Origin of the sequence: Microscilla marina ATCC 23134 (assembly GCF_000169175.1) — a bacterium.
GTDB lineage: Bacteria > Bacteroidota > Bacteroidia > Cytophagales > Microscillaceae > Microscilla > Microscilla marina.
The window spans coordinates 57,672-147,105 of record NZ_AAWS01000020.1 but is presented as its reverse complement, the minus strand read 5'-3'; the positions used below and the strand labels follow the sequence as shown (position 1 = coordinate 147,105).

72 protein-coding genes, 2 CRISPR repeat arrays and 1 riboswitch (1 of these 75 running past the window's edge) are annotated in these 89,434 nt (G+C 40.7%); of the genes, 35 read left to right on the top strand and 37 right to left on the bottom strand.

What is annotated here, in order from left to right; genetic code table 11:
- Positions 1–60 precede the first annotated feature (60 nt).
- Positions 61–1,818 (top strand): acyl CoA:acetate/3-ketoacid CoA transferase, encoded by a 1,758-nt coding sequence (locus tag M23134_RS19300; protein ID WP_075164043.1) that lies wholly within the window; start codon positions 61–63, stop codon positions 1,816–1,818.
- Positions 1,819–2,011: 193 nt separating this feature from the next.
- Here the strand turns inward: M23134_RS19300 and M23134_RS19295 are convergent, their stop codons facing one another.
- Positions 2,012–2,236: a hypothetical protein gene (locus tag M23134_RS19295; RefSeq protein WP_198145057.1), complete on the bottom strand. Its 225-nt coding sequence runs from the start codon at positions 2,234–2,236 to the stop codon at positions 2,012–2,014.
- Positions 2,237–2,500: 264 nt separating this feature from the next.
- Between M23134_RS19295 and M23134_RS19290 the strand changes: the two genes are divergently transcribed.
- From M23134_RS19290 to M23134_RS19280, 3 genes are all read left to right on the top strand, one after another.
- Complete coding sequence (locus M23134_RS19290) at positions 2,501–3,616, top strand: Ldh family oxidoreductase (protein ID WP_002698945.1); 1,116 nt, start codon at positions 2,501–2,503, stop codon at positions 3,614–3,616.
- A 174-nt stretch (positions 3,617–3,790) separates the two neighbouring features.
- Positions 3,791–4,186, top strand: coding sequence for a bacillithiol system redox-active protein YtxJ (gene ytxJ, locus M23134_RS19285; RefSeq protein ID WP_002698943.1), 396 nt, complete (start codon positions 3,791–3,793; stop codon positions 4,184–4,186).
- 928 nt (positions 4,187–5,114) lie between these two features.
- Entirely contained in the window at positions 5,115–5,549 is a 435-nt protein-coding gene (locus M23134_RS19280; protein ID WP_002698936.1) for a hypothetical protein, read from the top strand.
- A 356-nt stretch (positions 5,550–5,905) separates the two neighbouring features.
- Here M23134_RS19280 and M23134_RS19275 read toward each other — a convergent pair whose 3' ends face one another.
- Positions 5,906–6,352 carry a hypothetical protein gene (locus M23134_RS19275; RefSeq protein WP_002698934.1) on the bottom strand — a complete coding sequence of 149 codons (447 nt, stop codon included), beginning with the start codon at positions 6,350–6,352 and terminating at the stop codon, positions 5,906–5,908.
- Positions 6,353–6,858: 506 nt separating this feature from the next.
- Between M23134_RS19275 and egtB the strand changes: the two genes are divergently transcribed.
- From egtB to M23134_RS19245, 6 genes are all read left to right on the top strand, one after another.
- Positions 6,859–8,112 carry an ergothioneine biosynthesis protein EgtB gene (gene egtB, locus M23134_RS19270; protein ID WP_002698932.1) on the top strand — a complete coding sequence of 418 codons (1,254 nt, stop codon included), beginning with the start codon at positions 6,859–6,861 and terminating at the stop codon, positions 8,110–8,112.
- A gap of 382 nt (positions 8,113–8,494) precedes the next feature.
- A complete protein-coding gene (gene egtD, locus M23134_RS19265; RefSeq protein WP_002698928.1) occupies positions 8,495–9,466 on the top strand; it encodes an L-histidine N(alpha)-methyltransferase in 972 nt (323 codons plus the stop codon).
- 87 nt (positions 9,467–9,553) lie between these two features.
- On the top strand, positions 9,554–9,835 hold the full coding sequence (locus M23134_RS19260) for a DUF427 domain-containing protein (protein WP_002698927.1): 282 nt from the start codon (positions 9,554–9,556) through the stop codon (positions 9,833–9,835).
- Positions 9,836–10,129: 294 nt separating this feature from the next.
- Positions 10,130–11,344 (top strand): tetratricopeptide repeat protein, encoded by a 1,215-nt coding sequence (locus M23134_RS19255; protein WP_045113888.1) that lies wholly within the window; start codon positions 10,130–10,132, stop codon positions 11,342–11,344.
- Positions 11,345–11,500: 156 nt separating this feature from the next.
- A complete protein-coding gene (locus tag M23134_RS19250; protein WP_002698924.1) occupies positions 11,501–12,112 on the top strand; it encodes a macro domain-containing protein in 612 nt (203 codons plus the stop codon).
- Positions 12,113–12,349: 237 nt separating this feature from the next.
- Complete coding sequence (locus M23134_RS19245; RefSeq protein ID WP_002698919.1) at positions 12,350–13,375, top strand: metallophosphoesterase; 1,026 nt, start codon at positions 12,350–12,352, stop codon at positions 13,373–13,375.
- Positions 13,376–13,600: 225 nt separating this feature from the next.
- Here M23134_RS19245 and M23134_RS19240 read toward each other — a convergent pair whose 3' ends face one another.
- The 3 genes from M23134_RS19240 to M23134_RS19230 form a co-directional block, all read right to left on the bottom strand.
- The gene (locus M23134_RS19240) at positions 13,601–14,803 is read right to left on the bottom strand and encodes a tyrosine-type recombinase/integrase (RefSeq protein WP_002698917.1); all 1,203 of its coding nucleotides are present in this window, start codon (positions 14,801–14,803) and stop codon (positions 13,601–13,603) included.
- 148 nt (positions 14,804–14,951) lie between these two features.
- Complete coding sequence (locus M23134_RS19235; protein ID WP_002698915.1) at positions 14,952–15,416, bottom strand: hypothetical protein; 465 nt, start codon at positions 15,414–15,416, stop codon at positions 14,952–14,954.
- Between the two features lie 459 nt (positions 15,417–15,875).
- A complete protein-coding gene (locus M23134_RS19230; protein ID WP_002698912.1) occupies positions 15,876–16,688 on the bottom strand; it encodes a PP2C family protein-serine/threonine phosphatase in 813 nt (270 codons plus the stop codon).
- A gap of 321 nt (positions 16,689–17,009) precedes the next feature.
- Here M23134_RS19230 and M23134_RS19225 point away from each other — a divergent pair, with 321 nt between their 5' ends.
- Both M23134_RS19225 and M23134_RS41245 read left to right on the top strand, forming a co-directional pair.
- Positions 17,010–19,961 (top strand): tetratricopeptide repeat protein, encoded by a 2,952-nt coding sequence (locus M23134_RS19225; RefSeq protein ID WP_045113887.1) that lies wholly within the window; start codon positions 17,010–17,012, stop codon positions 19,959–19,961.
- A 238-nt stretch (positions 19,962–20,199) separates the two neighbouring features.
- Positions 20,200–20,364 carry a hypothetical protein gene (locus M23134_RS41245; protein WP_002698910.1) on the top strand — a complete coding sequence of 55 codons (165 nt, stop codon included), beginning with the start codon at positions 20,200–20,202 and terminating at the stop codon, positions 20,362–20,364.
- 56 nt (positions 20,365–20,420) lie between these two features.
- On the opposite strand, the gene M23134_RS19220 is transcribed toward M23134_RS41245, so the two are convergent.
- Complete coding sequence (locus M23134_RS19220; RefSeq protein ID WP_232296817.1) at positions 20,421–21,467, bottom strand: isoaspartyl peptidase/L-asparaginase family protein; 1,047 nt, start codon at positions 21,465–21,467, stop codon at positions 20,421–20,423.
- Positions 21,468–21,713: 246 nt separating this feature from the next.
- Positions 21,714–22,181: a hypothetical protein gene (locus tag M23134_RS19215; RefSeq protein WP_002698908.1), complete on the bottom strand. Its 468-nt coding sequence runs from the start codon at positions 22,179–22,181 to the stop codon at positions 21,714–21,716.
- Between the two features lie 243 nt (positions 22,182–22,424).
- Between M23134_RS19215 and M23134_RS19210 the strand changes: the two genes are divergently transcribed.
- The 3 genes from M23134_RS19210 to M23134_RS19200 all read left to right on the top strand — a co-directional run bounded on the left by M23134_RS19210 (position 22,425) and on the right by M23134_RS19200 (position 24,866).
- A complete protein-coding gene (locus M23134_RS19210; RefSeq protein ID WP_045113902.1) occupies positions 22,425–23,075 on the top strand; it encodes a SanA/YdcF family protein in 651 nt (216 codons plus the stop codon).
- A gap of 32 nt (positions 23,076–23,107) precedes the next feature.
- On the top strand, positions 23,108–23,830 hold the full coding sequence (locus M23134_RS19205; RefSeq protein WP_002698905.1) for a phytanoyl-CoA dioxygenase family protein: 723 nt from the start codon (positions 23,108–23,110) through the stop codon (positions 23,828–23,830).
- A 610-nt stretch (positions 23,831–24,440) separates the two neighbouring features.
- Positions 24,441–24,866, top strand: a complete 426-nt coding sequence (locus M23134_RS19200) for a hypothetical protein (RefSeq protein ID WP_002698903.1) — start codon at positions 24,441–24,443, stop codon at positions 24,864–24,866.
- 52 nt (positions 24,867–24,918) lie between these two features.
- Here the strand turns inward: M23134_RS19200 and M23134_RS19195 are convergent, their stop codons facing one another.
- The 3 genes from M23134_RS19195 to M23134_RS19185 form a co-directional block, all read right to left on the bottom strand.
- On the bottom strand, positions 24,919–25,365 hold the full coding sequence (locus tag M23134_RS19195) for a hypothetical protein (RefSeq protein ID WP_002698900.1): 447 nt from the start codon (positions 25,363–25,365) through the stop codon (positions 24,919–24,921).
- An 11-nt stretch (positions 25,366–25,376) separates the two neighbouring features.
- Positions 25,377–26,048 carry an arginyl-tRNA-protein transferase gene (locus M23134_RS19190; RefSeq protein ID WP_002698898.1) on the bottom strand — a complete coding sequence of 224 codons (672 nt, stop codon included), beginning with the start codon at positions 26,046–26,048 and terminating at the stop codon, positions 25,377–25,379.
- 254 nt (positions 26,049–26,302) lie between these two features.
- Positions 26,303–29,464 (bottom strand): CHAT domain-containing protein, encoded by a 3,162-nt coding sequence (locus M23134_RS19185; protein ID WP_082226597.1) that lies wholly within the window; start codon positions 29,462–29,464, stop codon positions 26,303–26,305.
- Between the two features lie 672 nt (positions 29,465–30,136).
- Here M23134_RS19185 and M23134_RS19180 point away from each other — a divergent pair.
- On the top strand, positions 30,137–31,306 hold the full coding sequence (locus tag M23134_RS19180) for a BamA/TamA family outer membrane protein (RefSeq protein ID WP_002698890.1): 1,170 nt from the start codon (positions 30,137–30,139) through the stop codon (positions 31,304–31,306).
- Between the two features lie 296 nt (positions 31,307–31,602).
- Here the strand turns inward: M23134_RS19180 and M23134_RS19175 are convergent, their stop codons facing one another.
- The 8 genes from M23134_RS19175 to M23134_RS41240 all read right to left on the bottom strand — a co-directional run bounded on the left by M23134_RS19175 (position 31,603) and on the right by M23134_RS41240 (position 42,338).
- The gene (locus M23134_RS19175) at positions 31,603–32,634 is read right to left on the bottom strand and encodes a protein kinase domain-containing protein (RefSeq protein ID WP_002698888.1); all 1,032 of its coding nucleotides are present in this window, start codon (positions 32,632–32,634) and stop codon (positions 31,603–31,605) included.
- Positions 32,635–32,705: 71 nt separating this feature from the next.
- Complete coding sequence (locus M23134_RS19170) at positions 32,706–33,827, bottom strand: WG repeat-containing protein (protein ID WP_002698886.1); 1,122 nt, start codon at positions 33,825–33,827, stop codon at positions 32,706–32,708.
- A 32-nt stretch (positions 33,828–33,859) separates the two neighbouring features.
- Positions 33,860–34,999 (bottom strand): WG repeat-containing protein, encoded by a 1,140-nt coding sequence (locus M23134_RS42630; RefSeq protein WP_316928801.1) that lies wholly within the window; start codon positions 34,997–34,999, stop codon positions 33,860–33,862.
- A gap of 303 nt (positions 35,000–35,302) precedes the next feature.
- A complete protein-coding gene (locus M23134_RS19160) occupies positions 35,303–37,024 on the bottom strand; it encodes a WG repeat-containing protein (protein WP_082226596.1) in 1,722 nt (573 codons plus the stop codon).
- A gap of 61 nt (positions 37,025–37,085) precedes the next feature.
- Positions 37,086–38,060, bottom strand: coding sequence for a WG repeat-containing protein (locus M23134_RS19155; protein ID WP_002698880.1), 975 nt, complete (start codon positions 38,058–38,060; stop codon positions 37,086–37,088).
- A 168-nt stretch (positions 38,061–38,228) separates the two neighbouring features.
- Positions 38,229–39,941 (bottom strand): protein kinase domain-containing protein, encoded by a 1,713-nt coding sequence (locus tag M23134_RS19150; protein WP_198145056.1) that lies wholly within the window; start codon positions 39,939–39,941, stop codon positions 38,229–38,231.
- Positions 39,942–39,980: 39 nt separating this feature from the next.
- Positions 39,981–41,735, bottom strand: a complete 1,755-nt coding sequence (locus tag M23134_RS38495) for a WG repeat-containing protein (RefSeq protein ID WP_002698877.1) — start codon at positions 41,733–41,735, stop codon at positions 39,981–39,983.
- Positions 41,736–42,185: 450 nt separating this feature from the next.
- Positions 42,186–42,338 (bottom strand): hypothetical protein, encoded by a 153-nt coding sequence (locus M23134_RS41240; RefSeq protein WP_002698876.1) that lies wholly within the window; start codon positions 42,336–42,338, stop codon positions 42,186–42,188.
- Between the two features lie 251 nt (positions 42,339–42,589).
- Here M23134_RS41240 and M23134_RS19140 point away from each other — a divergent pair, with 251 nt between their 5' ends.
- Positions 42,590–42,808 (top strand): hypothetical protein, encoded by a 219-nt coding sequence (locus tag M23134_RS19140; protein WP_002698875.1) that lies wholly within the window; start codon positions 42,590–42,592, stop codon positions 42,806–42,808.
- Positions 42,809–42,886: 78 nt separating this feature from the next.
- On the opposite strand, the gene M23134_RS19135 is transcribed toward M23134_RS19140, so the two are convergent.
- The 3 genes from M23134_RS19135 to M23134_RS19125 form a co-directional block, all read right to left on the bottom strand.
- The gene (locus tag M23134_RS19135; RefSeq protein WP_002698874.1) at positions 42,887–43,753 is read right to left on the bottom strand and encodes a PP2C family serine/threonine-protein phosphatase; all 867 of its coding nucleotides are present in this window, start codon (positions 43,751–43,753) and stop codon (positions 42,887–42,889) included.
- Entirely contained in the window at positions 43,713–45,311 is a 1,599-nt protein-coding gene (locus M23134_RS19130; RefSeq protein ID WP_157558550.1) for a hypothetical protein, read from the bottom strand. The genes M23134_RS19135 and M23134_RS19130 overlap by 41 nt, the downstream gene beginning before the upstream one ends.
- Before the next feature lie 407 nt (positions 45,312–45,718).
- Positions 45,719–46,393 (bottom strand): vWA domain-containing protein, encoded by a 675-nt coding sequence (locus M23134_RS19125; RefSeq protein WP_002698871.1) that lies wholly within the window; start codon positions 46,391–46,393, stop codon positions 45,719–45,721.
- 554 nt (positions 46,394–46,947) lie between these two features.
- On the opposite strand from M23134_RS19125, the gene pruA reads away from it, so the two are divergent.
- From pruA to M23134_RS19105, 6 genes are all read left to right on the top strand, one after another.
- Positions 46,948–48,585 carry an L-glutamate gamma-semialdehyde dehydrogenase gene (gene pruA, locus M23134_RS19120; protein WP_002698870.1) on the top strand — a complete coding sequence of 546 codons (1,638 nt, stop codon included), beginning with the start codon at positions 46,948–46,950 and terminating at the stop codon, positions 48,583–48,585.
- 491 nt (positions 48,586–49,076) lie between these two features.
- A complete protein-coding gene (locus M23134_RS19115) occupies positions 49,077–49,898 on the top strand; it encodes a hypothetical protein (RefSeq protein ID WP_002698869.1) in 822 nt (273 codons plus the stop codon).
- A 194-nt stretch (positions 49,899–50,092) separates the two neighbouring features.
- A complete protein-coding gene (locus tag M23134_RS41235; RefSeq protein ID WP_002698868.1) occupies positions 50,093–50,248 on the top strand; it encodes a hypothetical protein in 156 nt (51 codons plus the stop codon).
- 63 nt (positions 50,249–50,311) lie between these two features.
- The gene (locus tag M23134_RS19110; RefSeq protein WP_157558549.1) at positions 50,312–50,554 is read left to right on the top strand and encodes a hypothetical protein; all 243 of its coding nucleotides are present in this window, start codon (positions 50,312–50,314) and stop codon (positions 50,552–50,554) included.
- A 602-nt stretch (positions 50,555–51,156) separates the two neighbouring features.
- Entirely contained in the window at positions 51,157–51,279 is a 123-nt protein-coding gene (locus M23134_RS42520) for a hypothetical protein (RefSeq protein WP_002698864.1), read from the top strand.
- A 9-nt stretch (positions 51,280–51,288) separates the two neighbouring features.
- Positions 51,289–52,119, top strand: coding sequence for an SAM-dependent methyltransferase (locus M23134_RS19105; RefSeq protein WP_002698863.1), 831 nt, complete (start codon positions 51,289–51,291; stop codon positions 52,117–52,119).
- Between the two features lie 453 nt (positions 52,120–52,572).
- On the opposite strand, the gene M23134_RS19100 is transcribed toward M23134_RS19105, so the two are convergent.
- Complete coding sequence (locus M23134_RS19100; RefSeq protein WP_002698862.1) at positions 52,573–52,782, bottom strand: hypothetical protein; 210 nt, start codon at positions 52,780–52,782, stop codon at positions 52,573–52,575.
- Between the two features lie 522 nt (positions 52,783–53,304).
- Here M23134_RS19100 and M23134_RS41230 point away from each other — a divergent pair.
- Positions 53,305–53,451: a hypothetical protein gene (locus tag M23134_RS41230; RefSeq protein WP_157558548.1), complete on the top strand. Its 147-nt coding sequence runs from the start codon at positions 53,305–53,307 to the stop codon at positions 53,449–53,451.
- 310 nt (positions 53,452–53,761) lie between these two features.
- Here the strand turns inward: M23134_RS41230 and M23134_RS19095 are convergent, their stop codons facing one another.
- Positions 53,762–54,268, bottom strand: a complete 507-nt coding sequence (locus M23134_RS19095) for a hypothetical protein (protein ID WP_002698859.1) — start codon at positions 54,266–54,268, stop codon at positions 53,762–53,764.
- 198 nt (positions 54,269–54,466) lie between these two features.
- On the opposite strand from M23134_RS19095, the gene M23134_RS19090 reads away from it, so the two are divergent.
- Positions 54,467–54,679 (top strand): hypothetical protein, encoded by a 213-nt coding sequence (locus M23134_RS19090; protein WP_045113883.1) that lies wholly within the window; start codon positions 54,467–54,469, stop codon positions 54,677–54,679.
- Between the two features lie 283 nt (positions 54,680–54,962).
- Here M23134_RS19090 and M23134_RS19085 read toward each other — a convergent pair whose 3' ends face one another.
- Both M23134_RS19085 and M23134_RS19080 read right to left on the bottom strand, forming a co-directional pair.
- Complete coding sequence (locus M23134_RS19085; RefSeq protein WP_002698852.1) at positions 54,963–57,539, bottom strand: polynucleotide kinase-phosphatase; 2,577 nt, start codon at positions 57,537–57,539, stop codon at positions 54,963–54,965.
- Between the two features lie 4 nt (positions 57,540–57,543).
- Positions 57,544–58,941 carry a 3' terminal RNA ribose 2'-O-methyltransferase Hen1 gene (locus tag M23134_RS19080; RefSeq protein ID WP_002698851.1) on the bottom strand — a complete coding sequence of 466 codons (1,398 nt, stop codon included), beginning with the start codon at positions 58,939–58,941 and terminating at the stop codon, positions 57,544–57,546.
- 825 nt (positions 58,942–59,766) lie between these two features.
- Between M23134_RS19080 and cmr1 the strand changes: the two genes are divergently transcribed.
- From cmr1 to M23134_RS19040, 8 genes are all read left to right on the top strand, one after another.
- On the top strand, positions 59,767–60,693 hold the full coding sequence (gene cmr1, locus M23134_RS19075) for a type III-B CRISPR module RAMP protein Cmr1 (RefSeq protein WP_002698850.1): 927 nt from the start codon (positions 59,767–59,769) through the stop codon (positions 60,691–60,693).
- The gene (gene cas10 / locus M23134_RS19070; RefSeq protein WP_002698848.1) at positions 60,690–62,498 is read left to right on the top strand and encodes a type III-B CRISPR-associated protein Cas10/Cmr2; all 1,809 of its coding nucleotides are present in this window, start codon (positions 60,690–60,692) and stop codon (positions 62,496–62,498) included. The genes cmr1 and cas10 overlap by 4 nt, the downstream gene beginning before the upstream one ends.
- Positions 62,499–62,511: 13 nt before the next feature.
- Complete coding sequence (gene cmr3 / locus M23134_RS19065) at positions 62,512–63,624, top strand: type III-B CRISPR module-associated protein Cmr3 (RefSeq protein ID WP_002698846.1); 1,113 nt, start codon at positions 62,512–62,514, stop codon at positions 63,622–63,624.
- Between the two features lie 337 nt (positions 63,625–63,961).
- Entirely contained in the window at positions 63,962–64,663 is a 702-nt protein-coding gene (locus tag M23134_RS19060) for a hypothetical protein (RefSeq protein ID WP_002698844.1), read from the top strand.
- A 35-nt stretch (positions 64,664–64,698) separates the two neighbouring features.
- Positions 64,699–65,721 carry a type III-B CRISPR module RAMP protein Cmr4 gene (cmr4, locus tag M23134_RS19055; protein WP_002698842.1) on the top strand — a complete coding sequence of 341 codons (1,023 nt, stop codon included), beginning with the start codon at positions 64,699–64,701 and terminating at the stop codon, positions 65,719–65,721.
- On the top strand, positions 65,718–66,143 hold the full coding sequence (gene cmr5, locus M23134_RS19050; RefSeq protein WP_002698841.1) for a type III-B CRISPR module-associated protein Cmr5: 426 nt from the start codon (positions 65,718–65,720) through the stop codon (positions 66,141–66,143). Before cmr4 ends, cmr5 begins: the two co-directional genes overlap by 4 nt.
- Positions 66,143–67,354, top strand: coding sequence for a type III-B CRISPR module RAMP protein Cmr6 (cmr6, locus tag M23134_RS38490; protein WP_002698839.1), 1,212 nt, complete (start codon positions 66,143–66,145; stop codon positions 67,352–67,354). The genes cmr5 and cmr6 overlap by 1 nt, the downstream gene beginning before the upstream one ends.
- An 80-nt stretch (positions 67,355–67,434) precedes the next feature.
- A complete protein-coding gene (locus M23134_RS19040) occupies positions 67,435–69,624 on the top strand; it encodes a CHAT domain-containing protein (protein WP_002698837.1) in 2,190 nt (729 codons plus the stop codon).
- A 117-nt stretch (positions 69,625–69,741) separates the two neighbouring features.
- Here the strand turns inward: M23134_RS19040 and M23134_RS41225 are convergent, their stop codons facing one another.
- From M23134_RS41225 to M23134_RS19015, 6 genes are all read right to left on the bottom strand, one after another.
- Positions 69,742–69,957 carry a response regulator transcription factor gene (locus M23134_RS41225; RefSeq protein ID WP_262492914.1) on the bottom strand — a complete coding sequence of 72 codons (216 nt, stop codon included), beginning with the start codon at positions 69,955–69,957 and terminating at the stop codon, positions 69,742–69,744.
- A gap of 282 nt (positions 69,958–70,239) precedes the next feature.
- Positions 70,240–71,954: direct repeats of the CRISPR family, unit length 37 nt; unit sequence CTTTCAGAGCAACATCCATTAAAACAAGGATTGAAAC.
- A gap of 106 nt (positions 71,955–72,060) precedes the next feature.
- Positions 72,061–74,477: direct repeats of the CRISPR family, unit length 37 nt; unit sequence CTTTCAGAGCAACATCCATTAAAACAAGGATTGAAAC.
- Between the two features lie 518 nt (positions 74,478–74,995).
- Complete coding sequence (locus M23134_RS19035; protein ID WP_002698831.1) at positions 74,996–75,379, bottom strand: VOC family protein; 384 nt, start codon at positions 75,377–75,379, stop codon at positions 74,996–74,998.
- Between the two features lie 98 nt (positions 75,380–75,477).
- Positions 75,478–77,778, bottom strand: coding sequence for a 5-methyltetrahydropteroyltriglutamate--homocysteine S-methyltransferase (metE, locus tag M23134_RS19030; RefSeq protein ID WP_002698829.1), 2,301 nt, complete (start codon positions 77,776–77,778; stop codon positions 75,478–75,480).
- Positions 77,779–78,059: 281 nt separating this feature from the next.
- A riboswitch (cobalamin riboswitch) is annotated at positions 78,060–78,257 on the bottom strand.
- Between the two features lie 417 nt (positions 78,258–78,674).
- Complete coding sequence (locus M23134_RS19025; protein ID WP_002698827.1) at positions 78,675–79,136, bottom strand: YybH family protein; 462 nt, start codon at positions 79,134–79,136, stop codon at positions 78,675–78,677.
- 4 nt (positions 79,137–79,140) lie between these two features.
- A complete protein-coding gene (locus M23134_RS39940) occupies positions 79,141–80,241 on the bottom strand; it encodes a nuclear transport factor 2 family protein (RefSeq protein WP_002698825.1) in 1,101 nt (366 codons plus the stop codon).
- A 149-nt stretch (positions 80,242–80,390) separates the two neighbouring features.
- The gene (locus M23134_RS19015) at positions 80,391–81,485 is read right to left on the bottom strand and encodes a helix-turn-helix domain-containing protein (protein ID WP_002698823.1); all 1,095 of its coding nucleotides are present in this window, start codon (positions 81,483–81,485) and stop codon (positions 80,391–80,393) included.
- A 109-nt stretch (positions 81,486–81,594) separates the two neighbouring features.
- On the opposite strand from M23134_RS19015, the gene M23134_RS19010 reads away from it, so the two are divergent.
- Positions 81,595–82,794, top strand: coding sequence for a CapA family protein (locus M23134_RS19010; protein WP_157558547.1), 1,200 nt, complete (start codon positions 81,595–81,597; stop codon positions 82,792–82,794).
- Between the two features lie 7 nt (positions 82,795–82,801).
- On the opposite strand, the gene M23134_RS19005 is transcribed toward M23134_RS19010, so the two are convergent.
- Positions 82,802–84,346: a M61 family metallopeptidase gene (locus M23134_RS19005; protein ID WP_157558546.1), complete on the bottom strand. Its 1,545-nt coding sequence runs from the start codon at positions 84,344–84,346 to the stop codon at positions 82,802–82,804.
- Between the two features lie 459 nt (positions 84,347–84,805).
- On the opposite strand from M23134_RS19005, the gene ahcY reads away from it, so the two are divergent.
- Entirely contained in the window at positions 84,806–86,116 is a 1,311-nt protein-coding gene (gene ahcY, locus M23134_RS19000) for an adenosylhomocysteinase (RefSeq protein ID WP_002698817.1), read from the top strand.
- A 68-nt stretch (positions 86,117–86,184) separates the two neighbouring features.
- Here ahcY and M23134_RS18995 read toward each other — a convergent pair whose 3' ends face one another.
- From M23134_RS18995 to M23134_RS18975, 5 genes are all read right to left on the bottom strand, one after another.
- A complete protein-coding gene (locus tag M23134_RS18995; protein WP_002698816.1) occupies positions 86,185–87,078 on the bottom strand; it encodes a S66 peptidase family protein in 894 nt (297 codons plus the stop codon).
- Between the two features lie 83 nt (positions 87,079–87,161).
- Positions 87,162–87,671: an OmpH family outer membrane protein gene (locus M23134_RS18990; protein WP_045113882.1), complete on the bottom strand. Its 510-nt coding sequence runs from the start codon at positions 87,669–87,671 to the stop codon at positions 87,162–87,164.
- A gap of 13 nt (positions 87,672–87,684) precedes the next feature.
- Complete coding sequence (locus tag M23134_RS18985; protein WP_002698814.1) at positions 87,685–88,233, bottom strand: OmpH family outer membrane protein; 549 nt, start codon at positions 88,231–88,233, stop codon at positions 87,685–87,687.
- Between the two features lie 6 nt (positions 88,234–88,239).
- Positions 88,240–88,794 carry an OmpH family outer membrane protein gene (locus tag M23134_RS18980; protein WP_002698813.1) on the bottom strand — a complete coding sequence of 185 codons (555 nt, stop codon included), beginning with the start codon at positions 88,792–88,794 and terminating at the stop codon, positions 88,240–88,242.
- A 183-nt stretch (positions 88,795–88,977) separates the two neighbouring features.
- Positions 88,978–89,434 carry the 3' portion of an OmpH family outer membrane protein gene (locus tag M23134_RS18975; protein ID WP_002698812.1) on the bottom strand. Its footprint extends 68 nt past the window's final position, so 457 of the gene's 525 nt are visible here — the last part of the coding sequence; its start codon lies off the right edge, out of view; the stop codon is at positions 88,978–88,980.

The following is an 89,434-nucleotide window of genomic DNA, read 5'->3' as shown; positions in this document are numbered from 1 at the left end:
CTGAAGCACTTGCCATAGCCATCGAGAACCGATTTAAGGCTACCCCAATCGCCCAAAAACCTGACTTTATTATATGCTGCCGGGCAAGGCGACGGTAAAACCAGGGGGTTGAATCACTTTTCACACCCTGGCATGGTCAAACGGGTCATTGGTGGACACTGGGGGCTTGTACCTACTCTGGGCAAACTTGCCATTGACAACCAGATAGAGGCTTACAATTTTCCACAAGGGGCTATTTCTCATTTGTTTAGAGATGTAGCCGCTGGCAAACCTGGAACCATCACCAAAGTGGGGCTACATACATTTGTAGACCCCAGACAAGACGGAGGTAAAATAAACCAAGCCACCACCGAAGATTTAGTAGAACTTATTCAGCTAAGGGGCGAAGAATACCTCTTTTACAAGGCTTTCCCTATCAATATAGCCCTGTTGCGGGGCACTACTGCCGACGAAGAAGGCAACATTTCTATGGAGCACGAAGCGCTTACGCTGGAATCGCTTGCTATAGCACAGGCAGTAAAAAACTCAGGCGGAATCGTTATTGTGCAGGTAGAACGGGTAACTGTACAACACCACATCAACCCGCAAATGGTGATTATTCCGGGTATTATGGTAGATTCAGTAGTGGTAGCAGACCCTGCCTATCATCACCAAACTTTTTCGGAGGTGTTTAACCCGGCATATACCGGGCATATTACTGTGCCCAAAACATTGATCAAGCGTTTGCCGCTGGATGCCCGCAAAGTAATTGCCAGAAGAGCTGCCATGTTTCTTAAAATTAACTCAGTAGTAAACCTGGGCATAGGTATGCCAGAGGGGGTAGCTTCGGTAGCAAACGAAGAAAACATTCTCGATTACATCATTCCTACGGTAGAGCCAGGCGCCATTGGGGGCATTCCTTCGGGTGGCTTGAGCTTTGGGGCAGTGTCTAATGCTCAGGCAATCATTAGTCAACCTTCTCAGTTTGATTTTTATGACGGGGGCGGGCTCAATCAAGCATTTTTAGGAATGGCTGAAGGTGATGGTACCGGCAATGTAAATGTGAGTAGGTTTGGCAATAGAATAGCCGGGGCAGGTGGTTTTATTAATATTAGCCAAAACGCCAAAGCTGTCTATTTTATGGGCACATTTACGGCAAAGTCGGAGATTGTGGTAGAAGATGGACAGCTCAAAATACTCAAAGACAGCTCTCAGATCAAGTTTGTCGACCAAGTAGGCCAGATCACATTTAATGGTAAATATAGTCAGAGCCGTGGGCAAATTGTGTACTATATTACTGAAAGGGCAGTGTTTAAGTTGACCGAACAAGGGTTAGAACTGATAGAAATTGCACCAGGTATTGATCTGCAAAAAGATATTTTAGACAAAATGGCTTTTAAGCCTCTGATATCAGACGAACTTAAAACAATGGATGAACGCATATTTTTGCCCAAACCAATGAAAATCAGAAAAGATGAGAAGGTATCGTTTGAAGACAGGGTTTTGTTTGAACAAGCTACCAATACGATGTATATCAACCTTGAAGGTATTGTGATTCATAATCACGATGAAGTACAAGAAATAGAAATAGCATTGGTAGAACAGTTTGAGCAGATAGGCAAAAAGTTTAAAGTAGTGGTTAACTATGACAACTTTCATATTGCTGATGAAGCTGAGCGAGCGTTTTTTGAGATGGTAAAACGAAATAACAAGAAGTACTTTACCTCGTCTACCCGTTACTCTACCAATGCATTTTTCCGTCGTCATATAGGCACTAAATTCCAAAAAATAAATGCAGTATTGTACGCCAATAGCGATGAAGCAAGAGAACACCTCTAAGGAAGTAACCAACACCTTTCGGGCGGCTACTCTGCCCGGAAGGTACTAAACATTAATTATTCAGTCAGGCAATATCCACAGGTTAGTTTTGTCAAACAAGGGCGAGAATACTTGTAGCACAAGGAAGCATACCCCAACCTACAAAAGGGGAAAACAACCAGCCACCGACAATAGTAGCTACCAACGGTTGGGTTTAAAAATTATCTTTGATCCATTTTTCAATACCAGCTTCTAACGCCTGCATAGCTTCATCTAATGTCCTGAATCCATCTCCTTCCCAAATAACTCCTTCTTCGTCGGACGCACGTGCTACTATATCTCTTCTAAATTCGTGAGTGATCTCAATGGTATCTTCCTTGATCCAGGAAGCTACTGCAGGATACTTTTGGGCGAGTGTTGAATTATTAGACCCATTCATTGATGCAATCATTTTGGTAGTATTACAATATTGTTGATAGTGTATTGAAAATTTGAAAAAACTATGCCAAAACCACCACATGAGGCTTCTACCATAGGTTTTAGATATTTTAAAGGGCAACTTTTATGCTATAAAAGGGTAAAAACTTAGGTCAAGTTTGATTTTTTTTATAATTTAACAATTACTTCAGGCTGGATTATACTTATTCAAGGGTAATCTTTTAGCTTTGGCAGTTTATTTTCTCACCTATAAAATTTGACACCCATGCCCACATACTATAAATATACCCAACTTTACAACTTTGCCCGTCAGGTATTCAAAAAAATAGGGTGTTCAGATGAACATGCCGAGCAAGCCGCTGATGTTTTGATTAGTGCCGACTTACGCGGGATAGACTCACACGGGATGGCTCGCCTTGCGGGTTATGTAAAACAATGGGAAATAAAAAGGCTCAACCCTACACCCAATATCAAGGTAGTACACGAAACCCCCAGCACAGCAGTAATAGACGGAGACGCAGGGCTAGGCTTGGTAGTGGCTCCTACGGCTATGCAAATTGCCATAGAAAAAGCCCAAAAAGTAGGTACAGGCTGGGTAGCCATTAAAAATTCAGGACACTTTGGCATTGCCGGATACCACGCTATGATGCCTTTGCGCTATGACATGGTAGGCATGACAATGACCAATGCCAGTAGTTTGGTAACGCCTACCTTTTCGTTAGATAAACTACTGGGTACCAACCCTATAGCAGTAGCTGTACCCACCGAAAAATACCCTCCTTTTGTTGCCGATCTTGCGACCAGTGCTGTAGCTTACGGTAAAATGCAAATATTACAACGCCAGGGAAAAGAAGCACCGTTGGGACTGGTGCAAAACGAACAGGGACAACCAAGCCACAACCCACACGAGCCCAAAATTGGAGGTGCTTTGTTGCCTTTAGGCAGCGATCGGGTACACAGTAGCCACAAAGGGTATGCTCTGGGGGCTATTGTAGATATTTTGTCAGGGGTACTTCCTGGGGCTAACTACGGTCCTTGGGTGCCACCGTTTGCTACTGCAGGCAACACCAGTGAGCGTACCCCGCCAGTAGGCGAAGGTACCGGACACTTTGTAGGAGCCATGCGTATAGATGCGTTCAGACCTGCCCAGGATTTTAAGCAAAGTATGGATCATTGGATAAGTACTTTCAAAGAAGCCAAAGCAGTTGAGGGCAAAGAAGTGTTGATTCCTGGTGAACCAGAGCGTAACGCCCACATAGAACGCCTCATTACAGGAATCCCTGTATTGCCTGCTGTAGTTGAAAGTCTCGAAAAATTGGCACAACAGTTTGACTTGGAATGGCTGGAAAACAATAAAGCACAAGCTACCAGTATGCAATAAGGTGAATTAAAAAAACTTAAAAAGTTACAACTTTAGATTGTTTAAAGGTGGTTAGAGGGCTTATATATAGCAAAACTGAACAAAAAAGTGGATAAATGTCGTAATAGTATCTACATTAAGTTTTAAATTGAAGTTTAACCTATAACATTTCGACACACTAAATATGGTTGCAATATGAGTATATCTAATCACTTTTCGCAACAATCTAACGGGAAGTTAACCCCGAACTGGAAAAAGCTTATCAAGCTCGAACAATTACCAGAATTGGTAAAAGAATCTTATAACATACCAGTAGTATTATTTAAACATAGTGTAAGCTGCGGCCTAAGTGCTATGGTAAAATACCAGCTTGAAGAAGAATGGAGCTTTCAGGTCAAAGATTTGTCTTTTTATTACTTAGATTTGATTAATTACCGGGACATCTCTAACAAAATAGCTGAAGAGTTTGACATTCTTCATCAATCACCCCAAATAGTAGTACTACACAAAGGTCAACCTGTAGCCAATACATCTCATTATGCCATTGGTGTAAGTTGGCTTAAGGAGCAACTCTCTGTTTTGAATGAATAATCTTCATCGGCACAAAGTACTGACTTACTCAAAACATTGCTTTGTGCCATAAAATCTATGCATAATGTGTAACTGTCAGATAACCCCAGGCATACCCAAAGTACTATTATCCTATTATCACATAAGTAACGTATAGCTTCATAAAATACAATATTTCTCCCCCCATGTAATGTTTATGTAATTTAGTGATAGTAATCAAAATATTTTGTTTGTACTTTTGTGTCATTAATTACAGAAGATCAGGCAATGAAAAATATAGAGGTAAAATTCTATAAATACTTCAAAAAACTGATTTTCACAGTATTGGGCAACCTCATTAAAATAGCCAAATACTCCTAACACACACTGCTAACAGATTATAATTTATATAAAAGCATCAGGGTAAATACATGTAAGTTTTCAACCTTAATTCATCATTTAATCAAGCTTAAAAACATTTTACTGCCAATAATCACACGTTGAAAATACTTTTTCAAATCTCTAAAACCTCGATTAACTTGGCGTAAACCACTTTTACCCCTGCAAATAAGTCTTAGTTGGCAATGGTCATTTACCTAAGGTAAGGACTTAAATTTATGTGCAATAAAAAAGACTGATTATCAATGTATTACTCTAAAAAACCACAATCTTACAAGGAAAATAACATAAAAAAATATAATAATATTCAGACTCATTTTCCTCAAAAAACTCATCATCAATCTCCTTTTACAAATAACTACACTTTCATAAAAATTTAAAAGTTAACCATACAGTCTATAAAGGCAACAAATTAGTATGATTAACTGCTTTTTTATAGAAAGCTAAAATATGCCCAATCTATACTAGTCAAAGAGTGTAAATAGTTATAAAAATCTTTTTATTGTAATTTTATTACATTAATACTTTTTTAGCTTATCTTCACAACAATAAAACCACTATACGTAAAATTATGCTCACTAACCAACTACAAGACATCCTGGAAAATCCAATGGATGTATATATCGAGATTAAGGGAAAAGCCAGTATTGGTTCTGCCAGTAAAGCCAATGCACTTAAGTTTCACCCTACAACAGGCTTAATATCTTTGTTTGTATGTAATAAATACCTACAACAAGGCATTTCGGGGTGGAAATCGCGCCCTAGTGTTTCACTGATTGTACAACACCCGATGGGTTTTCAAAAGTATGAATTGCAATGTGAATATGTAGAACACCACAAAACCAACCCAAGGGAAAAAGCCTTTCAGGAACAGTATACTCACTCACTGAATCAAATACTGAAAAACTATGGTATCCCTACAGAGGCACCTTCTAACTGTATGACTAGTTGCCAAGTCATTATGCTTAAGATAAAAAGCGTTAAATCTAAGATTCGAATGAGGTAACAGACAGGCACTGTTACTCTACTCCACTATTTTTTACACAGGCTGATGTAAATCTGTCTTTGGATACTGAAAAAACCTATATTCACCGAAATGAAAGTATCTTGTTGAAAAATGAATTGAGTAGAGTGAAAAAAAGGTAAGACTTTATAAAACAAAAATGCCCATGAACATTAAGGTACACGGGCATTTTTTGTTGCAGTTACTAAGTAAAATGATCCAAAAGAAAGCAGTCTCTGTTTGTTCCGTCTTGCGGAACCTCTGATTGAAGACATCCAACGATCAGAGACGAAATTCAGTGGGTGAGTTTTGCAGAGCTTGACCTGACGGCCTGTGGTTAGGTGAGTTTTGTAGTTTTACTAAGCACTGGGCATCAACTTTATTTTGAATATCTTGAATTGACTTTTTTCTTTGTTGTAAAAGAATTTATTCAAAATGTCAAAAATATCATTTCCTCTAAACCAAGAAGTCTGCATTTCTTCGGTCAGCTTTACATTCATCCATTCTATAGCATAAGTTTCCTGACGTTTCTTATATTCGTTAATGTAGTCAATCATTGCTTCCAGAATATTTATTTTATTGCTTCCGGTACACGAATGAAACAAAAACTTATGATTGTGCTCTTTGTTAATTGTAATCAAGTCGAGCTTGATTTGTGGCACCTCGGTTTTGCTCCCTATATTGACAATGTTATAATCAAAATATATTTGAGTATCGTCTAGTAGTTCACGCACAGTGTTTTCTAAATCTATTTCATGCAACAACACTTCGGTAGGTTGTTGAATGGCGTTGGTTCTCTCCATCATAATGGCAATACATCTTTTGTTTTCAACTCTGAGTAATCATCACAAAATAGTTTCCTACCTCTTTTAAAAATAGTTGTTTAGCTCAAGTCAAGCTTTGATAAGCTGTTTCTCCCAAAAAGTATTTTATCAAATTAGTATGATCTATTTTTTAATGACTCCTAACAAAAATAGTTAGATATAATTTTTAAACGAACAGAATAACTGTTTTTTTATGTGGGCTACCCTCTCTATTGATAATATCGACGTTTTTAAGTCTTTTTTGCCGATATTCACCTTCATTTTTGCATTTTTCTACAGTTCAACCTCTAAACAATCAGAAATGGTTTAAGTTATTGAGTGAGGATCTGCCTGTAATAATTTGACCATTTTGATGATTTTTACTCAACAAAAGAACTTTTTTAATTAGACAGAGTTGTCTAAACATTTGTATTAAATTTTGCTTTTAGTGTAAAAAAACACCAAATTTAGGAGTACATCAAAATGAACTAAAGCAGTTTTAAACAATCATGAAAAAAACCTCAATGCTTGGCAAACAATACCACAAAACACGCCAAACTACTCTTGACTTATGTGCCCCCTTAAGCCCGGAAGACTATGTAGTGCAGCCCATAGAGGATGTGAGTCCCCCTAAATGGCATCTGGGACACACTACCTGGTTTTTTGAAAACTTTATATTGGCAAATGAGCCTGACTATCAACTATTTAACACTGATTTCAACTATTTTTTCAATAGTTATTATGAAAGCCAGGGCGAACGGATACTTAGAACCAATCGGGGCAATATGACTCGCCCTACCATTGATGAGATCAAGGCATACCGCCAACATGTAGATGAGCACATGGAGCAGTTTTTCGCCAAATATACCGAAGTACCTCAAGATTTGTTTTATGTAATTGATGTAGGTATTCAACACGAAAAACAACACCAGGAGCTATTGGTTACTGACCTAAAGTATATATTGGGTGGCAACCCACTGTTTCCAGTATACCAACCCAATGGCACACATCACTCTACTCCCTTTGCCAAAACAGCGCACTATCTACCAGTAAAAGAAGGCTTATATAGCATTGGCTACCAAGGAGAAGGATTTCATTATGACAATGAAACCGGAAAGCATCAAGTATTTTTGCATGCCTATCAGGTAATGGATAGGTTGATTACCAATGAAGAATACCTGGAGTTTATCGCCGCTGGAGGGTATGAAAATTTTGAGCCTTGGCTTGCCGATGGTTGGGATTGGGTAAATAAAAATGGGGTCAAGGCACCTTATTATTGGTTTGAGCAAAACGGTGAGTGGTTTAACTACACGCTGCATGGCTTTAGCAAAGTAGACCCTCACGCACCTGTAACACATGTAAGCTTTTATGAAGCTGATGCTTTTGCAAAATGGAAAGGTAAACGTCTCCCTACTGAGTTTGAATGGGAGGTAGCCTGTAACCAATATGTACCTAAGATACCCGAAAACGCCAATTTGCTTGAAGGTGGACACTTTGTGCCACTGAGCCGCAACAACAACGAGTATCAAATGTTTGGCGAAGTTTGGGAATGGACCAATAGTGCTTATTTGCCTTACCCTTATTACCAAAAAGCCGAAGGTGGACTAGGTGAATATAATGGGAAGTTTATGGTTAACCAAATGGTGCTTAAAGGAGGCTCCTGTGCCACCCCAAAAGACCAGATAAGAAGTACATACCGTAATTTTTTTCAGGCAGACAAACGCTGGCAGTTTACGGGTATAAGGCTTGCCGAAAGCCTCTAAACACCCAGAGTATTCAGTGTTTACTGCTTTTTTTTCAATTTGAATATATTCTAAGTGATCTTTCATAAATAATTTGAGCCATTAAAGTGTATCTATTGCCCTCATTCTTCTCAAAAAAAAAGCTTCATAGCTTTGGCTATGCACCGTTTTTTTTGAATCGTCTGAGAACAATATATTTTCTTAAATTGGCACATCTTATTTTTTCCAGATCACTAACTTTTTATATTTCTTTTAATTGAAGTGTTTGACGAACCTGTTTCAAACTACTACATGCCGCCATGCAAAGTTTTTTATAAATCTGTAACAATACAATCAATATACGACAACTTGTTGGCAGCACGTTCGACAGCTCGTGCAAGTACTTACAACTCTAACTTATATTTTGGAAACAACAGCCGAAGTTTTAAACGACACATTTGCTACTGATGTAATAGAGGGGTTATCTTCTACTCCTAAGTTTTTGTCATCCAAGTATTTTTATGACGAAAAAGGAGATGCTATTTTTCAGCAAATTATGGATATGCCTTCCTATTACCTTACCAAAAGCGAACACGAGATTTTTAATACACATAAGCAAGCTTTGCTTTCACTTTTTAGCGATCGTCAACAAGCTTTTCACTTGATAGAGTTTGGGGCAGGCGATGGAATGAAAACCAAAGTACTGCTTGAACATTTTTTACAACAAAAAGCTTGTTTCCGTTACTTACCCATCGATATTTCAGAGAATGTGCTCAGTATATTGGTAAACGACCTCGAAATAAATTTTCCTGGTCTGGAGGTAGAGCCACTCGCAAATGAGTACTTTGAAGCATTAGATATTTTAAACGAACAACAGCGAACAGAACGAAAAATCATCTTATTTTTAGGGTCTAACATTGGTAATTTTTTGCATAATGAGGCCATTGAGTTTTTGCGCCAAATGCGTAAGCACTTACGCCCTGACGACTTATTACTCATTGGTTTTGACCTTAAGAAAGACCCTCAAATTATTTTGGATGCCTACAACGACAAGGAAGGCATTACCCGTAATTTTAACTTGAATCTGCTCGATAGAATTAATGCAGCGTTTGATGGTAACTTTGACACCAGCCAGTTTATACACAGCCCCACTTACAACCCCTTGACAGGAGCAACTAAAAGCTACTTAGTGAGTACCAAAGATCAGGAAGTGACGCTTGAAAGACTTGGCAAAACATTCAAATTCGAAGCTTGGGAAGCTATAGACATGGAAATATCTCAAAAGTATAGCTTGAGTAATATAGAGCACCTGGCAAAACAAGCAGGCTTTGAGGTGATGTCTAACTTTTTTGATAAAAACAAAAACTTTGTAGACTCTGTATGGACCATGAAATAATACGATTCCTAAGAACTTACGCAACGCTTTGGGTGTTTTATAGAATTGGACATTTTATATCTCAAAAAACATAAATCACACACTACAATGAAAGCAATTTGGAATGGCGAAGTTATCGCCGAAAGTAACGATACAGTAGTAATTGAGGGAAACCACTACTTTCCCAAGAACTCGATTAAAAGTGAGTTTTACCAAAACAGCGACCACAAAACGAATTGTTTCTGGAAAGGTGAAGCATCTTATTATACCCTAGCGGTAAATGGAGAGAAAAATGTAGATGCAGCGTGGTATTACCCTACACCAAAAGATGCTGCTGAGGGTATCAAAGACCACGTTTCGTTTTGGAAAGGGGTAGAAATTACTGAGTAAGCAGGTACTGGTTGCCACAAATACTACTCAAGAAAGAGTCAGGTTTTTCTTTTATAGCAAAATCTGGCTCTTTTTTTATGCCCAACCAATTGTAACAAATGGCGTACACCTGTTTAACTACCCTATCATGCTGTAAGTATAGATAGTTACAATAAAAGAAAGGTAGTGCAGTTAGATAAATTGAATAGAATTTTGTCAGGAATGAATCAGGATAACTTTGTAATCCTACCAAAAGTAACTTATTTTCAAGCATTCCTCTTTTATAATAATAAAGGTGTTAAAAAATAAAAATTAATGATGATCAAGAAAATTTCACTCCTCTGGATTTGCCTCTATTTTACAGTATATGCCTTTGGGCAAGACCCCAGAGCCAAAGAGTTTTTTGTGGCAGGCAAACGTAAGCTACGCGCTAAAGAATACAAAAAAGCCATTGAGTATTTTAACAAAGCACTAGAGGTAAACAAAGTAGATATATCGGCTATGGGGGCACGTGGCATAGCCAAAATGGGATTGAAAGACTATAAAGGGGCAAGCAACGATTTCAATGCCATATTACAGCTCAACCCGCGCGACGCTCGCACACTGAACAACCTGGGCACAGTGCAAATGATCCAAAAAGACTATAAAGGAGCTATCCAGTCGTTTTCACGGGCACTGAAAACACGCCGCCATCCTATGCTGTTTTTTAACCGGGGGATTTCTCATTATCAGCTCAAGCAATATAAACAGGCCGTGAAAGACTTTGACCAAGGCTTGGCAATGCGCCCTACCAAAGGTAACTTACCCATTAGGCTACACAACAACCGGGGCAATGCCCGTGATATGCTAGGCAACCACAAAGGGGCCATTGCTGACTACACTGCAGTAATTAATAAGGCTCCGGGTAACGATAACGCTTTGTATAACCGAGGACTTACATATAAAAAAATTTATAAGTATAAAGAAGCCATTGCTGACTTTGACAAAGTAATAAAAATGGGTGCCAAATTTAAAGATGTATACTACCACCGAGGCATGTGTCGCAATGCTACAGAAGACTACAAGGGGGCTGTTGCCGACTTTAACAAAGCCATTGAACTACAGGGCGATGATGTTCTTGTATACAACGGCAGGGGGTATGCCAAACAAAACCTAAGGGATGATAAGGGGGCTATTGCTGACTTTAGCAAGGCAATTGAGCTTGACCCAAACAACTCTCTGGGCTACTATAGCCGAGGTGGATTGAGGTTACAGGCACAAGATTTTAAAGCTGCCTTGGCCGATTTTGATAAAATTATTCAACTAAAACCCAAAGATGAAAAGGCTTACCTGACAAGGGGCAACATCAAGTTCAAACTGGGAGATTATAAAGGAGCACTGGCTGATTTTGATCAGGCAATCAAACTGGCTCCTAAAAGTCGCAAAGGGTATTTTATGAGAGGTAACGTAAAACAAAAACTGGGCGACCTGGAAGGGGCAGAAGCCGATTGGATGAAAGCAGGGCAAGTGCAGGGCAAAAAGAGGAACTAATGGCATAGTAGAGTAAACAGTGTGACTTGACTAATGAATAAAAAATTAAAGCGCTGCAAAAGCAGTGCTTTTTTTATGCTCAATGCGCCTGAAAATCCCCTGAGAAATGGGTATATTAAGGGAGTTACTTAAAATTCAATCAAAACAATTAAGCAAATGGAAAAATTGATTTTGGTAGACCCCAAAGAGGAGTTATGCAACGCTTTTAGAGCCGCGTTTAAAGACGACTACCCTAAGGTAGAAGTAGTACAAGGCTTTTTTGAACAACTACCTGAATTTGATTGCATGGTGAGTGCTGCCAACTCGTTTGGCTTGATGGATGGAGGGGTAGACCTTGCCATTACTAATTTTTTTGGGGCAGATTTACAGTATCGGATACAAGAACGTATCATTAAAGGCTATAGGGGCGAACAACCCGTGGGTACTTCTTTCATTATCAAAACCCACCATTACAAACACCCTTACCTAGCGCATACTCCTACCATGCGGGTACCGCTCAGAATCACCCGTACCGACAACGTATACAAAGCAATGTTTGCTATGCTATTGGCAATAACTCAGCACAATGAATCATCGGGCAAAGACAAGATCAATACGGTGGCTTGCCCTGGGCTAGGTACGGCTACTGGCGGATTAGCCCCCAATGAGGCTGCCCGGCAAATGGCACTGGCTTACCACAACTTTTATAATCCTCCTAAAAAAATTAACTGGAATTATGCTACTCAGCGTCAAAGAGATGTAGGCTTTGGAGGTGATTTTTTTGGCTAAATAGCTGGAGTAAAAATTCTTTCTAAAATACCAATACTCTGCAGTGATTTCAAGTGAAAATATTTACTGATAATCAAGCAGTTAAACTATATACTTTGAGCGTTTGTGGTGCAAACGCTTCAAAAAAGAATCTAGTAAACAAAATCACTTTCACTCTTTGATTATCAAGCATAAGTAAGGTGAACATTTATTCGAGTCTGTTATGGACTAGCTGCGGACTATTAAAATACAAGAAATATGTCTAAAACGTATGTAATAGGTGATATACATGGTTGTTATGATGAGCTGATGGTGTTGCTTGACCAAATGCAGGTAACAGACCAAGACTTGGTGGTATCATTGGGCGACATAGTAGACCGGGGGCTACAATCTCTGGAAGTATATCATTACTTCAAAAACCGCCCTAATGTGTTGGTGTTGATGGGTAACCACGAGCGTAAACACTTGAATGGTATTTTGAGCTATTCGCAGGAAATAGTAAAAGTACAGTTTGGCGAGGAGTACGCTCAGTTTAGAGAATGGCTGGGTTCATTGGGGTATTACTACAAAACCAAAGACGCCATTATTGTGCATGCTTTTTTTGAACACGACAAAAACCTCGAAACGCAAAAAGAAGATGTGCTGGCTGGTACAACGTCGGGTTCGCGACATTTAGAAAAAAAATACCCAGAAGGCACCTATTGGGCTGACTATTATCAAGGGCATAAACCTATCATTTATGGGCACCAGGTAGTGGGCGACACTCCCAAAGTGTATAACCATACTTACGGCATTGATACGGGGGCTTGCCATGGAGGTAAACTCACCGCTATAGAGTTACCTGGTTTTAAAATACATCAGGTAAAAGCGGCTAAAGATTATTGGAAAATAGCCCAAAGCGAATGGCAAATACCCGTGTTACAAGCCAAAAAATGGGAAAGCATGACCTTTGCCCAAATACAAAAACAACTAGACAAGCTTGCCTACAAACAAGAAGCCGAGGTGGTAACATTTATCAAACACATCCAGACCTGGCTTGAACAGGTAATACAGCTATTGCCTTGGTTAAAAAGCCAACTGGAACAAGTGAGCAGTGATATGCAACAGGAGTATGGGGTAAATTTTAACCAAGAAGCAAGCAAGTTACCTTACCGTACTTTTATCTTTAAAGCCAGGGCAGGCAATTTGTCCTTAAACGATGTGAGCAAAGCACTCGATACACCTCATAAAGTTACCAGACTTGCCCAACAACTTGGGTTGGATCACCTACCTCAAAGGCAATAACGCACTATCAAAGCAATGGGCTAATGTGTATATTTGTTGCTATGAAAAAACTACACAAAGATATATGGGCGCTCATTGCCGTAATCATCACTCTTTTTATTTGTTGGTGGCTATTTTAGCCTGGGTGAGATGTTTTTTTTAACAAAAATCCCCAAAAGGTGCTTGTTTTAGGTACACCTACCAATTGATTCAATGCTTCAAAGCCTTGGTTATTATTGGGTACTGCTACTCTTGTACATTTTTCAAGAACATCTCATCCAGTTTTTTATTGACATATACTGCAGTAGTGTCGGTGCTGGCGTGTCGCAACTGACGTTGTACAAACTCAAGGGGGTTGCCACTTTCGAGCATTTGTTGCCCACAGGTATGCCGCAATGAGTGCAAACTATACTTGGTTTCGTCAACCCCTATAGCTTTGAGACTTGCCTTAAAATGATTGTACAAAGTAGGGTAACTATAGGAGCATATTTCAAAGTTTTTGGGCAAACTACCCTGCACTGTTTCTTTGGCTTCACCCAAAAAAGCCCTCAGTAATACTTTGGCTTTACCAAATAGCTTTACCTCTTCTTTAGTGTTCTGCCCTTTGCCCAGTACTTTGAGGATGTCCAGATCAAAGTCTACATCAGCCCACTTGAGCGCCTGCAACTCTTTTACCCGCAAGCCACAATACCCCATAATGCCCCAGTAAGCTGCCCAACGGGTGTCTTCACCCGCAATCAAGCGTTTGAGTACATCAGGTGGCAAGGCATTTTTGTAGTACTTTTTGGTGTTGGTTTTCAGCGTTTTCACTTCTTTTACCTCGTTGAGGGCTTTTATTTGACCATCGGCCATTTGGTAGTTTTTCAGGCAAAACTTCACCAATTCTTTAATTGCAGAAAGGTAGCTATTGATGGTAAAAGCACTCAACTCTTTGTTGTCTTTGAGGTAATCGCGAAAAGCTGCTACATTACGTGCATCAATCATTTGCCAGTTGTTGTCGCCCAAAAAACCAAAGTATTGATTCAAACCATTGATATAAGTATTTTTGCTGCGGTCGTTTATCCAATGGTTGTGGGCTATAAACGCAAGAATAAGCTCATTGGCAGCAGGTGCAATTTTGGGGTTATCGGGGCGTACTAAACTTATATTTTGCGCTTTACAATATTTGAGAAACTTACGCAAATAGGACACATAGGAGGCGCTAGCTCCACGATGGGCTATAAAATTATCAAAACTTGCCTCACTAATGGTAAGTTCTTGCTCCAACAAATAGTCTATGTACTGCAAAGCGTAAGTGCGGTAATTTTTTTGCGAATCGCCAAATTTTTTGAATGAGCCTATATACAACTTTATGAGTTCTGACTTTTGATATACAGTGGCGTTTGGTTGCTCCCCTTGAACAGCAGGCGATAATTCGCCAGAGGGTTGATATTTTTCAAGTTTGCTCATAAGTAACTGATTATTAAATACTAATAACTATATTTCCGACCACACTGTGTCCAACGACTCTTATTGGTTGCCATAAGCACAGGGCTTAAGTTAACAAACCCCAAAAGAAGGCATCTTTTGAGGTTCGTCCAGTTTTTTTTCCATAAAACTATTCGAAAGGCTCTAAATATATTTGTACAAGCTCTGCTTCGCTGTTTTTTCCATTGGTTATAACCAATTGTTTTCGGTTGAGCTTTTGTATATAAGTCGCCTGTTCTTTGGTTTCGTGGGCTTGTTTCATATATAGCTTATTGTTATCATCTTTATCAAAACGCCAGGTACCTTTAGTTGGGGTCGCTTTAGGGGTTTTTCTGATCTCAAAGGTATTATCGGCGTTAAATTTAAGGTAAGCGCCTTTCAGGGCTTTAGCGTATTGGTTAATGATTTTTTCGCGCTCTTCGTAAGAGACATGCTCTAGCATTTCACGTACTGAAGGTACTTTTATCATTACATATTTCCATTTGCGTACAAGTGCCTTGCTCTTATCAGGAGAGACAGTGTATAAGTAAGCACTGATGTTAAAGATGCCTGACACCACCAATAAGGCGACCCCAAGTTTTATAGAGATTTTCATCTAACTAAAAATGTCTTAAAGATAATTTAAAATCCAGTATTCTAACTTCTAAGTAAGTAGAGATTAACTTCGCTCTGCGGTTTTGATAAACTTTGTTTTTTTCACAATCTTCAAAAAGCGAACAATGCGCGATTTTTAAAGTGCATCCACCACCAAAACTCATCCGAAATAATAGCGTCATTTACTTAGAGGATAAGGCACTTTTTAGCTGCTTGAGGGCTTGTTTAAAAATGAGCGGAAAATGTACCACAAACGAACGCTTTAAACAAGCTAAATTGCTATCATCTGGGTTACTTTTTGGTAGCTCTTAGAATTTCAAAAAAATACCAATAGTTATTATGACAATAAGGTGTATTAGATAACAAAAATTGTACTAATCATTGTAAGAACCTAATGTAAAACAACCCACCAACAGATATTCCTAAGTCACCCTTGCTTTGGGGGCTTAGTTAATCAATATTAATCAAGCTTAAACCCCAGTACTAATACATCGTCTACTTGGTTTTCGTTGCCTTTCCAGTGGTTAAACGCTTCTTTTATTTGTTGTTTTTGGGTAGGGATGTGTTCTTGATGTACTTGTAAAAACAAATCTCGCAATTGTTTGCGCATAAAACGTTTTCCTTCGCTTCCGCCAAACTGATCTTGAAAACCATCTGTAAATAAATAGACATGGGTAGTGTCTGCCTCTAGGTCTATAGTTTGTTCAGGGGCTTCTTTTTCGGCAAACATTTGTGTACCTACAGCATACATGCTCCCCCTGGTCTCTTTAACCTCTCCTTTTTGCACATAAGCTATGCGTTGTTTGGCGCCGGCAAAAGTAAGGGTACGCTCCATTTCATCTATGACACATACCGACATCTTGATCTGAGCTTTTTCTTCCAATGGTACTATAGCGTTCAAATCGTTGTTGAGTTTGGTATTGAGCTGTTTCAAAATTTCATTTGGTGCGTGTATTTCATCCTGATGCAAGCATTCGGTTACCAAACGATCAACCACCAAATGCAAAAATGCCCCCATAATACCATAACCAGGGGCGTCCCCTACAATAATCAAAATTCTGTTTTTGGGCAGTACCTGTACATAATAAAAGTCTCCGGAAGCATTGAGCCTAGGCAACTCAAAAATAAAAGACGCTGGTAACATTTCTTGTAGATTTTCACGATGCATTTTAAATACTACCTCCTGTGCCCGTTTTGCCCATCCCTCATATTGGTTAATTTTGAGAATGTCTTTTTGGGTTTGGGTGTTTTTAGTTATATGTATATTTTCCATTTGTGCTGTTTGGTTTATTACCTAAAAACTGATTGGGGATGGCTATACAGTATAAGCTGTGGTACACAAAAATGACTCCACTTCAAGCCCAAAAACCAGCCCAAAACCAAGGAATGTTTTTTTTAGAATTAACCCTATAAATCCTCTCCTCCTATTTCCTATTGACAACTTTGATTTTCTTTGACTAGAATATAACTTATGTAATATTTGGCACGAGGAAAATTCTTCCTTAAGGAGCTTGTTGGTTAGTTTTGTACAAATAAGACCTTAGACACAGTTTATTCTTCATTAGCTACCACAATACTAACCACGAACAGCAAAATGAAAAAAATAATGCTATGCGTATGCATCTTGCTAAGGGCAAGTTATGCATACACTCAAGATAAAGCGGCGATAGACTCCCTACAGCAGTTACTCACCCTCCCCGTAACAGCTAAGAAAACAGTCGATATTTACAATAAAATTGCCGAACAATACAAATCTTCCGACTCTACCTACACCGCTATTTATGCCAATAAGGCAATCTATATTGCAAAAAAAATCAGTTACCCTATAGGCATTGCCGATGCTTACTATAATATAGGTTGGGCTACTTTTATGACAGACAGCTACACCAAAGCCATTGAGTTGTTTGACCAGGTCATCAAGGTATCACAATCGGCTCACTACCTCAAAGGCACCGCCAATGCCTACAGTGGGCTGGGGCTGTGTTATAAGTTTAAGGGCGACTTTCACAAAGCCCTGGAGTTTTTTTTTAAAGCTTTGAAAATAGATGAGCAATTGAACAATCAAAGAGGACTTGCCATCAGATACAACAATATAGGCTTGGTGCTCAAAAGCCAAAGTACCTATAACGAAGCATTGGTGTACTACCGCAAGGTATTAAACATTGCCAAAACCATTGGAAGTAAAAGGCTCACTGCACTAGGGTACAGCAATATAGGCGATATTTACTATCGGCAAACTCACTATAAGCAAGCGATTGTTTTCTTACAAAAAGCCTTAAACATCACTACCAACACCCGCAACAAAATACTGATGGCGTTTGACCTCCAGAAAATGGGTGAAGTATACCTTGCCCAAAAAAACCAGGCGCAGGCTTTGTATTACTTCAACCAGGCACTACACATACGCCAACAACTAGGTGCTCAGGCACGCCGTGGAGAAACTTTAATTTCGTTGGGCAAGACCCATCATTTATTGGGCAATCAGGCAATGGCACTTCAGTGTTTACAGGAGGGAATAAACATTGCTCAAAAGGCAGAAAATCCTCCAATACTCCAGGAGGGGGTCAAAGCACTGGCAGATGTATACTATCACTTGGGTAATTACAAGGCAGCTTTCCAGCAACAAGTATTGTTTAAACAATTATCAGACAGCCTAAAGGATGAGCAGGTACTCAAAGATTTCACTTTTGAAAAAGCCCGCCTTAAATTTCAACACGAAAAAGACTCGCTGCAGCTGGCACAGGAGAAGCAACAACTTACACTGAAGGTAAAGATAAAAACACAGCAAAGTATGCTCAACTTGGTGGGGCTAGTGGCAGTATTGGTGGTATCTATCTTTTTACTAATACTATTTTTGGCAAAACAAAAAAGCAATCAGAAACTCACCAAATCAAATGAAAACACGCTTCAGGCAAACGAAGAAATTTTATCGATCAATGAATCGCTCCGTGCTACCCTAGAGGTGGTAGAGAAACAACGCGATGAAATCAAAAAGCAACAGAAAGAATTAAGTAACCAGCACTTACAACTCGAAAAAGCTTATCAAAGTATTAAAATACTTAATGTAGCCGGGCAAGAAATTACGTCTATATTAGATTTGCCCAAAGTACTGGACACAGTATATGCCCATGTCAGGCAGTTTATGGAGGTTACCAATTTTGGCATTGGTTTGTATACCGATCACCCACAAACCCTTGAGTATCGCTTGGTGGTAAAGGGAGGCTCCACAGCACATGCTTACCCTATAGATATGTCCAACACTAACCAATTTGCCGTATGGTGTATCCAACATCAACGCCCTATATTAATGAATGACATCAGTAGCGATGCTTTTCACTATATTCAAGATTTTGACCCTGAAGCATACCTTGCGACCACTTCTCTTACCCATTTACCACAGTCTGCCATATATATGCCATTACTCATTAAGGGTAAAGTAGTAGGTGTGATTGTAGTACATGGTGACCAAAAACAGGCCTATTCTCCTCACCATTTCAACTTATTGCGTAACCTATCGACTTATGTAGCCATTGCCGTTGAAAACGCGAATATACACGAGCAAATGGACGAAAAAAACCGGGCTTTAGAAGAGTTGGGGAAGTTTAAACAACAGATGGCAAATATGATTGCCCACGACCTTAAAAACCCTTTGAATAATATCATAGGCTTGTCAGAAGGATTTGCCAAAGAGTCTATTCAGTACAATATTCACCAGTCGGGACTGCAAATGCTGCACTTAATTATCAATATGCTGGATACTCAAAAACTGGAAGAAGCTGAACTACAACCCAAAAAGGAATCTGAGAAAGCATCGGCGTTGGTAGCCGATGCCAGGCAACAAGTAGAATGGTTGGCTCATACTAAAAATCTGAAGATTATTGAAAAAACCAGCCACCTCAACTTACTTGCCGACAAAGAGCTGATAACACGGGTGCTAGTAAATTTGTTAAGTAATGCCATCAAGTACTCTACCTCTAACAGTGACATACTTGTTCAGGCAGAACGCATAGATGAACAATTTGCCAAGGTATGTATCACTGACACTGGTTTGGGTATACCAGCAGGTGATGTGGGTAAAGTATTTGACAGGTTTTATCAGGTACAGTCTACCCCTCAGGGTCAACAATGGTATTCTACGGGTATTGGGCTTACTTTTTGTAAACTGGCGGTAGAGGCTCATGGCGGCACTATAGGAGTAAACTCGTCTATGAATCTAGGCAGCACTTTTTGGTTTACCATACCACTAGGACCACCAGGCAAAAGCAGTAATATTGTCGTAGCTCCACCTACCGTAGACGAACACCTCAAAAAAAGAAAACAATCAATGGGGGTATTACTCAATCAAGAAGACCAACAATACTTGAAACCCTGGCTTCAGGTATTGACCCAATACGAAGTATACCAACTATCTAAAGTAAAAGCGGTACTAAAAGGAATGGTTTTTCAGAAGAACAGCTCGCTGTACAATTGGAAACTAGAACTTGAAAAAGCACTGTATAATAGCAACGAACAGAAATATAAAGACTTGATCAGTAAGTATATTTAGGTACGTAAAACACTACTTTGTTTCTTTTAGCAATTGAACCCAACAACAAAACGATGAAATAATGCCACAAACCAGGTACCTGTCTACACTTTGTCTACGATGCTTTTTTTACTATCCCCTTACAAACTCCTACCTTTGTACTCAATAGATATTGATCTATATTATACTTGATTACACTTTATTTACAGGATGATTGTACTTATCAGGGTACAGTTCCATATTATTTAAAACAAAAGATATGTCAAAGACAGATAGGTCTGCTAACACAGTAAAAAACCCCAATAATAGGGTACGTATAGCAATGGGAATTCAAGGGAGAAACATATTGTCAGATGATGATTTGAAAAAAGTTTTGGGCGATGATTTTCTGGAGGAAGAACTCAACCGCCAGGTTAACTCTTAATATAATTACCAAAAAATTATTCAAGCCATAGTTTTTAAAGACTATGGCTTTTTTGCTTACTTTTTCTTCATAAAACTTGGTGCATCAATCAATTCATTGGTATCTGCCTGATGCAAAGCATAATTAAATCCTGGCTGAATACTATACGCCCCATGCTCACCCTTCTTGTTTAGGGCAAGGTAACCTATCTGAAAGTTTTGATAGCCTTGTTTTTTCGTAATTCTTCTCACCCCCTCTTCGCAAGCCTCTTGTGGGCTAAGCCCCTGTCGCATAAGTTCTACAATAAGAAAAGCTCCCAATGTCTTTAGAACTGCTTCGCCCAATCCTGTAGCACAAGCGCCCCCTACCTCGTTGTCTACAAACATGCCCGCACCTATTACCGGAGAGTCTCCCACCCTGCCGTGCATTTTATAGGCCAGCCCACTAGTAGTACAAGCCCCCGAAATATCACCGTGTTTGTCTATAGCCAATAAACCGATGGTATCATGGTTCTCAATGTTTACAATGGGTTTATACTCAGCCTTCTCTTTCCACTCTTCCCATTGTTTTTTTGCCTTGTCAGTCAATAAATTCTCTTTTTTAAAGCCTTGTTGTAAGGCAAACTGTAAGGCGCCTGCTCCGCTTAACATTACATGGGGGGTTTCATCCATTACCTTGCGTGCTACCGATATGGGATGTTTGATGTGCTGTAAAAAAGACACTGAGCCTGCATTGCCTTTTTCGTCCATAATGCAAGCGTCTAAGGTTACGTTTCCATCCCGATCGGGCAATCCTCCATACCCTACGCTTAAGTTATCGGGGTCGGCTTCAGTCACTTTCACTCCTGCTTCCACCGCATCTATGGCTTTGCTACCTTGAGCTATTATTCTCATGGCGGCTTCGTTGGCAGCTATGCCGTGGTTCCAGGTAGCTATTACTACTGGTAGTATTGGTTTTGAACGTGGATTTTGTTTTAATGTACCTTTTTTTACATCAGCATCGGTTGTCTCATCTTTTACTTTTTCAGACAATTGGCAACTGGTATGTCCTAAGCCTATACTGGCAGCGGCGGCTACCACAGCACCTTTAACAAGGAATTTTCTTCGGGAAAAAAATCGCATCATTGTATTTGATTATCCATAAATTTTGAAGGAAAGTACAAAGAAACAGAATTAATTGCCTAAGGTTGGACAATTTGATAGGAATAAAAATAGCAGGTAAACAGGAGGTAAGACCAACTAATAACACACAACGAGTTGGGCTATAAATAAAACAGACAACAAAGTATTTTTATTAAAAAAATAACAGACAAATCAAAACAGATATTGAGTATAGCTTTATGGTCAAAAAATATTTAAGAATAAATTGGCTTAAACGCCAGGCGAAACTTTTTTGGCTAATTTTTGCCTACGAGCACTAGTACCTTGGACAGGTTTTGCGGTGAGCCATTGTTTTGCCTCACAGAGGGTGTCAAAAAATAGAGCTATTATAGGCTGTTGCTCCATACCTACACTAAAAAGTGTCTGTAATGAATCTTGTGTATTATGGTCTTTACTTTTAACCAAAGCTACCTTTGATACATTTTTTTTTGCCAGTTTAACAAATAAATTTTTCTCTATCCATTTTTGTGACTGAGCGTCAAGGCAAAAGGTAAAGTTAGAAAAATCAATCAAGGCTTTTTTGGTTTTATACTCATCAATAATGTATAAAAACTGATGAATGCTTTGATAAAAATGTAAATGATTGCGATGATGGGTGTAATTCCAGGTTTGTTGCAAAATTTCTTCACTTTCGTAGTATTGAAATTTCACAAATCGGCTATTATAGAATGTGATCATAATTTTGGTGTTTTTTGTTTTTAAGCAACTTTACACTTGCTATATAGCTAAAATACCAAATAATCACATCACTCACAAAACAATAGGGCGGTTTTGCAAGGTTAACAATCAAAAATAGTAGTAATACCTAGATTAAATTATAGTAAAACAATCAACAAGGTATGAAGCACTTGACAAATGTATGGAAAAACAATCAGGTTTTTGTACTTTTACCCACCAAAATAGCCTAACAACACTATGACCATGAAGAAAAAACTAAAAAAATTGGGACTAATATTTCTTGGAATCATTGTTATAAATATAATACTGATTGTATTTTGTAACTGGCGCATTGAACAAAAGAGCAGCCCAGACTTGTTCAGCAAAGTAGGCCAGATTCCTGCCAACAAAGTAGGCTTGGTGTTGGGTACGAGCAAATGGCTCAGCGACGGCAGGGTTAACCTTTACTTCAAATACAGAATAGAAGCTGCAGTAGCACTTTATAAAGCTAAAAAAATAAAATATATATTGGTAAGTGGCGACAATCGTTTTGATTACTACAATGAACCCCGCGAAATGCATAACGCATTGGTTGCCAGTGGTGTTCCTTCCGAAGTCATTGTACTTGATTATGCTGGGTTCAGAACTTTAGACTCAGTAGTTCGCAGCAAAAAGGTATTTGGACAACAAGCCATTACCATTATTTCTCAACCTTTTCATAACAAAAGAGCCTTGTTTATAGCCTCTAATTATGGAATGAAAGCGGTGGCTTTCAATGCAAAAGATGTTAACCTTTATATGGGGTTTAAGACCCAATTGCGTGAAAAACTCGCCAGGGTAAAGGTGTTTCTTGATTTGTATGTGACCAACAAACAACCTAGGTTTTTAGGTGAAAAGATAGAAATTGGGGCTTAGTACCTGTTTAATTTTTTTCCATTTTTCAGTCAATGATCAAAACACAAATTTTAGAAAAAGGGTACGTTATTTATCCAAATGCCCTGCCTGCACAAGTGACTCAAGAGCTCCTTAATCAAATCATCCATACACCACTGCCACAAGACAACAGTTACTTTAGAGCCCACCAAGATTTGTTTGCTATTCGTAATTTATTAGGCGAAATACCCTCACTTAAGACAATACTAAAAAATAATCAGGTACAACAAATCCTTCAACAACAGTTTTTGACCTTACCTGTTCGTTGTATCAAAGCCATTTATTTCGACAAACCACCCCAGTCTAATTGGGTTGTAAACTGGCATCAGGATTTAACTATTAATGTAAAACAAAAACCCAATGATGTACCCAAGGGATTCAAAAAATGGATAAAAAAAGCCGGGTTTTGGTCTGTACAGCCTCCTGTAAACTATTTAGAAAACATTGTAACACTGCGCATTCATTTAGATGAGTGTACTGTAAATAATGGCGCTTTAAAGGTATTAGAAGCATCTCACATACCGGGCATCAAGCCTTCTCAAAACCTTACTGATCTCAAAAAAACGTATAATGAAATTACTTGTGAAGTGCCAAAAGGAGGCATATTTGTCATGTCGCCTTTACTCTGGCATGCATCGTCAAAAAATAAGAGTATGCGCCACCGTAGAGTAATACACCTGGAATTTAGTAACCTGAAGTTGCCTGAGCATTTAGAATGGTTTGAGGGGCAGGCATAAACTTGTATAATACAACCCTGTTTTTTTTCACCAAAACAGCAGACATAAATAACCTACTATAAATCAACAAGTTGAATAATTACGAATATCACAAAGCACTACTCAAAAAACAATATAGTACAATCCAGCACCCCAACTTTTTAGACATTGACTCGTATAGAGTACTATCCGATTATCAGGAAGATATGCAGATAAGAGTATGATATCTGGAATGGTTATGCAGCCCCCAAGTCTACTCCCTTTTTAAGCTTTTTCCTACTAACATATTAAAAAACTGCTTACTGGTATACGCTCGTCGTTTACGGTGAAACATCCAGTATACGCTTATTTTTGAAAACAATTGCTATGTTCTTAAACTACTATTTTTCAACCAGCATGTATTTTACTCATTATTAACATCAGGCAGGCATTAGTCTTAGTAAAACTACAAAAATAACCTAATCCATAGAACCGTATCTCTGAATGTTATACTTCTTCAAAAAATAGTTCCGTAGCTTTGGCTACGCAAAGATTTTTTTCATCGTCTAACATCCTGATATTGTCTTCTCTTGGAATACTTTATTTTTTCCGTTTTACTTACGCTTTTTCAGTTTATTAAATATCTACTATTATGGTATCCTATATTTCGTTGCTATTTATTATATTCATTTGTTTGCTGTTTGGTTCAAGCTTATTTGCAGAAGCAACCTACCCTACACATAAGTTAGCCCTTCCTGCTTACCCACCAATGGCTCGCTGGTACCCAGCACCTTTGTTTGCTTATCGTTCGGATAAGAATGACACAAATCAATCAAAAAGTTATCGTGAAGCACGCGACAGCAGTCCTATAAGAGACGAGTATGTAGACTCTTTAGACCCCAAAGCTACAATTGAGTATATCATAGATTATTGCAAGAGTCACCCTTCGCCAGATGGCTATGAGGTAGGCTTGATTTACTTTGTACAAATGGTAGCCAGCAAAGTCAACACAGAAGAAGTGCAACAACTTAAAGTAAAAGCCATTGCACTACTCAACCAAAAGATTCAAGCGAAGTAGATGTACTGTCAAACAATTTATCTGTCAGGGTAACTTTCCTTGGTCATATTTATTAGGTAGGTAGGCTTACAATTACCCACTTGCCATCAATAAGCTCCAGGCTTACTTCGTCGGTACCACTGTCTTTACGTCCTTTATATTCTATCTCTACCCATATTTTTACCCACAATTTACTTGGCTTATGTTCTTTTTTACTCACCAAGCGAAACTTAGTAAAAGTCCAGTCTTTGTATTTGTTCAAGGCATAGGTCAAACGACGTGACCAAGGTGTTTTTTTGGGTAATACTTTTTTCCACTTTTGGTCTTGCCTTATTTTCGAAGCATAAAAGTAAGTCACCAAAGACCCAGGTTTATTTTTAAACCTTCGAACCTTACGGGCAGACTTTGCCTCTATCAATTTGGCTTTTTTGTATGCTATCCAACCTTTATCTGTATCGGTTTGGGCGTAAACTCCCCACACTAACAAGGTTAATATCAATGTAATGCTATAAGTTTTCATATATCAGGTAATTAATGAAGATTTTCTAAAGGTTGCCAAACGCCTTGCCAATTGTAAAATTCCGTTCCAGTAAACTTTTTCTTATAATCATAATGCGAGTTTTCGGCAAAAGAATAGCCAGTATACACATATTTTTTGCCTTGAGTCTTGGCAAACTCTATTTCCATTAACAAGGTGTACAAGCCGGGGCTATACGCCGAAAACTCAGGCAAAAACATGGCATAAATACTAGAGACCGCTCCAGGAGTTACATCAATAAAACTAATCCCAAATAAGCGGTCATTGAGGTAAAGGCAACATTCTTGAGTACAGCCACAAGGCACTACTGAGGGGTTACGGTCTACAAAATCATAAATAGAAGAGGGTACATTGTCTTTGAACCGCTGACAATGCGCATGAAATATAGCTTCTTTCTCTGAATTGATAGATGCAGGGTTAAACACTACCTGGGTATCGTTATTTTTACGCAATGCTTTGCGCTGGCTTTTGCTTGGTTTAAATCTGTTGACATCTATTCTCAATGGAATGACTGGAGTAAGCCTGCCATTATTCCAGCTTATCCTATCGCGAAAGAAAAAAGTACCAAAGTGTCTCCATCCGTCGGCCAACAACACCTCCAATTGTCCGGGGGTCAGTCTTTCTATCTCCATGTATTTCCAAGGCTCTTCCTGATCCAGTTCCATTGCTCTTCAAAGATTTTGATGATTGAACTCCGCCTGGCTTTTATCATTATTCACAAAAGCTCAAGACTATTTCATTGTTTTCTTTAAATCTACAAAAGATCTCTACAAAATAAAACAGCCTAGCCAATTCACCTAAGAGGTTATTTAAAACTCATGTTCAGAACTAAAAAAGTAATTTTTAATTCCAAACACCTACTTTAAATTTATCTTTAGGCGAAAGCCAGGCTGTTTTTCACATTATTTTACTTGCCAGACTACTTACCAATCAGAATAAAAGGCGACCAGTAGTAAGGTGCAGCATAGTTGCTACTAGCAATCATATCTTGCTTAGATTTATGTAAAGCTTCTATTTGGCTCTCCTTCGGGTGCTTCAGCAACTCTTCATAAAAATCCATCATCAATAAGGAAGTTGAATGATCAGCCACTTTCCAAAGAGACACCATAATGTTTTTGGTACCTGCATAAAGCAATGCTCGCGAAAGCCCTATTACTCCTTCTCCTTTTGAGATTTTACCCAGTCCAGTTTCACATGCCGACAAAGTCACCAAATCACTGGACAGTTTCAGGTTATAAATTTCGCCAGAATATAGTATTCCGTCTTCATTAATGGTACTATCTTGTGCCAATAACAACCCTGAGAGTTCAGGAGTTTCCTCGTTTACAAACCCATGGGTGGCAATATGAATATAACGAGTATTGCTCAGTCCTCCATTTTTCACAAAAGCTTCGTTGGCTTTCAAGTGGGTGTGTACTTCGCCTGCTTTATTGTATTTGTCAAATTCCTTTAATATGTCTTTTACTTCTTCTTCGGTCGCCTTAAGCGGTGATACATATTCGCCGCTCAGCAATACACCACGGGTAACACTGGAAGTATCAGACACTGCCGAATCCATTAATTTGAGGGTGGCTTTGGTTTTGATGCTCATCCCAGCCACTTTCTTGTCGTCAAACACGGGAGCCAATGCTACATACTCTCGTTTAGGCTTGTTTTTTTTCTGGTCATTTTTATGCTGCAAAAATGTTTGATAAAGTAAATTTGCCGAAAAAGCATAGCTTACCTGATACTTCTTAATGAGGTAAGGTAATTCCTGAAAACTTTTACCTGCATAGTTTTTATCTGTAATAAGTGCTTCAAACGGGATAGTTGACAGCTCACCATCGGGTATAATAATCAGGTGCTTTAAATAAGTCGGCAGTTTACCCGGGAAAAGCTGTTTATACAGCTTATAGGCATACTTGGCGTAAAAGTTTTTACGTCGGTATAAGATCCCTTTGCGTACTCCTATCACATACTTGTCAAAACGGTACTCTTTATTGGCTGAGTTTACCAACAAGTCGTTTTTGGTTACTACCACCATAAATATCTTTTCGGGGGTAGTAAAATAAGAAACAATGGCAGTAGAATCATCCAGCAACTGACGAATAGAGTCGATGGGGGCTACGCCCAGATTATGCTTTAGTTCGTAGTATTTAGGAAAGTGGGTCTCAAAATATTTGATAATGTCATCGTACTCACGATGAGCATTAAACAGTTTTTGCCTGTACATTAGCTCTGTTACGCTGTCGGGTTTGGCGGCAATCTCGAGTTTAAGCTCCGCAATCTTTTTACTCAGCGAATCTTCTATTGCCAACAAAGAGTCAGGGATACCACCAAATGCCTTTGCCTTGGAGTGCACCAATGACTGCGACAAAACGGCTCCTTTGTTTTTTTCTGAAAAATAAAACATATCTTTCAGGAATGACTTTTTAGTTTTGGTAATATCAAGCCCTTTACCTAATTGGTCTATGTTGTATTTATCTGTAAACTTATATAGGTTATAACTGGCACTTACGGCCGCTTTGTACAATTTAGCGGCGTCTTTTCCCAAGGCTATTTTATCTTTTTCAGAAGTGTGAGTCTGCCTGATTTTTTCTACCAGCGTATCGCACAAATAGTAAGTATCCAGCGCGATTTTCAAACCTTTCAAGTCAGCATTGCCATCTTTTTCAAAACCTGCCTGAAGAATTTTCGCTTTGAGTTTAAGAAAGTGAAACAAGTCATTTTCTACGTAGTAGTTTCGCAATGGCGGATTCACGTAAATATTTTCATCATTAAAATCGGTAATGCTTGCTGTCAACGCACGTTGTAGGTATTCCAAAGCTGTTTCTCGCCTTCCCTGCTCGTTATAAGTTTGCGAAATATTATAAAAAGCATTCGCTACATTGGGGTGTTTGTTTCCATACAGGATACGGTCACTATCAAGCGATTTCTGAAAATTACTCCGAGCGGTTACATACTCAGTTTTGCCATAATAGTAAATTGCTGCAATGTTGTTATAAGCGTTTGACGAGCTCTTATTATACTCTCCTCGCAGGTCATAGTTGATGTCTAACACCTTGTTATAATAGTCAAGGGCAAGCCCATAATCGTTGCGTAAAAAAGCTAGATTTGCCAAGCCCAAATAACACTCTACTACTACTGGATGGTAGTCGCCTATAGAGTATTGAAAAATAGTCAAGGCTTTATTATAGTACTCTCTTGACTTATCAAACTCATCTTGTTGCTTGTATACATCGCCCATGCCTAAATAGCAATAGGCAGGTTTTGGGTTATTTTTTTCCGTGATTTTCTGATAAATAATCAATGACTGGCTATAGTATTCCAGAGATTTTTCAAGGCTACGTTTGTCGCGGTAGATGTTGGCAATACTTACGTAAATATCTGCCACTAATATACTTTCCTCGCCAAAAGTTGCCTTTGCTATACCCAATGCAAGGTCGCAGTTTTTTTGGGCAAGCGAGTAACTTCCCTGATTTGTATAAAAAATGCCCAGATTGAGCAATGCCTGTGCTACCACTGAGTGTCTCTCTCCAAATACTGTTTTGCTTAGTTTCAAACCTTTTTTAAAATTCTCCAGGGCAAGTTTATATTGGTCTTTCAGGAAATGTACCCGTCCTAGTCCTAAATTGGCCAATGTAGCAAGTCGGTTAGCACGCGCCAGGTTCTTGGTCAAGGCTTGCTTAAAACGGTCAATGGCAAGGTCATAATCTCCATTTTCGGTACGAATATACCCCAGATTCAATAAGGCTTCAAGCGTTACTTCTGGGTATTTATATTTTTCAGCATCTTTCAATAGCTTTTTGCCCAGCTTTAGCGCCCGGCTCAACTGATAACTTCTCCATAGGCTTTCTACTAGTTTTGTTTGCACCTGCAGTGCCCGCTTAAGTTGGTTTGCCCGCCTAAAGTTAAACGATGATTTTTCAAGGTATAGGGCAGCACTGTCAGGCTTTCCCATAAACAAGAGTTTTTGCCCGGTAGCCAGTAACTTATTCGCCGCAGTAGTGTCAGACAAGTTACGAGACGATTGAGCCACAGTCATTGCTTGGACCATTATACAAAGTATACTTACAAATAGCAGTGGTTTTAAAAACTTCATAGGTTTGTTTGTGTCTGATTAATTTTGGGGGACAAAATAAAGTAATATACTCCAACCCCACAAGTGGCTGCATATACCCCAATGGCATGTTCCCCAGTGATACGTTTGACAAGTCATGCATTGAAAGTTGCTTTCACATAAAAACTTGGCTGACGAAGAATAAGATAAGTACTGATTTAGTAAATGAAGGATGAGCTGCAATATTAATAAAACCGAGCTCTGATATTCATAGAAGTGTCTACCAAAATTACTCCTAAAATTGCTCAAAGTTGTTTTTTTTTGACAGACCTTCCATAATTATCGATGGGCAGGCAATAACTATGGTTTAATACCAAAATACGAAAAACCACCTAAAAGCTGTTATTAAGGGTCAAAAGGCGATTGAATCTACAAAAGTCAAAAGCAGTAGTATGCCAACTACGATAATTAGCCTCATTATAATGACCATAACGAGATAAATTTTCAAAATTATGGCAACCACAAAGCCAAAGTAATGAATAAATGAATCATAAAATTGTGTTGCCACTTATGAATTTCGGGCATTTTATCCAATATTTGCGTGGTGAGTATTTTTATACTCAATGAGTGGAAGTGTTTTTGGGTGTCGTAAACACAAAAATGGCTTCCACTCTTTTTATTTAAAAGGTAATCTAAAACTCCTCAGAGTATTGCATGAAAAGACTTATTTTTTTACCCATATTATCAATTTTATTTTTAAGCTTCACTGTCAGTGCTCAGGAGGAACTTGATAAAGAGGAAGGTACCCTGAAGAAATTTGTTGAGATCTTCACTATACATCCAAACAAGAAAGCTGCAGCGGCAGACTCCAGTTTATATCCTTCCAAGATTATACTGGCACCCATCATCAATTACAGCCCTGAAACAAGCTGGGGTTTTGGTGTTGGCGCTAAGTATTTGTTTAAAATGAGGGGTAGCGGAGATGAGACTAGAACTTCCAATATGCCGCTTTCTGCCATGTATACTTTAGAAAACCAGTTTATTTTATTCTCTGGCTTTGAAATATTTACCAACAGAGAAGAGTGGATGATATATGGTAATTTTATTTACCAGGATTTTCCTCGTTTATATTACGGAATTGGCAGGAATACACCCACAGAGAATGAAGAACATTTTAATTTTAACCAGGTATTGTTTGAACCATTGTTATTGAAACGAATATTCACCAAGCACCTATTCATAGGTGGTGGTATCAGGTATAACAGAGTTTACAACGTGAAACCAAAGGAAAACGGAATACTTGATGAACAGATATTCCCTGGCTCCAGTGGAGCTACCAATATAGGCCTGGAGCTTGCTGCTGTATATGACAGCAGGGATAATATTCTTAATGCTACCAAAGGTTGGTTTATGGAACTAACTCATGGTATTTATGGTAAGTCGCTGGGTGGAGAGCATCGGTTTAATCTTACCAGGCTGGACCTGAAGCATTACATCAAGCCGTTCAAGAATGATGATGTACTGGCATTCCAGTTCAAGGCACATATCAGTCATGGAGATGTACCCTTTAATGAACTGGCACTTTTTGGAAGCCAAGAGATCATGAGAGGATATTATGAAGGCCGATTTATAGAGAGGCACCTGCTGGCGGCACAAGTAGAGTACAGGAAAAAACTAATTGGACGTCTGGGTGGGGTGGTTTTTATTGGTTTTGGAGATGTTGCCAACAGATTCCACGACTTTAGTATCAAGAATCTGAGGTTCTCTGCCGGACTAGGATTGAGGTTCTTATTAGAAAAAAGAGAAAGGCTGAATATACGCCTGGACTGGGGATTTGGCAAAAAGACCAATAATTATTACTTGAATATTGCCGAAGCATTTTAATAGCATCTATCGTTGAAAAACGGAATGGCTATGAGTCTTGCATTTTATTTGATACTCATCACGTTACAAGTTATGCCCATATTTAACCACTGATGAGAAAAGCCACATAGCTGCAATATTCATAAAACCGAGCGCTGATATTTATAGAAGTATTTACCAAAGTTACTCAAAGTTGTTTTTTTGACAGACCTTCCATAATTATCGGTGGGCAGACAGTAACTATGGTGTAACACCAAAAGCCACCCAAAGACGGTTACTGGGGTGGCTTTTGAAATATTTGTCCAAAATGGGGATAATTAATACACTTTTTTTGCTTTCCGGGGTTTGTATTCATTTTGAGAAATATTACGCAACACCTGACACCACTCATAAGCTGAGGGGCGTAGTTCGGGGTTGTAATGTCCTCCGTCAAAGCAACGGATAAACAACCGTTGTAATAGTTTGGGTAACACCTCAAAGTGGATATGAGGCTCAGGAATCACATCGAAATATTGTACTCTGATCCCCTGTGGAAATAACCCAGCTTCTATTTTTTGCTCATTCGACACCATGTTATGGTAAGGATCACGGCAAGTGCCCGTAAACGGGTGTAAGCCAAACATAAGTTTATAAAAAATAACCCCTAAAGAGAAACGGTCCCAGTTTTCGGGAATAAGGTCTGATTTGAAGTTCAATTGCTTGGCTTCTCCAGGGCTATACTCTGGAGTCAATTTCTCCGCATTAAACAACAAGGCACCATTGTCAATAATTTGTACCGAATCCAGGTCAATGATAGATACTCGACCATCTTGAGTAATTCTGATATTTTCGGGCTTTATATCTACAAATACCACATGTTTAGAGCGGTGCACCTGGCTGAAAGCCGCTGCAATATTGAAACACAACATGGCGCGATTGTACAAACCTGCCGAAGTACCCCGGTCAAACTTATTATGCCAACTATCGTCTAGCTTTGAAGAAGGTTTCAAAGAACACAACGAGGTAAGGTCTGCTTCTCCTAAGGCTCTCTTCATTATAAAACCAATAAAATTATTGGCTTCGTCAAACAAAGGCTCTTCAGGGTAAATGACTGAATAACTGTCTTGAAGCTCAGGACGATGCTGAATTAAATAATCTATTTTTCTTGCCCTTCTGTCAGAACGTTCTCGTTCGTGGTAAATCTTGGCCACATGGTTATCATATTGGCTATTATTCAAAATTGCGTGGACACTTCCTTCACCTCCACTTCCTAAGTGAGCGGTTTTTAGCTCAACAGTTTGACCTTGTCTATTGAGCACTTTTGAGGGTAGTTGGTACATAAATTTCCGGGTTAAAAATGGTTTTGCCATAAAGCATCACAAGCACTTTATGCACAAAAATATGATCACTTGATAAAGACGAGAGATAATTGTGAATTGTTTTAGTCACAGTCAGCTACACATCTATTTATATTATCGATAATATAGGTCTTATGGTTACGTGTAACCCTGGCTTTTCCATCTTTAAATACGGTCACTTTCTCATAACTAAACGGAATTACCAACTTACCCGAAGGGTTAATATATCCCCACAAATGGGTAGTGGTATCTTTTACTCCTGCCAAATCATTCCTAAACTCGGTAACATCCCAATAAGCTGGCAAAATCATTCCTTTGCCTTCGGCATTGATATACCCCCACTTTTCTGTGGCGGCTAATTTTACAGGCAACAATCCCTCAGCGTAAGCACCCACCGCCGATACTCCTGTAAGCTCAATACTTTTAAATCTACCTTCAAAATGCAAAATATAGTATTTGTTGTTGTATTGAACAATGGCTATTCTATCGGTTACTTTTTCGGCAAAATCATATTTAAAAGGTGTAAGTTCCTGCCCAGTATTTTTTACGTAGCCATATTTACCCGCTTTTTTTACTACCGCTACTTTTTCGTTAAACCCTCCTACCCAGTCATACTTTGCCGACAACACCTTGCCCGAAGTATCTACCAACTCATACTTGCCATTTTTATACCCCCAGGTCACACCGTCTTCCAAGGGCCCTAATTGGCTGTATTTTTCGCGTAATTTAAACAACTTGCTTTGGTCGCCCGATAGCGAGCTACCCGTAGTTACGTAGTCATCGCCTCCTATTCCCTCGTTTTTGAGGTAATACATGAACATAAAAACCATCCATACTACGCCTACTCCTAAAGCCACCCATACAGTCGTAGACTTTAATATATCGGTTTTAGATACCTCTACTGAAGAGTTGCGGTAGTAGTTATGCGGTGCCTGATGCGTATGCTGCCCTGGTGTATTTTTATATATGGTACGTTTAGGTGGGTTACGATATACTTCTAGCTGATAGTCATAAGCAGCTCGTCTGCTATCGTCTGCAAGTGTATGGTAGGCCTGTTGTATTTCTTTAAACACATCCTCAGCATACAGGTGTGTTCCTCCGTACATGTCGGGGTGGTATTTTTTTGACAACTGACGGTATGCCTTTTTTATTTCATCAAAATTTGCGGTAGGTTTTACACCTAGCCTCTGATAATAGTCTTTCATTTGTATGCATTAGTTCTGCCTGCACCACTTGTTTACTTTTGCGAAAAGCACCCGGCAAGACACTTTCCTTTTTTATTAATGGTTTGATGCACGTTATTGTATGTCACATCAGCTACCCCACTTTGCCCAAAACTGTTCACATCATCGTAAATAAATGGAATGACCACTTCGCCTTTCTTATTGATAAACCCCCACTTATAGTCATAGCCATTGTGCCATTGTACTGCAGCAAGTCCTTCATTAAACAAGTATACTTTGTGATATTTCAGGCTTACTACTTCATTGCCTTGCAGGTCTATAAACCCCCACTTACCATTGAGGTAACACTTTGCCAGTCCGTTTTTAAACTCATCTACATAGTCATAGCTAAGTTTGACTACTTCTTTCCCCTTTCGGTTAATAATACTATATTGATGATTTTGCATGACGAAAGCCCTTCCCTCAGAGAAATCTTCGACAACATCGTATTGAATAGGGGTAATCTCTTTGCCTTTGCTATTGATAAACCCATACTTGTTGTTGCGTTTTACTGGTGCTATCCCCTCCTTGAAATACCCATGCCAATCATACACCGCCTTGATTACTACCTGGCCGGCAGTATCTATTACTCCAAACTTATTGTTATCGAGCACCCAGGATAATCCGTTTCTGAAACCGTCAATATAATCATGGTCTTGAATAAAGTCATATATCAGCATTCGGTCATCTTTCAGATCAGGCAACTTGGCTCTTGCTGCCAACCTTTTTTGCTCGGCTTGATAAATAAATATTATCAACAGACCGATAGCCAAAAAACCACCTAAAAATACAGGAAAAATACCCTTAGCACCTCGTTGCGACTTTACAATTTTCACATTGGAACGCCTGTTACTACGGTATTGCTTACGGCTTTTGGTAGTTTGATAGGGTGATTGGGCTGTAGCAGTATAAGAAGCTTGGTTGGCAACATACTGTTTTGCCAGTTCTACCTGGTAGTCGTAGTATGCTTTTTTGGTAGGGTCAGAAAGCACCTCATAAGCCTCGCTCACCTCTTTAAAAACTTCTTCAGCATATTCATTACCCCCTTGATGCATATCTGGATGGTACTTCTTAGATAGTTTCCTATATGCTTTTTTTATCTCTTCGGTGGTAGCTGTTTTCGAAACCTGAAGCTTTTCATAATAGTTTTTCATAGCAGCTTTATAACCAATGTAAATACTGGTGTAGTTTAACAACAGAACAACGGCATACATCCTGCTTTGCTAATTTGTTACCCAAACAACTCAATTGTTTGCTAATGCATACAAATAAACAAAGACCTAGTGGAGCTTTTTTCTATGTAAAACTACAAAAATAACCTGATCCATTTGACTAAACTCTTACCGCCAGGCTTCTTGAAAAAATAGTTCCGTAGCTTTGGCTACGCAAAGATTTTTTCAATCGCCTGACAATAAGATATTGCACCAAATTTGGATTACTTTATTTTTTCCGTTTTACTATTTAAGGCGTTTGGCTCTGCCCAGTACTTTTCCTAGCCTGTTGATAATATAAGTTTCGCCTTTGATTTTTACCTTAGTAGTGGCACGTCCGGCAAAATCATCTGCCCAATCAAACCATAACTTTATGGCCTCTTTGCCTTGTTGGTTGATAAATCCATACTTCCCTTGACGCTCTACTCTGGCCAAACCTTTGGCAGGGAGGTCAAAATTCCATACACCATCGTAATACAAGGGCACCAACAACTTGCCCTGTTGATTAATCATGGCCATTTTTTGACGTATACTTACCCTAGCAAAACCATAACGAAACGCCCAACCTTCGTCATACACCAAAGGAATCGTCACCTTTCCGTCTGCATTGACATACCCAGTTTTTGTTCTTAATACAATAGAAGCTAATCCTTCGCTAAAGTTACCTATCCAATCGTAGTCATCAGGCAATAAAACTTTACCTTTGCTATCTACCAACCCATACTTTTGGCTTTGCCGATGAAGTACTCTGTGGCTTGAATAAGTTGTTTTTTTGCTTTCTACTGTACTATTTAACGGGGTGACCACCAATGGAGAAACCAAGGTAGTTTGTTTGAACAAATTACTGGCAGATACAAAGCGTACCAACGCCATTAATATCATAAAAGCTGTAATGTTTACTGCAATCAGCTTGGCCACATCACGGTGGGCTTTGCTGGGTTTGGAGGGTACATCCACGGGGTGGGCTTGCGCGGCGCTTGCCAACTTGCCAGCCACTACTATAACTTGTTTTTTTATTTTGGGTTTGCCCAAAACTTTTAACTCTTTTTCAAGGGTTTGTTGCCAGCATAGTGCGTCGGGGCGCTGTGATGGGGTAACACTAAAGCTGGTTTCCAGTAACTGTTGCACAGACGATGGCAATTGACCAAAAGCCTGGTGAGGCTCAGGAATGATGTCAAAATGTTGTGCCTGGTCCCCCAAAGGCAACAAGTTGGCTTGAATTTTTTGTTCATTCGACACCAAATCTTCGTAAGGAGGTAAGCAAGTGCCTGTGTAAGGGTGTAAACCCAGTAATACCTTATAAAAAATCACCCCTAGTGAAAAATGGTCCCAGTGTACTGGTACAATCTCATGTTTAAAGTGAATTTGTTTGACCTCTTGTGGAGCATATTCGGGGGTGATTTTCTCGGTGGCAAACAACAAAGCTTGATCCTGAGTAACTTGAATAGAGTCAACATCTATGACAAACACATCGCCCTGGAGATTTACCTTGATATTTTCGGGCTTCAGGTCAGCAAATACATATTGTCCGGTTTGGTGTAAGCTGGCAACTACCTCGGCCAGGTTTTTACAAATTAATAAACGAAAATATAAATTATAAGGCACTCTGGCGTATTTATTATACCAGGCTTCGGGGGCATTGTGGGGCAGGCTTAAACTACAAAGGGAGGTTAAATGATAAGGGGCATTTACTCTAGGCATCAAAAAGCCCACAAAATCTCCCTCCTCGTTATATAAACATTCTTTAGGTAAAATAACTGCTGAAGAAATATTGCTACTTGCTTGGGCAGTAATCAAGTGCTTGATTTTAGACGCCCGGTGTTTGTGTTGTTCATGACGATGGTACACCTTAGCTACGTAGTTTTTGAAAGCAGTAGGCGCTACTACTTCATATACATTTCCTTCTGCCCCACTACCCAAGGGTTGCCCATTCAGCAACATACATTGTTCTGTTGTGTATAACTTCATATTGTGTCTCTTAACAGAAAGGCAGCGCCATTTTACTTCATCCAACCGCTTCTTTACATACCTATTTTAGTCGCTTTCCTTCTTTATTTATATAATATTTCTTTTTGCCTGTGCGTACTTGTGCCCACCCTTTCTTAAAAGAGCGTACATCATCATAACGGTAAGGAATCATCAGTTTGCCCTGCTCATCAATAAATCCCCACTTACCATTTTTTCTGACAGCGGCCACTCCCTCTTCATAAGCTCTAAAATCATCATATTTATCACCTTGTCGACTAATAAAATGAGGATTTTCATCGCCCAGACTTACCATAGCAAAACCATCAATAAAACTGTTGGCTTGTTTATATTTAAATGGAATGACTACTTTGCCACGCTGGTTTACATACCCCCACTTGCCCCCTTTGCGTACAGCAGCAAGTCCTCCATGAAAGCTTTGGGTATCTTCATACTGTGCAGGGACTACTTCTTGTCCTTTTTTGTTTACAAAGCCGTACCTTGCTACTGTTTTATCGTTGATATTTTTTACCAGCATTACTTTTGCCAGTCCTTCGCTAAACTCCCAGGCATCATCATATTTTTCAGGAATCACCACTTTGCCAGCCTTTTCTATATAGCCTGCTTTATTGTTGTTAAACACCCTTACTACTCCTTCTTTAAATTTTCCTACCCACTCATACTTAGGAGGAATTATCTCTTTGCCGTTTTCATCTACAAAGCCATACTTCCCGTTCTTTTCGGCGCGTGCATAACCTTCGTGAAAATACCCTACCGAAGAATATTGCTTTAGCCTGCGTATCCGTTCTTTTTCTTCTTCGCTCACCTTTTTCTTGGCAACCGTTGGTCGCTTGGTTTCAGGTATGTTTACCTGAGTAATTAAGGCAATCAAAGCCGCCAAAATAAACCCCGTAACCACTACGCTTTTCAATATGTCTTCGTACTTGCCTTTTTGTGGTTCTTGGTCGTCTGCATCGCGGGTAAACTTTATTTTGCGCCCAAAACCGCCCTTACTTTTCTCATCAAATTGCTGAGTCATGATCTTTTTTGAGTTTTAAACAGTTCATATTTTGTCTACTGACTGACAATATAAGAACAATCAACTAAACCTTTAATTATGTTGTTGTATTTATTAGTTATAGTTACTTAGTAATTAATAATGATCAATCAATTGCCAGATTGGTAACAGTTGCTACTGATTTGCTGATCATTTGATAGAATGGTATAGCTTGAGTAACCGCTTAGTCTGTTGTTTCATTTCCTGGCGTGACTTGTACCTAAATGGGGCAAGCTCTACTCCTTCATGATCATACAAGCCAAATTTAGTTCCTTTTTGCAACTCTATCACACCTGTTTTGCTATTATACCATACATTGTCATAAATGATAGGTAATACTCGTTCGCCATTCCGATTAATCAAACCAAACTTATTGCCTTGCCCTACTTTGAGTAGGCGTTTGCCAGTGGGCAGGGTGGTTCCCTCTATGTAGTCATACTCAAACGGTACTACCTGCCGTCCTTGTAAACTGATAAAGCCATATTTTCCTCGTTTCTTTACTTTTGCCGTTCCGTCTGCAAAGTCATAAGCTTCTTCAAACGTTTCGTTGATTGCCCATTTATCCCAGCGATCTACATATATATAACTGTCTTTGCTATATTTTTGCCAAGCAACACCATCGTGAAAGGTACCCATAGTAAGCATCCGTTCTGACGCGGGTGCATCGCTTGAGTTAAACGACAAACTACTATTGGCTATCCCAAATATAATTCCTGCACCTACTAAAATACTTACCATGCCCACCAAGCGTATGTTTTTATTAAGCTTTACCTGTAATGTTTGCCAAGCACTATTTACTACCTGAGGCGATGGAGACGACAAAACGCCAGCTTGCACATTTGAATGAGCACTTGACAATGGTTGCAGCTCCCAGTTTTGTACAGTATGGGTTGATTTAAACTCAAAAGCCTTGGTTTGAGTCAACACTTCCATCCACTCATGCATCGTGGGGCGTTTGTCGGGTTGTTGGTGTCCCTCTTCAAATGCACGTAAAAACAATTGTTGTAGTTTACGTGAAATAAGCTTGAAGTTTTGATGGGGCGTAGGTATTACCTTAAAATGCTTTTTTTGCCTCCCGTGTACAAACAAGCCTTTAGCTATTTTTTGTTCGTTGGTCACATGTTGATCAAAAGGTGGTTGGCAGCTTCCAGTATAGGGGTGCAGTCCAAACAAGATTTTATAAAATACCACTGCCAATGAAAACCTGTCCCAGTGCTGGGGCACATATTCTTTCTTAAAGTCCAGCTGGGCAATTTCGGCTGGACTGTATTCGTGCGTCAGTTTTTGCGCTGCAAACAGCAACTGATTGTTTTCAGCTATTTGAATAGAATCTATGTCTATCAAAGACACAGTGCCATCATAAGTAAGCTTTATATTTTCAGGTTTAATGTCAACAAAGACAAACTTACCAGACTGGTGCAATTGGGCAAATGCCTGGGCAATATTATAACATACTTTTAGCCGATTTCCTACCCCCTGGGCAGTGTAACGATGGTATTTTTTATGCCAACTGGCATTCAGTTTTGCCGATGGTGTAAGACTACACAATGACGTGATGTCCACTTGATCGATGGTTTGTTTCATCAAAAAACCCACAAACTCACCTGCTTGGTTATACAGAGGCTGTTCGGGAAAAATGGCGCTATTGGTCACCTCCAGCTGAGGAGCGTGCTCAATCAGGTACTTGATTTTAGGCTCACGTAAGTCAGTACGTTCTTGTGGGTGGTATATTTTGGCCACAAAGTTACCGTTGAGCCGGGCATTGCGGGTTTTGTATACCACTCCCTCCCCTCCTTGCCCCAATGGAGGGTTTTCAAGCAAAATAGGTATTTGATCAGATGTATATACAGTCAACTTTTTCATAGTGTAACAACGTTGGTCAGGCATTAAATTACCATTGCTTTAGTGCTTAGGCGGAATATAATTGCGTACATGCCCACCTGCTTTATTAATATAATGTTTTTTTAGTTTATCACCTACTAATGCTACGCCTGTTTCGTCAAAGTTATGCGCATAAATATACTTCAGTGAGATGATTTCGTGGCCATTTTCATCAATAAACCCTATCAGGTCTCCCGTTCTGACCACGGCTCTCCCGTAATAAAAGTCGCCAATATAGTCATACTTATGGGTCACTGGCTTGCCATCACGATCGATCAGGAGGTACTTTCTACCCTTAGGGGTAATTATTTCTATTTGTGCTTTGCCATTGAAAAAAAATGCGGCACCATCATATTGTAAAGGAATGACGACCTTGCCTTGCTCATCTATAAATCCATACTTCCCATTTTTTGCTACACAGGCAACTCCTTCTTTAAAATCGTCGGCATAGTCGTATTGCAAAGGAATGACTACTTCATTTTTGCTGTTCAAAAAACCGTACTTACCATAATTGAGCACCAAACGACGCCCTTCAACTATAGGGTGGGCTACCTGATAATCGCCCGGAAAGTACTGCTTGTAATATTCATAATCGGCAGCATACACAGGTGCTTCACCTGCAATGTTTTTGAATATGATACTCAGAAAAAAGAGCAACATGACTGCGGCACTGAAAAAGCCCCACAATGCCACCCTTGATTCTTTGACTGCCTGCACTGGGGTAGTAGCATTGTTTGGCTCAACCTTGGTGAGTACTTGCGGCGCCACACGCACCATACCTGCATACTCGTGGTGGGCTACCTGCCCAAAGGCTTGCTCCCACTCTGTAGCCTGAGGACGTGCATCGGGTTTTTGGTGCCCCTCTTCAAAACAACGATAAAAAAGTGCTCGCAGTTCTTCGGGCATTTTGTTAAAACTTTGATGAGGGTGAGGTATGATAGAAAAATATTCTTTTTGGGCACCATGTGGAAACAACCCCTCAGCTATTTTTTGGGCATTGGTGGTAAGTTCATCATAGGGTGGGTAACAACTGCCCGTGTAGGGGTGTAAACCCAACAATAATTTATAAAAAATAACTCCCAGCGCAAACCTATCCCAGGTTTGGGGAATAAAATCTTGTTTAAAATGAAGGTCTTGATATTCAGGAGGGCAATATTCTGGGGTAAGTTTGTTTGCCGGAAAAAGTACTTCGTTTTTGTTAACCACCTGCACCGAGTCAATATCAATCAATGATACCTCACCCTGAAATGATACGTGGATATTTTCGGGTTTTACATCTACCAACACCAACTCTTCGGTTTGATGAATCTGAGCAAATACCTGGGCTATTTTCTGGCATAACTGGGCAAAATCAGCTACTCCTGCCCCCTCATAACGGTCATACTTTTGATGCCACTGACTGGGCAAACCTGCAAATAATTTTAACGAACAAAGGCTTGATAAGTCGGTATCGCCAGGGGCTTCACGCATCAAAAAACCCACAAAATCGCCTTGCGCATTATACAATGTTTCCTCTGGAAAAATAGCCGAACAATTGGGTGAGAGTTGCGTCTGGAACCTTATGAGGTGGCGAATTTTGGCTTCACGGGTAGGTTTGCCTTGTTGTTGATTGGTCGCTTCTCTTTCTAACTCTTTGGTATGGTATATTTTAGCCACTAGGGGCACTTCATTGTCATCCACCACTACACTGTATACGTTGCCCTCGCCCCCTATGCCTTTTGGGGTAACCTGTAGCAGTACAGGTTTTTGTTTGCTTGTAAAAAACTGTTGATTCATTAGGTTGGGTTTCTTTACTTATGCTGTATTTGGCTATCACTGAGTTATTGATTTTATTGCCATTACAATGTTTTGTTAAAACAGTAAAAACAAGGGGAATGTTACAGGATTGTTGTTAATTATTTAGCCCAGTTACTTACTCTACCTACTATTTTTCAACTTGATTTATGTCCCCACAAATCAAACCACCCACAGACCCAAAGAACAACTTATTTTAGAGTTTCGATCGGTTAAGGCCAACTACTTATACTTGATGGCACTCGTTTAACAATCTGACACTGTCGTAAAAAAAGAATTGACTCTATTATAACATTATATTATGTTAAATATAAATATTTACCCACTAAAACACCACAACCCTGACGTTTGAAAAATGTCAGGGTTGTTGCCATGAACTCAGCAAGAGCTCAATATAATAATAGCACAGCCAGCAAAACGTTCACTTTGCTATTAGCCAGCAAAGTTTTGAACTTCCTCTTGTTCACCACCCACAATATTCTGCACTTCCTCTTGCTCTCCACCTATAATTGTAAATCCACCTTTTAGTGCTTTTTGCTGCTGTTTTGTAATAATAATTGCCTGAAATTTTTCAACTAAATTCATATCGTTTTGTATTTAGGTTAATAAAATATACTACAAAAGTAGCCCTGCAAAATAACATCCTCTACCAATCATTATGCGTTTTTGGAATAAGCTTATGCTATTTTGTTCAAATTACTTAACCAATTATCAATTTATCCTACTATTTTCCCGCTCTCTCTAACCCGTTTTCATACCTTTTCCGTTCCTTTGCAACATATCAAACATTAAATGGCATTTGGGTGTCAACCCAAATATTTTCTCCTAAATTAAATATGCGTAAAATCAAAAAACAAGACTGGGTATTAAACAAAGCTGAAATGGCACAAATAACAGGTGGAAAACATACTTCATCTATTGGAGGATCAACTGAGCCATTGTACATCATCGATGGTGTGCCTACAGATGGCAACCTCTCTGCTTTCACCAATCAAAGCCGTAAGTTAAGCATAAGAACGGGGTCGGGACAGCCAGGAGCTAGTTCTTCAATATAAGCACAACATTGCCTAAAAAAAGCCTTGCTTGATACTGACCAGGCAAGGCTTTTTGTGTGATTTATAATGTAGACCTATTTATGACGTTCCGTTTGGAAAATAAGCTCCAATAATCATTGTTTTATCATCGGGTTCGTTCTTGATCTTTTCGTTACCCTCACGCAAAAACTTGTTCCATTTGCCCTTGATCTCATCATCGGTCATACGGCTTTGCTTCATTTGCACCAAACCATTCACTACCGGATTGAAAAACTTTTGATAAGGGCGGTTAGGATCATAATACTTCTCCTCTTTTTCGTCCCATACGCTGCACTCAAACGAATGCATTTCGAGTCCATCAGACATGAGCGTAAACGCAAATGGTTTTTCATTAATTACCTTGCTTTCTACAAACTTGTCTACCTCTTTGTCTGCCCAAATGTCCGAAGTCAAAAAAATTGTTTCATTGGCATACTCTCCCTTCCAGGGAGTAAACAAAGGTTTCCATTCACCTTCTGAGTTACTATAGCCTCCTCTGCCATCGCCTATGTGAGTACACAAAATGCCCAGTGGCGAAAAAATAGCTACCATAATGGTAGAGGCCAGCTGTCCCAACTCTTTTTTGGTTTGCTCAGCTTCTTTTGCCAGCATATTCCTGAGTTGCTTTAGGTTGGTTTTTGCCAACTTATGCCATTTGGCTTGTTCGGGCAGTTTTTTACTTGTCGTCCACTTATTTTCGGTGACTATTTTTTTAAACAAGCTCATCCCTTCTTTTACTACAAATTGAGATCCTTGATGAGAATAATCTGCCGAGCCAGCACCATCGGCTACAATTGCAATGCCCCATCCATTCTCCATTTCTTCGTACAAGTGGCTGTCCTGACAAGGAATATTATTTTTTACGTGGTTTAGCCCCATGACCGAATCACCTACGACCACCCAGAGTTTTTGTTTTTTTTTTGCCATTCGTATGTAAAAATTTGTCTTTTCCTGTAGTTAACTTCTGTACCGCAATTTTGAGGTAATTACCATATTTGTCTTTCAGTTTCCAAAACTTTCGCCTCAAAATATCAGCAGTACAGCTGACACTCGCCTGAAACAGCACTTTTTTGGGGTAACTATTATCGGTTACTTCCAAAGTGAACGTATCATTTTTTACCAGTGCCAATGTATCTTTTTCGTTTTTATCAAACCGGAGTTTTTTTTGGTAAATGTATCGCCTTGTTTGATAAAGCTTATACCTTTGAATACGCACTGTTAACTGTACAGTACGCGTTTTTAAGGATTTCGTTATCGTGCCTTTTTTACGCATTTTCAAAAATACCGGACGTATTTTTAAGTATTGCATGGGGGGTAATGTAAGAGCGCAGGTTTGCTCCTTATACATTACCCTGCTTGATTGTTGCTGGGGGTATCCAGTATAAAACACGGTGCTTCTAAGTCCAGTTAAAAATGCGCCTACTACCAACTGAACCTCTAACTTATCTGTATATTTTGCCAATGCAGCATAAGGCAAAAAAGAATCTCGCAGCCATACCTTGTTTTGCCAATCCACCAATTGCTTCACCCGAAACCGCTGATGCCCCCATACCCTTTGTAAATTGTTTACTTTTCCCAAAAGTTGCAGTCTCAAAAAGTTATGCCTTAAGTTTTTGGTATAAAATGAAGGTACTTGAAAATTTACTCCAAACGATATACCACTTGCGCTATATTTACGCACAGGCAACAGTGATACATGCCCTTTTAAATCATAGCCATCTTCGCGTCTGTATTTTGTTTTTACCCAAAAACTTGTAAGCAAACACGCCTCTGCTACATGTACCAACTGAAAACCAATATTTGGTTTCCAATAGGGCAACTCGTGGTAAGGAATAAATAAGGCAAGGTTTAAGGTATCAGAAGTAAAGTTAAGCATCAGGTCATTTACTAACTTTCCCTGCGCTATTCTGTAAATTAACAATGGCTGTGGGCGACGTTTTTGCATCAATGCTTTTATATACCCTTTGCCTTGGTTTATGCCTGGTGGCAATAGGTATTTTACTAACACCTTTACTCCTGATACACCCTGAATATTTTCTTTATTATAAGTGGTTACCCATAGCCTTGGTACTCCAGTTTGTGCAGGGGTGAGCAAATGTTGGTGCAGTACCATAGTTATGGTGGTGTATGCGTCTAACCGAATGGTTTGAGTTTGTTGGGTATCCAACGAATCATCGGCAATACTAAAAGTATGGTGCTGTTCTATAAATGGGCTTTGAGAAGAAGAAAAACGGAGATGAATGACGTGTTGAGAGGCAGCATTGAATACTAAGTCTTTGAAATGCCGACTTGTTTGATTACTTAGTTTTTGTTTACCCAAAAGCCCGATACATTGTGTATCATTATATTGTTCAACAAAAATAGTCCATTTATTTTTTGTGGCACTATTTGCCGTTTTTTGCTGCGACTTAGGGTATACTTTTAAAGTACAACGATAGGTATTTTGGGCTTGCACACTTGTCCAATTACCCCATCCTAACATCACTATGTAATAAAAAACATAATGAGTGAAACGGGAAATTTGCACACCTGAAATATAATACAAATGCCTCTGCATATTTTAAACTAAGAAATGGAAGATTTTGTGAGGTGTATGAATACTTGTGCCCGGCAAGCTCGCCAAATACTTTTGTGCGATTTTAGCAAGTTTTTATTTTAACAGATATAAATAAGCTTCCGAAGTTTACCTCCGGAAGCCAATATTTTTATGCTACAGTGCTTAGGAATTGTTCAAAAATAAATTTACACTCTGAGAGGTGATTTTTCGCCTTCATACTTCGTTATTTTTATTGCCCGTAGCGCTGCTATGGGCGCAAAAAATAGCCTCGTCTCAAAACAAAACCTCTACCTCAAGAATGGTAATTTAATTTCTCACCATTCCTTATGAATAATTTAGATAGCAATTTGTCCCCAACCTGATGTATCCGGAAGGTTTACCTTGTCTCCTTCTTTCGATTTAGTGATCACACTCACACTGTTGCTCAACCACTGGAAAAACTCATTAAAGTTTAGGCCTCGTAACATCATTGGGGGAGTACTGCGGTGCGACAACTGTCTCAATACGTCCATGTTGGCATCTTGTACTCCAATTGGGAAAAATAAAAATTCTTTATTGTCAACTCTTATGTCAATATCTTGTGATACACCTTTTACATCCTGATCGGCATCAGGCTCGCCATCTGTAATCATAATTACAAACGGACGGTAATAAGGTTGTCCCGTTTGCTTGTACCAGTTTTTTCGCGTGGTTACTTTTAGTATTGCACGGCGCAAACCATCTACCAGTGCAGTAGAACCTCCAGCTTTGAGTGTGGGCATTTCAAAGTTATGAATCAATGAAGGTTCTTGAATACAAGCCACCCGCCCTGAAAATGTGATAATGCATATTTCAAGTCGTTGAGAGGCTATTTCATCGTTCATCACTTGTTGTTTAAATCGTTGCAGCCCTTCGTTTAGTTGTTGGATGGGATTACCTATCATTGATCCAGATACATCCAATACAAGTATACACAAACATTTCTGCTCAAAATTTTCCGGAGTTTCGGCTAAAAAATCGTTAGCTGCCATATTATATATTTTAAGATTTTACCAGTTTATCTAATAAGTTGGGTGTTTTGTATGCCTTCTTGACAAACAAAACAAGGGGGTAGTTTAAAAATTTTTGATTGTTTGGTGACAACACCTAAATAATTAGCTGTTTTTTAAAAAAGTCAGTCGTTTATTTTGGCATTGTGAACCTACGAAGAAACTAAGCTTCATTATAATACTCTTACCGTCTTTATGATGTTTTAGTTGCACAGAATTTGGCTTGCTTTTATGTACGATACAATTTTATCCAAAAATCTGTTTTTTTTCTCATAAAGGTTGCGCCTTACAATTTATAAGATCATTTTCGTATCTCAAAATCTGACCTATTGAATTCGCCGTACAGGTTTGGTTCTATAATTTTATTGGGCTTGAGAGGTGTATATGTAAGCTTGATCCCTGTTAAACCAAATAATATTTTACAATACTAACTTGATACAGATAAAATAAGTTGCATTTTCTTCAATTTTAAAATCAATGGCTTTACTTCAGAAGGTCTTTATTTGTATTATTTTAACATTTATTTAAATAATAGTATGTCAAAAGGATTTTTCAGTATACCCTATCCAACCAACGAGCCAGTACTGTCTTATGCTCCCGGTTCACCCGAAAAAGCAGCAATCAAGGCTGCCATTGCAGAATTGCGCTCTCAAGAAGTTGACGTACCTATGTACATTGGCAACGAGTTGGTTCGTACCGATGTCAAAAAGAAGCTATCTCCTCCTCATGATCACCAACACGTATTGGGGCACTTTAACTATGGAGACCGTAGCCATGCAGAGAAGGCTGTTCAAGCGGCTTTGGACGCAAAGGCAAATTGGGAAAACTTAGCCTGGGAACATCGTGCGGCTATTTTTTTAAAAGCAGCTGATTTGATTGCAGGTCCTTACCGTGCCAAGATCAATGCAGCTACTATGCTTGGACAGTCAAAGAATGCTTACCAGGCAGAAATAGATGCTGCTTGTGAGTTTATAGACTTCCTTAGGTTTAATGTACATTATATGGGCGAGATTTACAATCAACAGCCTATAGTGCCAGGTAGTCCTAACACCTGGAACCGTACTGAGCAACGTCCGCTGGAAGGGTTTATATTTGCCATTACTCCGTTTAACTTTACGGCAATTGCCGGCAACCTGCCAGCAGCTCCGGCTATGATGGGTAACACCGTAGTGTGGAAACCTTCTGAAACTCAAATTTACGCTGCCAATGTAATTATGGAAGTGTTTAGAGAAGCTGGTTTGCCTGACGGAGTGATCAACCTTATTTATGTAGACGGACCTGAAGCAGGTGATGTGGTATTTAACCACGCCGATTTTGCCGGACTACACTTTACCGGAAGTACGGGGGTTTTCCAACACTTGTGGAAAACAATTGGTGAAAATATAGCCAAATACAAAGCTTACCCCCGCATTGTGGGCGAAACAGGAGGTAAAGATTTTGTGGTAGCTCACAAATCGGCAAACGCCCAAGAGGTAGCTACTGGTTTGGTAAGAGGTGCTTTTGAGTTTCAAGGACAAAAGTGTTCGGCAGCATCACGCGCCTACATTCCTGCCAATATCTGGGAGGATGTAAAAAAATACATGCAAGCTGACCTTGCCGAGATAAAAATGGGGGGTACTGAGGACTTCACCAACTTTATCAACGCTGTGATAGATGAAAAAGCTTTTGATAAAATTGCGGGCTATATAGACCAAGCCAAACAAGATGCGGGAGTAGAGTTGATTGCAGGAGGTAACCACGACAAGTCTACGGGTTATTTTATTGAGCCTACTGTGTTGAGAGCCGATGACCCTAAATACCGTACCATGTGCGAAGAAATTTTTGGCCCTGTATTGACTATTCATGTGTATGACCCTGAGAAGTTTGAAGAAACGCTCAAGTTGGTAGACGAAACTTCACCTTATGCCCTGACTGGCGCTATCTTCTCTAAAGACCGTTATGCGGCAGAGCTTGCTACCAAACGCTTGCACCAAGCGGCAGGTAACTTCTACATTAACGACAAGCCCACAGGTGCAGTAGTAGGGCAACAACCTTTTGGGGGTGGACGTGCCTCTGGTACCAATGACAAAGCCGGAGCAATGGTTAACCTGTTGCGCTGGGTGTCGCCTCGTACTGTAAAAGAAAACTTATTGCCTCCTACAGACTACAAATACCCTTTCTTACAAGAGTCTTAGTATGTCCAATGTGCGGCAATTGAGGATTTCAAGTAACAGCAAGTAAGAGTAACTTGCTCATCATAAGGTAGTTACACCTACTCATTAGGTATGTTTAATGCTGCCTTGGTACTTATAATAACCCTCATTAACAATTCTAACACTGGTCATTGATTTGATCAGTGTTTTTTTATTTAACTCTCTCTACATTTATTTAATGTTTAAGGTACTGGTTTGTTTGCTAATTACTCACCCTCAAGGTGCCAAGCCTTTTATTGAGTGCCTGTGTTTAATCAAGGACTTCGTTTTGAAATTGTTATAGTTTTTTTTAAGAAAAAATAAGGGATTCTTTGGGTAACAGAGTCTCTAATTTAACTTTGGTACCCTTATCTGGTGATTGTAAAGAAATGTTTTTCAGGAAAGGTGTTGATGAGCAAATTGATCACAAAATATTGAATTGATTTTCCTGCTTGATACGTTACAAATCTATAAGGATATAAATATATCGACTCATGATAAAAAAAACTATACTTCTATTTATTTCGCTTTTAGTAGCTGGGACTCAACTGGATGCTCAAGCACAAAAAATTGGGAAAATAAAAGACAAGTCAGAAAAAAGCGGTAACCGAAGCAATCGTTCCAGCTCGGGTAGCAGTGGAGGAGGTTGTGGAGATGCTGGGACGGGTTGTGCCGGAGATGCACTAGGTAGTATGTGTAGTAGTATTGGTTCTACGGTTTGTTCTTCTTTTATCAACGAAATATTGGCTAACTCGTTTGCTCGGCGAAACGCTGAAACTGGTGGTACTTATGTGCCTATCAGCTTTGAAATTGGAGGAGACGCTACTTTTGTTCCCAGTACAGAAAGCCTTTATCGCCCCAGGGCCCGATTTAGGGTAGGCTTTTTATCGTTTGACTATAGGTATACTTACCTTACCGAAACTGTGCTAGGCAACCGCACCAGCTTTCCTACCCACGAAATACAGCTGCTACAAATCAACCCTATCATGGATCCAGCCTACGATTTTCGGATTGGCTGGGGACTCTACCACGAACAAGACTCAAACAGTCCCAACCCTACTTTTAGCGAACTTACAGCTGGCTTTGATGCTTTTCCGACAAGGATGAAGTTAGGAACGGAGTTTCGTTATGTCATTGCCCGTAACTCTACAGTGGGCTCGCCTCGTTGGGAGGTCAACGCGCAGGTTAAGTATGCCTTGGTAGACAACCCAAACACCAAAATTTATTTCGGTTTTAGCGGCTCTTATGCCGAGTATTATACCGTAAGCATTTGGGGCATTGGGCTAGGGCTTAGCTTTAAGTTTGGGAGCCTTTAAAATGGCAGGAAGTGTTCATTGATCTGTGTTAAAAAAATCAACGCTGACTATCAGCGGGGTAAAAACTCTCCCCACATTTTTCTGAGTGCTTCCCTTATTTTTGTTTATGATTTTTCTATTTGCAAGGCCCCTCACCTCTCCTTTCTTTGATTTGCCTGGGAAAGCAGCCAATGGATTCTTAGGAAGACGAAAAGGTGTTGCGTATTGGACAGCAACTGCTGGCAACACCTCAAACCTTACTTTCCAGAGCTGCCACCAAAGGTTGGATAGCCAACGCTCCGGCTACCCATTACCCTAATGATATTGAAGATTCTATGGCCAATCACTCGGTAAAATTACGCTATTTTTGACTGGACAAGTTTGAACGATTTTTATACCAATTCAGGGGTACCCTATACACAACCCATCGACATTTGGCGACAAAAATGGTGGGCGCTGTTTTTCCTGGGCTACAACTCTACCCTGAGGTACGCCGCTGGTATATAGAAAGCGGAGCAAGCTTCAATTGTATCCCGTTTATGTCTCCAGCCGCCTCTAATGTAAACAATGATCAGTTGCCCTTAAGGTTTTTGTACCCAAGTAACGAGCAAAGCCTGAGTGTTGCCAACTACCAAACTGCGGTGAATAATTTGGGGGCAATGCTCAATTGGGGTTAGTCAAATAACTACTTGCTCAAATGCTGTTATTTTACTCAAAATCTCAGGTCTGTGGAAGGCTTGATATTTTGGTATTTTATGCCTGGCGGCTTTGGTAGGTTCAGTAAGACACAACCCCTCTCTGACAATGACTGACAATCAACTTTAAATATAATTACCTATTTATCAAATAGTTAACTAACATAAATAAAGAGGTTATTTCATGTCTAATTAGTTTGTATAGAAAGTATTTTATAAATTTGTTAGAGCCTTATAAGAAAATCATCAAAACTTGGCAGTAGGCTTTGACAGTTCTCATACTTATTATTATGCTGGCAACAATGTAAAAGCAGCATCTGAGCATGTTGACGAAAGATTAGCGAGGTTTAGGAATGGTGAAAAAATAAGTTACCGATTTCGGGGGAGAGGTTTTCTTCTAAGGCGCGGCACTTTTTGCAGGCGTAGCCATAGCTACGGCTAAAAAAAGTAACAAAGCATTAGGTGGAAAGACTTCCTCTAAACTGAAAAGTTATTTTTTGTCCATTCCTTAGATACAAATTTTCCGATAACTCGGTATTTCATATGAATATGTTCCCCTGCGAAAAGCCTATGCTACCTGCCTAATGAAAAAAGTAGGATTTCAACAGGTAATCACTTACGGCGATTTTACGGAAAAACACAAACACAAAGAGGCAGATTTTTTGATTCACATTGCCGAAAAAACTTATATAGAAGACAATAAATAATTATACATCATGACAGAAAGCAGCAATCTTGTAAAAGCCACTCAAGAATATTATGACAGTCACGAAGCCGATCAGTTTTATTATAAAATATGGGGTGGCGAAGATATTCACGTAGGTATTTACAACCTCAACAATACCTCTATTTTTGCCGCCAGTAAAACCACAGTGGGCACCATGGGGCAAATGCTGGACATCACGCCAAACACTCATATTCTGGACATAGGCTCTGGGTATGGTGGGGCTGCCCGACAACTTGTAAGAAAATATGGATGTAAGGTTACCTGTTTAAATTTAAGCCAGGTAGAAAACGAGCGAAACCGTTCCAAAAATGAAGAGGAAAAATTGTCTCATCTGATTACTGTACAAGAAGGTAATTTTGAGGAGCTGCCTTTCAATGATGCTACATTTGATGTGGTATGGTCAGAAGATGCCATTTTGCATAGTGGTAATAAACCTCAGGTATTTGCCGAAGTACAAAGGGTACTCAAGTCAGGTGGTGAGTTTATTTTTACTGACCCCATGCAAAGCGATGACTGCCCGGAAGGTGTGCTGGATAATGTATTAGCCAGGGTTTACCTAGAGGCGTTGGGTTCAGTAAAACTGTATCGGGCACTTGCCAAAGAAAATAACCTGAAAGAAAAGCAGGTAATAGAAATGCCCGAACAACTCATTACGCATTATACCAAGGTATTGGCAGAACTCAACCGGTCTTATGAGTCTATCATAGAGGCTTCAAATAAAACATACATTGACCAAATGAAAAATAATTTAGAACACTGGATTGAAGCAGGCAAAAATAAACACCTCAACTGGGGAATTCTGCATTTTAGCAAAGTGTAGAGTAGTTACTGAAGTTACGCAGACCTACTTATTTTGATGGTTATATGGCTTTATTGCTCAATGGTTGGGCTACGCATTGCGCAACAATATAGCCATTCAACAATAGAAACAGGTGACCTTCAGAAAACTGCGTAACTTGAGTTAGTGAGTACTCTACCCAGTTTTTAACTTTGTTGAGTTCAGCACAGTAAAACTTTAGCTTCGGTTTTTAAAAATACCATCTTCGCCTCGCCTACGTGTCTTTACAGATTATAGAAACCCAAAGTAAATTGTTTTTTGGGCATCGATATACATCGATCTCTAAGGACTCGTAAACTCGGTTGTGAAGACACAAATCAGGGCGAAAATAGTAGGTAATAAAGTTTTTGATAGGCTTGAGGAATCTCAAGCCTATTTTACATCGATATTGAATCAGCATTGCCCTCCACGCCATGCGTGCCTGTCTGCCGAAAATCAAGCTTTTTTACTTGCTGCCTCATCTGCCTTAAGCACAGTGTGCTGGGCGTGCTGGCGATAGTCAGGGCGTTGCAGCATTTTGTCAAATATGTCTATGGCTTGCTCCAACGCGTCTGTTTTGTGTTGATAGTCTTTGAGGGCACTGTAGCTGCGAATGAGTATCTCAAGAACATAATTTTGATTGAAGAAACGTCCTTCGTCCTTCATCGTTTGGTGGTTCTCAAAAAAGCAACCAGCTCAATGCATTCTTTAGGATATAGAGTTGAACACTTACCCAAGTATAGGTAAAATTGAGCTGAGCGATAACTCCCTACGGGTGACTGCACATATTTGAGGATATTGGGGCTTCACCCAACACTACCATCGTTAGTTTTTGAAAAGGGTTTTATAAACTGGTACTCTACCCTACTATTTTTTCTCCTCAGTTTGTGCCTCTACAACCGAGTTTACGAGTCCTTAGATGCCGATGAATGTCGGTGCTCAGCAAAGCTAAATCGCTCCGTCGCAGCGCCTGGGAAAAGTACTTTTCAAGGTTTCGGTCAGCTCGTGGAGACACCATAGCCGTCAGGTTAGCCTCTTTTTTCCGCCGTCGCTTGTGTCTTCACAAGAGACCAGACTGTCTTTGGGCGCTTTTTTTAGAGACTCAATCGGCGAGTGGAGACACTCGCTGAGGTAGTGGCGGTATTTTTAGGGTGAATTTTCTACACTTGTTTGCTTAACCTGACGGCTATGGTGGAGACACGAGCTGAGGCGATGACCAAACCACACCCAATTATTTTTATTGCTTTTGCCAACCCTAAACACGACCTCAATTTACCTAAAGAACAGCTGAAGATAAAACGTGCCCTGCGTCAGAGTTTTCTTATAAAAAATTAGGCTCTTATTAAGCATCCTGCGGATACATTTTAAGCGTGTATGAAGTTTTTAAAATTTCTAATATACAGACGTATAGTTTAAAGTGATAAATGTAGGGGCAATCCCTTGCTGTAATGCAATGGAAGTTCGCGATTTATCGGAATGGTTGCCCTAGTGAAGAGCAAACATGAGCATACAATAACCCTTCAGCCCAATTCTTTATAAGAGCCTTAATCATTTAGTAGCTTCATCCCTTTTTGCCCGTTACAAAGATGATTAACAACACAATCCTCAAGGCTAAGCGAAAGACCTTTGTACCAGCAATGGACATTTATTTAGCCAGCACAATATCATCAAAACATTCTACTAAACTTTTACAACTTATCAAGAAAACGACTCTATTTTGATGGGGCATATTTACCAGCACTGGGCGCGTTTGAAACCGTTTTAGTATGGCACCCAACAAATACTTTGAGTGAGTGTTGGCAATATTGATGTTTGTGGCAAACTCGGCTCCTTCTTTACTTTCCTTCTCTAGGTAATTGAAGTACTCAATATTTTTGCTTTGCTTTTGTCTAAACTTCTCAGCAGATAATGGCACTTTTTTGATATTTTTTTTATCCTGATAGTATTCCCACAGCATCAAGTAAAATTTCAACATCTCCTCGGCTTCCAATGGTGTAAAGTCTACTTGATCGCCCAACACAAGTGAAATCAAGTAAGGTTGGTATTTATACAACTTGTCCGAGATTTTATGTACATAATCGGGGGTGATATTGTCTATCATTGCTGTGATGCGTTCTACTTCTGCAATATTCGTTGAATCTGTTTTTTCCATGTGGAATAATTGTTTGTTAAATGGTCACAATTTACAAAAACTAAGCTTAAATGAGGTAGTTTTTTTCATACCCCCTTAAAAAACAAGTATAAAAACGAATGCTATTTTGACTAACTTTGGGCGTATTTCAACAATTCAAGAAAACGCTACACAGCCACAATAAACCCGTTATTTTTACAGATTTTGCCAACCTCAACTGTGAGCACAACGGCATACAAAAATGTAAAGGACAGTTTGGCGGCTAAGCTTGCTATTGCCTTTTATGAAAACCTCGCCAAGGGCGATTCCATCAAAGCGGCATTTGAGAGCAGTGCACGCTATGTAAAAGCTACCCAAGACAATGGAGTAATTATTTTCGAAGAATACCAATGGGGATGTGAATATTGGACGGGGTGGAAAAGGTCAGGATAACTCCTGGGTTACATCTACTATTTTAAAAAGTACCCCAGTTGCCGCACTTTCTCAATATTGAGAAAGTGGCAGGACAAAGTATTGGGCAGGTCACAGTTTTTTTATAAAATTTGATCGCATTTTTTAAAGCATTGTAAGACTTCTTCTAGCCTCTCCAGTAGACATTGGGTAAGTCTGAGGGAGGCAACAAGGAAGTCTTAAATATAGAACAACCAACTATAAAACACTGACTATCAAACGGATATTGTTGTTCATGAATTTCATAAGAAAACCCTACACACACTTACAATCTAGGGTCTACCTCTTCGCTCTCTAACGCCAACACGCCAAAGACCGATTCGTGCACGCGTCTCAAAGGCTCTTTGCGGACAAAACGTTCCAGAGCTTCAACCCCCAGGGCAAACTCTCGCAAAGCCAAAGAACGCTTGCGTCCCAAGGCGCGGTTTTTAAGCCGTTGGAGGTTTGCGGGCAAGTCATACTCTGGTCCATAAATAATACGCAGGTATTCGCTCCCTCTGCATTTTACGGCAGGCTGCAATAAGCCATCTTTGCTGCCATACACAATAAAATCGTAGGGTTTCACTACCATTCCTTCGCCTCCTTTAGCCGTCAGTTCCATCCACCAATCAATGGCGGTTTGTACACTCGCCTCGTTGTGGGTGTTGATGACTTGGTAAGGGGTGGCTCGGAAAATTTGCGGATCAGCCGCGCAAACTTTTCTGATTTGCTCCATGTGCCACGCATGATTTTTATCTGTGTGTACCCCTCCTTCGGTAGCCAAAATATGAAAGGGAGCCAGTTGATAATCCTCTACTGAGCTTACCTCCCAACAATAATTGCGATAAGCTTGTCGATATTTGCCAATGGCTGTTTCTTTATAGGCAAACTTCTCCAGCAAACCTTGTGCATCGGTAATGCCACGATCGATGGCTTGTTGCAATACTTGATTGACCTCAAGTAGGGCATTTTCGGCAGATGCCCCCACCGAGGCGTATTGATTTTGCAACAAAGCTTGCGCCTTTGCCGACCAAGGCATGAGTTCTGTATCTAAACACACCCAGTTGGTCTGATGTGTCTCCCAAAAATCAGCCTTGGTTAAAGCCTGGTTCACGCGCAGTAGAAATTGCTCTTCCAGGTTTTTATCGGTAAAGAAGTTTCTTCCTGTGCGGGTATAAGCCACCCCAATGCCTTCGTTGATGACCCCAAAGCGAGATTGAGCCACTGATTCATCTCTGCAAATGACCAACACCACCCGAGAGCCCATGTGTTTTTCTTCACAAACGATTTTTTCAACGCCTCGACTTTTATAATAATTGATGGCTTGCCTGGGGTGTTCTAAAAAGTCGGGCAATTCGCTGGTAGCACAAGGCGACATGGTGGGCGGCAAATAGATCAACCATTTGGGGTTGATGGCAAAACGGCTCATGACTTCCAGTGCCGAAATAGAGTTTTCTTCCTGAATAGTAATATTATGTCTTAGCCGGGTTTGTACAATTCGTTTTCCTGTCACTTCCTCTATATCCAGCAGGTCATCATACGCCTGTTGGTGGCTCAGTACTTCTTCTTTTTCGGGCATCAGTGGGCGAACAGGTTCGCTATACACTTTTTTGGCTGCCACCGACACTAGAGTTTCTTCGGGGTAACGCAAAGCCGTTAACTTTCCGCCAAATACACAACCTGTGTCAATGTCAATGGTTTTATTCAACCACTCGGCTTCAGGCACCGGCGTATGCCCATACACTACCTTGGCATTGCCTCGGTATTCATTTGCCCAGTGGTAGCGCACTGGCAAGCCAAATTCATCAATTTCTCCAGTAGTTTCACCATATAAGCAAAAAGCCCTTACTGCCCCCGAACCTCTCCCCTGCATCTCTTCTTTGATACCGGCATGCGCTACCACAAGCTTGCCTCCATCAAACACATAATGACTCACCAACCCATACAAAAACTCTTTGACTTGCCCTATAAATTCTGGTGATTCTGCGGCTAATTGTTCCAAGGTTTCGGCTAAGCCATGGTTAATCGCCACTTGTTTGCCCTTGAGCTTTTTATGCAGTTTGAGGTCGTGGTTGCCAGGCACACACCAAGCCACCCCAGCATTTACCATGCTCATTACCAGTTTCAACACGGCAGGCGAGCCAGGGCCTCTATCTACCAAGTCGCCCAGAAAAATTACCTGACGGTTTTGAGGATGGCTTACCTCCACACCAAAGTTGTTTCCGTTGTCTTGGGTTGCCTCTAGCTGGTAACCAAGTTTTGTTAGCAGGTCAACGGTTTCGTCATAACAGCCATGAATGTCTCCGATGATGTCAAAAGGTCCCGAAATATGTTTTTTATCGTTATAGAGTTTTTCTCGACCAATGCTGGTAATGCTTGCTACCTCTTCGGGAGATTTGAGCCTATAAATCTTACGAAAACCCTCTCTTTTGAGCCCTTTGATAGATTTTTTGAGTTGTTGCAATTGTTGGCGAACCACATGCCCTCCCAGGTCACGATCTGCCCTTGCTTGGTTGCGTGCTTCGCAAACCTTTTGGGGCAGCTCTAACACAATTACTACGGGCAACACATGGTATTCGCGGGCAAGCACTACCAACCCCTTGCGCGACGACGCTTGCACATTGGTGGCGTCTACTACAGTCAATAAACCTCTTTTGAGGCGTTTGCCCACCATATAGTAGAGCAAGTCAAAGGCGTCGTTGGTGGCGTCCTTGCTGTTTTCGTTGTTCGACACCATCGCACGGCACTCGTCGGAAGACACTACCTCGTATTGGGCAAAATGCTGACGGGCAAAGGTGCTTTTACCCGAACCCGAAGCCCCTACCAGCAATACCAATGATAATTCAGGTACACTAATTTCCATTTTTTTATGATTTCTTAATTGTAAAAATACCCATTTGTGAGGGTGCTCCTATCGCTGGCTCTTCTGGACCTACGGGCAAAAAAATCACCGTATAATTATGTCGTTCGGCAAGGTCAGTTGCCCAACTTTCAAACTCCTCTCTTGTCCATTCAAAGCGGTGGTCGGTATGCCTCATGTGCCCTGCCTCCATGCCGTCATACATCACGTTATATTCGGCATTGGGGGTGGTAATAACCATTGTTTGGGGGCGAGCCAGCTCAAACACCACTCTTTCCAGCGATTTCAGCCGACTTTCGTCTAAATGCTCAATCACCTCTACCAATGCCGCCGCATCATACCCCTCCAGCCTTTTGTCTCTATAAGTCAATGCGCCTTGAAAAAGTTGAATCCGCTCTTTTTGTTTAGGCGCCATCTCGTCCCAGTATAATTTATTTTTGGCTTTGAGCAACTCCCCAAAAGACACATCCATCCCGGCAATTTTCTCAAACTGTTTTTCCTTAAGCAACATTTTCAACAACTTGCCTTCGCCACACCCCAAATCAATGACCGATTTAGCCCCCGTTTTTTTAAGTTGTGCTAGTACTTGCCCAAGCCGTTGCTGATGCAGGGTTTGCTTCTTTTGTTTAATTTCTTCGGGTACTTCATCCGCTGTATTGTCCTCTACCGCTTCGTTGAGTCTGTTTAAGGCTTCTTTGGCAAGCGAACCTAGATTGATCAAGTACCTTCGAGTGATTTGTTCCTTGGCGGGATGGTTTTCCAGCCAGCCCCTGCCCTTGTCCAATAATTTATCAATTTCTCCTTGACTTACATAATAGTGCTTATCATTGTCTAGGGCAGGGATGAGCACATACAAATGCGACAATAAATCTTTGAGGGCAATGGTATGCCTCAGCTCTAGAGTGTAGTATTTGCTTTCTCCCCATTGGGCAAATTGCGTGTCCAGGGTATGGCGCTGCAACCCGACGGTGTAACCCAGTGGTTCAAATAATTTACGAATCAATTTTTCTCCACCAGCAGGCGCAGGCAATACGGCTATCCTGACCACTAGTGGCATCTTAACCGATACCAACGCTGGGCGGGCACTGCATTTACCGTTCATTGCCGTAGAAAAAGCCTTTGCCAAGGCTACACTCATAAAAGAGGAAGCTACATAGGGGCGGTCGTTAACATATTGCCCCAAAGCAAAGCCTTTGCCTGCCAAGTTTCGGCTACCCCTTACCATATCTATTGGGTCAATGTCTAAAAGTAAAGCCACGGTTGTTTTTTCGGGGGCGCTTTCTGGATAAAAAATGTGCGCTTTGCCAATAGATAGCGCTACCGATTGAAACTTATCGGGGTGTTTGTGTAGCAAGTACCCCAAGTCGGTGGCGGGCTGATGGGTGGTGGTGATCGTAAGTAGCATGATTTTTTATTTACCAAATGATTTGCGTTTGTACTGATAGCACAAATTTAAAAAGGATGCTGCGCAGTTTTTTTGCGTACTTGTGTTTTTTTGTGCGTTTGCCAAAGCAAAATATTTTAGCTCTTGAGGTTAGCCATACGGCTACTCTACCCTACTATTTTTTCGCCTCGGTTTGTGTCTTCACCATAGCCGTCAGGCTACTGTTTTTTTACCCCTTTTGGCGATTCGATCAGCGCGTGAAGACACGCGCTGAGGCGATGACGGTATTTTTAAGTAATTTTTTTTTACTATGCTCCTCTTAACCTGACGGCTATGGTGTCTTCACAACCAAGTTTACGAGTCCTTAGATACCGATGAATGTCGGTGCTCAGCAAAGCTAAATCGCCTCGCCGTAGCGCCTGTAAATAGTGTTTTTCAGGGTTCCGATCAGCTCATGAAGACACGAGCTGAGGCGATGACTAAAAGCTGGGTAGAGTACCATACAGCTAGAAGCCTGTCTTGTAAAGATCGGAGACTTCTTTTTATACATCAGTTTCAAGTGATCCTGCGGAACACTTAAAACAGCAGTGGCAAAAAGACAACGATTATCCCACTCCCTCCTTAGTTTTGAGGAGATAAAAAATCATCAGAACTGAGGATAAACCTTGGCGGCAAAGTGTGTTACTTGCCCCCTCATTCTTCCTGCCCAGCCAATTGATCTTCACTCAGTGATATTGTCAAAATAAAGTACTCAAATTTAACCCAGGGATTTTTAGCCTTGCACAAAAAATCTCACAGTTGTTAAAATATGGAAATTATTCTGACTGTATCATTTAACAACACTCTATGACAAACACCATCACTTTTACCTGCCAAACCATTACGCCCATGTTTTTGCATGGGGCAAATGGCACCACGCCTGAGCTACGCCCCGCCAGCGTGAAAGGAGTGCTGCGCTTTTGGTGGCGTGCCTTGCACGGACACTTGCCCCTTGCCCAACTTAAGGAGCTAGAGGGGATGATTTTTGGAAGCACCGAGCAACGAAGTACTTTCTCGATCAGGGTACTTGATTTGAGGCAACAGCCCAGAGACACACCAACTGAAAACGTTAACCCCTTGCCTCATAAAGCATCAGCTAAATTCACGCTATTAGCTATTCCTGTGGGCACCACGTTTAGGTTGCGATTTACTTTTTATAACATTGCTACAATCAACGGGAAAAAGTTTGATATAGCCGCCTTACAAAGCTTGTTTGAGTTGGTGTCTATATTGGGGGCTTTGGGCAAAAGAGCCCGTCGGGGTTTTGGAAGTTTTGAAATTACCCATACCCAAACGGGGCAAGACCCTACCACGCCTTTTCAGATAGACTATTCGTTGGCAACCATCCAGCAATTGTACGCCAAGGTTACAGGCAAGGTACTACACACACAAAGCAATGTTTTGAAACGCCCGGATGATGAGGGTAAGGCAGATTTTCCTTATATCAAAAAAATACGCTTGGGCAGCGTCATGTACCCCAATTTGCTCCGAAGAATTGGTGCTGCCACCAGCGCAGTAAAGGCCTCTAATGGCGACTCTTGGGATTATCGCCAGGCTATAGGATATGCTGCGGGGCAAAAACGACTGGCTTCTCCGGTGTTTGTGTCAGCCATCAGCTCGCCCAAAGGTTTGTTGCCTGTGATTACTACATTGAACATGGCTTGGGATAATGGCAAAAGGAGCACCCAAAGACACCGCGATATTCAGGAACAATTCCAAAACCATATTTTATGAGCCCACACCTATTCATTTTCACCATTGGCCCAGTGCAATCATTTATAGCCCAAGCCCGCAAAACCCGTGACTTGTATGCGGGCAGTACCCTACTCTCAGAATTGACAAAAGTGGCCATTGAGGTAGTAGGGGCGGCAAATGTGATTTTTCCTTATGTAAAAAACCAACAAGGGCTTGACGCTGCCCAAAGCCTGCCCAACCGTTTTATTGCCAGGGTAACTATAGCCGAAGGAGACTGCCAAGCCTTTGGTACCAGGGTAGCTCAAGCAGTGCGGGAGGCTTTTCGCCAAAAGGCAAAAGAAGCTTTGGGCAATAGAACCAAACCTCTAGGTTTTGACGAACAAATAGCCCAACACTTGCAAATACACTGGGTGGTGCAAGGCTTGAACAAAGGCTACGCCCAAGGCTTTAAAGACATTGAAGAAAATCTGGGCATTGCCAAAAACCTGCGCACTTTTGCTCAATATGACTATGCGGAGCAGCTGGGCGAACAAGGGCGTAAGTGCAGCCTGGACGGGGAACGCAACGCGGTGTTTTTTGGCAAAGGTACCAACCCGCTTTACTTGAAGCGGTGGAACCCCCACGCCCACGAGTTGCCCTCTGCCCCAGTAGTTGCCAACGAGGGCTTGAGTGCGGTCAGTTTCTTAAAGAGGTTTTATAAACAAGGAATGGGGCACTTTGAAAAGTTTCCTTCTACGGCAAAGGTGGCTTTGATGGAGTCGTTGCGCCAAGCCACCCCTGAAGTCGTTAACGAGTATAGCAAGTTTTTCGGATTGCTGGAGGGTAAACAGGTAAAGGTTAGACAAAATGATGATTGGACACCTTTTGGTCATCAATTCTTTTTTGAAGAAAACCTCACCAGTAAGCAGGTGCTTTGTGCTGACCAACTGGCAAACGCCCGCGTACAACACCAAAAGGTAGCTACTGACTTTGCCCAAAAGGGGCTCGCCTTCCAGAAGTACTATGCGGTGTTGATGTTTGATGTAGACCAAATGGGCAGTTGGCTCTCGGGCAATCGGCTAAAGCCTGCATACCAAGGCGACAAGCTGTTAGATTTTCACCAACATTTTTCTGAGCTATTGCTACAATATGCTGACCACGCCAGCACCATACTAAACCCCTTGAGGCACAATGGGCAAGTGGTATACGCCGGGGGCGACGATTTTTTGGGGTTTATCAACTTGAGCCACTTGTTTGAGGTAGTGCACGAGCTGCGCGACTTGTTTCTGGAAAAGGTAAGCACCCCCGTGCAAGATCAATACGCCGAGTCGGGCGAGTTGCTGCATTTTTCGGCGGGCATCGTGATTGCCCATTACAAGGCGCCCTTTGCCGAGGTGCTCAAAAAAGCCCGTCAGATGGAAACCCTCGCCAAAGAAAAAGGTGACCGCAATGCCTTTGCTATAGCTGCTATGAAACATTCGGGCGAAGTGCAAGAAGCGGTGTTTAAGTGGCAACAATACAAGCGCGACAAAACCGCCACCTGTTGGCAAAGCATGGCAACCATTGCCCAGCATTTGAAAAACAAGCATTTTTCTAACAAGTTTATTTTTAACCTGAGCCAAGAGCTTTTGCAATTGGCGGGGATCAAAGCTGCCCAAATTGAGGAGTTAAGGCCTCAAGATTTGTTTGTCGAAATGTCTCGCCTGATTGGTCGTGCAGCAGCGCTCGACACTCCCCAAAGTGCCAAAGATGAATTGTTTGATGCGTTGGTAGTGCTCTATGGAGCATCAGAAAACCAAGAAAAACTCATCCGTAACTTTATCTATAGTTTACACATTGCCGATTTTGTCAACCTAAACTCATAAAAACCAGCTGACGATGAAAATAAAGATTGATGCTTTAGACACCCTGTTTTTTCGCGATGGCAAACCCTTTTCGCTGGGCGAAGAAACCTGGGCAGAAGGCTTGTTTCCACCTGGCCCTGGCGTGTTTTACGGCGCCTTGCGTAGCCTCTACTTTTCGTTGCATCCGCACGAAATGGGCAAAGCAGGGCAAACCAACGACCCTACCGCCCACTTGCGGATCAAGGGCATTTACTTTTTGGTGAACAACAAGCTACATATAGAATGCCCGCTGGACTATGTGCAAGAAAAACAAGACGAAGCGCCTTGTTTGTTGCAGTTGCAGGCTTTGCCCGATAGCATTGCCGCTACTAGCTTTCAGTTGAGTCATTGGCTGGCTCCGCCCCAAGAGGCGCAAGTAGAAAACATAGAGGGGCTAATAGACGAAAGAACACTGAAAGAGTATGCACTAGAAAACCATAGCGATAGAGGAGTGAGCCCTTGGAGCGATTACCTTCAGGTGGAGCCTAAAGTGGGCATAGGACGCAGCAAACTCACCAATGCCACCCTCGAAGGCTTGCTCTATAGGGTGGGAATGGTACGCCCTGTTTTTGGCGAAAAAGGTCATTATTCGGCACTTTCGATGGTGCTGGATTTTGAGGGTTTGCCTGCAATGGAAAGTCTTCCCGCCAAGGGCTTTTTCAGGCTGGGCGGTGAGGGCAAGGCAGTGAGCTACGAGGTATTTGAGCCTACCATACAACTGCCCTCGCAAGTAGTAGCACAAGCCAACATTTTTAAGTTGGTTTTACTCACTCCTGCCCTTTTCGATAATGGGTGGTGTCCGGCATCTATCCACCCCCAAACGGGCAAGGGTAGACTAGCAATTGACAACCAAAAAACGGTAGAGGTAGAACTATTGGCGGCAGCCACTGGCAAGCCTGTGCCCGTAGGTGGGTTTGATATGCACACCCAATTGCCCAAGCCTATGCTCAAGGCGGTGCCTGCGGGGGCGGTGTATTATTTCCGCCTGACAAATGCCGAAGATGCCCCGCTGCTGCAACAAAAATTTAGCCCTGCATCCTTGTCCGACCAAAGAGCCAACGAGGGCTTTGGGCTTGCCTTATTTATACAAACTAACAATAGCTTATAGTACAAGCTGCAAGTAGTGGGAGCGCCTTTGTCCATAGTCCATCAGTCGATGGGCGATAGCTTCTACAGCCTTTAGGCTGATTTGCAAGCATGCTACCTGTTTTATAATATATTGATTTTTAGCGGCTTATAAAATCGACAGATGGTAGCCCAATGCTGTTTCCTTAAGGATTGAGCATTTAAACAAACAGACGCGTGAGCCATCTGCGACGGGCTAAAGCCAATGAGAGCTTTGCTCCGCTCCGCCGCACGGAGAAGCTAATGGCTAAAGGCTTTGTGAAGGAAACAGCATTGGTCAATAGAGGCTTCTTTACACACTAAAAAGGAAAACGAATCTTATGAAAAAATTGAAACTCATCACTTTTGTAGGTACTTCTTTGTTTGAGCATTATTACTATGGCAAGGGTAAAGACAGTGAACGAAGGCATTATAACAATCTTGCCAAGCAATTGCACCCCTTTGGACACTGGGCTTACCCCAAGATAAAACAAGACCTGCAAGAGGTAGAAGATACCGTCACCAGGGGAGGAGTCATTTGGCAAGATGATGAATGCAGTGCCGAAATCAGAAGTATTTTAAAAATTTATAATGAAATAAAAATGCCCCTGGAGGTATTTCTGATAGCTACCGATACGGTACTTTCGGTGCAGGCGGCTTTGCTGGTAAAAGAATGGTTTACTCCAGACAAAAACCACTGCCCCCATATCAACATACATTTTAGCCTACCCAATGTGGACTTTGCTACCCAGGGTAAAAGCTTGCATATTGTCAAAGATCTCAATTTTGCGAAAGGCAACCACTATAGGGTAGGGGTGCAAAACTTGCGGCAATTGCTGGAAAAACAATTGGGAATGGCACAAAAGCCAAAAGACTTTGTGCTGAACATCACGGCAGGTTACAAAGCCATTACTCCACTGCTCACCTTACTTGCCTATCAGCACGGCATTCCGCTCTACTACATGTACCACGAAACCAATGCATTGTCGGCAGTACCCTTGATAGAGTACAACCTAAAAGACCTGAAGCAATTTATTAAGTAAAAAAATAATCACTTTAAAACAACATTCAAAATACCATGTATAGAACAGCAAATCCTTTGTTTTTGACTTGTGAAACGCCCACCCACGCCGGAAGCGGGTCGGAGTTGGGCGTAGTAGACTTGCCCATTCAGCGAGAAAAACACACCGGCTTTCCTAAAATGGAAGGCAGTACTCTCAAGGGGAGTTTTCGGGAGGCTATCGAGCGCAGAGTAGGCAGGCAAGAAGCAGCTCAATTTGCAAGCTGGAATGCCCCTGACACCAAAATTCAACGTATTTTTGGTTATGACGATGGCAGCTTGGATGCCATCCAAAAAGCCGCTTTAAAGCAATGTTTTACGGATAAAAAAAACCAACTCAACAACGAGTTTTCGGGCTGTGTGGGTTTTGCCGATGCCCGCTTGTTGTTGTTTCCGGTCAAGTCGATGAAGGGCGTCTTTGCCTGGATTACTTGCCCCCAGGTATTGCAGCAATTTGCCCTGGACATGGAACTGGCGGGGGTAAAGGGTATTGCAATACCCAAAGGGTATGGGTTGGTGCCCGAAAACTCAACCCTGACACTGCCCGGCAAAGATGGGCTAAATGTGGTACTAGAGGAGTACGCCTTTGGGGTAAGGGCTGACAAGGACACTTCTCAATTTTGCGAGTGGCTTTCGGGGTGTGTTTTTCAGGCAAGCCAGGGGTTTAGCCAACAAAAAGTAACACAAGATGTGGTGGTATTGCCCAACGATGACTTCAGGGATTTTGTAAACCTGAGTACCGAGGTAATTACCCGCACCAAAATAAATAGCGATACAGGTACGGTAGCCGATGGACAACTTTTTACTGAAGAATACCTGCCCGCCGAAAGCGTGCTGTATACCTTGGCGTTGGTGGCACCAGAGTTTAGCAAACAAACAGATAAAATGAAAGAGGCAGATGTACTCTACTTTGTTCAACAACACTTGCCTGAGGTGATGCAAATAGGCGGCAACGCTACCTTGGGCAAGGGTGTTGTAAGAACCAGGTTGATGGATGTGGCAACTGCTAAAAAAGCAGAGAAAGGAGCGACCAAACAATGAGTAACCGAACGTTGAGAACTACGCTGGAGCAAGGGCGGGCGGCTTTTGCTTTTGCGTGTGCGCAAGTAGCCAAAAAAGATTTAGGTAGTAAGGCAAAAGAGTATAAGGCGTACGCCAAGAAAATGCCTATGCTTATCAAAACCAATGGTTTGGGGGCGGCACTTGCTTTTGCTTTTTCTAAAGGAAATAAAAACGGTAAACCTGATACAAGCAAAAGCTGGGGTTTGTTATATGCACACATAGAAGAGTGGATAAGAAAAGACGAAAAACAGGTGTTACCGCTGGGCAACGAGCCTTTGGTGAAAGCAATCATTCATCAGGACAGTGCTCAATATCGGGCAGCCACTATAGAGGTGTTGGCTTTTTTGGCTTGGTTGCGTCGCTTTGCCGATGGTTTGATTGAAGGAGAAGGAGGCGACTAATGCGGAAAGGAACCATTATTATTAAGAAAAAAGGGGGCGCCAGCATCAAACCTGAAGACGGCAAAGAGTTGAGTGTACCCAAAGAGTTTATGTTTGATGCTTACAAGCCTACTTCAGGCAAAAGACGTTTGGCTTGTGAGTTTGAGGGCAACCCGATTACAAAAATCTTGATCGAGGGCCAAGAAGTACCCAAAAGTCAGGAGGTGGTAGCACAAAAAGCAAACGCTAAAAAACAGGCGCTTCAGCGGGAGGCCGAAGCCGCAAAACAGGAGGAAGCTGCCAGGGCAAAAAAACGGGCGCAGAAAATGGGTACTTGGCGAGAGGACAGTTTTAATGCGCACGAAAGCCGTTTGCCTGCCGATACCAAAGCGCTGCTGAATGATATAGACAATTTTCACCTAAAGCTCAACAAGGCGGCGCGTTTTATACAAAAAAGAGGGGATGTAATTACAGACAAAGACAAGTTTGTTTTTTTTAGAAATGACGATGCACACAAGTTCACTATCCAACCCAACTTTGGCAACTTCAATTTTGCCCAAAACTGCCAAAAACACCTTGCCTTGGCAAAGGGCTTATGCGCTGAAGCCAAGCCCTACCCCATGGGTGTAGATGGGCGGCTGGTGGTGGGTTTGGGGCAGGCAAGTGTGTACGAAACCTCTATTACCCTGCACCATGTGTATGGCATTCCCTACATTCCGGCAAGCAGTATAAAAGGGGTGGTGCGCAACTGGGTGATCAGAACACTGTGTTTGCAAACCACAAACAATAAAGAATCGCACGATGCAAAAACCGACAATGTGGGCGAAAAGCTTGCCTTGAAAGATAAACAGTTTTGCGACGTGTTTGGCTGTGGTGACGAAAGTTTTTACAAAGAGGCACGACAAGGGCAAATCACTTTTTTCGATGCTTTTCCTTGTGCCGAGCCTACGCTAGAAGTAGACATTATGAACCCGCATTACAGCGATTATTATGGAGACGATACTCCCCCCGCTGACTACCTTAACCCTACCCCTATTCCGTTTTTGACGGTGGGCAGGCAAGCGGCGGGGGCTCAACCTACACCACTTAAGTTTCAGTTTGTATTAGGCATACGCCAAAACTCCGCCGCGAACCAAGAACTTTTGGCGCAAGCCGCTACTTGGCTCAAGCAAGCACTTGCCCAACAGGGCATCGGAGCTAAAACAGCGGTGGGTTATGGGTATATGGAGTAGGCGTTCCAAGCTTTGAGCGATAAGTCGCAAGTTTTGGCAGTTTTGTAGAATCATTTTGAATCAAACAAAAAAATAATCTCATGTGTACTCACGTATATCAACACGCTAAACAACCTAAAAAATGTACTTATGGGCAAATGCTCCCGCTTCCGCTGGATAGCGAGGGGCGGTGCTTGTTTCATAGCCAAGATGCTGACTGGAAAAGTAAGCAGGGGTTGATTGAAAAGTTTTGGGAATTGGTGGAGGTCATTGGCGCCCAAGCCCAGCCCCAATATGTGTTTAGCGAGTTTTATTTTAGTGAAAACCTTGCCCTCGAAGAATTCAATTTTGCTACCCAAGTATCTTTTGCCCACAGTTATTTTGCCAAAGGAGCGCGCTTTGTGGGCTGCCAATTCAACCGAGGGCTTACCCTGGATGGTGCTTGCTTTGAGGGGCCTTTGATCATTAGGTATGGGGTGATCAAGTCTTTGATTTTTAACAACGGGGTATGTCACAAGAGTTGCCAGATTAAAGAGGTAAATGACCCTCATTTTTTTACTTTGACAAGCACCCGTTTTTTAGGTGGTTTTGCGCTGAAAGGTGTTCGGTTTACTCAGTTTGCCCACCAAGCGCACTTTTCGGATTGCATCTTTGAAGCTGCTCAACATGATGATGAAGTTTGGTTTGAAAATGTACACTTTCAGGGTGCCTATTTTGACAAAGCAGTGTTTAATGCTCCCCTGAAGTTTAAAAATGTGACCTTTGATAGCGAAACCGAATTTATAGAAACCCAATTCCCTCCCTTGTCTAACTTTAGCGATCGGGCAGCCTTGCCTACTAGTTTTACCGAGATAACGGTGGGTAAAAACGGGGAACTTAACTTTAGGGGGAGCAATACCGAAAAATTGCTCAAAAGAATCACGGGGTTGTTTTTTGAATCCATAGAGGGCAAAGTGATATTTGAGAATACCAATTTTAATTACTTGACCCAGAAGTCGAAAGATGAAATAGAGGTTTGGCGAAAAAGCAAGGGGAATGCTCAAATAGACATAGGGTCGGGTTGTATCAAATACCGACACCGCACCCCTGAACGCACAATTAAGCTGGATGAAAATTACCAGGAGATTGTGACCGAACTTACCAGTACTTTTACCAAGTATTTCAGGCTTTCGAGCGGGCTCAACCTGGGGGTAGAGATTGTAGACCAAACTATAGAGCATATTGTTTTATTTTACTTTTCGGACGAAAACATTTCAGACGAAGAATTTATTTATCGCTTAGAAACTGCTGAAGTAGAGCTCTGGAACCTTGCCTACAATACCGAAGATGCGGTAAACAACCCGACTTTTTCGGGCAAATTGGTACAGCTCAACGATGTAATGGTAGACCTTAAAACCATTTTGTTTAAACTGGGGGTGCGGGTGTCGGTGTTGGGGCTGAGTGAAGCAGACTTGACCAAGGCGCTTGAAGCTACTTCTTTTGGGGTAACCCCTGCGGTAGACGTAGGGGGTATGCACCAAAGCATTGCCCAGAATTTTAACCTCCATACAATGATCAACCTGGGCAGCGGCGATGTACACCAGGTAATCAACCAAAAAGAGGTGCCAGCGCCCACGAATAATGCTGTCATTTTTACGGGCTTTGCCAACCCAAAAGGTGATTTGCCCAACCTGACCGAAGAACAAAAAGGCATTCATAATGCCCTGCACCCTTTAGAGTCAAAACAACTGCTCAAAAAACATTTGTGGCGCAATGATTTGAATATAGATGATTATTTTACACTTCTAAAAGATTGGGAAGATCAAATATCGGTGTTTCATTTTGGCGGGCATGCCAATAGTACCAAGCTAGGGTTTCAGGACCATACTGCATTTTTTGGGGAGCTTGCCGAGGAGTTGGTGGAAAGAAACAAGACTCTGCTAAAACTGGTTTTTTTGAATGGTTGCTCTACTAAAGCCCACGTACAAACTTTGCTTGACTCAGGGGTTGGGGCGGTCATTGCTACTTCGGCCAATGTAAAAGATACTTTGGCAGCAAAGCTTGCGGTGCAATTTTACAAGAACCTGGCTAAAGGAGACAATATAGCCACTGCTTTTGAAAGCAGTGTGCGGTGCCTAAAGTCGAGCTCAGCTACTCCCCTCTCCCACCGTATTTTAAACCAACCGGTGTATGACTGTAGGGGTTCGGAATACTTTGACAAAAAAAATCAAACCTCTCCCTTGCCTTGGGGTTTGTACGCAAACGATAAGAAGGCGCTGGAATATACTATAGCGCAAGATATGGGTAAATAGGGCCTGGGGGCTACAAGTGTAGCCTGCACACCTCCTACCTGGCAGGTTTCCAAAACCCGCCAGGTAGGAAACTGGGTGAATATGGCTAGTGCTGGTTACACCTGCACTGATAAAGGCTTACCCATCATTTTTAAACAAATTGTTTTCCAAGGCATACTTTATCAACCCTTTGGTGGCATTCTCTACCCCCAGTTTTTCTATCAACTTGCGGCGATGGGTTTCTACGGTAGAGGGGGCAATAAAAAGTTTTTCGCTGATTTGGGGCGTCGTTCGCCCGTTTACAATCAAGCGCAGTACTTCTTTTTCCCGGCTGGTAAGCGATGCCTCAAGCAGAATAAAAATATTTTGGCAAAAGCTACCAAATCTAAAAAAAGATATGCAAATTGGGGTCAGTAAACCACCTGTTTTGATCGGGTGGTGCTTTTTCCGGAGGGCAATTTATTTGGGGTGGCGCCCAATACGCCTTTAATGCTTTATGAATGAGAGAGTTACCTATTCGGAAAACTTGCTAAAATAAGCATCAAAAGCTCTTTGACTTCTTGATTTTTTTCATTTTCAGCCTCTAGTAATTATGCCATAACTTGCTGATATTTAGCTCATAACAAAGAAAGACGACTTTCAGAGCAACATCCATTAAAACAAGGATTGAAACTCAAAGCTCGATGTTTTTGTTGCTTCGGGCTTTGTTCTTTCAGAGCAACATCCATTAAAACAAGGATTGAAACACGAACTATATGCCCACCACATATTTGGCACCACATTAACTTTCAGAGCAACATCCATTAAAACAAGGATTGAAACTGTTTAAAAGTTGTGAATTGAATTATTTAATTAACCTTTCAGAGCAACATCCATTAAAACAAGGATTGAAACCTCCTTCTCCACTAGTTCCCACTTATAGCCGGTGTTATCTTTCAGAGCAACATCCATTAAAACAAGGATTGAAACTGTAATCTGCTAAGTCTTCATCGGGGGCGTAAGCCCCTTTCAGAGCAACATCCATTAAAACAAGGATTGAAACCTTGTCTAGAAAACTGGCACCTGATTTTTGATAATTCTTTCAGAGCAACATCCATTAAAACAAGGATTGAAACACGAATTAGAATAATATGAAACATACTTATGACGAAGCTTTCAGAGCAACATCCATTAAAACAAGGATTGAAACGCGCGGGTGTTTTTCCTATACTTGAGTCTCCGACCATCTTTCAGAGCAACATCCATTAAAACAAGGATTGAAACACGGTGTGAACGTAACGCAAGCATATTCTTCATCTACTTTCAGAGCAACATCCATTAAAACAAGGATTGAAACATCAAAGTCTTGATATTTTGCTCAACCTATCCAGGCTTTCAGAGCAACATCCATTAAAACAAGGATTGAAACTTGACTATAGGTTTCTTGTTTGATCTTCTGTGTAATCTTTCAGAGCAACATCCATTAAAACAAGGATTGAAACCGGGTGGTTTTTTAGGGTTGGGAGTGGATAAGGGGACTTTCAGAGCAACATCCATTAAAACAAGGATTGAAACCAATGTTCTGCTTTGTAGCTAAGTCTTCAGTATTGTCTTTCAGAGCAACATCCATTAAAACAAGGATTGAAACATTTCTTGATACTCTCGCTTGATTGCAGCGATGTACTCTTTCAGAGCAACATCCATTAAAACAAGGATTGAAACAGCAATCTTATTAGCATATCAGACACCAACAAATACCTTTCAGAGCAACATCCATTAAAACAAGGATTGAAACCACTTAATAGGCAAATATTTCATAACTAACCTTGTACTTTCAGAGCAACATCCATTAAAACAAGGATTGAAACACTACCTTCTATGCACTATCACCCTTTATGACATCTTTCAGAGCAACATCCATTAAAACAAGGATTGAAACTACTCCTCTTCGGTCTTTTTAGTTACCTTCTTGGGCTTTCAGAGCAACATCCATTAAAACAAGGATTGAAACTCTTCCATCTGTACCCTACGTTTATCAGCTTATCTCCTTTCAGAGCAACATCCATTAAAACAAGGATTGAAACAAAGGCGCTAAACTTGCATCACCCTTTGTTTGCAACTTTCAGAGCAACATCCATTAAAACAAGGATTGAAACTTTCTAGCCTATGGTAATGTATAGGGCTTGCATAGCTTTCAGAGCAACATCCATTAAAACAAGGATTGAAACTAAAAAATTTGGAACGTGCTGAGGCGGTTAGCTCCTCTTTCAGAGCAACATCCATTAAAACAAGGATTGAAACAAACCCGATACGATTGTTTGGTGCCCGTTTGACGCTTTCAGAGCAACATCCATTAAAACAAGGATTGAAACTTTGTTTTAGCTCTTATGCCACCCATATTTGGCGAACTTTCAGAGCAACATCCATAAAACAAGGATGAAACAGTGCGTGATGAATGTCAGCCCGTGTCTCGCCCGCCCTTTCAGAGCAACATCCATTAAAACAAGGATTGAAACCCCTCAAAAATAAGGAGGGCTTTTGGAATAAGGTCACTTTCAGAGCAACATCCATTAAAACAAGGATTGAAACAGATTTTGGGATTCAGATCGTAAGATCGTAGGCGAAGCCTTTCAGAGCAACATCCATTAAAACAAGGATTGAAACTTTTTCATTTTCAAGGTCTTTTCTTAAAATAAGCGCTCTTTCAGAGCAACATCCATTAAAACAAGGATTGAAACAAAAACAAGGTTAAAGCAGTACAGAAATATGCCAACTTTCAGAGCAACATCCATTAAAACAAGGATTGAAACTTAATATGAATTGTTTACAAATAATCAAATTGTTTACTTTCAGAGCAACATCCATTAAAACAAGGATTGAAACAATAAAATGGGAGCACTGCGCAGAATTTTTAACGGCACTTTCAGAGCAACATCCATTAAAACAAGGATTGAAACCCACATTCAAGTAGAAGCAGATTTTCAATGCTTTCATTTTCTTTCAGAGCAACATCCATTAAAACAAGGATTGAAACTTTCTATCAGACCTATCTTTGCTTGTCCTAAGCTCCCTTTCAGAGCAACATCCATTAAAACAAGGATTGAAACTAATTTCGTCCAGACGGATTCCCCAGCGTCGGATACTTTCAGAGCAACATCCATTAAAACAAGGATTGAAACAAAAATAGAAAAGAACCAAAAAATTAGAGTTATGACCTTTCAGAGCAACATCCATTAAAACAAGGATTGAAACGCATTTGTTTGTTCTTATTATAAGTATGAGGCATCACTTTCAGAGCAACATCCATTAAAACAAGGATTGAAACCCGGAACGACCATCATTCCAGCATCGTAAAGTTTTTTCTTTCAGAGCAACATCCATTAAAACAAGGATTGAAACAACGCTAACTCTATATTAGTAATATCACACGAGTAGCTTTCAGAGCAACATCCATTAAAACAAGGATTGAAACCGCCTACTAGGATTTCCGCCAAAATACTATAAGACCCTTTCAGAGCAACATCCATTAAAACAAGGATTGAAACTGGGGGTTTGCTTTTTGAATCTCAGGTATTATGAGCCTTTCAGAGCAACATCCATTAAAACAAGGATTGAAACGAGTAATGAAAGTAATACTGAAGTTGAGCACAAGCCCTTTCAGAGCAACATCCATTAAAACAAGGATTGAAACAAACCATCACCTGATCAAATAAAAACAAGCATCATCTTTCAGAGCAACATCCATTAAAACAAGGATTGAAACATGTTAGTAATCTCTACTATGTCCGATGCCTCTAACCTTTCAGAGCAACATCCATTAAAACAAGGATTGAAACTCCATTCCAAAATCCCGTTATTCGTTATCATTTTCATCTTTCAGAGCAACATCCATTAAAACAAGGATTGAAACACTCATCGCACTAGCCGTAGTGTGATGCAACAACAGCTTTCAGAGCAACATCCATTAAAACAAGGATTGAAACGTAGTAATGGGTTTCGATCGGTTGGTGAAGACACACAACCGAGGCGAGGGCGGTAATAGATCAACATCCACTAAAACAAGGATTGAAACGCCGCTATATTTTCAACGTGTCCGCCTGCCAATATTTCTTTCAGAGCAACATCCATTAAAACAAGGATTGAAACAATTCAATGACGCTGCTGCTTCTCTTATACGATTCTTCTTTCAGAGCAACTTCCATTAAAACAAGGATTGAAACGTAGTAATGGGTTTCGATCGGTTGGTGAAGACACACAACCGAGGCGAGGGCGGTAATAGATCAACATCCACTAAAACAAGGATTGAAACCCCCTTCGCTTATTTGAAACCTTTGCATTTTGTCGGTCTTTCAGAGCTACTTCCACTAAAACAAGGATTGAAACCATTCAATGACGCTGCTGCTTCTCTTATACGATTCTTCTTTCAGAGCTACTTCCACTAAAACAAGGATTGAAACATCTCACGCTTCCCGCTTCAAGCAATGAATAATTGCTCTTTCAGAGCAACATCCATTAAAACAAGGATTGAAACTATATGTGCAAAGATAGAAAAAAACCTACAGAGGCTTTCAGAGCAACATCCATTAAAACAAGGATTGAAACGTAACCTCTATTGCGGTAAAGCCCCAATAAACCGAACTTTCAGAGCAACATCCATTAAAACAAGGATTGAAACGTTTTGGCATGCTTACTTCTGCCACCTTTTTACCTCCCTTTCAGAGCAACATCCATTAAAACAAGGATTGAAACATATAATAGATTCAGCTACAGCATTGTATGAACAACTTTCAGAGCAACATCCATTAAAACAAGGATTGAGACTAGCTTTCTAAGATTTCTTCTCTTTGGATTTTAGACACTTTCAGAGCAACATCCATTAAAACAAGGATTGAAACGTAGTAATGGGTTTCGATCGGTTGGTGAAGACACACAACCGAGGCGAGGGCGGTAATAGATCAACATCCACTAAAGAAAGGATTGAAACCCCCTTCGCTTATTTGAAACCTTTGCATTTTGTCGGTCTTTCAGAGCTACTTCCACTAAAACAAGGATTGAAACCATTCAATGACGCTGCTGCTTCTCTTATACGATTCTTCTTTCAGAGCTACTTCCACTAAAACAAGGATTGAAACGTAGTAATGGGTTTCGATCGGTTGGTGAAGACACACAACCGAGGCGAGGGCGGTAATAGATCAACATCCACTAAAGAAAGGATTGAAACGCCCTTCGCTTATTTGAAACCTTTGCATTTTGTCGGTCTTTCAGAGCTACTTCCACTAAAACAAGGATTGAAACCATTCAATGACGCTGCTGCTTCTCTTATACGATTCTTCTTTCAGAGCTACTTCCACTAAAACAAGGATTGAAATTCAAGTTTCCAGTTCTTATCACCAAGGGGCTGCTTAAGCATTGTCTAAACGGTAATTTCTACGTGATTGCCTTCCGGGTCGAGCACTACGCTTTCGTAGTATCCATCTCCTGTAGTACGAGGCGCTCCTATTACCTGATAACCATCGTTTTGTAGTTGTTGGGTAAGTTGATCTACTTTTGCTTTGCTCCCTACGCTGATCGCCAAATGAGCCAAGCCCAACTGGACTTGTTCTATTACTTGGGCAATGTCTGGTCGGTGCATGATTTCGAGTTGGCAACCACCCCTGCCAAAGGATAAAAAGTAGGAGGAAAACTTTTTCCTGGGGTTTACATATTTTTCGTTACTTATGGCATCGAAATAGGTGGTATAAAAACTGCGCATTTTTTCCAGGTTATTTACCCAAATGGCTATGTGTGCGATGTGCATAATAGTTTTGATTTAAGGGCTTCATCGGCTCATGTAGCACGTGACATTATTTGAAATAGAAAAAACCACTACAAAATGCAGTGGTTTTTTGGTAAATATTAAGCAGTAGTTTCTCTCATTTTCTTCGCTGCTTCTACCAGGTTAGTCAGGGCTACCTTAGTTTCTGCCCAATCTCTGGTCTTGAGCCCACAATCGGGATTTACCCAAATGTTTTGGGCGGGCAAAAACTCACTTGCTTTTTGTAGCAGGTGGGTCATTTCTTCGGTAGAAGGCACCCTCGGCGAATGAATATCGTACACCCCAGGACCAATCTCATTAGGATAACGAAATTCTCTAAAAGCTTCCAACAGCTCCATTTGCGACCTTGAAGTCTCTATCGTGATCACGTCAGCGTCCATGGCCGCTATTTGGGGGATAATGTCATTAAACTCCGAATAGCACATGTGGGTGTGTATTTGGGTTTCGTCTTTTACCCCCGACGAGGCAAGCCTAAAGGCATTTACTGCCCACTTCAGGTATACGTCCCAATCTTTGGTGCGCAAAGGCAAACCCTCTCTGATGGCGGGTTCGTCTATTTGTACTACCTGAATGCCTGCTTTTTCGAGGTCGCTTACCTCGTCTCTTATGGCAAGGGCTATTTGTTGGGCGGTAACCGAACGCGGCTGATCGTCTCTTACAAACGACCATTGCAAAATAGTAACTGGTCCGGTAAGCATGCCTTTGACCAGTTTTTGGGTTTGTTGTTGGGCAAAACTGCTCCAGCGCACCGTCATTGCCTCACTGCGTTGTACATCGCCAAAAATAATGGGAGGCTTCACCCCGCGCGATCCATAACTTTGCACCCAACCGTTTTTGGTAAAAACAAAGCCTTCCAACAGTTCGCCAAAGTACTCTACCATGTCGTTGCGCTCGTATTCGCCATGCACCAACACGTCGAGTCCTACGCTTTCTTGCCAGCGAATGGTTTGTTCAATGTTTTGCTGGAGCAAGTCTTCGTATTCTGCTTGGGTAAGTTGCCCTTTTTTAAATTGCTGCCTTAGTTTTCTTATTTCGGCAGTCTGCGGAAAAGAGCCTATAGTGGTGGTAGGAAACACCGGCAAATTGAGTTTTTCTCTTTGCCTTAGCTGGCGCGTCTCAAAAGTACTGTCACGCGTGTAGTCTTCAGGCTTGATGGCAACTACCCGTTGTTTCACCTCAGACTTATGAATCAGTTCCGATTGCTGACGACTTTCTATGTCTAGCATGTTTTGGGTAAGCCACTGTTTCACGCTTTGGTGGGTATCAGACTGGCAAAGTTTTTTCAACACTGCTACCTCCTCTACTTTTTGTTTGGCAAAAGCCAACCACCTTTTAATGCCTTGGGGCAACACCTCTTCGTTGGTTTCCAGGTCGAGGTCGCAAGGTGTATGCAGCAACGAGCAAGAAGTAGCCACCATTACCCGGTCTTGTCCCAGCTTTTCAACCGCTTGGTTGATCATAGGCAAAGACTTGGTGAAGTCGTTTTTCCAGATATTGCGTCCATCTACCAAACCCAACGAAAGACTCACGTCAGGCTTGAGGTGGTCTAATACAGCCCCTAACTGGTTTACATCCCGTGCCAAATCAATGTGCAAGGCACAAGCGGGCAACTCACACGCCAAAGCGGTGTTTTGGCGCAAGCCTTCAAAATAAGTAGTAAGAATAATTTTTGCCTGAGGCACTTCTTTTTTAATGGTTTCGTAGGTAGTGCGCAATGCTTTTTGCTCTTCCTTGCTTAAATCCATCACCAAAAAAGGTTCGTCTATTTGTATCCAGTCAGCCCCTGCATCGCACAATTGACGCAGCAACTCTATATATACAGGCAAAAGGCGCTCAAGCAATGTAATCCGGTGAAAACCCTTCTCTTTTTCTTTGCCTAACAATAAAAACGACACTGGGCTAAGCAACACAGGTTTGGTATGAATACCCAGGGCTTTGCTCTCCAAAAACTCCCGCACTGGTTTGTCGTCGTACAAAGCAAACGTTTGACTTGCCGCAAACTCAGGCACCATATAGTGGTAGTTGGTGTCAAACCACTTGGTCATTTCCATGGCTATTACGTCATCATCGCCTTTTTGATACCCCCTTGCCATCGCAAAATACAAGTCGGTTTTGCTCAAAGCCTTGAGCGGTTGATAACGTTCAGGAATAACGCCAAAAGCGAGCACGGTGTCCAGTACTTGGTCGTAGTAAGAAAAATCGTTGGCAGGAATTAAGTCTACCCCTTGCTCTTGTTGGGTTTGCCAGTTAAAGGCGCGTTGCTCCTGCCCTACTTTGAGCAATTCGTCTACGGTAATTTTGCCTTTCCAATACTTTTCGCAGGCTTTTTTTAGTTCACGATGGGCACCAATACGCGGGTACCCCAAAATATTTGTAAACATAGGATGTGTAATTTGCAGAAATGGGCTTTAAACATACGCTATACTTTGGGTAAAGCCATTCCTTAGATGAACAAAAATACTTTCAATGCCTTTGTATTGGCTTTCGCAAATTTTTTGTGTCTAAAGAATGCTACAACCCTTGCCCCAAAGCCACACCCAAGATATCCAAGGTATCGCCATGTAGTAGGTATACAATAAGCCTTGCTTTGGCAGAAATTGCCCAGAGAGGTTTATCTAAGAGAGGTATCAGTCTTTAACATCACTTCAAAATCGCGAAAGCGTGTTATCTTGATAATAAGGCAAGTCTCCTGGCTTTTGGCATTCTTATCCCACCTTCCCGTTCACAGTCGAACAGTGGTGTTTGATAAATAACAGATAAGAACTCTTACGCCAATTTACAGTTGCGCGTCAGCTCGTGATTTTCACACGATTCCTTTTTAATTGCTGTTTCCAGCAAACCATTATTATGATTGATATTGAACTCATCTAAAGCTTATTTTTGCTTAGGATGGGTTCAGTTATAACAAAGAACTGGTACAAATGAAGGTAACTTTTTTGACAAAATAAAGCAATTGTTAACAAAAGTAGATGGAGGGTTTTTAATAAAATAGCGTATTTATACTAGAATTAAAGTGATTACCTGCGGTGAGCTCGTCACAGCAAGCTGCCCCGATGAATCGGGATTTATAAATAGACTCGGTTTTAGGATTTACAGGATTAGCTGAAGCAGAACTCAGCACAGCAAGCTGTAGCTTCGGTTGATTAATGTTGGTATTCAGACAATTAGTCAAAATCCATCCTCAAAACCATTTTTGTTTAAGTATACCTACTTGGCAGATTTCAAAAACCTGCCAAGTAGGAGTAGAATTACCTTATGAAATACAGTAGTAATAGTACTACTGCTTTACACTGTTCCATATATCGAGGTGCATCTTCCAAACTCCCTGTACTTTTTTCCACACTACCACATACTTGCCTTGCCACGACGATGCTTGTTTGCCTTGTCGCTGGGTTTTGCCTTTGTAATAGCCGTAGTCGTAAGCAGTGGTACCCACTATTTCTATTTTTTCGGGCATAAGTTTGTGCTCCAGGTGGGCTACTTGGGCATTAAAACTCCAATATTTGCGAATGGCTTCATGGCCTTGCATGATTTTGGTGCGATTGGGAAAAATAGACGCATCTTTAGTATAAAAGCTGACTATTTTTTCGGTGTCCTTGGCTACAAATGCCTTTGAAAAAGCCCTTGCCTGAGCCATAATTGCTTGTTGGTCTTTCTGGGCAGCAGTTTGTGCCCAGGTAGGGGTGCTCAGGGCAAACAAAAGCCCCCACACACCCCATAAAAAATGGTGTCTTTTCATACAATTATTTATTGCTGTTTTCAAGTAATAAAATCATTTCTTCGGCTACTCCAGCCGCCGATGCTGGGTTTTGCCCGGTCACCAAGCGGTCGCTTACTACTACGTGTTTGGCTTGTTTTTTGGTCGCTTTTGAGTACTTTACGCCTCTTTCTTTCAAACGATCTTCGAGCAAGAAGGGTAAAATGTGTTTGATTTTGGCATCTTCAGCATTAGAGTATCCGGTGGCTTTTTTGCCCGCGAGCAAGTAACTGCCATCGCTTAGTTTTACATTGAGCAACCCCGAAGGTCCGTGACACACTGCACCTACTACCTTATTGCTTTCGTACATTTTGGCGGTAATCTTCTGTAGTTTTTTATTGTCCGGAAAGTCCCACATCGTACCCTTGCCCCCTACATAATAAATGCCCGCATACTGATTTATGTCTACCTGATCGGGCGACAGTGTTTTTCTCAGTTCGTTTAAACGTTGCTTATCGCGAAAAAAGTGACGAGTGGTTTCGTCTACCGCAGCATTGGCTATACCATTGATTGCCAGCATACCTCCCTTAGGGCTCACAAAATCCACCTGATAACCTTTTTGGTTAAAAACCTCAAAAGGATAAGTAATTTCAGGAAGGTAAGTACCCGCCTTTTTGCTTGTGTTGCCTAGTTTTTCGTGGTTGGTTACTACAAACAGTATTTTTTTAGGCTGTAGCCTTTGCCCTTGATAAATCTTATTGACGATCTTCCACTCCTCTCCTACTTTCAACAACTGCATGTAGTCAACAAACCTAAAGTTGGGGTACTCAATGAGCACCTCTGCGTGGGCTATGTTTTTCATTACATTGATGGTGACTACCCGCCCTTTGCGGTTCGATTTTTTGCCTGGCTTAATCATCTTCACATAATCGTCAATAGGCATCAACTTGTATTGGTTACCCCTGATGCCTTGTAGCCGGGCATCAGCATGAAAAGCCTTGCGCAACAGGGCTACATCGCCATTGGTACCTCCGTCTATGTAATAGTTAAGGGTTTGGATGATGGCTTTTTTTTCTTGTTTTACCGATTGGGCTTGCGCCGAAACGGCTATAAATAGTCCTAAAATAAGTCCAGATAACTTGTGCATGGTTATTTGTTGTTTTTTTGATAAATAATGACACAAATAACGAGGGTATAAAATTCAAAATCTATTGAATTTATAAATCCATCAAACAAAAAAACATTCAACAAGAGCCATATAAGGGGGTTTAAGAATAAATTTTATTGACCGTGTACTCAAGAGGTTACTTTGTATTGCTTGCGATATTGTGAGGGAGTTTGCTGGACGTTTTTCTTAAATGCTGTATTAAAAGAGGACAAATTATTGAACCCACTTTCAAAAGCAATTCCTGCAATTTTGTAGTGGTCAAACGCTGGGGCGATGAGTAGCTTTTTGGCTTCGTCTATTCGGTATTGGTTTACAAAATCGGCAAAGTTTTTTGCCAAATGTTCATTGATCACTTGTGACAAAAGGTAAGCGGGCATATCCAGCATTTCGGCGAGCTTGGGCAAAGTCAATGCTGCATCTTTAAAAACCTTACCTTCTTCCATCAATGCCTTCACGCTGGCAATATGTGCCTGGGTAGTGTGGTCGGTCAAGGGGGAAGTTTTGTATTTGGGTTTGTCAAAAGTTTGAGTAAACACTTGTGGTTGGGTAAGCGCCAACAGACCAATGCAAAATACCAAAGAAGTATAAATGATCAGGGCATTTTGATACTTAAGAAAAGAGAAAAAATGACTGGTGGTATAAGCAAGCCATACCAACGCCAACATTGCCCAAAGGCTCCGCATCCAGGTCCATTTGGCTTTATCTAAAGTACTACTGTTTTTTTGGGCTTTGTAAGATTGATAAAAACGCCTGAGCCATAAAAAATTAATAATCAAGTATACCAACAAATAAGCGTGTAAACCTCGGTAATACCACAAAAAGAAAGGAACAATACTTTGCTTGAATGCACCACTGTAGTTGGGCGGATATAATATAATACTGCTGCAACACACAGCTACTACCCAAGGCACCAGCTGCAAAAAGTCTGTATTTCGCAAGCTAAAGGTGGGTTGGGCCAATGCCCGAAAGTAAAACATCATGAGTGCCCCAATGAGCAAGTAGCCCGACAAACCTATGTTTACGAGTACGTCGGGGTAGTGCCCAGTACTGACAATGTAAGCCGATTTACCCAAACGCATTACCAAAGCCAACAACAAAAACCCCAGCAACTTGTTGGCTTTTTGGTTGCCCCTTTTGCTGATAAAAAGGTATACCGCAAAAAACACACTTTGTAGTACGCCTGTATAAAAAAACAAAATCAGTAATACTCTCGAAAAACTCATACCCTTTGGTGATTATGGGATTGTATTGATATGTAAATATAACACATCTGATAAGATATACAGATTGACCTTACCACAAATAAAACTAGCACAATCATTGACTTAACCAATGGCAGCAGATAACTTGTTATATAACATGAAGCTTTTCCGACTATTCATGGCTTTGATTACCATTGCCTTTGCTTTAATTTTACCCACCAACCGCTCTGACCACTACCCCTCTAAGCGACAATTGACCTTAAGCAAGTATTGGAAACAAAGCGCTGTTCCTAAAGACTCTGCTAAAACAGCTTCACCCAAAAAACGCACCCAAACCAATGACACAATCACTATTGTTGGGGTGGGTGACCTCATGTTAGGAACTAATTACCCTCATAAATACTTGATTCCCCCTAATAATGGCAAAGATCTAATGGCTGATGTCACTCCCTTGATTCGACAAGCTGACGTGGCTTTTGGCAACCTCGCCAGCCCAGTACTCAATAAAGGAGGTAAGCGCAAATATTGCCGGGACTCTACCCACTGTTTTGCTTTTCGTACACCTGAGGCAGTAGCGCAAAATGTGATAGACAGTGGATTTGATGTACTCAATATAGGTAACAATCATATCAATGACTTTGGCAAGGCTGGGATTGTCAATACACTACAGTTTTTGCGTAAAAATCGAATCCCCCATGCAGGCTTAGACTCTATTCCTTACACCATTTTCGAGAAGAAAGGCATTCGTTATGGTTTTGCGGCTTTTACTCCTTACGATACTATCACTATCAATATGCACGATCGCTCCAGGGTAAGTCGCATTATTCAACATTTAAACCAACACACCGATATTGTCATTGTATCTGTAAGGGCAGGTGGCGAGGGTTCGGCTTATCAACAACTCACCAAACAGCCAGAGCACTTTGCGGGCGAAGACCGGGGCAATATCTATGCTTTTGCTCACTTTGCCATTGACCAGGGAGCAGATATTATATTTGGGCATGGCCCTCACGTAAGCCGTGCTATAGAGGTTTACAAAAAACGTTTTATTGCTTACAGTCTTGGTAATTTTTGCACCTATTCTGGCATTTACCGCAAAGGGGTAAGCGGCATAGCACCTATAGCAAGGGTAATGGTAAACCCACAAGGCGAGTTTCTGATGGCACAACTAGTATCTACCCGACAGCTTCGCAATGGTAAGGTAGTGATAGATGCAAAACAGCAGGTACTCAAAATCATCAAACGCCTGACTAAACTTGCTTTTCCAAAGTCAACGCTACACATTGATGACAAAGGCTGGGTAAGTTTGCTTACTACTCCCCAAAAATAGGTTCAACTTACCTGCCCAACCAAGCCTTTCGCAACCTCTTTTGTTGATCAGTGATATTTTTTACTGGTCTAAAATGATCATCTTTGGCATCATACGAAATACCCACCTTTAATAAATACTCTTTGAGGGGCAACGCCTTGGCATTGATGACATAGTCTGTAAAAAAATGTCGTATCTCAGGGAAAGTCATTTTAGCTATTTCAGCAATTAACTCTTTGTCTTTAAACGGCTTATGTTTGCCATACTTTGCCGACAAATCCTGCAAAAGGTGTTGGGTGCCATATTTTCCATTGGAGAGTTCTCTCAAACGAATGTCAAGGCATAATCCAATCAGAGCCCCCTTAAGGTAGACATTATAGTACTGATTGCTTAGGTTCAAGATATTTTTGCTCATCTGGGTAAAAGACAAACGGTTATTGAACTTTCGGCTGTTTACAATTTTTTGCCTTACATTTTGTAAAAACTCCGCTACTCCCTGTAGTTTTTGTTTTACAGGCATATGCAAGGTGGCATATTCGGTCATGCCTTCGTATAACCACAAATGCTGAGACATTTTAGGTTGATTAAAGTCGTAATTTGCTATTTCTTCAGAGTGGATATTGAGTGGAGTTACAATGTGAAAAAATTCGTGTGAGGCAATTTTGCGTACCAATGATGCAATAGGGTCCAGCTCGTCGTTGCTTGCTGCAAACAAATAAAACGAAGAGTAAGAGTGCTCCAGCGCATCTCCGGTAATACTACCTGGTTTGCCTATGCCATGACTTATAATAAAAGAGTAGTGATTTACAGGAAGCGTGCCTCCCAAATAATCTTTTTGAGCCTTTAGCAAACTTTTCAAATGTTGGGCTATTCCTGCCGAGTACTTATTGCCAGTATGCGAGTGTACAGCCACGGTTATTTTAGTATTGGCCACTTTTATCACTGTAGTATCAGGCTGGCTATACATCAAGGGGGCATCTATCAGGCTACGGTAGTCAGCCGCTAAAAATACATCTTTGGTGGGTTGTTTTTTGATTGCTAACAGAGAGGTAGCCCCAAAGAACCCAAGGGGTTTTACAAAGGTAAGCCGGACTGGCAATTTGGTCATGCCATCAAAATACCCAAACAAACAATTATGATTGATTACAAATAGCTCATCTTTGACAAAGCTGCTCGCTGCTGACTGATACGGCTTATTACCCAGATCTTTGTGTGTTTCATAACCATCGTCTACAGTATAACTCAACCTGTACAATTGGCGGGCGTTGTGTATTTTCCACCCATTCTTCCCTACTTTTTCATGCTTCAACTGTCTGCCTTGTACGGTTTCGGCCCGAAAGTTAGACACAAACTGCCCAAAATCAAGCTTACTATAAATGCCCGGTACAATTTGAGGTAAATAGTAGATCACTTCTTTTTGTTTGATGGCAGGTACCTTTAACACTACACGCAATTGATCATTCTCTACCTTGGTCAAGTCAACATCAAATTCATAAGCAGGTAACTTACTTTGACCTTGGACAACACTCACCCTGGCTAATGTCCAGAAAGGTAAAGTGTATAGTAAACTCACTTTTAAAATATGGTATATCCTCATCTAACTTATTTAAATAATTAGAAACATAATAAAACAACAGTATGTTACACCGTATAATTTTCAACGCCAATTAACCAAACAAAATAAAAAACCTCTGCATAATTATTGTGTAACTTTTTAGTAAAATTAACATCAATATCTTATACAAACAGAGTTTGATATCATTGCAGAATATAGGGAATAAACACTTAATCCCACCTTTATCTTAAAACATATTATCAATTAGTATATACACTTTTAAGAGAGTATATTTGGTTAAAAAAATCAAACCCATAATTATATTATTTTTTCTATAAAAATACAAAATTATACACAATAGGCGTTGTTCGTAGAATAGCCTGATAACCCGGCTTATAAATTGCCATTGTCATTGAAATCAAGTATTTTTGTAACACTTATTCGAAAATTTACATAGTAAGAATAAATTTTAGGTCAATGTTAGAAACAACACAAGATAACTATAAAGTAAAAGACATTACTTTAGCAGATTGGGGACGTAAAGAAATTGAACTTGCCGAAGCTGAAATGCCAGGTTTGATGGCTCTAAGAGAAGAATATGGAGAGTCTAAACCCTTGAAAGGTGCCCGCATCGCAGGATGTCTGCACATGACTATTCAAACTGCCGTTTTGATTGAAACTTTGGTTGCTTTAGGAGCAGAAGTTACCTGGTCATCTTGTAACATATTCTCTACTCAAGACCATGCCGCAGCCGCTATTGCTAAAGCAGGTATTCCTGTATTTGCCTGGAAAGGTATGAACGAAGAAGAGTTTGATTGGTGTATTGAAGCAAGCCTTAGGTCATTTGAAGATGGCAAACCTTTGAACATGATCTTGGATGATGGTGGAGACTTAACTAACCTTGTATTAGACAAAAACCAAGATTTAGTAAGTGATATCCGTGGCCTTTCAGAAGAAACCACTACTGGTGTACACCGTCTTTACGAAAGGGTAAAAAATGGCACACTCACTATGCCTGCCATCAACGTAAATGACTCTGTAACTAAGTCAAAATTTGACAACAAATATGGTTGTAAAGAGTCTTTGGTAGATGCCATTCGTCGTGCAACTGACGTAATGTTAGCTGGAAAAGTCGCCGTAGTTGCTGGTTATGGTGATGTAGGAAAAGGTTCTGCTGCATCTCTTCAAGGTGCTGGTGTACGTGTAATTGTTACTGAAGCTGATCCTATTTGTGCTTTACAAGCTGCAATGGACGGTTTCGAAGTAAAACCAATGCTCAAAGCTATTTCTGAGGTAGACTTGGTAGTGACTGCTACTGGTAACAAAGATATTATCACTTCTGAGCACTTTAAGCTCATGAAAGATAAAACAATCGTTTGTAACATTGGCCACTTTGACAATGAAATTGACGTTGCCTGGCTAAATGACAACTATGGTACTTCTAAAGTATCTGTAAAACCACAGGTAGACATCTACAACGTAGAAGGAAACGATATCATTCTTTTGGCAGAAGGTCGTTTGGTAAACCTTGGTTGTGCTATGGGTCACCCATCTTTTGTGATGTCTAACTCTTTCACAAACCAAGTATTGGCTCAAATAGAACTTTGGAACAACAGTGCTAACTACAACAACGAAGTTTATATGTTGCCTAAGCACTTAGACGAAAAAGTAGCCAACCTTCACCTTAGTAAAATTGGCGTAGAGCTTGAAAAACTAACTAAAGAACAAGCTGATTACATTGGAGTAAAACCAGAAGGTCCTTACAAGCCAGAACATTACCGCTACTAAGACAAAATAGAGTATAGACTCTATCAGAAAAATATATAAGGGTTGCTCTTATCAAGAGTAACCCTTTTTTATTGAAACTGCATTTCTACCCGTTTCTCTGTTACTTGCAAGCGTGCCAGCCTATTACAAATTACTGTCATGTTATGCTTTTCGTGCCCCACCGGAAAATTGTAACACACCGGATACCTTAAGTCTCTCGTCAAGTCGTTTATAATCTCATATACTGTTTGGCCAAAAAACGCATCATTGTCCTTTACCCCAGAGAAATGTCCTATAATTAATCCTGCCAGGTTATCCAGTTTTTTGGCACGTTTAAGCTGCACCATCATTCGGTCTATATGGTATAAGTACTCGTTTACCTCCTCAAGAAATAATATTTTCCCATCTGTATTTATTTCCGAAGGGGTACCTATAGCGTTTGCAAACAACGTGAGGTTTCCGCCTACAACAACTCCTTCTGCATTGCCCAGCTTATTCATCACACTCAATACCGAACTAATTTTAAGAGGTTGCCCAAACAAGGCCTGTTTCAAGCTCTCTATAGATACTTCTGTCTGTTTAGGAAAAAGTAAAGGCATAACGCCATGAATAGTTTCTACCCTTAGGTTATGCAAATGACAGTGCAACACGGTTACATCACTAAACCCCACAATCCATTTTGGGTACTTTAAGAACTTGGTAAAATCTAATTGATCTACAATCCTGGTAGTTCCATACCCCCCTCTTGCGCATATAATGGCTCTAATCTCGGGTTCATCTAACATTTGCTGAAAGTCTCCTGCCCGCTCTTCGTCTGTACCTGCAAACTGATAGTGGGTATTAAATAAGTTTTTGCCTAACACTACTTGCAAACCCCAACCCTCAAAAATAGATACTGCCATCTTAATTTCAGCCTCATTAATACTTCTAGCTGGCGCCACAATGGCTACTTTTTGCCCCGGTTGTAAATAAGGAGGTCTCATAATTTATTCTTGTTTCAAATACACATAAAAAAACCTGTTTGATCGTTGATCAAACAGGTTTAGAAACTAACAATTTTAAAGTATTAATTAGTCTTAATACCTAGTTTTTTTAGAACAACATCAGAAATATCATATTTCTTGTTTGAAAACAAGGCAGTTTCTTTTCGAATGATAAAGTTATATTTACCCTCTTTTGCTACCACTGCCAATGCTGCCTCTACTTTTTTGTAGATAGGATTCAACAAATTGCCTCTTTTCTTATCTATCCTTGTTTGGGCGGTTTGCTGAAACCGTTGTAACTCCATTTGTTGTTTTGATAATTGCTCACCTTTGGCTTTACGGGCTGCAGCCGACATTTTAGCTTCCTGTTGTCTAAAAGCCTGCACTTGTTTTTGAAACATTTGCTGCTTTCTTTTAAACTCATCTTCTAGTTTCTTGGTATAGGTTTGCATCTCAGTTTGTGCTCTTTTATACTCTGTCATTTTAGGCAACACGTACTGAGTATCAAAATAACCTATTTTATACTGTTGTGCCTGTGCGGTACCCAAAGTAAGCATACATAGCCCCAACATTAAAGTCCAAATTCTTTTCATAATTCAAATATCCTTATTTTTTATTATTTGAGCCTTTAGGAGTAATCTTTTTAGGCGTAATACCCATTTTTCTTAGTATATCGTCAGATATATTAAACGCTTTGGTATCATATACCAATTGGTCTTTTCTCAACACAAAGTCTATTTGCTTTTCAGCAGAATAAGTTTCTACATTCTTACTGATGCTCTTGTAAATAGGCGATAGTAATTGTTGTTCTTTTACCATCGTTTGTTGGCGGGCAGTACGATCAAACTTTACAAGTTCATCTTGCAATCTTTTCAATTCCTGCTCACGACTTGCCCTAATCAAATCACTCATAGTAGGCGCTTCTTTTTCATAGGCGCCAAACTTCTTTTTCAACTCCCCTTGCTTTTTCAGTAGTTCTGACTCCAACTGTTTTCTAAGGGCAGACAAATCTTTTTGTGCTTTCTTAAAAGCAGGAAGTTGCTGTGCCACATACTGTAAGTCTATAAAACGTACTTTAGGCGACGTTTGAGCCAATACATTCGACGTAAAACTTACCAACAGGATAAGTAATAATATATAAGTAGTTTTTTTCATGATGCCTTATTTATTGCCTTTCTTCGTAACCGTTACCCCCAAATCTTTCAATACCAAGTCTGAGATATTATCACCAGGCACTTCGTATAGCAAAGCTTCTTTTTTAATTATGATAGCAAAGTTATTAGCCTTGGCTACCTTGTCAATAGATGTTTGTACTTTCTTGGTAACAGGGTTAATTAACGCATTTTCCTTCTGTAAAGACTGCTGTCGGGCAGCTTGCTGAAACTGACGTAACTCCTGGTCAAGTTTGGTAATCTCTTGTTGACGTGTCTGAAGTATAGCCACTGGTGTAGCAGGTTTGGCACTTGCCAATTTCTGGTATTCGGCAATTTTACTTTGCATTTCTTTTTGCTTTTTATTAGCCTCTGCCGTCAATTGCTTTTTGTATATATCCAACGCACTTTGGATTTTCTTATATTCAGGTAAGTTGCTAAACACATATCCCGTATCAAAATACCCTATTTTGGCAGGTGCCTGAGCCATCACTTGCCCAAAGCTCCCTAATAAGATCACACCTAATAATAGTGCTTTTAAACCAAAAACTTTTTTTGTATCCATTATTCAAAGTTTAATTCAAGAGTTGTTTTAAATAATCTACCTAGAAAGATGATGCAATTTTACTAGAATAACTGTTGTTTCACAATCTAATTGATAGAATTATAATAATGGGTGGTATAATAAATATAAGCTATTTATTACTCCCCCATTAAAACGGCCACCTATTCATTTTATTTCAACTGACTAATCCTCCTCGGCAAGTCCTAACTGTACCAAAACCCTTTCTGTATAATCATGGGTTGGGCTGGCATAAATCATTATTAAATCACTGGATTTATCAAACACCACTTGGATTTTATAACGCCTAGCCACACGTTTGACAGCTTTTTGCAATTCTTCTTGAGCAGGTTTAATCAGCTCTTGCCTGCGCTGAAACAATAAGCCCTCATAACCAAAAACCTTTTTTTGATATTCTCTGGCTTCTTGTTCTTTCTTGGCAATTTCTTTCTGACGTTCATCCTTCATTTCTGCAGTCAGCAGAATCTCTTCTTGAATATACTTGGCACGCATTCGTTCTACAGCTTTTAGCTTAGCCTCTACTTGTTGCTGCCAGTTCGTTGCAGCTTTGTCAATTTCAGCCTTTGCTTTTTTATATGATTCCATTTGTTGTAGAATAAAATTAGAATCAATAAAGCCAAAC

What these genes read in the sequence shown, in the direction of transcription:
- M23134_RS19295 (WP_198145057.1), bottom strand. Translation starts at nt 2,236, where the DNA reads ATGAATGGGTCTAATAATTCAACACTCGCCCAAAAGTATCCTGCAGTA.
- M23134_RS19290 (WP_002698945.1), top strand. Translation starts at nt 2,501, where the DNA reads ATGCCCACATACTATAAATATACCCAACTTTACAACTTTGCCCGTCAG.
- ytxJ (WP_002698943.1), top strand. Translation starts at nt 3,791, where the DNA reads ATGAGTATATCTAATCACTTTTCGCAACAATCTAACGGGAAGTTAACC.
- M23134_RS19280 (WP_002698936.1), top strand. Translation starts at nt 5,115, where the DNA reads ATGCTCACTAACCAACTACAAGACATCCTGGAAAATCCAATGGATGTA.
- M23134_RS19275 (WP_002698934.1), bottom strand. Translation starts at nt 6,352, where the DNA reads ATGATGGAGAGAACCAACGCCATTCAACAACCTACCGAAGTGTTGTTG.
- egtB (WP_002698932.1), top strand. Translation starts at nt 6,859, where the DNA reads ATGAAAAAAACCTCAATGCTTGGCAAACAATACCACAAAACACGCCAA.
- M23134_RS19260 (WP_002698927.1), top strand. Translation starts at nt 9,554, where the DNA reads ATGAAAGCAATTTGGAATGGCGAAGTTATCGCCGAAAGTAACGATACA.
- M23134_RS19255 (WP_045113888.1), top strand. Translation starts at nt 10,130, where the DNA reads ATGATGATCAAGAAAATTTCACTCCTCTGGATTTGCCTCTATTTTACA.
- M23134_RS19250 (WP_002698924.1), top strand. Translation starts at nt 11,501, where the DNA reads ATGGAAAAATTGATTTTGGTAGACCCCAAAGAGGAGTTATGCAACGCT.
- M23134_RS19245 (WP_002698919.1), top strand. Translation starts at nt 12,350, where the DNA reads ATGTCTAAAACGTATGTAATAGGTGATATACATGGTTGTTATGATGAG.
- M23134_RS19240 (WP_002698917.1), bottom strand. Translation starts at nt 14,803, where the DNA reads ATGAGCAAACTTGAAAAATATCAACCCTCTGGCGAATTATCGCCTGCT.
- M23134_RS19235 (WP_002698915.1), bottom strand. Translation starts at nt 15,416, where the DNA reads ATGAAAATCTCTATAAAACTTGGGGTCGCCTTATTGGTGGTGTCAGGC.
- M23134_RS19230 (WP_002698912.1), bottom strand. Translation starts at nt 16,688, where the DNA reads ATGGAAAATATACATATAACTAAAAACACCCAAACCCAAAAAGACATT.
- M23134_RS19225 (WP_045113887.1), top strand. Translation starts at nt 17,010, where the DNA reads ATGAAAAAAATAATGCTATGCGTATGCATCTTGCTAAGGGCAAGTTAT.
- M23134_RS41245 (WP_002698910.1), top strand. Translation starts at nt 20,200, where the DNA reads ATGTCAAAGACAGATAGGTCTGCTAACACAGTAAAAAACCCCAATAAT.
- M23134_RS19220 (WP_232296817.1), bottom strand. Translation starts at nt 21,467, where the DNA reads ATGATGCGATTTTTTTCCCGAAGAAAATTCCTTGTTAAAGGTGCTGTG.
- M23134_RS19215 (WP_002698908.1), bottom strand. Translation starts at nt 22,181, where the DNA reads ATGATCACATTCTATAATAGCCGATTTGTGAAATTTCAATACTACGAA.
- M23134_RS19210 (WP_045113902.1), top strand. Translation starts at nt 22,425, where the DNA reads ATGAAGAAAAAACTAAAAAAATTGGGACTAATATTTCTTGGAATCATT.
- M23134_RS19205 (WP_002698905.1), top strand. Translation starts at nt 23,108, where the DNA reads ATGATCAAAACACAAATTTTAGAAAAAGGGTACGTTATTTATCCAAAT.
- M23134_RS19200 (WP_002698903.1), top strand. Translation starts at nt 24,441, where the DNA reads ATGGTATCCTATATTTCGTTGCTATTTATTATATTCATTTGTTTGCTG.
- M23134_RS19195 (WP_002698900.1), bottom strand. Translation starts at nt 25,365, where the DNA reads ATGAAAACTTATAGCATTACATTGATATTAACCTTGTTAGTGTGGGGA.
- M23134_RS19190 (WP_002698898.1), bottom strand. Translation starts at nt 26,048, where the DNA reads ATGGAACTGGATCAGGAAGAGCCTTGGAAATACATGGAGATAGAAAGA.
- M23134_RS19185 (WP_082226597.1), bottom strand. Translation starts at nt 29,464, where the DNA reads ATGAAGTTTTTAAAACCACTGCTATTTGTAAGTATACTTTGTATAATG.
- M23134_RS19180 (WP_002698890.1), top strand. Translation starts at nt 30,137, where the DNA reads ATGAAAAGACTTATTTTTTTACCCATATTATCAATTTTATTTTTAAGC.
- M23134_RS19175 (WP_002698888.1), bottom strand. Translation starts at nt 32,634, where the DNA reads ATGGCAAAACCATTTTTAACCCGGAAATTTATGTACCAACTACCCTCA.
- M23134_RS19170 (WP_002698886.1), bottom strand. Translation starts at nt 33,827, where the DNA reads ATGAAAGACTATTATCAGAGGCTAGGTGTAAAACCTACCGCAAATTTT.
- M23134_RS42630 (WP_316928801.1), bottom strand. Translation starts at nt 34,999, where the DNA reads ATGAAAAACTATTATGAAAAGCTTCAGGTTTCGAAAACAGCTACCACC.
- M23134_RS19160 (WP_082226596.1), bottom strand. Translation starts at nt 37,024, where the DNA reads ATGAAGTTATACACAACAGAACAATGTATGTTGCTGAATGGGCAACCC.
- M23134_RS19155 (WP_002698880.1), bottom strand. Translation starts at nt 38,060, where the DNA reads ATGACTCAGCAATTTGATGAGAAAAGTAAGGGCGGTTTTGGGCGCAAA.
- M23134_RS19150 (WP_198145056.1), bottom strand. Translation starts at nt 39,941, where the DNA reads ATGAAAAAGTTGACTGTATATACATCTGATCAAATACCTATTTTGCTT.
- M23134_RS38495 (WP_002698877.1), bottom strand. Translation starts at nt 41,735, where the DNA reads ATGAATCAACAGTTTTTTACAAGCAAACAAAAACCTGTACTGCTACAG.
- M23134_RS41240 (WP_002698876.1), bottom strand. Translation starts at nt 42,338, where the DNA reads ATGAATTTAGTTGAAAAATTTCAGGCAATTATTATTACAAAACAGCAG.
- M23134_RS19140 (WP_002698875.1), top strand. Translation starts at nt 42,590, where the DNA reads ATGCGTAAAATCAAAAAACAAGACTGGGTATTAAACAAAGCTGAAATG.
- M23134_RS19135 (WP_002698874.1), bottom strand. Translation starts at nt 43,753, where the DNA reads ATGGCAAAAAAAAAACAAAAACTCTGGGTGGTCGTAGGTGATTCGGTC.
- M23134_RS19125 (WP_002698871.1), bottom strand. Translation starts at nt 46,393, where the DNA reads ATGGCAGCTAACGATTTTTTAGCCGAAACTCCGGAAAATTTTGAGCAG.
- pruA (WP_002698870.1), top strand. Translation starts at nt 46,948, where the DNA reads ATGTCAAAAGGATTTTTCAGTATACCCTATCCAACCAACGAGCCAGTA.
- M23134_RS19115 (WP_002698869.1), top strand. Translation starts at nt 49,077, where the DNA reads ATGATAAAAAAAACTATACTTCTATTTATTTCGCTTTTAGTAGCTGGG.
- M23134_RS42520 (WP_002698864.1), top strand. Translation starts at nt 51,157, where the DNA reads ATGAAAAAAGTAGGATTTCAACAGGTAATCACTTACGGCGATTTTACG.
- M23134_RS19105 (WP_002698863.1), top strand. Translation starts at nt 51,289, where the DNA reads ATGACAGAAAGCAGCAATCTTGTAAAAGCCACTCAAGAATATTATGAC.
- M23134_RS19100 (WP_002698862.1), bottom strand. Translation starts at nt 52,782, where the DNA reads ATGAAGGACGAAGGACGTTTCTTCAATCAAAATTATGTTCTTGAGATA.
- M23134_RS41230 (WP_157558548.1), top strand. Translation starts at nt 53,305, where the DNA reads ATGGTGGAGACACGAGCTGAGGCGATGACCAAACCACACCCAATTATT.
- M23134_RS19095 (WP_002698859.1), bottom strand. Translation starts at nt 54,268, where the DNA reads ATGGAAAAAACAGATTCAACGAATATTGCAGAAGTAGAACGCATCACA.
- M23134_RS19085 (WP_002698852.1), bottom strand. Translation starts at nt 57,539, where the DNA reads ATGGAAATTAGTGTACCTGAATTATCATTGGTATTGCTGGTAGGGGCT.
- M23134_RS19080 (WP_002698851.1), bottom strand. Translation starts at nt 58,941, where the DNA reads ATGCTACTTACGATCACCACCACCCATCAGCCCGCCACCGACTTGGGG.
- cmr1 (WP_002698850.1), top strand. Translation starts at nt 59,767, where the DNA reads ATGACAAACACCATCACTTTTACCTGCCAAACCATTACGCCCATGTTT.
- cas10 (WP_002698848.1), top strand. Translation starts at nt 60,690, where the DNA reads ATGAGCCCACACCTATTCATTTTCACCATTGGCCCAGTGCAATCATTT.
- cmr3 (WP_002698846.1), top strand. Translation starts at nt 62,512, where the DNA reads ATGAAAATAAAGATTGATGCTTTAGACACCCTGTTTTTTCGCGATGGC.
- M23134_RS19060 (WP_002698844.1), top strand. Translation starts at nt 63,962, where the DNA reads ATGAAAAAATTGAAACTCATCACTTTTGTAGGTACTTCTTTGTTTGAG.
- cmr4 (WP_002698842.1), top strand. Translation starts at nt 64,699, where the DNA reads ATGTATAGAACAGCAAATCCTTTGTTTTTGACTTGTGAAACGCCCACC.
- cmr5 (WP_002698841.1), top strand. Translation starts at nt 65,718, where the DNA reads ATGAGTAACCGAACGTTGAGAACTACGCTGGAGCAAGGGCGGGCGGCT.
- cmr6 (WP_002698839.1), top strand. Translation starts at nt 66,143, where the DNA reads ATGCGGAAAGGAACCATTATTATTAAGAAAAAAGGGGGCGCCAGCATC.
- M23134_RS19040 (WP_002698837.1), top strand. Translation starts at nt 67,435, where the DNA reads ATGTGTACTCACGTATATCAACACGCTAAACAACCTAAAAAATGTACT.
- M23134_RS19035 (WP_002698831.1), bottom strand. Translation starts at nt 75,379, where the DNA reads ATGCACATCGCACACATAGCCATTTGGGTAAATAACCTGGAAAAAATG.
- metE (WP_002698829.1), bottom strand. Translation starts at nt 77,778, where the DNA reads ATGTTTACAAATATTTTGGGGTACCCGCGTATTGGTGCCCATCGTGAA.
- M23134_RS19025 (WP_002698827.1), bottom strand. Translation starts at nt 79,136, where the DNA reads ATGAAAAGACACCATTTTTTATGGGGTGTGTGGGGGCTTTTGTTTGCC.
- M23134_RS39940 (WP_002698825.1), bottom strand. Translation starts at nt 80,241, where the DNA reads ATGCACAAGTTATCTGGACTTATTTTAGGACTATTTATAGCCGTTTCG.
- M23134_RS19015 (WP_002698823.1), bottom strand. Translation starts at nt 81,485, where the DNA reads ATGAGTTTTTCGAGAGTATTACTGATTTTGTTTTTTTATACAGGCGTA.
- M23134_RS19010 (WP_157558547.1), top strand. Translation starts at nt 81,595, where the DNA reads ATGGCAGCAGATAACTTGTTATATAACATGAAGCTTTTCCGACTATTC.
- ahcY (WP_002698817.1), top strand. Translation starts at nt 84,806, where the DNA reads ATGTTAGAAACAACACAAGATAACTATAAAGTAAAAGACATTACTTTA.
- M23134_RS18995 (WP_002698816.1), bottom strand. Translation starts at nt 87,078, where the DNA reads ATGAGACCTCCTTATTTACAACCGGGGCAAAAAGTAGCCATTGTGGCG.
- M23134_RS18990 (WP_045113882.1), bottom strand. Translation starts at nt 87,671, where the DNA reads ATGAAAAGAATTTGGACTTTAATGTTGGGGCTATGTATGCTTACTTTG.
- M23134_RS18985 (WP_002698814.1), bottom strand. Translation starts at nt 88,233, where the DNA reads ATGAAAAAAACTACTTATATATTATTACTTATCCTGTTGGTAAGTTTT.
- M23134_RS18980 (WP_002698813.1), bottom strand. Translation starts at nt 88,794, where the DNA reads ATGGATACAAAAAAAGTTTTTGGTTTAAAAGCACTATTATTAGGTGTG.